General features: G+C 65.8%; 96 protein-coding genes (1 of these 96 only partly in view). 52 read left to right on the top strand and 44 right to left on the bottom strand.

Annotated features, from left to right (window positions below):
- A protein-coding gene (locus AC25M7_RS17135) for an aminotransferase (protein ID WP_486971303.1) crosses the window boundary here: on the top strand, positions 1 to 2,137 show its 3' portion. It extends 764 nt beyond the left edge of the window; only the last 2,137 of its 2,901 coding nucleotides appear in the window; the start codon falls outside the window, past its left edge; the stop codon is at positions 2,135 to 2,137.
- A gap of 242 nt (positions 2,138 to 2,379) precedes the next feature.
- On the top strand, positions 2,380 to 3,486 hold the full coding sequence (gene aguA / locus AC25M7_RS17130) for an agmatine deiminase (RefSeq protein WP_028689184.1): 1,107 nt from the start codon (positions 2,380 to 2,382) through the stop codon (positions 3,484 to 3,486).
- A 473-nt stretch (positions 3,487 to 3,959) separates the two neighbouring features.
- Here the strand turns inward: aguA and AC25M7_RS17125 are convergent, their stop codons facing one another.
- Entirely contained in the window at positions 3,960 to 6,050 is a 2,091-nt protein-coding gene (locus AC25M7_RS17125; RefSeq protein ID WP_486971302.1) for a TonB-dependent receptor, read from the bottom strand.
- Positions 6,051 to 6,575: 525 nt separating this feature from the next.
- Here AC25M7_RS17125 and AC25M7_RS17120 point away from each other — a divergent pair.
- The gene (locus tag AC25M7_RS17120; RefSeq protein WP_050703354.1) at positions 6,576 to 7,880 is read left to right on the top strand and encodes an OprD family porin; all 1,305 of its coding nucleotides are present in this window, start codon (positions 6,576 to 6,578) and stop codon (positions 7,878 to 7,880) included.
- 30 nt (positions 7,881 to 7,910) lie between these two features.
- On the opposite strand, the gene AC25M7_RS17115 is transcribed toward AC25M7_RS17120, so the two are convergent.
- The 12 genes from AC25M7_RS17115 to tssA all read right to left on the bottom strand — a co-directional run bounded on the left by AC25M7_RS17115 (position 7,911) and on the right by tssA (position 22,338).
- Positions 7,911 to 9,578: an FMN-binding glutamate synthase family protein gene (locus AC25M7_RS17115; RefSeq protein ID WP_280092223.1), complete on the bottom strand. Its 1,668-nt coding sequence runs from the start codon at positions 9,576 to 9,578 to the stop codon at positions 7,911 to 7,913.
- A 153-nt stretch (positions 9,579 to 9,731) separates the two neighbouring features.
- The gene (locus AC25M7_RS17110; RefSeq protein WP_280092224.1) at positions 9,732 to 11,660 is read right to left on the bottom strand and encodes a type VI secretion system Vgr family protein; all 1,929 of its coding nucleotides are present in this window, start codon (positions 11,658 to 11,660) and stop codon (positions 9,732 to 9,734) included.
- Positions 11,661 to 11,671: 11 nt separating this feature from the next.
- Complete coding sequence (tssH, locus tag AC25M7_RS17105; RefSeq protein ID WP_263157197.1) at positions 11,672 to 14,347, bottom strand: type VI secretion system ATPase TssH; 2,676 nt, start codon at positions 14,345 to 14,347, stop codon at positions 11,672 to 11,674.
- Entirely contained in the window at positions 14,340 to 15,389 is a 1,050-nt protein-coding gene (gene tssG / locus AC25M7_RS17100) for a type VI secretion system baseplate subunit TssG (protein WP_486971318.1), read from the bottom strand. The genes tssH and tssG overlap by 8 nt, the downstream gene beginning before the upstream one ends.
- A complete protein-coding gene (gene tssF, locus AC25M7_RS17095; protein ID WP_486971301.1) occupies positions 15,353 to 17,215 on the bottom strand; it encodes a type VI secretion system baseplate subunit TssF in 1,863 nt (620 codons plus the stop codon). Before tssF ends, tssG begins: the two co-directional genes overlap by 37 nt.
- Positions 17,212 to 17,727: a type VI secretion system baseplate subunit TssE gene (tssE, locus tag AC25M7_RS17090; RefSeq protein WP_028689176.1), complete on the bottom strand. Its 516-nt coding sequence runs from the start codon at positions 17,725 to 17,727 to the stop codon at positions 17,212 to 17,214. The genes tssF and tssE overlap by 4 nt, the downstream gene beginning before the upstream one ends.
- A complete protein-coding gene (locus AC25M7_RS17085; protein WP_028689175.1) occupies positions 17,721 to 18,131 on the bottom strand; it encodes a hypothetical protein in 411 nt (136 codons plus the stop codon). Before AC25M7_RS17085 ends, tssE begins: the two co-directional genes overlap by 7 nt.
- Positions 18,128 to 18,562, bottom strand: a complete 435-nt coding sequence (locus tag AC25M7_RS17080) for a type VI secretion system amidase effector protein Tae4 (RefSeq protein ID WP_028689174.1) — start codon at positions 18,560 to 18,562, stop codon at positions 18,128 to 18,130. The genes AC25M7_RS17085 and AC25M7_RS17080 overlap by 4 nt, the downstream gene beginning before the upstream one ends.
- 72 nt (positions 18,563 to 18,634) lie before the next feature.
- Positions 18,635 to 19,123: an Hcp family type VI secretion system effector gene (locus AC25M7_RS17075; protein WP_028689173.1), complete on the bottom strand. Its 489-nt coding sequence runs from the start codon at positions 19,121 to 19,123 to the stop codon at positions 18,635 to 18,637.
- A gap of 92 nt (positions 19,124 to 19,215) precedes the next feature.
- Positions 19,216 to 20,709 carry a type VI secretion system contractile sheath large subunit gene (gene tssC / locus AC25M7_RS17070; RefSeq protein WP_028689172.1) on the bottom strand — a complete coding sequence of 498 codons (1,494 nt, stop codon included), beginning with the start codon at positions 20,707 to 20,709 and terminating at the stop codon, positions 19,216 to 19,218.
- Positions 20,710 to 20,720: 11 nt separating this feature from the next.
- Positions 20,721 to 21,236, bottom strand: coding sequence for a type VI secretion system contractile sheath small subunit (gene tssB / locus AC25M7_RS17065; RefSeq protein WP_023632506.1), 516 nt, complete (start codon positions 21,234 to 21,236; stop codon positions 20,721 to 20,723).
- Positions 21,237 to 21,309: 73 nt separating this feature from the next.
- Positions 21,310 to 22,338 (bottom strand): type VI secretion system protein TssA, encoded by a 1,029-nt coding sequence (gene tssA / locus AC25M7_RS17060; protein ID WP_207851467.1) that lies wholly within the window; start codon positions 22,336 to 22,338, stop codon positions 21,310 to 21,312.
- Positions 22,339 to 22,735: 397 nt separating this feature from the next.
- Between tssA and tagH the strand changes: the two genes are divergently transcribed.
- From tagH to AC25M7_RS16990, 14 genes are all read left to right on the top strand, one after another.
- Positions 22,736 to 24,106: a type VI secretion system-associated FHA domain protein TagH gene (tagH, locus tag AC25M7_RS17055; RefSeq protein ID WP_062362757.1), complete on the top strand. Its 1,371-nt coding sequence runs from the start codon at positions 22,736 to 22,738 to the stop codon at positions 24,104 to 24,106.
- A gap of 49 nt (positions 24,107 to 24,155) precedes the next feature.
- A complete protein-coding gene (tssJ, locus tag AC25M7_RS17050; RefSeq protein WP_213882773.1) occupies positions 24,156 to 24,656 on the top strand; it encodes a type VI secretion system lipoprotein TssJ in 501 nt (166 codons plus the stop codon).
- 15 nt (positions 24,657 to 24,671) lie between these two features.
- Positions 24,672 to 26,006, top strand: a complete 1,335-nt coding sequence (gene tssK / locus AC25M7_RS17045; RefSeq protein ID WP_028689168.1) for a type VI secretion system baseplate subunit TssK — start codon at positions 24,672 to 24,674, stop codon at positions 26,004 to 26,006.
- A gap of 6 nt (positions 26,007 to 26,012) precedes the next feature.
- A complete protein-coding gene (locus tag AC25M7_RS17040) occupies positions 26,013 to 27,323 on the top strand; it encodes a DotU family type VI secretion system protein (protein WP_486971300.1) in 1,311 nt (436 codons plus the stop codon).
- On the top strand, positions 27,320 to 30,826 hold the full coding sequence (gene tssM / locus AC25M7_RS17035; RefSeq protein WP_486971299.1) for a type VI secretion system membrane subunit TssM: 3,507 nt from the start codon (positions 27,320 to 27,322) through the stop codon (positions 30,824 to 30,826). The genes AC25M7_RS17040 and tssM overlap by 4 nt, the downstream gene beginning before the upstream one ends.
- Positions 30,823 to 31,479, top strand: coding sequence for a type VI secretion system-associated protein TagF (gene tagF / locus AC25M7_RS17030; RefSeq protein WP_028689165.1), 657 nt, complete (start codon positions 30,823 to 30,825; stop codon positions 31,477 to 31,479). The genes tssM and tagF overlap by 4 nt, the downstream gene beginning before the upstream one ends.
- Positions 31,476 to 32,195, top strand: a complete 720-nt coding sequence (locus AC25M7_RS17025; RefSeq protein WP_028689164.1) for a PP2C family protein-serine/threonine phosphatase — start codon at positions 31,476 to 31,478, stop codon at positions 32,193 to 32,195. The genes tagF and AC25M7_RS17025 overlap by 4 nt, the downstream gene beginning before the upstream one ends.
- Before the next feature lie 7 nt (positions 32,196 to 32,202).
- The gene (locus AC25M7_RS17020; protein ID WP_260270597.1) at positions 32,203 to 35,202 is read left to right on the top strand and encodes a serine/threonine-protein kinase; all 3,000 of its coding nucleotides are present in this window, start codon (positions 32,203 to 32,205) and stop codon (positions 35,200 to 35,202) included.
- Positions 35,202 to 35,906 carry an ABC transporter ATP-binding protein gene (locus AC25M7_RS17015; protein ID WP_028689162.1) on the top strand — a complete coding sequence of 235 codons (705 nt, stop codon included), beginning with the start codon at positions 35,202 to 35,204 and terminating at the stop codon, positions 35,904 to 35,906. The genes AC25M7_RS17020 and AC25M7_RS17015 overlap by 1 nt, the downstream gene beginning before the upstream one ends.
- Positions 35,906 to 37,108 carry an FtsX-like permease family protein gene (locus AC25M7_RS17010; RefSeq protein WP_062575499.1) on the top strand — a complete coding sequence of 401 codons (1,203 nt, stop codon included), beginning with the start codon at positions 35,906 to 35,908 and terminating at the stop codon, positions 37,106 to 37,108. The genes AC25M7_RS17015 and AC25M7_RS17010 overlap by 1 nt, the downstream gene beginning before the upstream one ends.
- Positions 37,101 to 38,867: a formylglycine-generating enzyme family protein gene (locus AC25M7_RS17005; RefSeq protein ID WP_247283764.1), complete on the top strand. Its 1,767-nt coding sequence runs from the start codon at positions 37,101 to 37,103 to the stop codon at positions 38,865 to 38,867. The genes AC25M7_RS17010 and AC25M7_RS17005 overlap by 8 nt, the downstream gene beginning before the upstream one ends.
- A gap of 78 nt (positions 38,868 to 38,945) precedes the next feature.
- On the top strand, positions 38,946 to 39,872 hold the full coding sequence (tagQ, locus tag AC25M7_RS17000) for a type VI secretion system-associated lipoprotein TagQ (RefSeq protein WP_062362776.1): 927 nt from the start codon (positions 38,946 to 38,948) through the stop codon (positions 39,870 to 39,872).
- 74 nt (positions 39,873 to 39,946) lie between these two features.
- The gene (gene ssp4, locus AC25M7_RS16995) at positions 39,947 to 40,849 is read left to right on the top strand and encodes an Ssp4 family T6SS effector (RefSeq protein ID WP_486971298.1); all 903 of its coding nucleotides are present in this window, start codon (positions 39,947 to 39,949) and stop codon (positions 40,847 to 40,849) included.
- Positions 40,849 to 41,265 (top strand): hypothetical protein, encoded by a 417-nt coding sequence (locus AC25M7_RS16990; protein ID WP_247283762.1) that lies wholly within the window; start codon positions 40,849 to 40,851, stop codon positions 41,263 to 41,265. The genes ssp4 and AC25M7_RS16990 overlap by 1 nt, the downstream gene beginning before the upstream one ends.
- Positions 41,266 to 41,274: 9 nt before the next feature.
- Here the strand turns inward: AC25M7_RS16990 and AC25M7_RS16985 are convergent, their stop codons facing one another.
- Positions 41,275 to 42,639, bottom strand: a complete 1,365-nt coding sequence (locus AC25M7_RS16985; protein WP_186594759.1) for a GTPase/DUF3482 domain-containing protein — start codon at positions 42,637 to 42,639, stop codon at positions 41,275 to 41,277.
- Positions 42,632 to 44,023: a DUF2868 domain-containing protein gene (locus tag AC25M7_RS16980; protein ID WP_486971297.1), complete on the bottom strand. Its 1,392-nt coding sequence runs from the start codon at positions 44,021 to 44,023 to the stop codon at positions 42,632 to 42,634. The genes AC25M7_RS16985 and AC25M7_RS16980 overlap by 8 nt, the downstream gene beginning before the upstream one ends.
- 54 nt (positions 44,024 to 44,077) lie before the next feature.
- On the opposite strand from AC25M7_RS16980, the gene AC25M7_RS16975 reads away from it, so the two are divergent.
- Positions 44,078 to 44,596 (top strand): dihydrofolate reductase, encoded by a 519-nt coding sequence (locus AC25M7_RS16975; protein WP_028689155.1) that lies wholly within the window; start codon positions 44,078 to 44,080, stop codon positions 44,594 to 44,596.
- 34 nt (positions 44,597 to 44,630) lie between these two features.
- Here the strand turns inward: AC25M7_RS16975 and AC25M7_RS16970 are convergent, their stop codons facing one another.
- Complete coding sequence (locus tag AC25M7_RS16970; RefSeq protein WP_486971296.1) at positions 44,631 to 46,022, bottom strand: L-cystine transporter; 1,392 nt, start codon at positions 46,020 to 46,022, stop codon at positions 44,631 to 44,633.
- Between the two features lie 247 nt (positions 46,023 to 46,269).
- Between AC25M7_RS16970 and AC25M7_RS16965 the strand changes: the two genes are divergently transcribed.
- Positions 46,270 to 47,325, top strand: a complete 1,056-nt coding sequence (locus AC25M7_RS16965) for an HAD family hydrolase (RefSeq protein ID WP_199522820.1) — start codon at positions 46,270 to 46,272, stop codon at positions 47,323 to 47,325.
- 76 nt (positions 47,326 to 47,401) lie between these two features.
- On the opposite strand, the gene ilvD is transcribed toward AC25M7_RS16965, so the two are convergent.
- The gene (gene ilvD, locus AC25M7_RS16960) at positions 47,402 to 49,243 is read right to left on the bottom strand and encodes a dihydroxy-acid dehydratase (protein WP_028689152.1); all 1,842 of its coding nucleotides are present in this window, start codon (positions 49,241 to 49,243) and stop codon (positions 47,402 to 47,404) included.
- A gap of 317 nt (positions 49,244 to 49,560) precedes the next feature.
- Between ilvD and AC25M7_RS16955 the strand changes: the two genes are divergently transcribed.
- The gene (locus AC25M7_RS16955) at positions 49,561 to 51,237 is read left to right on the top strand and encodes a DUF4153 domain-containing protein (RefSeq protein ID WP_486971295.1); all 1,677 of its coding nucleotides are present in this window, start codon (positions 49,561 to 49,563) and stop codon (positions 51,235 to 51,237) included.
- Between the two features lie 70 nt (positions 51,238 to 51,307).
- Here the strand turns inward: AC25M7_RS16955 and AC25M7_RS16950 are convergent, their stop codons facing one another.
- Positions 51,308 to 52,504 (bottom strand): class I SAM-dependent rRNA methyltransferase, encoded by a 1,197-nt coding sequence (locus AC25M7_RS16950; RefSeq protein WP_050707380.1) that lies wholly within the window; start codon positions 52,502 to 52,504, stop codon positions 51,308 to 51,310.
- 231 nt (positions 52,505 to 52,735) lie between these two features.
- On the opposite strand from AC25M7_RS16950, the gene AC25M7_RS16945 reads away from it, so the two are divergent.
- Both AC25M7_RS16945 and mutM read left to right on the top strand, forming a co-directional pair.
- Entirely contained in the window at positions 52,736 to 53,554 is an 819-nt protein-coding gene (locus AC25M7_RS16945; RefSeq protein WP_172402408.1) for an HDOD domain-containing protein, read from the top strand.
- Positions 53,555 to 53,557: 3 nt separating this feature from the next.
- Entirely contained in the window at positions 53,558 to 54,370 is an 813-nt protein-coding gene (mutM, locus tag AC25M7_RS16940) for a bifunctional DNA-formamidopyrimidine glycosylase/DNA-(apurinic or apyrimidinic site) lyase (protein WP_486971294.1), read from the top strand.
- 60 nt (positions 54,371 to 54,430) lie between these two features.
- Here mutM and ggt read toward each other — a convergent pair whose 3' ends face one another.
- The 6 genes from ggt to AC25M7_RS16910 form a co-directional block, all read right to left on the bottom strand.
- A complete protein-coding gene (ggt, locus tag AC25M7_RS16935; protein ID WP_486971293.1) occupies positions 54,431 to 56,113 on the bottom strand; it encodes a gamma-glutamyltransferase in 1,683 nt (560 codons plus the stop codon).
- Positions 56,113 to 56,364 (bottom strand): YfhL family 4Fe-4S dicluster ferredoxin, encoded by a 252-nt coding sequence (locus AC25M7_RS16930; protein WP_011531711.1) that lies wholly within the window; start codon positions 56,362 to 56,364, stop codon positions 56,113 to 56,115. Before AC25M7_RS16930 ends, ggt begins: the two co-directional genes overlap by 1 nt.
- 109 nt (positions 56,365 to 56,473) lie before the next feature.
- Positions 56,474 to 56,953 carry a pantetheine-phosphate adenylyltransferase gene (coaD, locus tag AC25M7_RS16925; protein WP_028689146.1) on the bottom strand — a complete coding sequence of 160 codons (480 nt, stop codon included), beginning with the start codon at positions 56,951 to 56,953 and terminating at the stop codon, positions 56,474 to 56,476.
- A gap of 111 nt (positions 56,954 to 57,064) precedes the next feature.
- Positions 57,065 to 58,663 carry a GMC family oxidoreductase gene (locus tag AC25M7_RS16920; RefSeq protein ID WP_486971292.1) on the bottom strand — a complete coding sequence of 533 codons (1,599 nt, stop codon included), beginning with the start codon at positions 58,661 to 58,663 and terminating at the stop codon, positions 57,065 to 57,067.
- 23 nt (positions 58,664 to 58,686) lie between these two features.
- Positions 58,687 to 59,172 (bottom strand): hypothetical protein, encoded by a 486-nt coding sequence (locus AC25M7_RS16915; protein ID WP_028689144.1) that lies wholly within the window; start codon positions 59,170 to 59,172, stop codon positions 58,687 to 58,689.
- Positions 59,173 to 59,184: 12 nt separating this feature from the next.
- The gene (locus AC25M7_RS16910; RefSeq protein WP_062362805.1) at positions 59,185 to 60,615 is read right to left on the bottom strand and encodes a coniferyl aldehyde dehydrogenase; all 1,431 of its coding nucleotides are present in this window, start codon (positions 60,613 to 60,615) and stop codon (positions 59,185 to 59,187) included.
- 143 nt (positions 60,616 to 60,758) lie between these two features.
- Here AC25M7_RS16910 and AC25M7_RS16905 point away from each other — a divergent pair, with 143 nt between their 5' ends.
- Positions 60,759 to 61,424, top strand: a complete 666-nt coding sequence (locus AC25M7_RS16905) for a TetR/AcrR family transcriptional regulator (protein ID WP_028689142.1) — start codon at positions 60,759 to 60,761, stop codon at positions 61,422 to 61,424.
- A gap of 35 nt (positions 61,425 to 61,459) precedes the next feature.
- The gene (locus AC25M7_RS16900; RefSeq protein WP_028689141.1) at positions 61,460 to 62,314 is read left to right on the top strand and encodes a sulfurtransferase; all 855 of its coding nucleotides are present in this window, start codon (positions 61,460 to 61,462) and stop codon (positions 62,312 to 62,314) included.
- An 89-nt stretch (positions 62,315 to 62,403) separates the two neighbouring features.
- Here AC25M7_RS16900 and AC25M7_RS16895 read toward each other — a convergent pair whose 3' ends face one another.
- From AC25M7_RS16895 to AC25M7_RS16880, 4 genes are read right to left on the bottom strand one after another with little or no spacing between them, the layout of a single operon-like run.
- The gene (locus AC25M7_RS16895) at positions 62,404 to 63,396 is read right to left on the bottom strand and encodes a hydrolase (protein ID WP_028689140.1); all 993 of its coding nucleotides are present in this window, start codon (positions 63,394 to 63,396) and stop codon (positions 62,404 to 62,406) included.
- A gap of 60 nt (positions 63,397 to 63,456) precedes the next feature.
- Positions 63,457 to 64,071 carry a 16S rRNA (guanine(966)-N(2))-methyltransferase RsmD gene (rsmD, locus tag AC25M7_RS16890; protein WP_062362807.1) on the bottom strand — a complete coding sequence of 205 codons (615 nt, stop codon included), beginning with the start codon at positions 64,069 to 64,071 and terminating at the stop codon, positions 63,457 to 63,459.
- Positions 64,071 to 65,564: a M16 family metallopeptidase gene (locus AC25M7_RS16885; protein ID WP_247283750.1), complete on the bottom strand. Its 1,494-nt coding sequence runs from the start codon at positions 65,562 to 65,564 to the stop codon at positions 64,071 to 64,073. Before AC25M7_RS16885 ends, rsmD begins: the two co-directional genes overlap by 1 nt.
- On the bottom strand, positions 65,557 to 66,912 hold the full coding sequence (locus tag AC25M7_RS16880) for a M16 family metallopeptidase (protein WP_028689137.1): 1,356 nt from the start codon (positions 66,910 to 66,912) through the stop codon (positions 65,557 to 65,559). Before AC25M7_RS16880 ends, AC25M7_RS16885 begins: the two co-directional genes overlap by 8 nt.
- A gap of 234 nt (positions 66,913 to 67,146) precedes the next feature.
- On the opposite strand from AC25M7_RS16880, the gene ftsY reads away from it, so the two are divergent.
- From ftsY to rpoH, 4 genes are all read left to right on the top strand, one after another.
- The gene (gene ftsY / locus AC25M7_RS16875) at positions 67,147 to 68,727 is read left to right on the top strand and encodes a signal recognition particle-docking protein FtsY (RefSeq protein WP_486971291.1); all 1,581 of its coding nucleotides are present in this window, start codon (positions 67,147 to 67,149) and stop codon (positions 68,725 to 68,727) included.
- Complete coding sequence (gene ftsE / locus AC25M7_RS16870) at positions 68,724 to 69,395, top strand: cell division ATP-binding protein FtsE (protein ID WP_011531723.1); 672 nt, start codon at positions 68,724 to 68,726, stop codon at positions 69,393 to 69,395. The genes ftsY and ftsE overlap by 4 nt, the downstream gene beginning before the upstream one ends.
- Positions 69,392 to 70,420: a permease-like cell division protein FtsX gene (ftsX, locus tag AC25M7_RS16865; protein WP_028689135.1), complete on the top strand. Its 1,029-nt coding sequence runs from the start codon at positions 69,392 to 69,394 to the stop codon at positions 70,418 to 70,420. The genes ftsE and ftsX overlap by 4 nt, the downstream gene beginning before the upstream one ends.
- A gap of 111 nt (positions 70,421 to 70,531) precedes the next feature.
- The gene (rpoH, locus tag AC25M7_RS16860) at positions 70,532 to 71,386 is read left to right on the top strand and encodes an RNA polymerase sigma factor RpoH (RefSeq protein ID WP_028689134.1); all 855 of its coding nucleotides are present in this window, start codon (positions 70,532 to 70,534) and stop codon (positions 71,384 to 71,386) included.
- Between the two features lie 84 nt (positions 71,387 to 71,470).
- Here rpoH and mtgA read toward each other — a convergent pair whose 3' ends face one another.
- Positions 71,471 to 72,181: a monofunctional biosynthetic peptidoglycan transglycosylase gene (gene mtgA / locus AC25M7_RS16855; RefSeq protein WP_028689133.1), complete on the bottom strand. Its 711-nt coding sequence runs from the start codon at positions 72,179 to 72,181 to the stop codon at positions 71,471 to 71,473.
- Positions 72,182 to 72,245: 64 nt separating this feature from the next.
- Here mtgA and AC25M7_RS16850 point away from each other — a divergent pair, with 64 nt between their 5' ends.
- The 4 genes from AC25M7_RS16850 to trmB all read left to right on the top strand — a co-directional run bounded on the left by AC25M7_RS16850 (position 72,246) and on the right by trmB (position 74,518).
- Positions 72,246 to 72,617, top strand: a complete 372-nt coding sequence (locus tag AC25M7_RS16850) for a DUF423 domain-containing protein (RefSeq protein ID WP_028689132.1) — start codon at positions 72,246 to 72,248, stop codon at positions 72,615 to 72,617.
- A gap of 102 nt (positions 72,618 to 72,719) precedes the next feature.
- The gene (gene thiS, locus AC25M7_RS16845) at positions 72,720 to 72,920 is read left to right on the top strand and encodes a sulfur carrier protein ThiS (RefSeq protein ID WP_028689131.1); all 201 of its coding nucleotides are present in this window, start codon (positions 72,720 to 72,722) and stop codon (positions 72,918 to 72,920) included.
- Between the two features lie 53 nt (positions 72,921 to 72,973).
- Entirely contained in the window at positions 72,974 to 73,786 is an 813-nt protein-coding gene (locus AC25M7_RS16840) for a thiazole synthase (protein WP_028689130.1), read from the top strand.
- A 9-nt stretch (positions 73,787 to 73,795) separates the two neighbouring features.
- Positions 73,796 to 74,518: a tRNA (guanosine(46)-N7)-methyltransferase TrmB gene (gene trmB / locus AC25M7_RS16835; RefSeq protein WP_028689129.1), complete on the top strand. Its 723-nt coding sequence runs from the start codon at positions 73,796 to 73,798 to the stop codon at positions 74,516 to 74,518.
- Between the two features lie 328 nt (positions 74,519 to 74,846).
- Here the strand turns inward: trmB and AC25M7_RS16830 are convergent, their stop codons facing one another.
- The 9 genes from AC25M7_RS16830 to AC25M7_RS16790 form a co-directional block, all read right to left on the bottom strand.
- A complete protein-coding gene (locus AC25M7_RS16830; RefSeq protein WP_011531731.1) occupies positions 74,847 to 75,173 on the bottom strand; it encodes a DUF3392 family protein in 327 nt (108 codons plus the stop codon).
- A gap of 9 nt (positions 75,174 to 75,182) precedes the next feature.
- Positions 75,183 to 76,361 carry a radical SAM family heme chaperone HemW gene (hemW, locus tag AC25M7_RS16825; RefSeq protein ID WP_062362815.1) on the bottom strand — a complete coding sequence of 393 codons (1,179 nt, stop codon included), beginning with the start codon at positions 76,359 to 76,361 and terminating at the stop codon, positions 75,183 to 75,185.
- A complete protein-coding gene (rdgB, locus tag AC25M7_RS16820) occupies positions 76,358 to 76,954 on the bottom strand; it encodes an RdgB/HAM1 family non-canonical purine NTP pyrophosphatase (protein ID WP_028689127.1) in 597 nt (198 codons plus the stop codon). The genes hemW and rdgB overlap by 4 nt, the downstream gene beginning before the upstream one ends.
- Positions 76,951 to 77,385: a DUF4426 domain-containing protein gene (locus AC25M7_RS16815; RefSeq protein WP_486971290.1), complete on the bottom strand. Its 435-nt coding sequence runs from the start codon at positions 77,383 to 77,385 to the stop codon at positions 76,951 to 76,953. Before AC25M7_RS16815 ends, rdgB begins: the two co-directional genes overlap by 4 nt.
- Positions 77,386 to 77,410: 25 nt before the next feature.
- Positions 77,411 to 78,031, bottom strand: a complete 621-nt coding sequence (metW, locus tag AC25M7_RS16810; RefSeq protein WP_011531735.1) for a methionine biosynthesis protein MetW — start codon at positions 78,029 to 78,031, stop codon at positions 77,411 to 77,413.
- A 7-nt stretch (positions 78,032 to 78,038) separates the two neighbouring features.
- Positions 78,039 to 79,178 (bottom strand): homoserine O-succinyltransferase MetX, encoded by a 1,140-nt coding sequence (gene metX, locus AC25M7_RS16805; protein WP_182322309.1) that lies wholly within the window; start codon positions 79,176 to 79,178, stop codon positions 78,039 to 78,041.
- An 88-nt stretch (positions 79,179 to 79,266) separates the two neighbouring features.
- Entirely contained in the window at positions 79,267 to 79,857 is a 591-nt protein-coding gene (locus AC25M7_RS16800; RefSeq protein WP_028689124.1) for a YggT family protein, read from the bottom strand.
- 10 nt (positions 79,858 to 79,867) lie between these two features.
- Positions 79,868 to 80,686, bottom strand: a complete 819-nt coding sequence (gene proC, locus AC25M7_RS16795) for a pyrroline-5-carboxylate reductase (protein WP_028689123.1) — start codon at positions 80,684 to 80,686, stop codon at positions 79,868 to 79,870.
- A 38-nt stretch (positions 80,687 to 80,724) separates the two neighbouring features.
- Positions 80,725 to 81,411 (bottom strand): YggS family pyridoxal phosphate-dependent enzyme, encoded by a 687-nt coding sequence (locus AC25M7_RS16790; RefSeq protein ID WP_486971289.1) that lies wholly within the window; start codon positions 81,409 to 81,411, stop codon positions 80,725 to 80,727.
- 65 nt (positions 81,412 to 81,476) lie between these two features.
- On the opposite strand from AC25M7_RS16790, the gene AC25M7_RS16785 reads away from it, so the two are divergent.
- Complete coding sequence (locus tag AC25M7_RS16785; RefSeq protein WP_236179329.1) at positions 81,477 to 82,481, top strand: type IV pilus twitching motility protein PilT; 1,005 nt, start codon at positions 81,477 to 81,479, stop codon at positions 82,479 to 82,481.
- A gap of 39 nt (positions 82,482 to 82,520) precedes the next feature.
- On the opposite strand, the gene AC25M7_RS16780 is transcribed toward AC25M7_RS16785, so the two are convergent.
- Entirely contained in the window at positions 82,521 to 83,171 is a 651-nt protein-coding gene (locus AC25M7_RS16780) for a C40 family peptidase (protein WP_028689120.1), read from the bottom strand.
- Positions 83,172 to 83,328: 157 nt separating this feature from the next.
- Between AC25M7_RS16780 and AC25M7_RS16775 the strand changes: the two genes are divergently transcribed.
- Positions 83,329 to 83,754, top strand: a complete 426-nt coding sequence (locus AC25M7_RS16775) for an NINE protein (RefSeq protein WP_028689119.1) — start codon at positions 83,329 to 83,331, stop codon at positions 83,752 to 83,754.
- Between the two features lie 40 nt (positions 83,755 to 83,794).
- Here AC25M7_RS16775 and AC25M7_RS16770 read toward each other — a convergent pair whose 3' ends face one another.
- From AC25M7_RS16770 to AC25M7_RS16760, 3 genes are all read right to left on the bottom strand, one after another.
- Positions 83,795 to 84,499, bottom strand: a complete 705-nt coding sequence (locus AC25M7_RS16770) for an SPOR domain-containing protein (protein WP_062362824.1) — start codon at positions 84,497 to 84,499, stop codon at positions 83,795 to 83,797.
- Between the two features lies 1 nt (position 84,500).
- Positions 84,501 to 86,237: an arginine--tRNA ligase gene (gene argS, locus AC25M7_RS16765; protein ID WP_028689117.1), complete on the bottom strand. Its 1,737-nt coding sequence runs from the start codon at positions 86,235 to 86,237 to the stop codon at positions 84,501 to 84,503.
- Between the two features lie 154 nt (positions 86,238 to 86,391).
- Positions 86,392 to 88,611 carry a primosomal protein N' gene (locus AC25M7_RS16760; protein WP_062362830.1) on the bottom strand — a complete coding sequence of 740 codons (2,220 nt, stop codon included), beginning with the start codon at positions 88,609 to 88,611 and terminating at the stop codon, positions 86,392 to 86,394.
- A gap of 169 nt (positions 88,612 to 88,780) precedes the next feature.
- On the opposite strand from AC25M7_RS16760, the gene rpmE reads away from it, so the two are divergent.
- The 3 genes from rpmE (at position 88,781) to AC25M7_RS16745 (ending at position 91,268) form a co-directional block, all read left to right on the top strand.
- Entirely contained in the window at positions 88,781 to 88,996 is a 216-nt protein-coding gene (gene rpmE / locus AC25M7_RS16755) for a 50S ribosomal protein L31 (protein ID WP_011531746.1), read from the top strand.
- Positions 88,997 to 88,998: 2 nt separating this feature from the next.
- Positions 88,999 to 89,820, top strand: coding sequence for a thermonuclease family protein (locus tag AC25M7_RS16750; RefSeq protein WP_062575470.1), 822 nt, complete (start codon positions 88,999 to 89,001; stop codon positions 89,818 to 89,820).
- 179 nt (positions 89,821 to 89,999) lie between these two features.
- Positions 90,000 to 91,268, top strand: a complete 1,269-nt coding sequence (locus AC25M7_RS16745; RefSeq protein ID WP_028689114.1) for a malic enzyme-like NAD(P)-binding protein — start codon at positions 90,000 to 90,002, stop codon at positions 91,266 to 91,268.
- A 95-nt stretch (positions 91,269 to 91,363) separates the two neighbouring features.
- Here the strand turns inward: AC25M7_RS16745 and AC25M7_RS16740 are convergent, their stop codons facing one another.
- A complete protein-coding gene (locus AC25M7_RS16740; RefSeq protein ID WP_372454736.1) occupies positions 91,364 to 93,814 on the bottom strand; it encodes a penicillin-binding protein 1A in 2,451 nt (816 codons plus the stop codon).
- 169 nt (positions 93,815 to 93,983) lie between these two features.
- Between AC25M7_RS16740 and pilM the strand changes: the two genes are divergently transcribed.
- From pilM to AC25M7_RS16685, 11 genes are all read left to right on the top strand, one after another.
- Positions 93,984 to 94,880 carry a type IV pilus biogenesis protein PilM gene (gene pilM, locus AC25M7_RS16735; RefSeq protein ID WP_028689112.1) on the top strand — a complete coding sequence of 299 codons (897 nt, stop codon included), beginning with the start codon at positions 93,984 to 93,986 and terminating at the stop codon, positions 94,878 to 94,880.
- The gene (locus AC25M7_RS16730) at positions 94,877 to 95,416 is read left to right on the top strand and encodes a PilN domain-containing protein (RefSeq protein WP_088852012.1); all 540 of its coding nucleotides are present in this window, start codon (positions 94,877 to 94,879) and stop codon (positions 95,414 to 95,416) included. The genes pilM and AC25M7_RS16730 overlap by 4 nt, the downstream gene beginning before the upstream one ends.
- Complete coding sequence (locus AC25M7_RS16725; RefSeq protein WP_486971288.1) at positions 95,413 to 96,426, top strand: pilus assembly protein PilP; 1,014 nt, start codon at positions 95,413 to 95,415, stop codon at positions 96,424 to 96,426. The genes AC25M7_RS16730 and AC25M7_RS16725 overlap by 4 nt, the downstream gene beginning before the upstream one ends.
- Complete coding sequence (locus AC25M7_RS16720) at positions 96,383 to 97,588, top strand: type IV pilus secretin PilQ (RefSeq protein ID WP_088852014.1); 1,206 nt, start codon at positions 96,383 to 96,385, stop codon at positions 97,586 to 97,588. The genes AC25M7_RS16725 and AC25M7_RS16720 overlap by 44 nt, the downstream gene beginning before the upstream one ends.
- 4 nt (positions 97,589 to 97,592) lie before the next feature.
- Entirely contained in the window at positions 97,593 to 98,111 is a 519-nt protein-coding gene (gene aroK, locus AC25M7_RS16715) for a shikimate kinase AroK (RefSeq protein ID WP_028689109.1), read from the top strand.
- A gap of 95 nt (positions 98,112 to 98,206) precedes the next feature.
- Positions 98,207 to 99,304, top strand: a complete 1,098-nt coding sequence (aroB, locus tag AC25M7_RS16710) for a 3-dehydroquinate synthase (protein WP_028689108.1) — start codon at positions 98,207 to 98,209, stop codon at positions 99,302 to 99,304.
- A 15-nt stretch (positions 99,305 to 99,319) separates the two neighbouring features.
- Positions 99,320 to 100,939, top strand: coding sequence for an AAA family ATPase (locus AC25M7_RS16705; protein WP_186594740.1), 1,620 nt, complete (start codon positions 99,320 to 99,322; stop codon positions 100,937 to 100,939).
- 374 nt (positions 100,940 to 101,313) lie between these two features.
- Positions 101,314 to 105,759, top strand: a complete 4,446-nt coding sequence (gene gltB / locus AC25M7_RS16700) for a glutamate synthase large subunit (protein ID WP_069016542.1) — start codon at positions 101,314 to 101,316, stop codon at positions 105,757 to 105,759.
- A 106-nt stretch (positions 105,760 to 105,865) separates the two neighbouring features.
- Entirely contained in the window at positions 105,866 to 107,284 is a 1,419-nt protein-coding gene (locus AC25M7_RS16695) for an FAD-dependent oxidoreductase (RefSeq protein ID WP_028689105.1), read from the top strand.
- A gap of 151 nt (positions 107,285 to 107,435) precedes the next feature.
- On the top strand, positions 107,436 to 108,500 hold the full coding sequence (hemE, locus tag AC25M7_RS16690; protein WP_062362854.1) for a uroporphyrinogen decarboxylase: 1,065 nt from the start codon (positions 107,436 to 107,438) through the stop codon (positions 108,498 to 108,500).
- A 115-nt stretch (positions 108,501 to 108,615) separates the two neighbouring features.
- The gene (locus AC25M7_RS16685) at positions 108,616 to 108,963 is read left to right on the top strand and encodes a YgiW/YdeI family stress tolerance OB fold protein (protein ID WP_028689103.1); all 348 of its coding nucleotides are present in this window, start codon (positions 108,616 to 108,618) and stop codon (positions 108,961 to 108,963) included.
- A 70-nt stretch (positions 108,964 to 109,033) separates the two neighbouring features.
- On the opposite strand, the gene AC25M7_RS16680 is transcribed toward AC25M7_RS16685, so the two are convergent.
- A complete protein-coding gene (locus AC25M7_RS16680; protein ID WP_280063927.1) occupies positions 109,034 to 109,921 on the bottom strand; it encodes a 1-acylglycerol-3-phosphate O-acyltransferase, YihG family in 888 nt (295 codons plus the stop codon).
- Between the two features lie 182 nt (positions 109,922 to 110,103).
- On the opposite strand from AC25M7_RS16680, the gene rloA2 reads away from it, so the two are divergent.
- The 4 genes from rloA2 (at position 110,104) to creD (ending at position 114,276) form a co-directional block, all read left to right on the top strand.
- Positions 110,104 to 110,604, top strand: a complete 501-nt coding sequence (rloA2, locus tag AC25M7_RS16675) for a retropepsin-like aspartic peptidase RloA2 (RefSeq protein ID WP_028689101.1) — start codon at positions 110,104 to 110,106, stop codon at positions 110,602 to 110,604.
- A 108-nt stretch (positions 110,605 to 110,712) separates the two neighbouring features.
- Positions 110,713 to 111,393 (top strand): two-component system response regulator CreB, encoded by a 681-nt coding sequence (creB, locus tag AC25M7_RS16670; RefSeq protein ID WP_247283745.1) that lies wholly within the window; start codon positions 110,713 to 110,715, stop codon positions 111,391 to 111,393.
- Positions 111,393 to 112,826: a two-component system sensor histidine kinase CreC gene (gene creC, locus AC25M7_RS16665; protein ID WP_486971287.1), complete on the top strand. Its 1,434-nt coding sequence runs from the start codon at positions 111,393 to 111,395 to the stop codon at positions 112,824 to 112,826. Before creB ends, creC begins: the two co-directional genes overlap by 1 nt.
- A gap of 121 nt (positions 112,827 to 112,947) precedes the next feature.
- Positions 112,948 to 114,276, top strand: coding sequence for a cell envelope integrity protein CreD (gene creD, locus AC25M7_RS16660; protein ID WP_486971286.1), 1,329 nt, complete (start codon positions 112,948 to 112,950; stop codon positions 114,274 to 114,276).
- Positions 114,277 to 114,477: the final 201 nt, after the last annotated feature.

The following is a 114,477-nucleotide window of genomic DNA, read 5'->3' as shown; positions in this document are numbered from 1 at the left end:
GCTGCACCACGCCGAGGGCGACCCGTTGCGCATCCTGCCGGCGATCAGCGCCTACCACGCGGCGAATCCGCTGCAGGAGGCGGAGCTGCGTGCCTTGTGGCCGCTGGTGCTGAACCGCGCCGCGGTGCTGGTGCTCAGCAGCGAACAGCAGCTGGCGGTCGATCCGGACAACCAGTACACCCGCGACAACATCGCCCATGAATGGGAGATCTTCGATACCGCCTGCTCCGTACCCGCCGCGTTGATGGAGGCGGCGATCCTGCACGCGGCGGGCCAGGTGCCCGTGATGCCGGACATGAGCGGTTGCGTCGCGTTGCTGCCGAGCCTTGCCGGGCAGCCGGTCGCCCGGGTCGACCTGGGCGTGCTCAGCCCCCTCTGCGAAGCGGGCAACTGGGAGCAACCGGGCTTCGACCAGCGTATGCTCGCCGCCCAGCCGGGCCCTGCGTGCAGCCTCCATGGACAGTACCGCCTGTCTCAAACCCATATCGATCAGCCTGAAGAGCCGGCCACCTGTGCCCTGGGCGTGGAGCTGAACCTGTTGCCCGGCAGCCCGCTGCAAGCTCCCGAGGCCGGTGTCTGGCAACGCATCGGAGATGGCCGCGGTTGCCTGCGGACCGCGCACTGGAGCCTGTGGCTCGCCGGCCTGGAAGAGGCGCCGGCCGATGGCCAGGCGCTGCTCAAGGGGCAGGCGCTGGGTGCGACCTGCGGCTTCCTCAGTGTGCAGCTGTGCCTGGATGCCGATACCCGCCCACCGTTCTTTGCCACGCCGTCCCACGCCGCAGCCTGGCTGGCCTTGTGCCCGTCACCGCGCTCCCTGCTGGGCTTTGACTGCGATGCCGAACCACTGGCCGACCCACAGGCCCTGCTGGCCCGACGCGATGCCAGTTTCGCCCGCTCGCAGAAGCATTACTACGCCCAGCCGCCGCACATCGAGCGCGGCTGGCGCAACTACCTGATCGACATGCAGGGCCGTTCGTACCTGGACATGCTCAACAACGTCGCGGTGCTCGGCCATGGCCATCCGCGCATGGTCGCCGAGTCGGCGCGCCAGTGGTCGCTGGTCAACACCAACTCGCGCTTCCACTACGCGGCCATTGCCGAGTTCTCCGAGCGTCTGCTGGAAGTGGCTCCGGAAGGCTTCGACCGGGTATTCCTGGTCAACAGCGGCACCGAAGCCAACGACTTGGCGATCCGCCTGGCCTGGGCCTACAGCGGCGGGCGCGACCTGCTCAGCGTGCTAGAGGCCTACCACGGCTGGTCGGTGGCCACCGACGCGATCTCCACCTCCATCGCCGACAACCCCCAGGCCCTGGAGACCCGCCCGGACTGGGTGCACCCGGTGGAGGCGCCGAACACCTTCCGCGGGCGTTACCGGGGCGCTGACAGTGCCGCCGACTACTTGCGCGATGTCGATGCCAAGCTGGCCGACCTCGACACCCGTGGCCGCCAGCTGGCCGGGATGATCTGCGAGCCGGTGTACGGCAACGCCGGGGGCATCTCGTTGCCGCCGGGCTACTTGCGCGAGGCCTATGCCAAAGTGCGACAGCGCGGCGGGGTGTGCATCGCCGACGAGGTGCAGGTCGGCTATGGGCGCCTGGGTGAGTACTTCTGGGGTTTCGAGGAGCAGGGCGTGGTACCGGATATCATCACCATGGCCAAGGGCATGGGCAACGGCCAGCCGCTGGGCGCGGTGATCACCCGGCGCGAGATCGCCGAGGCGTTGGAGGCCGAGGGCTACTTCTTCTCCTCGGCCGGGGGCAGCCCGGTCAGTTGCCGCATCGGCATGGCGGTGCTGGATGTGATGCGCGACGAAGGACTGTGGGACAACGCCCGTGACGTCGGCCGCCACTTCAAGGCACGCCTGCAGGCGTTGGTCGATAAATACCCGCTAGCTGGCGCCGCCCACGGTTCCGGGTTCTACCTGGGGCTGGAACTGGTGCGCGATCGCCAGACCCTGGAGCCGGCGACCGAGGAGACCATGATCCTGTGCGATCGCCTGCGCGAGCTGGGGATCTTCATGCAGCCGACCGGCGACTACCTGAACATCCTCAAGATCAAACCGCCGATGTGCACCACGCGGGCGAGCGTGGACTACTTTGTCGACTGCGTGGAGCGGATTCTAGGTGAGGGCTTATAAAATCGATTCTTATCGATTTTCAATGGCGCCTTATGCGAAAACGGTCTCGTGACTTGCTTTAAAAGTCGATATTTATCGGATATAAGTGTTCGCCATTGAACAGCCGGGACCGCTTTGCGGTCCTTTCGTGACGCAAGGCCGCTCCTACAGGGATAGCGTTCGACCTGTGGGAGCGGCCTTGCGTCGCGAAAGGCGCGCGTAGCGGGCCCCGGACCACCGACAGTTGCCATTAGAGGTCATCGATGAAAACGCTCAACTCGACCCCCCGCGCCGACGGTTTCCACATGCCCGCCGAATGGGCCCCGCAAACCCAGGTGTGGATGGTCTGGCCGGAGCGCCCGGACAACTGGCGCCTGGGTGGCAAGCCGGCGCAGGCCGCGCACGTGACCCTGGCCAAGGCTATCGCCCGTTTCGAGCCGGTTACCGTGGCGGTGTCCGCCGGCCAGTACGCGAACGCCCGTCGCCAGCTCGACCTGCCGAACATCCGTGTGGTCGAGATCAGCAACGACGATGCTTGGGTGCGTGACACCGGTCCGACCTTCGTCATCAACGACCACGGCGAAGTGCGTGGCGTGGACTGGGGCTTCAACGCCTGGGGCGGCTTCGACGGTGGCCTGTACGCCCCCTGGAACCGCGACGAGGAGTTGGCTGCCAAGGTCATGGAAATGGAGCGTGTGCAGCGCTACCACACCGAGGGCTTCGTGCTCGAGGGCGGTTCGATCCATGTCGACGGCGAAGGCACCCTGATCACCACCGAGGAATGCCTGCTCAACCGCAACCGCAACCCGCACCTGAACCGCGAGCAGATCGAGGAGATCCTGCGCGAGCACCTGGCGGTGGAGACCATCGTCTGGCTGCCGGATGGCCTGTACAACGACGAAACCGATGGCCACGTCGACAACTTCTGCTGTTACGTCAGCCCCGGCGAAGTGTTACTGGCCTGGACCGATGATTCCAATGACCCCAACTACGCGCGTTGCCACGCCGCCTACGAGGTGCTGAAAAACACCCGTGACGCCAAGGGGCGCGAGTTCGTGGTGCACAAGATGCCGATCCCGGGCCCGCTGTATGCCACCCAGGCAGAATGCGACGGCGTCGATCACGTGGTGGGCAGCCAGGAGCGCGATCCTTCGGTACGCCTGGCCGGTTCCTATGTGAACTTCCTGATCGTCAACGGCGGCATCATCGCCCCGAGCTTCGACGACCCGGCCGATGCGCAGGCCAGAGCGATCCTGGCCAAGGTCTTCCCGGATCACGAAGTGGTGATGATCCCGGGGCGTGAGCTGCTGCTTGGCGGTGGCAATATCCACTGCCTGACCCAGCAGCAGCCGGCGCCGGTAAAACGTTGACCGGCCAATGAATGAAAAACCCGTCGAGCGACGGGTTTTTTTATGCTCGCGATAGTCGGTCGTGCGGCATGGCACAGCAATTGTATTGATTTTTCCTCGTGCTTCAGACGAATGGGCCTACGCCAATCTGTAACGCGTCTGAAGTAACTTAGCCGCTCACTAGGCCCGGGGAGTACGTGAGGAAATGAACGCAGCAAGTGAGTCGGCTTTGCCCGCAACGGCAGCCTGTCACCAATCGCTCAGAATCCTGGCTCAGTGGTTGAAACGTCATGGAGACAATCGGGTCAGGACGACCGACCCACGACGCCTGCTGGATGGGCGATACCCTCAAGGTCTGATCAGCGAGGAAGAGCTCGAAGCTCTGCTGGCTGTCTGGCATTGATCGGGAAGGAACCCGCCGCAGAAAAAAACGCCACCGCTTTTGCGGTGGCGTTTTCGTTTTGGGGCGCGAATGGCCTGATGGGCGCTGACGATCAGAAACTGTAGGTCCCGGTCACCACCAGGCTGCGCGGATCGCCCACCTGGATCTGCGCCGCGCTCGTGGCCGAGCTGTAGTAGGTCTTGTCGGTGATGTTGCTCAGCGCCGCACGCACGTCCCAGTCGTGGGTGCGATAGCCCGCCAGCGCGTCCCAACGGCCGTAGCCCGGCAGGATCACGGTGTTCTGGTTGTCGGCGTAGCGGTCGCCGACCAGGGTCAGGCCGGTTTCGGCGTACCAGCCAAGCTCCGGCTTCCAGGTGACGAACAGGCTGGCGTTGCGCTTGGCCACATCGTTGATGCGGTTGCCTTGCTGGCCGTTGTTGTCCTTGACGATGGTCGCGTCCTGCAGGCCGATGCCGCCGCGTACATACCAGTTGCCCACGACGTTGCCGGTGGCGGTCAGCTCGATGCCGCGCGAGCGTTGCAGGCCGCTGAGCTGGATCAGGTCCGGGATGATCGGGTCGCGGGTACGGCGGTTATACAGCTCCAGTTCGTAGATCGCGAGGGTGGTGCTCAGGCGCTGGTCGAACCATTCGCTCTTGACCCCGATCTCCTTCTGCCGGGTCTGTTCCGGGTCGGTCTGGTTGGTGTTGCCGGCAGCGCCTGGGGTGATGCCGATCAGGCCGCCACCGACTGGAGAGTAGGTCTTGCTCCAGGAGGCATAGAAGGAGTGATCCTGCCAGGGCGTGTAGACCACGCCGATGCGTGGACTGAAGCTGTTGTCCTTCTGTTTTTCCGAGATGCCGCGCAGCTTGTTGGTGGTGTCCACTTCGAACTGGTCGAAGCGCACGCCGGCCAGCAGTTGCCACTGGTCGTTGAGGCGGATCTGGTCCTGCAGGTAGATACCGGTGCTCTCGACGTCGGTGTGGTTGTCGCTGAATACCCGCATCGTGCCGTTGTGCTGCTGGCTGGCTGTCGAGCCTTGCAGTGGCACCGAAGGCACACCAACGCCCTGGTGCAGCAGCGAGTTGCGGCGCTGCTCGCCCATTTCCAGGCCCACCAGCAGGGTGTGCTCGAGACCGAAGGTCTCGACGTGGCCTTCCAGTTCGACGGTGTTGTACAGGTTACGGGTGCTCAGGTCCTGCTGCCAGCGCTGGCGGTCCACCAACCCCGTGGCGGGGCGGTAGGCGGTCAGGTAGGTGTTGTCGAAGTCGCTTTCCAGGGTGAACAGACTGAAGGTGTGGCGCAGTTGCCACTGGTCGTTCAGCTCGTAGTTCAGGCGCGAGCGCAGCGATTCGGCGCGGTCGTTGATGTAGTCGCGCTGGGTGTCGCCATAAGTGGTCTTGCGGCTGACGTCGGCCGGGCGTCCGGTGAGCGGGTTGCCGGGGATGCCGCGATCGGGGGTGCGGTCATAGCGGCTGTACTCGTACTGCACCAGCCAGTTCAGTTCGGGGGTGATCTGCCAGCTCATGGACGGGGCGAACAGTTGGCGGTGGTTGCCGTCGATGCCGTCGCGGAAGCTGTTCTTGTCCTCGTTGCCCAGGTTCAGGCGCAGGCTGAGGGTGTCGCTGGGGTCGGCGCTGAGGTCGGCGTACAGGCTGCGCAGGTCCTGGCTGCCGCCCTGGGCCTCGATGGTCGAGCGGCGGCCGTGCTCCGGCGCCTTGCTCACCCGGTTGACGATGCCGCCCTGGCTGCCACGGCCATAGAGCACCGCCGCCGGGCCCTTGAGCACCTCGACCCGCTCGATGTTGTGCAGGTCGCGGGTGTACTGGCTGTCGTCGCGGATGCCGTCCAGGTAGAAGTCGTTGCTGGCGTCGAAGCCGCGGATGCGCAGGCTGTCGAAGCGGGTGTCGGCGCCGCTGCTGACGTTGGGGATACCTTCCAGCGCCTTGCCCAGGTTGCTACTGCCATAGTCCAGCACGTTGCGGGTCTTCACCGAATCGATGGCCTGCGGCACATAGCGCGCCGGGGTCGAGGTACGGGTCGCGGTGGTCACGTCCTTGACCCGCGGATTGTCCTCTTCGCGGGTGCTGTCGGCGGTCACTGAGGTTTCCGGCAGGGTCGTGGTAGTGGCACTGGCCAGGCCGACGCTGAACAGCAGCGACAGGCCCAGGGTCAGGGGGGAAAGGCGGCAGGGGGCAGGCATCGAAGGCGTCCAATGAATGGAGTGAGAAATTGGGCGCGAATGGTAATGCTTGCTATTTGCTATTGCATCGACATTTGTAAGGGGTTGTCTTTACAAGTGTTTCAAAGTGTTGCCATTCATTTGAGTGTGTTGACTTCTGGATCGGCTGTCGTACGGATGTGTCAGGTGACGGGAAGCGGGAAGGGGCATGGCCGTATGACGTTTTTATTGATTTCGCCCGCTTTCCACAAAAGAGACAAATTTGCGCTGACCCACGGCATATATGCATGGAAATGCACCAGCGCCGACCTTGTTTTTGGTTATATCAACCTGCATTTCACGTTTTTTTGACATGTCTAAGCAGGCAGGGCTAGGATTCGGGCTCTACGCCTGCTGGCCATGATCTGGCCATGCGGCTGCAAGGCCCGTTGCAGAGCATTGGCGGGCCTTTCGGCTTGGATCCGCATAGCGTCGAACCTACGAAGGGGCGTTGGTTCCTGGCGTTCTAATGCAGAGCGTTTTTGAATACGAAATAAGGAAAACAACATGTTGAAAACCAGGATCAGCCTGGTCGCCCTGGCGATGATCGCCGCGACCCAGGCACAGGCCAATGAGCAGGCCGAAAGCAAGGGCTTCATCGAGGACAGCCACGCCAACGTCCTGCTGCGCAACGCGTTCATCAACCGTGACAAGAAGCACCACACCAACGACCAGTCCCAGTGGGGCCAGGGCGTCATCGCCAACTTCTCCTCCGGCTTCACCCAGGGCACCGTTGGTGTCGGTGTCGACGCGTTCGGTCTGTACGCCCTGCGCCTGGATGGCGGCAAAGGCCGTAACGGCGGTGGCGGTATCGATTTCTTCAAGCGTGAAAACACGGTCAACGAGCGTGAACGCAGCGATGCTGCCAATGACCTCGCCCGCGCCGGTGCGGCGATCAAATTCCGCGTCTCCAACACCGTGCTCAAGTACGGTGACCAGATGCCGGCCCTGCCGGTCCTGCAGTACGACGATTCGCGCCTGTTGCCAGAAAGCTTCAGCGGGACTTCGATCACCTCCAAAGAGATCAAAGGCCTGGAGCTGAACGCTGGGCGTTTCACCAGCGAAGTGCAAAAGAGCGCCCAAGGTCACGACAGTGGTCGTTTGAAGGCAATCAACGTACTGGGCGGTAGCTACAAGTTCACTGACAACTTCACCGCGTCGCTGTACACCGCCGACAACGAAGACGTGATGAAAAAGCACTACCTGGGCATGAACTACGTCTACCCGATCGCGGCAGACCAGTCCCTGACCTTGGACTTCAATGGCTATAAGTCCAAGCTCGACAAGAAGTTCATCGAAAAATGGGGCATGCGTGAGGGCGATCAGGACAACACTATCTGGAGCCTGGCGGCTACCTATGCGTACGGTCCTCACTCGGTAACCATCGCGCACCAACGCAGTACTGGCGATACCGGCTACAACTACGGCGGTTACCAGCGTGATGGCGGCTTCGGCGATGGTGGTTCGACCATTTACCTGGCCAACTCCTACTGGTCCGACTTCAACGCAGAAGACGAGCGCTCCTGGCAGATCGGCTACGGCCTGGACTTTGGCGCATTCGGCGTCCCTGGCCTGACCTACAAAGTTGCCTACGTGCGTGGTGACAACATCAACACCCACGGCAATGGTGAAGGTAAAGAGCGCGAAATCTTCAACCAGCTGCGTTACGTCGTACAAGAAGGCCCGGCCAAGGACCTGTCGGTCAAGCTGCGTAGCTCCTTCCTGCGTACTTCGCGCAACGTCGCCGACTTCTACATGGATGACGGCAACGAAGTCCGCGTATTCGTCGAGTACCCGATCAGCATCTTCTGATCCTGATCCCGCGTCACCCGCAGCCCCGGCCTATGCCGGGGCTGTTTCTTTCCGGCGCACGTTGACCGCCGCCGCCACCTCGATTTCACCCGTCTGCGGCGCGAAGCTGTCGCTGCGCGCCATCCGCCACATCCGTGCATAGAACTCGCTGTCGATCGCGCCGCTGAGCAGTTCGCCCGGCTTGAGGAAAGTGTGCAACTGCGAAAACAGGCTGATCTCGCTGGCGCTGATACGCCGCGCCAGGTGCTTGGGCTTGAGCTCAGAGGGATGGTCCAGGCCAGCGGCGGCAAGCATCTCGGCCAGGGCATGCAAGGTATTACGGTGGAAGCTGGCGACCCGCTCGGCTTTCTCCGGCACCACCAGCGCGCGCTGGCGCAGCGGGTCTTGCGTCGCCACCCCGGTCGGGCACTTGTTGGTGTGGCAGCTCTGCGACTGGATGCAGCCGATGGCGAACATGAAGCCCCGCGCCGAGTTCACCCAGTCCGCGCCGATGGCCAGTACGCTGGCGATGTCGAAGGCGCTGACCAGCTTGCCCGCTGCACCGATGCGGATGCGCTCGCGCAGGTTCAACCCCACCAGGGTGTTGTGCACGAACATCAGGCCCTCGCGCAGGGGCACGCCCATGTTGTCGGAGAACTCCCGGGGCGCCGCGCCGGTGCCGCCCTCCTTGCCGTCGACGACGATGAAGTCCGGGGTGATGCCGGTGGCCAGCATGGCCTTGGCGATGCCCATGAATTCCCACGGGTGGCCCAGGCAGAACTTGAAACCCACCGGCTTGCCGCCAGACAGCTCGCGCAGCCGGGCGACGAACTGCAGCAACTCCCGTGGCGTGCTGAAGGCACTGTGGGCGGCCGGCGAGATGCAGTCCTCACCTTCGCGCACGCCCCGGGTGGAGGCGATCTCGGCGCTGACCTTGTGCCCCGGCAGGATCCCGCCATGGCCCGGCTTTGCGCCCTGGCTGAGCTTGATCTCGATCATCTTCACCTGAGGCGAGCGTGCCTGTTCGGCGAAGCGATCAGGGTCGAAGTGGCCGTCTTCGGTACGGCAGCCGAAATAACCGCTGCCGATTTCCCAGATCAGGTCGCCGCCGTGTTCGCGGTGGTAGGGGCTGATGCTGCCCTCACCGGTGTCATGGGCGAAGCGGCCCAGGCGCGCGCCCTTGTTCAGCGCGGCGATGGCGTTGGCGCTGAGGGCGCCGAAGCTCATGGCCGAGATATTGAAGATCGACGCCGAGTACGGCTGACGGCACTGCGGGCCGCCGATGCGGATGCGGAACGAGGCCGGGTCGGGCATCGGCACTGGCAGCATCGAATGGCTGATGAACTCGAAGCCTGGTTTATAGGCGTCGTTGAGGGTGCCGAAGGCTTTCTCGGCGCTTTCGTTCTTGGCCCGGGCGTAGACCAGCGAACGCTGGGCGCGGGAGAACGGCAGCTTGTCGTCGTCGCCTTCGATCAGGTACTGGCGGATCTCCGGGCGGACGGTTTCGATCAGGTAGCGGATGTTGCCCAGGATCGGATAGTTGCGGCGCACCGCGTGGTGGCGTTGGCGCAGGTCGTTGAGGCCGACCAGGCTGAGCAGGGCGCTGATGACGGTGAAGGGCCAGAGCCCGTCGTGCCGGGCGAGGAAGGGTAGGCTGGCGAGGGTGAACAGCAGGCACAGGGTCAGGCAGGCGTAGCGGCTGGGGAGTGCGTCTTTCATGGGGCCATCGCAGACAGGGTGACCGGCCTAGGATAGGCAAAGCGCAGCAGCGGAAAACCAGGGCGATTGGTAAAACACTATTACCTGGGTGGGACCAAAAGCTTGTCGGTTTCGGGCCCATCGCGGGGCAACTCCGCGATGAGGCCCTCGGTGTTACTGTTTGAACACCTGCTTCACCCGGCCGTCGATTTCGCCCTTGTCGCCCTGGCCCGAAGCCTTGGCCTGCGGACCGCCGCCCAGGTTCAGGTCGAGCTTGCCATCGGTATTGATGATCCCGTCCGCCGTTGCATGGATATTGAACTTGGCGCAGCTGATATTGATGGTGCCGTCGGACTTCAATTCGATCACGCTGTCGCCACAGACCAGGCGGATCTGGTCGCCGGCATCCATCACATAGTTGCCGTGCACACTGTCGCGCTTGTCGCCACCGACCAGCAGGACGTCGCGATGGCGCACCGAGCGCAGGCGGTCCTGGCCGATGGTCACGGTCTCGATCATGCCCACGGTCTTGACCCGGCTGATGCCCACCGACAACGTCTGGTTCTGCTCCACCACCGTGTCCATGTTGCGTTCGGCATGCACGTACAACTGCTCGGCGCCCTTCTTGTCCTCCATGCGGATTTCATTGAAGTTGGCCGGGCTGCCGCCCTTGCTCGAACGGCTCTTCATGCCGCTTTGCGTGGCGCTGCCGGGCAGGTCGTAGGGCACCGTCTGCTCGGCGTTGTAGACCCGCCCGGTGATGATCGGCCGGTCGGGGTCGCCTTCGAGAAAACTGACGATCACCTCCTGGCCGATCCGCGGCACCTGGATCGAGCCCCAGTTCTTGCCCGCCGTGGCTTGCGACACGCGGATCCAGCACGAGCTATTCTCGTTGGACTGATCGTGGCGGTCCCAGTGGAAGTGCACCTTGACCCGGCCATACTGGTCGGTCCAGATCTCCTCGCCGGCAGGGCCGACCACCACGGCCGTCTGCGGGCCCTTGACGATCGGCCGCAGGGTGCTGCCCACCGGGCGGTAGCTTTGCTGCGCGTCGATGCAGCTGAGGTTGCTCTCGAACTGCGCCGCACCGCTGCCGCCACCGCTTTCCAGGCGCTCCTGATGCACGTAGTAGCGGGCGGCGACGATCAGGTACTCGCGGTTCTGGTCCTGGCGGCTGAAGTTGCTCAGGCTGAACAGATGGCCGCTGCCCAGGCCCCGGGCATTGCCGCGCAGCTCGATCCGCTCGTGCAGGCTCTGCAGCGACTCCAGGCGAGTGCGGGCGTAGTGCTCGCCGTCCTGGGTCTGCTCGTAGGCGCCGGGGTAGTCGTACAACGGGTAGTCGCCGGCCTGGTGCGGGCGCGGCATCGCCGAGCGCACGTCGATGCGCGCGCTGGGGCGCTGGAAGTCGTAGTCGTTGAGCTCCAGGGAGCCGGGCTGGACCTCCTGGGCCAGGTGCCAGTCGTTGATATGGTCGCGCTCGCGGTGCTGGCCGTCCGGCGGGTAGTAGGGCACGGTCTCGTAGCCGGGGGCCTTCTGGTGCGCGCCGTAGGCGTCGGCCAGCACCAGCACGTGGCGTTCCTGCTCGTGGCGGAAGAAGTAGTAGATGCCTTCCTCCTCCATCAGGCGGCTGACGAAGTCGAAGCTGGTCTCGCGGTACTGCACGCAGTACTCGCGCTCGCGGTAGTTGCGGCTGAGCAGGTCCTCGAAATCCGAGAAGCCCAGGTCGCGGAACACCTGCTTGATGATCTGCGGCGCGCTCAGGTGCTGGAAGATCCGGCAGTCGCTGGTGCGTGTCAGCAGCCACAGCCACGGACGCAAGGTGACGCGGTAGCTGGCGAACTGGCCCTGGTCCACCGACTGGCTGCAACGGGCGACGATGCCGTGGAAATGCCGCGAGCTGCCGACGCTCTGCTGCACGCTCAGGCTCATGGGCTTGCCCAGCAGCTGGTTGAGGTCGATGGCCGGGTCGTCGCTGGTCAGCTGCAGCTCGAAGTCGAACAGGCGGCCGAGTTCCTCGCTGCCGCCCATTTCGGCAAGGATCAGCTTGTCCGGCCCCAGGGGGCTGTTGATCTGCGCCAGGCGCGTGAACTGCTTGAACAGCATGGTCGGTCCTGTCAGTCGGCGGCGCCGAAGTCATAGTGCAAGTCGTTGTCACGACGGCTGATGCTGACGCTGGCCAGCGGCTTGCCCTCGAGCAGGCGGGTCAGGAACTCGCGGCTCATGTCCGGCAGCAGGCCGTTGGTGAGGATAGCGTCGATCATGCGGCCTCCGCTTTCGGTCTCGGTGCAGCGCGAGACGATCAGCTCGACCACGCCGTCGTCGTAGGCGAAGCCGACCTTGTGGGTGCCTTCCACGCGCTTGCGGATGCGCTCCAGCTGCAGGCGGGTGATGGCCTTGAGCATGGCGTCGCTGAGTGGGTAGTAGGGGATGGTCACCAGGCGGCCGAGCAGCGCCGGCGGGAAGATCTCCAGCAGCGGCTTGCGCAGCGAGGTGGCCACGGCCTCCGGGTCGGGCAGGGCCTGTGGGTCCTTGCAGATGTTGGCGATCAGCTCGGTGCCAGCGTTGGTGGTGAGCAGGATCAGGGTGTTGCGAAAATCGATCTGGCGGCCTTCGCCGTCTTCCATCACGCCCTTGTCGAACACCTGGAAGAAGATCTCGTGCACGTCGGGGTGGGCTTTCTCCACCTCGTCCAGCAGCACCACGCTGTACGGGCGACGGCGCACCGCCTCGGTCAGCACGCCGCCCTCGCCGTAGCCGACATAGCCGGGTGGGGCGCCCTTGAGGGTGGAGACGGTGTGGGCCTCCTGGAACTCGCTCATGTTGATGGTGATCAGGTTCTGCTCGCCGCCGTACATGGCCTCGGCCAGGGCCAGCGCGGTCTCGGTCTTGCCCACCCCGGAGGTGCCGGCGAGCATGAACACGCCGATGGGCTTGTTCGGGTTGTCGAGGCCGGCGCGGGAGGTCTGGATGCGCTTGGCGATCATCTTCAGCGCGTGGTCCTGGCCGATGATGCGCTTGGCCAGGTGGCTGTCGAGGTTGAGCACGGTCTCGATCTCGTTGCGCGCCATGCGGCCCACCGGGATGCCGGTCCAGTCGGCGACCACCGAGGCCACCGCCTGGTAGTCCACGGTCGGCAGGATCAGCGGGCTCTCGCCTTGCAGCTGGCTCAGACGCTGCTGCAGGTCGACGAGTTTTTCGCGCAGTTCATGGCTGCCCTGCACGTCCACTTCCTGATCGACCACGCCGACCTGTTCACGTAGTTGCGCGCGGGTGGCCAGCAGATCGTCAACCAGGGCTTTCTCCTCCGCCCAGCGGCTTTCCAAGGCGGCCAGGCGCTCGCGCTCCTCGGCCAGCAGGCTGTCGGCCTGGGCTTGGCGCTGCTCGGTGCTGACGCCGATGGCGGCTTCGCGGGCAATGATCTGCAGTTCCACCTCCAGCGCCTCGATGCGCCGGCGGCTGTCGTCCACCTCGGCCGGCACCGCGTGCAGGCTGATGGCGACGCGGGCGCAGGCGGTGTCGAGCAGGCTCACCGACTTGTCCGGCAGCTGGCGTGCCGGAATGTAGCGGTGCGACAGCTTCACGGCGGCTTCCAGCGCTTCGTCGAGGATCTGCACCTGATGGTGCTTCTCCATGGTCGAGGCCACGCCGCGCATCATCAGCAGCGCCTTGGCCTCGCTCGGCTCGTCCACCTGGACCACCTGGAAACGCCGGGTCAAGGCCGGGTCCTTCTCGATATGCTTTTTGTATTCGGCCCAGGTGGTCGCGGCCACGGTGCGCAGGCTGCCACGGGCCAGGGCCGGCTTGAGCAGATTGGCGGCATCACCGGTGCCGGCCGCGCCGCCGGCACCGACCAGGGTATGGGCTTCGTCGATGAACAGGATGATCGGCTTGGGCGAGGCCTGCACGTCCTCGATCACCTGGCGCAGGCGCTGTTCGAACTCGCCCTTCATGCTGGCGCCGGCCTGCAGCAGGCCGACGTCCAGGCTGCGCAGTTCGACGTCCTTGAGTGCCGGCGGCACGTCGCCGGCGACGATGCGCAGGGCGAAGCCTTCGACCACCGCGGTCTTGCCGACGCCGGCCTCGCCGGTGAGGATCGGGTTGTTCTGGCGGCGGCGCATGAGGATGTCGACCAGCTGGCGGATCTCCTCGTCACGGCCGACGATGGGGTCGAGCTTGCCGCTGCGGGCCTGCTCGGTGAGGTCGACGGTGAAGCGCTTGAGCGCTTCCTGCTTGCCCATCGCCGCCGGGGCCACGGCGCCGCTGGCCTCGCCCGGCGCCGCGGCGCTGAAGCCGTCGCTGGCGGCCAGGTTGTTTTCCGGCGAGTCGCCGACGTACTCGTCGAAACGCTCGCTCAGCGCCTCGACCTTCAGTTTGGCGAACTCGCTGGACAGCCCCAGCAGCGCATTGCGCAGGCTCGGGGTCTTGAGGATGCCGACCAGCAGGTAGCCGGTGCGCACCTGGCTTTCGCCGAACATCAGGCTGCCGTAGACCCAGCCGCGCTCGACGGCCTCTTCCACCTGGGAGGACAGGTCGGTGATCGAGGTCGAGCCCCGTGGCAGGCGGTCCAGGGCATCGGTCAGGTCGCGGGCCAGGCGTGCCGGCTCGACGTTGAACTGGCGGATGATGCGGTGCAGGTCGCTGTCCTGCAGCTGCAGCAGCTGGTGCAGCCAGTGCGCCAGCTCGACATAGGGGTTGCCCCGCAGCTTGCAGAACACCGTGGCGGCCTCGATGGCCTTGTAGGCGACGCTGTTGAGTTTGCCGAACAGCGCGGCGCGGCTGATTTCACCCATGGTCCTGACTCCTTGTGAGGGGCGCGGCGACCGGCTGGTCGGCGTAGTACCGGGCCAGCTTCAGGTCGCGTGCATCGTGCGAGGGGCGGCCGAGCCAGGTGTCGAACCCCAGGCGCTGACCGGCATTGAGTTGCAGCGCGGGCACCTGGCCCTGCGCGAGGATGAGGTTGAGGTCCCAGTCCAGTTCCTGGCCCAGATACTCGGCGACCCAGGCCGCCAGCTCGACGAACGCCTGCCCACCGGGGAGCAGCGCGTGGTACTGGTCGAGGGTCAGCGGGCCCAGGCACAGGCGGAACTTGTGCTGGCGGTCCCAGGCGTAGCGGCCCAGGCACAGGTCCATGCCCAGGCGGTTGGCGCGCACGCCGAGCTGGCTGCGCTCGGGCAGCTCCAGCCACTGGCCGACGTACTCCTCGAGCTGCACCGGCACGCCGAAATAGCTCGACAGGATGCTGCACAGGCCGTCCGGGTAGCGGGTCTGCGCCGCCAGGTGGCCGGACCAGTGCAGCTTGGCGGTGTCGGCCAGCGGCCCCTGGTCTTGCAGTTCCGGCTGGCCGCGGCCGCTGAGGGCGGCCAGGCGCGCGGCCCAGTAGTCGTCACCGGGGCGGTCGTGGCTGACGGTCGGCCGGGCCTCGGCCCAGGCGCGGTAGAACAGGCTCAGCAAGCGGTGGTGGAAGATGTCGAGGAAGCGTTTGCTGGTCGGGTCGGCGTGGTTGCGCTGGCGTTCGCGCATGTACTCGGTCAGGTGCAGCGGCAGCGGGCCGTTGGGGCCGCCGAGGCCGAAGAAGAACTGCTCCAGGCGCGCCGGCTGATCGTCGTTGGCCGTGACCGAGGCCAGCGTCGCCGGGGCGAAGCCGCAGTCCAGGCGCTGCCCCAGGCGCACCGGCTCGTCGGCCAGGCGCAGCGAATGGCCGAAGCGCGGCAGCTCGGGGTTTTCCGCCTCGAGGCGACGCAAGGCCTGGAAGAAGTCGTACTCCCAGGGCTGCGCCTGCATGGCCTGTAGCGTGCTCACAGGGTCGGCCTGCGCCCGGGCTTGGCGTTCCAGCGCATGATCTCGCCACGTTCGCTGGTGCGCAGCACGGTTTCGGTGAAACTGTTGATCGACACGTAGCGAGTCAGGAAGCGCTCGAACACCGCGCCCAGGAGGAACACGCCGGTGCCGCGGAAGGCGTTTTCGTCGAACGTCAGGGTGATCTCCAGGCCGCGGCCGAAGACGATCGGCCCGGGCATCGGCAGGCGCCGGGTGCAGGGCTTGCAACTGACCTCGCGCAGGCCGTCGATCTGCAGTTGCAGGGCACTGTCCTGCTGGTCGCCGTACAGGCGCAGCAGTTCGCGCAGGGCGGCGGCGCCTTGGCCCTGTTCGGCCAGGGACAGGTAGTTCAGCGACAGTTGGCTGATCAGGCGCCAGGCCCGGTTGTCGTGGGCATGGCTGGCCTTCGGTCGGCTGGGGCCGGCCAGGCAGCGCACGGCGGACACCGGGGCGCTGTCGGCCAGGCTGAAGTCGCTGCGGCCGTCGCCGACGTTCATGAACAGCGGCAGGTCGCGGTTGCTGCACAGCGCGCTGATGCCCAGCTGGCGCAGGTCGTGGCGGTACGGTGCCTGGTGGCCGTCGACCAGGCTGACGAAGGTCTCGCTGCCCATGTAGCTGGAGCGCGTGCCGTTGCGTCGCTGCTCGCTGGACAGCACCCGAGGCTCGCGACGGACGATGTAGTAGGCCTGGTCACGGCCGTAGCGCGACGGGTCGCGCACGGCGTAGAACGGCAAAAACGCCTGGTCCGGCCCGGTGCCGTGGCCGGCGACCTGCTGCAGCGAGTGGATCTCGAAATCAGTGGGCCGGGTGCGGTCGGCGATCACATGGTGCTCGTGGACCCGGTCGGTCAGGTGGATGCGGTCGACCCGGCGCGGGAACAGGTTGATCGCCGGGGTGCAGAACGGCACGAACTGCGCGCTGCCCACGCTGCTCTCCAGCGTGGGGTCGAAGCGCTCGAACAGGACCAGCAGCTCCAGTTCCTGGCCGTCGCAACGTTTGACCGCGCGCTCCAGCCCGGCGAAATCGACGAACAGGAAACGCTGCGGCAGGGCGAAGTATTCCTGCAACAGGCGATAGCCCTGGAACGCCTGGGGCACCACCGGCAACGCCGCTTCGCGATCGTCGAAGCCGCACGGCAGCAAGGCCTGCTCGACCGGGATGCGCTCGACCCAGTCGGCCCCCGGCTGGCGCACGAACACCGCGCAGGCGCTGCCCAGCAGTTGCTCGTACAGGCGATAGGGCGTTTCATCGGCGCCATTGAGGTACAGCGGCAGGTGCGTCAGCGGCAGGCTGTTGAACGGGATTTCCGCGCCGCTGCGCAAGCTCAGGCGCAGGCCGGCACGGGCCTTCGGCTCGCTGGCGGCCAGGCGCCCGAGCACGGCGCCGGGGTTGCCGAAGTATTCGGCGCGGGCCACCTGCAGCGGCCACAGGGTGACGTCCTGGGTGCTGCGGAATTCGCACGGCGTCTGCGAGTTGCGGCCGAGGTTGGCGCGCAGCACGCTGTCGCGGGGCAGCTGGAAACCGGCGGCCAGCGAGCCCTCGTCGGGGTCGGTCTGCAGTTGCACCACGGTCATCGACGGGGTCGGCGCCAGGTAATGCGGGTAGGCGATTTCCAGCAGGTTGTGGGTGAAGGTCGGGTACTCGGCGTCGAGCTTGAGCTGCACCCGCGCGGTGAGGTAGGCGAAGCCTTCCAGCAGGCGCTCGACATAGGGGTCGGCGCATTCGATCCCGGACAGCGTCAGGCGCCCGGCGATCTTCGGGTATTCCTTGGCGAACTCGGCGGCACCCTCGCGGATATGCTGCAGTTCCTGGTTGTACAGTTCGAGCAGGCGCGGGTTCATGCGCGTCTCCGGCGGTCGGCGGGGGCCACGCGCACGTGCCCGGACTCCAGGTCCACGTCGGTCTGCAACAGCAGCGGCAGGGCCGCCGGCTGGGCCCACAGGTCGCCTTCGATTTCGAAGCTCAGGGCGTTGGCGTTCATCTCGCCGGGGGCGGCCTGGGCGCGCACCTTCAGGGTATGGGCAAGGATGCGCGGCTCGTAGGTGGCGATGGCCTGGTGGATGATACGTTCGAGCGCGTTGAGGTCGATGTTCGACGCGCTGTTGCCGGCCAGGGCCGGCAGGCCGTAGTTGATCACCGAGGCGCCTGCCGGGGAATTCAGCGTGGCGCCGGTGTCGAGCAGCGAGGTGGTGTTGAGCAGCCAGGCCAGGTCGCGCAGCACCGAGGCCTTGAGCTGCTGCAGGCTGAGCACGCGCTTGTCGGGGGCTTCCTGCGGGTTGCCCGGCTCGTCGTCGGTCAGGCGATCCAGCAGCGAGGGCTGCAGGCGGTCGCGGGTGGCGATCTCGGCTACCACTGGAACATCCCTGTGAACATTTTCTGGTCTTCGAAGCCGGTGTCGCAGGACGCGCTCGGCGTGGGCGTTGAGGCTTCCAGGCCGGCCGGGGTCAGGCGCACGGCGCGCGAGGTTTTCAGGCATTCGCCCTTGAGCGTCGGGTGGGGTTGCACGTGGGTCACCAGCACGATCGGCACGCCGTCGAACTGCTCGACCCGGGCCTTGCCGGCGCGGTCGGGGCTCAGGCCGCAGGGCCATGGCATGTCCAGCGCCAGGCGTTGTTCGCCGCGATCGAGCACGCACTGGCCGGCGTTATCGGTCAGCTTCACAGTCTGCCCGCCCAGGTTCGCCTGGCTCAGCAGTTCGGCGTCGGCGCAGGCGCTCAGGGCCAGCAGCAAGGCACCGACCAGGGCCACGCGCTTCATGTCAGCTCCCAGAACCAGACCTGTTTCGACTGGTAGTTCTGATCGGAGAAGCCCTTGGTCAGGCCGCGGTTCCACAGGTCGATATGGTCGCCCGTGCGGTTTTCCTGGCTTTGCCCGGTGCGGGCGAAGCAGTCCTTGTAGAAGATGATCCCGGTCTTGGCTTTGAGCTTGTCGCGCTCCTGGGCGCTGCCGCCGATGCGCTGCGGGCGTCCCAGCTGGCGCTCCAGCCAGTTGGCCAGGGATTCGGCGCCACGGGCATGGCCATGGGCGCACTTGGGTTCGGTATAAGTCGATTTGTTGACCTTGAGGCTCATCTCGCCGTTGAGCGCGATGCTCATGCGGATGGCGCACTGATTGTCCCACGGGCCATCGCAGGGCGAGGACACCTTCGGATAGGCATTCCACAAGTTGATGAAAGAAGGCTTGGCCATGATGTTCACCGTGGGCGGGTGAGGCGTGGGGAAGGGCCCCCGCGCCGCCTGGGGCGGCACGGGCGCGGTCGGTCAGATCTTGACGTTGGAGCGGATGTTCCAGCCGTACTTGATCGGGCCGCCTTCCTTGGTGCCGTCGGCCTTCTGCGGCTGATAGTCGACGGTGACCTTGGCGAAGTTCAGGGTCACGTTCTCGGTCAGGCGGTCGTCGCTGCCCGAGCCGCCGGTGCTCAGCGAGCTGACGATCACCTCTTCGAGGTTGATGATCAGGTACTCGACCTGGCTTTCACCGCCGGCCTTGCGCACGGTCAGCTTGACCTTGTCGATGTGCTTGCCGCTGGAGCAGTGGGCCATCAGGTTGGGGCTGGACTTGTCGATGTACTTGGTGATCGACAGGTCCTGGATGTTGACCTTGCCCGAACCGCCGCCGCTGCCCATGTGCATGTTGCCGGACTGGGACATGCCCCAGCTCCAGTTCAGGACGTCGATTTCGTCCTTGTGGGCCTTGTCGTGGGACTCGCCCTTGATGTCGCCGATCTTGATGAAAATATCTACAGCCATGATGTCCTCGGGATTTCGCGTCGGTTAGCGGTAGTAGTGGCTAATCGCGGGCAAGCCCTCTCCCACTGTGGGAGCGGGCTTGCCCGCGATGATCAGGCCCCTTTGGCCGAAGGCAGCTTCGACACCAGGCGCAGCGACACGGTCAGCCCTTCGAGCTGGTAGTGCGGGCGCAGGTAGAAGCGCGAGTTGTAGTAACCCGGGTTGCCTTCGACTTCCTCGACCACCACCTCGGCGGCCGCCAGCGGGTGCTGGGCCTTGGTGGTCTCGGTGGAGTGCGCCGGGTCGCCGTCGACGTAGTTGAGGATCCAGTCCTGCAGCCAGCGCTGCATCTCGTCCTTTTCCTTGAACGAGCCGATCTTGTCGCGAACGATGCACTTCAGGTAATGGGCGAAGCGGCAGGTGGCGAACAGGTACGGCAGGCGCGCGGCCAGGTTGGCGTTGGCGGTGGCGTCCGGGTCGTCGTATTCGGCCGGCTTCTGCAGCGACTGCGCACCGATGAAGGCGGCGAAGTCGGTGTTCTTCTTGTGCAGCAGCGGCATGAAGCCGTTCTTGGCCAGCTCCGCCTCGCGGCGATCGGAGATGGCGATCTCGGTCGGGCACTTCATGTCCACGCCACCGTCGTCGGTGGGGAAGGTGTGCGCCGGCAGGCCTTCGACTTCGCCGCCGGATTCCACGCCGCGGATGCGCGAGCACCAGCCGTAGTACTTGAACGAGCGGTTGATGTTCACCGCCATGGCATAGGCGGCGTTGGCCCAGGTGTACTTGCTGCTGTCGGCGCCGTCGGTGTCTTCCTCGAAGGCGAACGCTTCCACCGGGTCGGTCTTGGCGCCGTAGGGCAGGCGCGCCAGGAAGCGCGGCATGGTCAGGCCGATGTAGCGCGAGTCTTCCGATTCACGCAGCGAACGCCAGCCGGCGTATTCCGGGGTGGTGAAGATCTTGGTCAGGTCGCGCGGGTTGGACAGCTCCTGCCACGAGCCCATGCCCATCACCGTCGGCGAAGCGGCGGAGATGAATGGCGCGTGCATCGAGGCGCAAACTTTGGATACCTCGCCCAGTAGCTCGACATCGGGTGGCGACTGGTCGAAGTAGTAGTCGCCCACCAGGCAGCCGTAGGGTTCGCCACCGAACTGGCCGTATTCCTCTTCGTAGAGCTTCTTGAAGATCGGGCTCTGGTCCCAGGCGGTGCCCTTGAATTTTTTCAGGGTCTTGTGCAGGTCGTTCTTCGAGATGTTGAGCACGCGGATCTTCAGCTGCTCGTCGCTCTCGGTGTTGTTGACCAGATAGTGCAAGCCGCGCCAGGCGCTTTCCAGCTTCTGGAAGTCATCGTGGTGGATGATCTGGTTGACCTGGGCGGTGAGCTTGGCGTCTATGGCGGCGATGATCTGCTCGATCGAACCGATGGCATCGTTGGACACCAGGCTGGTCTGCGCCAGGGCCTGTTCGGCGAGGGTGCGCACGGCGCTCTCGACGGCTTCCTTGGCCCGCTCGGTCTTGGGCTTGAATTCCTGCAGCAGCAGGCTGGCGAACTCGCTCGGGTCCTGGGTGGCCGCCTGGGGGGCCTGGCTGTCGCGCAACGGATCGTTCATGGTCGGTCTCCTCAGGCCTTCGGCTCGGTGTCGGCAGGTTTCGGCGCGCTGGCCAGGGCCTGGAGCAGGGCCGGGTCCTTGATGGCCTTGAGGATGATGTCCTCGGCGCCGGTCTTGCCGTCCATGTAGGTCAGCAGGTTGGCCAGCTGGGTGCGGGCCTCGAGCAGCTGGTTCAGGGCATCGACCTTGCGTGCCACGGCGGCGGGGCTGAAGTCGTCCATGCTCTCGAAGGTGATGTCCAGGCTCAGGTTGCCTTCACCGGTCAGCTCGTTGGGCACATTGAACGCCACGCGGGGCTTCATGGCCTTCAGGCGCGAGTCGAAGTTGTCGACGTCGATCTCCAGGAACTTGCGGTCGGCCACGGCCGGCAGCGGCTCGGCGGGCTTGCCGGCGAGGTCCGAGAGCACGCCCATGACGAAGGGCAGCTGGACCTTCTTCTCGGCGCCGTACAGCTCGACGTCATATTCGATCTGTACCCGCGGCGCACGGTTGCGCGCGATGAATTTCTGGGAGCTGTCTTTCGCCACGTTGTTCCTCCTGGTCGCCGGTACGGCGGCTCTGCTTGTTGCGGGCGTCGGTGTTTAGGCGGCCGGAACGACGTCAGTCGTGTTCCGGACCACGCAGGTTCTCGAATTGCGACATGCCATCGGGGATCAGGTCGCGGACGATGGTCGCGAAGTCGGCATTGACCAGGTTCTTCGCCCGGCGCAGCAGCACCGGCAGCGGGCTGGAGGGCTCGTGGCGGGCGTAGTACTGGAGCAGGCGCTCGAGGCTCTGCAGCACGTCGTCGCGGCTGTTCACCTCGCCGGGGCGTGCTGCGGGGCGTGGCGCGGCGACGGGCTGTGGGTCGCCATGGGCGCCGGGCGCTGTCGCTTCGTCCAGGCTCGCGCTGACGGGCGCCGAGCCTTCCGGGCTGTAGTCGGCCAGCACCTGCTGGACCTGACGCAGCGGCTGGCGCAGGGCGGATAGGTCGACGCCGCTGGCCGAACCGACCTGGTCGTTGACCCGGCTCTCGATGGTGTCCAGGGCTTCGCGGGCCAGCTGTAGGGCCTGGCGGCATTGCGCAAGCTGCTCGGGGTCGGCGTCGCGCAGGGCGGCGGCCAGTTCCTCGGCGCTCAACTGCTCACTGGCGAAGTGCTGCACGCCTGCCGCATGCAGGGCGGCGCGCAGGGTGACCGGGCCGAAGGCGCGCGAACGCACAAGCACGGCGTCGCGCAGCAGGGCGATGTTGGTGTCGCAGGTGAGGCCGGCCAGGGCGTTGACGCGCACGGTGGGGTCGTTGTCGTCGGCGGCATCCAGTTGCGGGTGCAGGTGCAACCAGTATTCGCCCAGCAGGTCGCGGATCAGTTCAAGACTCGCGGCCAGGCCCGGCAAGCCGTGCAGGGCCAGGTTGGCCTGAACCAGGAAGTGGGTGATGCGCAGATCCTTGCTGCGTTGCAGCAGGCCGGTGCAGGCCTGTTCGATGTCACGCCACTGCGGCGGCTCGGCCGGCTGCACGGCGTCGCCCATCACGCGCTCGGGGCGCCCCTGGGCATCACGTTCCAGTTGCAGGAAATCGGCATCGTATTCGAGGTCGTCGCCGCACGGGAAGTCTGCGGAAACAGCGGCGAGCAGCTGCGGTGAGTTCACCAGAAATCGATCTCCATATCGGCCCTTGGTGAGGGCTTTGTTCGCGACAAGTTGCAAATGTGAAGTGGCGCACAAACTTGTCAAAGAATGCGAAGTTGATATCACTGTGATATCACTTTGGCACTCTTAAGTTGCGCATTTATGGTTTATTTCCAAATTGCTGTCAAGGTAAGCTACGCGCCGCGAAGGGTGACTGTGAACCAGTTGGCAGGTAGTCGTGTCCATTGGTCAGGTGCCATCAAAGTGCCTTGCCGATAGGGTTTAATACGACTTTTCCGGGAAGCGAATTTCGGTGTGATGCCCAGTATTTACAAGGGTTTATCCGGAAAGCGGGGTCGGGCTCGCGAATCCACTCAAATGGATGTGTGAGTGTTTCATATATATGCAAGGAGGCGTGATGGCACTTTGCCTGACCATTACCAGTTATCACAAGATAACCCCTGGGCAATGCCCGGAGAAGTTGCTGGAAAACGGTGCCATCAGCGTAGGTCGTGCGGCGGATAATGACTGGGTACTGCCCGATCCCGAACGCCTAGTTTCTTCGAAACATTGTGTGATCCAGTTCAAGGACGGCCGCTACTACTTGACCGATAACAGCACCAACGGCGTGGAACTGGTGCATGCCGGTATTCGCCTGCGTCGCGGTAACAGCGAACCGTTGATGGACGGTGAAGTTATTCGAATTGGCGATTACGAGATCCAGGCGCGCATCGATGCCGGCCTGTCGATCCCGGTTGCCGGGCAGCCGCAGGCCCATAGTTTCGAAGCCTTGATGGCCAACCAGGCGGCCGCCCCGAGCGCGCCCATCGTCGGCGCGCCGGCCGCGTTTCTGCAGGGGGCCTCGAGCCACGACACCCTGCCGGACCTGTTCGATTTTCTCGGCCCTTCCAGCGTGCCGCCGGCCAGCCAGCCGGATCATGTCCCCGCCCAGCAGCATGACTTTCGCCCACCCACGCCAGTGGCGCCGCCGCCCGCGCCGGTGCCGGCCGCCATGCCCGCCGCGCCGGGCATGATCCCCGACGACTGGAACCTGCTCGACGAAACGCCCGCCGTTGCTCCCCAGCCTGCGCCTGTCATCGCGCCGCCCCTGCCAGAGCCGGTAGCGCAGGTGGCACCGGTCGTCACGCCTGCGCCGCCCACTGCCGTGTCGGCACCTGCGCCTGGCCCGGCTGACGCCAGCGATGCGTTGCTGCAGGCCTTCCTGCGTGGCGCAGGTATCGAGCACCTGCGCATTGATGCGGCCGATGCCGCCGCGCAGATGGAGGCGGTCGGGCGTAGCTACCGCCTGATGGTCGAAGGCCTGATCGATGTGCTGCGCGCGCGCAGCAGCCTGAAGGGCGAGTTCCGCATGCAGCAGACCACCATCGCCCCGGTGCGCAACAACCCGCTGAAATTCGCCCCCAACGCCGACGAAGCGCTGCTGTTGCTGCTGCGCGAGGGCAACCAGGCGTTCATGGCCCCGGACCAGGCGGTGCGCGACAGTTTCGACGACCTGCGCGCCCACCAGCTGGCGGTGATGGCGGGTGTCGAGGCGGCCATCAAGCACTTGCTCAAACGCTTCGAACCCGCTCGCCTGGAGCAGCGCCTGGCGCCCGCCGCCGGGCTGGCCAAGCTGTTCGGCGGCTCGCGCCAGGCCCACTGCTGGCAGCAGTTCACCGAGCTCTATAGCCAGATTTCCCGGGAAGCCGAAGACGACTTTCAGGACCTGTTCGGCCGCGAGTTCAGCCGCGCCTACGAGGCCCATAGCCAACGCATGCAACGCTCCTGAGGCCAACGCCCGGAGCACAGGAAGAACACAGAACGTCATGAGGACGAGGATGAGTGCAACGAGACTGATCGCAGCCCTGGCCATGGTGCTGCTCAGTGCCTGCAGCAAGGACAGCCCGGTCGAGCCCGCCGTTACCGACGCGGCGCCGCCGGCCACGGGGATCACCCTGTACTTCAGCGCCGCGGCCGGGCTCAACCCCGGCGCCAGCGGCACGCCCGCGCCGGTGCGGGTGCGCATCTACGAGTTGAAGAATAGCGCCGCCTTCGCCCGCGCCGACTATTTCGCATTGGCAGAACGCGCCCAGGCGACCCTGGCCGCCGACCTGATCGACCAGGACGAGGTCCTGCTCCAGCCGGGCGAGCAACTGCGCCTTGAGCGTCCGCTCGACCCGGCCACGCGCCAGGTCGGCCTGGTGGTGGGCTACCGCGAGGTTGACCAGGCCCGGTGGCGCAGCGTGCTGCCGGTGCCGCCCCGCGACTATCAGATCAGCCTCGATGTGCGCGCCGTGCGCAGCGCCGTGGCCACCCCACAACCTGAGCCTGCCCGCTAGGCAATCGGAGAACCCATGTCCTGGAACAATCGCGTGGTCTGGTCGGAAGGGATGTTCATCACCACCCAGCACTTCCAGCAACACGACCGCTACCTGGAGAACTTCGTCGATGCTCGCAGCCGGCCGCTCCACGCCGCCGCCTGGGGCTTTTCCGAGCTGCTGGTCGACCAAGGCCTGCTGGCCCAGGGCAAGCTGGCGATCCTCAGCGCCCGTGGCCTGCTGCCGGACGGTACGCCGTTCGACATCCCGCGTGACGACCTGCCGCCCGCGCCGCTGGAGATACCCGATGACCTGCGCAATGGCGTGATCTACCTGGGCCTGCCGCTCAAGCGCGCCGGTGCCCGCGATACCGTCGACGACGGTGAAGCGCCTGACGGTGCGCGCTATGTCAGCCGTATCAGCGAGGTCCGCGACGACAACGCCCCGTTCGAGAACCGCGCGCCGTTGGCCCTGGGCAGCCGCGCCCTGCGCCTGCTGCGCGCCGAGGACGGCCTGAGCGACTATGCCGCGTTGGGTGTGGTGCGCATCCGGGAAAAGCGCGCCGACCGCGCCCTGGTGCTGGATGACGGCTACATCCCGCCGCTGCTCGACGTAACCGCCAGCAACCTGCTGTCGGGGTTCCGTGGCGAGCTGCTCGGCCTGCTGCACCAGCGCGGCGAGGCCCTGGCCGGGCGCGTGGTGGCCTCGGCCAACGGCGGTGCCTCGGAGATTGCCGATTTCATGCTGCTGCAACTGGTCAACCGCGCCCAACCGCTGGTCGAGCACCTTAACCAGCTGACGCCGCTGCACCCCGAGCGGTTGTACAGCGAGCTGGTGGCCCTGGCCGGCGAGTTCGCCACCTTCACCCGCGAAGGTCGTCGCCCCGAGGCATACCCGGTGTATCAACACGACGACCTGGCGGCCACCTTTGCACCCGTGCTGGCCGCCCTGCGCGAGGCCCTGTCGATGCTGATCGACAGCAAGGCCGTGGCCATCCCGCTGGTCGAGAAGGCCTACGGCATCCATGTCGGCATGCTGGCCGACCGCAGCCTGCTCGACAGCGCCAGCTTCGTCCTGGTAGTGCGCGCCGATGTGCCCAGCGAGACCCTGCGCAGCCGCTTCGGCCAGCAAAGCAAGATCGGCGCGGTGGAGCACATCCGCGACCTGGTCAACCTGCAGTTGCCGGGCATCGGCCTGTTGCCGCTGCCGGTGGCGCCACGGCAGATTCCGTTCCATGCCGGCTCCACCTATTTCGAGCTCGACCGAGGCAGCGAACACTGGAAGCAGCTGCAGCATTCCGGTGGTTTCGCCTTCTACGTCGCCGGCGAGTTCCCCGGCCTGAACCTGGCCTTCTGGGCCATTCGAGGATAAGCCGCGATGCAATCGGACGATCCGTTGGCCAATGACCGCACTCAGTTCATGCCGCGCCCCGGTGGCCGTGGCCCGCAGCCGGCAACGCCAGCATCGGCGCCGCCAGCGCCGCCACTGAACGTGCCGGCCGAACCACTGGCGCCGGGCCAGGCGGTGGGCATGAACCCGCTGGAGCAGGCGGCCGGCCCGCTGCTGGCGTTGCTCACCCGCTTGCGCAACACCATCGCCCACCCGGCACCTGCCAGCCTGCGAGCGCAGCTGCTGGCCTACCTGCGTCAGTTCGAGGAGCGCGCCGAGGCCGCCGGGGTCGCGCGCAACGAGGTGCTGCTGGCGCGCTACGCCCTGTGCACCGCGCTCGACGAGGCCGTGCTCAGCACGCCGTGGGGCAGCGCCAGCGACTGGGGCAAGCAGAGCCTGCTGATCACCGTGCACAACGAGGCCTGGGGCGGCGAGAAGGTGTTCCAACTGATGGAGCACTGCCTGCAGAGTCCGCGTGAGCGCTTGCACCTGCTGGAGCTGTTGTACCTGTGCACCAGCCTTGGTTTCGAAGGCCGCTACCGGGTGATGAACGGTGGCCGAGCTCAGCTCGAGGCCCTGCGCGAGCGCACCGCCGCGACCATCCGCAGCGCCCGTGGCGATATCGAGCGCGAGCTGTCGCCGCACTGGCGCGGCGTTACCGTGACCCGTGATCGCCTGGCGCAGTTCGTGCCGCCCTGGGTCGGCCTGGCCCTGGCCCTGGCGTTGCTGTTGCTGGTGCTGTTCGGCCTGCGCCTGAAACTGGCCGCCGACGCCGAGCCGGTGTTCCGTGGCATCCATGCCCTGGGCGAGATCCCGGTGCAGGCCATGGACCGTCCGGTGATGCAGCCCAAACCTGTCGAGCGACCGCGCCTGGCCGGTTTCCTGGCCGAGGACATCAAGGCCGGGCGGGTCGCCGTGGAGGACGCGGTGGACCGCTCGGTGGTGACCATCCGCGGCGACGAGCTGTTCGCCTCGGCCAGCGCCAGCATCAAGGGTGACTTCGAGCCGTTGATGCTGCGCATTGCCGACGCCGTCGCCAAGGTCAAGGGCAACGTCAAAGTCACTGGCCACAGCGACAACCAGCGCATCGCCACGCTGCGTTTCCCGTCCAACTGGGCGTTGTCCCAGGCCCGTGCCGAGGAGGTGAAGAACCTGCTCGCCGCCCGCACCGGCCAGCCTGGGCGTTTCAGTGCCCAGGGCCTGAGCGACACCGAGCCGCTGGCGTCGAACGACAGCGCGCAGGGCCGGGCGAAGAATCGCCGGGTTGAAATCACCGTTCTGGCGGAGGGCGTCGAGTGAAGGCGTTTTTCAGTTTTGTCATTCGCTGGGTGGTCCCGGTGCTGGGCCTGCTCGCCCTCAGCCTGATCATCTGGTTCCTCGGTCCGCTGCTCGATGCGCTGGTGCCGGCCGCGCCGCGCCTGGTGCTGATCGTCCTGCTGTTCGCGGTGTGGATCGCCTACCGCGTGTGGCGCATCGTCCAGGCCCGGCGCCAGGCGGCCAAGGTGATGCAGAGCCTGGCTGCCGAGACCGCGCCGGACCCTGCCGGCGTTGCCACCGCCGAAGAGCTGGCGACCCTGCGCCAGCGCATGGACGAGGCCCTGACGCTGCTGAAGAAGGCGCGCCTGGGCGGTGACGAGCGACGCAACCTGTACGAATTGCCGTGGTACGTGATCATCGGCCCACCCGGCTCGGGCAAGACCACCGCGCTGGTCAACTCCGGCCTGCACTTCCCGCTGGCGGCGCAGCTGGGCGAGGGCGCCATCCGTGGCGTGGGCGGCACGCGCAACTGCGACTGGTGGTTCACCGACCAGGCCGTGCTGCTGGACACCGCCGGCCGCTACACCACCCAGGACAGCCATGCCCAGGTGGACAAGGCGGCCTGGCTGGGCTTCCTCGACCTGCTCAAGAGCCAGCGTTCACGCCGGCCCATCGATGGCGCCTTCATCGCCATCAGCCTGTCCGACCTGCTGCTGGGCAGCGACGCCGAGCGCGCCGCCCACGCGGCGGCGATCCGCACCCGCATCCAGGAGTTGTACAGCCAGCTGGGCGTGCGTTTCCCGATCTACCTGATGCTGACCAAGCTCGATCTGGTGCCGGGCTTCATGGAGTTCTTCGACAACCTGAGCAAGGAAGAGCGCGCCCAGGTGTGGGGCATGACCTTCCCCCTGGATGACGGCCAGCACGGCGATGGCCCGCTGGCCCAGTTCGGCAGCGAGTTCGCCCTGCTCGAGCAGCGTCTCAACGAGCGTCTGGTGGAGCGCCTGCAACAGGAACGCGACCCGGCGCGGCGCGATCTGGTCTACGGCTTCGTCCAGCAGTTCGCTGCCTTGCGCGGCAATCTCAAGACCTTCCTCGACGGCATCTTCAAGCCCAACGCCTTCGAAGCACGCGCGCTGCTGCGCGGCGTGTACTTCACCAGCGGCACCCAGGAAGGCAGCCCCATCGACCGTCTGATCGGCAGCATGGCCCAGAGCATGGGCCTGGACCGTGCCCACCTGGCGCGGCAGAACGGCACCGGGCGCAGCTACTTTATCGAGAAGCTGTTCAGCGCCGTGGCCTTCGCGGAACGCGGCCTGGTTGGCAGCAACCCCAAGGTCGAGCAGCGGCGCAAGTGGATCGCCCGCGGTGCCCTGGCCCTGAGCGTGGCCCTGGTGTTGGTGGTCGGCACCTTGTGGACCCTGAGCTACCGCGCCAACCAGCAATACATCGCCGAGGTCGACGGCCGCCTCAAGCCACTGGGCAAGAGCGTGCAGGAACTGAGCCCGGCCCAGCGCAACGTGGTCGACGTCCTGCCGTTGCTCAACGGCGTGCGCCGCCTGGCCGAGGATCCGCCCGGCTGGGCCGAAGGCTTCGGTCTGTACCAGGGCGACATGCTCGAAGGTGAGTCGAACAGCGTCTACCGCAAGCTGCTGATCGCTATCTTCGCCCCGCGCCTGGTCACCCGCATCGAAGAGCAGCTGTATGCCGGCGGCCCGTCCGACTACCTCTACGAGGGGCTCAAGGCCTACCTGATGCTGGCCGACGGCGAACACTACGACGCCGAGTTCATCAAGGCCTGGGTCACCCTCGACTGGGAACGCAGCCTGCCCCGCGACCTGGCGCCGGACCTGCGCCAGGCCCTGGAGCAGCACCTGGCGGCGCTGTTCGACAAGCGCCCGCCCAATGCCCGTCTCGACCAGCGCCTGATCGACGACACCCGTCGCCAGCTGCAACAGCTGCCGGTGGCCCAGCGCGTCTACGACCGGGTCAAACGCCAGAAACTGCCGACCGGGGTCGGCGACTTCCGGGTCAGCGACGCCGCCGGCCGCGATGCCGCGCTGGTGTTCCGCTTCAAGAATGGCAAGCCGCTGAGCGAGCCGCTGCCGGGCATCTTCACCGTCGAGGGCTACCGCAAGGCATTCCTCGCCGCCAGCCTGGCCCACAGCGAGACCTTGGCCGAGGAGCGCTGGGTGCTGGGCCGCGAGGCCAGCGAATCGGGCGATGCTAAGCGCCTGGCCGACGATGTGCTGCAACTGTACTACCAGGACTACATCCGCCATTGGGATGCGCTGCTGACCGACCTGGACTTCGTGCCGATCACCAGCGTCGGCCAGGCCGCCGATGTGCTGCGGGTGCTGTCCGGGCCGACCTCGCCGATGAAGAAACTGCTGCAGGCGGTCGCCAAGGAGACCAACCTGGCGCAGCCGAGCACCCTCGAGAAGGTCCAGGCCAAGGCCGAGCAGGCCGGTGTCGACCAGTTGCGCCAGCGCCTCGGCGGCCTGCTCGGTGATGCGCCGCTGCCCAGCGACAATCCGGCTGCCCGTGAGGTGGACCCGGTGACCGCGCACTTCGCCGAGCTGGCCGCGCTGGTGGAAACCGGCGAAGGACAACCTGCGGCCATCGATGGCCTGCTCACCGACCTCAATGCCCTGTACGTGCAGGTCAGCGCCATGGTCGGCGCCAGCGGCGACGCGCTGTTGGGCGAGGCCAAGAACCAGGCCCAGGCCGCCGCGCAGCGTGTCGCCCTGGGGGCGGCGCGCCAGCCCAAGGTGGTGCAGAACCTGGTGGGGTCGGTGCTTGGGTCGACCCACAACATCGTCATGGGCGGCGTGCGCAACCAGCTCAATGCCGCCTGGACCAGCGAGGTGGTGAACGTCTACCGCCAGTCCCTCAGCGGCCGCTACCCGCTGGTGGCCGGCAGCACGCGGGACGCCACCCTGGAGGACTTCGGCCTGTTCTTCGGCGTCGGCGGGGTGATGGACAACTACTTCCGCAAGTACCTGCAACCCTACGTCAACACCTCGAGCACGCCGTGGAGCTGGCAGCCGGGCGCGGCGCAGAAGCTGGGGATCAACAGCAATGTGCTGTACACCTTCCAGCGCGCGGCGAGCATTCGTGATGCGTTCTTCCGCAACAGCAACGGCGTGCAGCCGGGCGTGCGCTTCGAACTCAAGCCGGTGGCGATGGACGCGACCATCACCCAGTTCCTGCTCGACCTCGATGGCCAGCAGGTCAGCTACGACCACGGTCCGAGCCGGCCGGTGGCGTTGCAGTGGCCGAACCCCAACAGCATCGGCGTGGTGCGCCTGTCGATCTCGCCGCCCTCGGCCACCGGCCGTTCCGGCCTGACCGTGGAAGGCCCCTGGGCCTGGTTCCGCCTGCTCGACCAGTCCGACCTGGTGGCCGGCAGCTCGCCGGAACGCTTCAACCTGCGCCTGCGCGTCGATGGCGCCAGCGTGTCCTACGAGCTGCGTGCCAGCAGCGCTTTCAACCCGTTCCGCAGCCGAGTGCTCAGCGGTTTCAGCCTGCCGGAGCACCTGTGAACGACGTGGGTTTCTACGGAAAACTGGCCAGCCGAGGCGACTTCGTCAGCCGCGGCCTTCCAAACAGCTTCATCCAGCCCTGGGACCAGTGGCTGGCGGCGGGGATGCAGGCCAGCCAGCAGGCGCTGGCCGAGCGATGGCTCGAGGCCTACCTGGTCAGCCCGTTGTGGCGTTTCGCCTTGGCGCCGGGATTGTGCGGGCCCGAGGCGGTCATCGGCGTGCTGATGCCGAGCATCGACCGGGTCGGGCGGTATTTCCCGCTGACCGTGGCCCAGGTGCTGGAGCCGGGTCAGCCGTTGGCGCCTGTGGTGGCCGGGGCCGAGGAGTGGTTCGAGGCGGTCGAGGAGGCATTGCTGGCGACGCTTGAGCCGAGTGCTGCCTTTGAAGAGTTCGAGGCTGTTTTGCAGCCTTTTCGCGACGCAAGGCCGCTCCTACAGGGACCTCAAGTGACTGTCGGTGGGTTGCAGCGCTTGGATGCGACCACGCCGCAGGGGCGCGCACTGGCCTTGGCCGAATGCGCCTGCGAGGGCATGAGCCTGTGGTGGGGCCGGGGTTCCGAACGTATCGCCCCGGGTCTGATGCGCTGCGCGGGCCTGCCGCGCAGCGAGGACTTCGCCGGGTTTCTCTTGGGTAGCGAGGCGCGCAGCGAATGACCGACCTGCAGTACACCGCGGCCAGCTACAGCCATGTCGGCATGGTGCGCAAGATCAACGAGGATGCCTGCCTGGAGTTGACCTGGGCAGGCCTGTGGGCAGTGGCCGACGGCATGGGCGGCCATGCGGCGGGCGACTATGTCAGCAGCCTGGCCATGGACAGCCTGCGCAGCCTGCCGAGGCTCGACTCGCTCGACGACTTCAGCGGCGAGGTGCGCGACGGCCTGGCCTGGGTCAACGGCATGGTGCGCGAGGAAACCGTGCGCCGTGGCGTGGCGATGATGGGCAGCACCGTGGTGGTGCTGGCGGCGCGTGGCGACCAGGCTATCGGCCTGTGGGCCGGCGACAGTCGTCTGTACCGCTTGCGCGATGGCCGCATCGAGCGCCTCAGCCACGACCACAGCTACGTCCAGGAGCTGCAGGACAGCGGCCTGCTCAGCGAGGCCGAGGCGCGGGTGCATCCGCGCGGCAACATCGTCACCCGCGCCATCGGCGTCGAGGATGACCTCGACCTGCAGGCCGTGGCCCTGCAGGTGCGGCCTGGCGACACCTACCTGCTGTGCAGCGATGGCCTGAACAAGACCGCCGAGGACCACGAGATCGCCGAGGTGCTCGGCCACGCCGACCCCTACGAGGTGGTCCGCAGCCTGGTGCACCTGGGGCTGACCCGGGGCGCGCCGGACAACATCACCGCAGTGGTCGTCAAGGTGAACTGAAGACATCATGGACATGCAGATCCCCGGATTCGATATCGAGCGCGAGCTTGGCCAAGGCGCCATGGCCAGCGTGTACCTCGCCACCCAGCGTTCCCTGCAGCGCAAGGTGGCGCTGAAGATCATGGCGGCGAGCCTGGCCGCCGACCCGACCTTCTGCGAGCGCTTCCTGCGTGAAGGGCGCACCCTGGCGCGGCTGGCGCACCCGAACATCGCCACCATCCACGACATCGGCAATGTCGGCGAGCTGTACTACATGGCCATGGAGTACCTGCCCAGCGGCACGCTCAAGGAGCGCATCGCCGATGGGCTGACGCCCGGGCAGGGCCTCGCCTACGTGCGCCAGATCGCCCAGGCGCTGGGTTATGCCCATGCCGAGGGCCTGGTGCACCGCGACGTCAAGCCGGCCAACATCCTGTTCCGCGCCGACGGCACCGCGGTGCTGTCGGACTTCGGCATCGCCAAGTCGCTGGATGACCGCACCCAGTTCACCCAGGCTGGCTTCGCCGTCGGCACGCCGAGCTACATGAGCCCGGAGCAGGCGCGCGGCATGGAGATCGACGGCCGCGCCGACCTGTATGCGCTGGGCGTGGTGCTCTACGAGATCCTGGTCGGCAAGCTGCCTTATAGCGGCACCGACGCGCTGTCCACGGCGTTGGCGCACCTGACCGAGCCGCTGCCGGAGTTGCCCATCGAGCACGGCCGCTACCAGGACATCCTGCGTGGCCTGCTGGCCAAGGACCCCAATGAGCGTTTCGCCGATGCGACGGCGTTGCTGGCCGCGCTGGACCGCCTGACGGTCCAGGCGCCGGTCGAGGACAACGACAGCACATTGGTGCGCCCGCTGCCGATCCCGCCGCCGGCCACCACCCCGCAACCGGTGTCCATCGACATTCCGCAAGCCCTTCCTGTGGCCGAGCCTGTACGGCAGCCCGAACCCAAGCCTGCTCCCGCCGTGAAGTCCGGATCGAACAAACCGGCCAAGGCCGTGCTGGCGGTGGCGATCGCGGCGGCGCTGGGATTGGGTGGTGCGTTCTTCTGGCTGCTCGGCGGCAGTGACGCGCCCGCGCCAGAAACACCGGTGGCGCAGACGCCCGCCGACAGCGTGGCTCCCGCCGAACCCAAGATCACGCCTGTCGCCGCCTCGGACGATGGCCGCCCATTGCTGATGCCCGGCAAGAAGACCCTGTTCCAGCGTGTGCTGACCAAGCCCGATGCCCAGCTGGTGGCCCAGCCCGGCGATGCCTCGGGCGAGAAACTGCCGGCCTTCTCCGTACTCTACGTCTACCAGCGCAAGGATGTCGGCGGCCAGGCCTGGGTCCAGGTCGGCGCCGCCAGCGACGGCCAGCGCGATGGCTGGCTGCCGGCCGCGCAGACCAGCGACTGGAAACAGAGCCTGGTGCTCAAGTTCACCGAGCGCTCGGGCCGTTCGCCGGTGATGTTCATGCGTCAGGTGGACGATGTGCAGCACCTGCTCGACGACACAGCCCAGGCCCGCGACAGCCTGCTCAAGGCGCAGAACCACCCCGACCAGGTGCCGCAGGTGATGGCCCTGGAGCCGGCGGCCAGCGCCGTGCCGCAGAACCAGTTCTACCTGATGCCGATCTTCGACTACCGCGAAAGCTTCGACGCCGGCGGCCAGCCGGTGCAGTTGCTCAACATCGCCTCCATCGACCCCGGCGCCAGTGCCCGCGACAGCGCGCCCAAGGCGGCCGGCGTGGCGGCGGTCGGTGACAACAGCTTCCGTACCGGCATCGTCCTGGTGGTGGACACCTCGGTGTCCATGCAGCCCTATATCGACCGCGTACGCCAGGTGGTCAGCGAGCTGCAGCAGCAACTGGCGGCCCGTGGCGAGCTGGACAGCGTCAGCTTCGGCCTGGTGGGTTTCCGCAACAACATCAAGCGCACCCCGGGCCTCGAGTACCTGAGCAAGACGCTGGTCAGCCTGGAAGAGGGCCGGGATCCGGCGCGCTTCCTCAAGGCCGCCTCGCAGGTCAAGGCCACCAGCGTTTCCAGCCATTCGTTCAACGAAGATGCCTTCGCCGGGGTGATGCAGGCCGTCGAGGGCATGGACTGGTCCGGCTACGGCGGGCGCCTCATCCTGCTGGTCAGCGATGCCGGCGCACTGCGCAAGAGCGACCCGTTCAGCAGCACCCAGATGAACGAGGCCGAGGTGCGCCAGGCCGCGCTGAGCAAGCAGATCAAGATCTACGCCCTGCACCTGCGTACCCCGGCCGGGGTAAAGAACCACGGCGCGGCCGAAAGCCAGTACCGCGTGCTCACCGCCGACAGCAACCCGCAGATTGGCGACCTCTACGTCGGCGTGCCGGGGGGCGAGGTCGGCGTGTTCGGCGAGCGCGTGCGCGAGATCGGCTCGACCTTCGCCGAGCTGGTGCACCAAGTGCGCAACCAGCAACCACAGCCGGTGCCGCTGCTGACCTCGGCCTCGGGGCTGGCCGCCAAGTCCCAGGCCATCGGCTATGCCATGCACATGGACTTCCTCGGCCGCCATGGCGCGAGCCAGGCGCCGCAGCTGGTCAGTGCCTGGACCGCCGACCGCGACCTGACCAACCCGACGCTGCCCACCCTGCAGGTGTGCGTGATGCTCACCAAGCTGCAACTCAACGACTTGCAGCAGTCGCTCAAGCTGATCGTCGATGCCGCGCGCAAGACCCGCAGCTCGCCGGGCGACTTCTTCAACGAGATCGCCAGCGCCAGCGCCTATATGAGCCGCGACCCTGGCGCCCTGCGCAAGGGCGCCAACCTGGCCCAGGGCGGGGTGCTCGGCGAGTACCTCGATGGCCTGCCGTACCGCAGCAAATCCCTGAGCATGACCCAGGACTTGTGGCTGTCGCTGTCGGTGGCCGAGCAGGAGGACTTCATCGACGAGCTGGACTCGAAGATCCGCCTTTACGAGACCTTCCACAACGACATGGCCAACTGGGTGCGCTTCGGCAACGCCGAGCCGGGTGACGCCCTGTACCGTGTCCCGCTGTCGACGCTGCCGTGATGATCCGCCTGGACGGGGTGCGCAAGACGCGCGGACAAGATGCCCAGCGCTACAGCCTGCAAGTCGACCGGCTGCACCTGGCCGTCGGCGAGCGGGTGGCGCTGGTCGGCCCCAGCGGTTGCGGCAAGAGCACCTTGCTCGACCTGCTGGCGCTGGTGCTGGCGCCGGATGCGGCGCAGGGCTTCGTCCTCGGTGGCGAGGATGTCGCCGGGCTGTGGCGCGGCCGTCAGCTCGACCGCCTGGCCAGCTGGCGCAGCCGTCACCTTGGCTACGTGCTGCAGGCGGGTGGGCTGCTGGGTTTTCTCGATGTGCGCGGCAACATCCGCCTGCCACGCCAGTTGCTGGGGCTTGGGGATGACGGCAGCGTCGAGCGTCTGGCCGAAGCGCTGGATGTGCACGACCAGCTGGGCAAGAAACCTGCCGCCCTGTCCCTCGGCCAGCGTCAGCGGGTCAGCTGCGCCCGCGCCCTGGCCCATGCCCCGACGCTGCTGCTGGCCGATGAACCGACCGCCGCGCTGGACCCGGTCAACGCCGAGCGGGTGATGCAACTGTTGCTGCGCGAGGCCGAGGCGCGCCAGGTGACCTGCGTTGTCGCCACTCACGACGAGGCCCTGGCCCGCCAGGCCGGGCTGACGGTGCTGCGCATGGCTTGCCGGCGCGAGGCCGACGGCGGCGTCACGGCAACGCTGGAGCGGGCCGCCTGATGCGCCCGCTGCTGATCGCCGGGCTGGCCTGGCAGGACTACCGCAACGATGCGCGGCTGTCGGCGTGTGGCGTGTTGGCGCTGGTGGCGGTCATCGCGCCGTTGCTGGTGCTGTTCGGCCTGAAGTTCGGCCTGGTCGGCAGCCTCACCGAGCGCCTGCAGCGCGACCCGGGCGTGCGCGAGATCATTCCCTTGGGCGGCGGGCGCTTTCGCGCCGAGTTCCTCGACGAACTGGCACAGCGTCCGGGAGTGGCCTTCGCCATCCCGCGCACCCGCCAGATCGCCGCCACCGCCGAACTGCTGTTGCCCGCCCACGGGCGTGGCCTGACGGTTGAAATGCTGCCTACCGCCGAGGGCGATCCCTTGCTGGCCCAGGTCGCTCCCCCATCGGGGCTGCAACAGGTGGTGCTGAGCTTTACCGCCGCGGAAAAGCTCGGTGCCAGGGCCGGGGACGAGCTGCAGGCCAGCTTCAGCCGCCAGCAGGCCGGGCAGATGCAATGGCGGCAGACGCGCCTTCAGGTCATCAGCGTGTTGCCCCTGGCCGCGTTCGAGCGCGATGGTCTTTTCGCGTCTTTGCAGTTGCTCGAAGCCGTCGAGGACTACCGCGATGGCCGCGCGGTGCCGGCACTGGAGTGGCAAGGCGAGGCGCAAGGCCCCCTGGCGCAGCGGGTATACCCGGCGTTTCGCCTGTATGCCCGCGAGCTGGCCGATGTCGAGCCACTGCGCCAGTTCTTCGCCGAGCGCAAGCTGCTGGTCTCGACCCAGGCCGCACAGATCGCCCAGGTGCAATCGCTCAGCCGCAACCTCGACCTGGTGTTCTGGATCATCGCCAGCCTGGCCGTGGCCGGCGCCGTGGCGGCCATCGCCGCGGGCGCGGTGGCGGCGGTGGAGCGCAAGCAGCGCGAGCTGGCGGTGCTGCGCCTGCTGGGCTTCGGCACCGCCGCGCTGCTGTTGTTCGTGGTGCTCCAGGCGCTCTACAGCGGCCTTCTGGCCGCCGCCGTGGCGGGACTGTTGTACCTGCTGGCCGAACACGGCCTGAACCGGCTTTTCATGCAGGTGCCCGGCGAGTTCGCCAGCCACCTGCTGCCCATGCACTACCTCGTTGCGTTGTGTGCCGTGCTGCTGGCCAGCACTGCCGCCGCCGCCCTGGGCGGCTGGCGGGTAGCGCGCATCGAGGCTTGCCAAGGAATACGTGATGTCTGATCGCCGTCTCGGGGCTGCCACCCTGATCCTCACCGCGCTGAGCCTGGGTGCCTGCTCCCCGGCCGATGGCGACGACAAGGCCAAGCCGGCCGTGCAGTCGCAGGCCGCAGCCGACAGCAAGTTCGACAACCCCAAGCCGTTGCCGGGCGATGTCAGCCTGCCGCTGCCCTGTGGCGGCGAACTGGTGCTGCGCAGCGTCTATGTGCTGGCCCAGGGCAGCCTCGACGACCGCGAGGTCAACCTCGGCTACCCGTTCAGCGAAGGCGAGGCCGGCTACAAACAGTCGTTCATCTCCGGTTACCGACGCGACTTCATCAACGGCCAGTTCAGCCTGCAGGACTTGGCGCCGCAGTGGCAGAAGGCGGTCGGCCCGAGCCTGCCAAAGGTCGAGAAAGGCAGCCCGCTCACGCCGATGATGTACTTCATCGGCAAGTACGAAGTGACCGCCCGCCAGTACGCCCAGGTGATGGCCCAGGCGCCGTCGCTGGCCGGCGGCGACGCGGCGCCGGCCTGCGAGGCGAACAACGACGCGGCGGGGCGCCTGCCCAAGGTCAAGCTGTCGCGCTTCGAGGCCGAACGTTTCGCCGCCGTCTACAGTGCTTGGCTGATGAAGCACCATCGCGACCTGCTGCCGGTCAGTGGCCGTGGCAGCAAGGCCGAGGACGGTGGCACCGGTTTCGTGCGCCTGCCCACCGAAGTCGAGTGGGAGTTCGCCGCCCGTGGTGGTTCGGCGGTCAGCCGCCAGGAACTGGAAGGACGGTTGTTCCCGCGCAAGGTCGAAGGCGCCGACAGTGAAGGACCGCTGGCCGACTTCGCGGTGTTCAACCAGGTCGCCGGCGGCACCGGGCAGGCGGCGCGGCTGATGCCGATCGGTACCAAGCAGCCCAACCCGCTGGGCTTGTTCGACGTGATCGGCAACGCCGCCGAGATGGTCCAGGAGTCGTTCCAGCTGGTCAACGCCGGGCGCCTGCAGGGCGCCTATGGTGGCTTCGTGGTCAAGGGCGGCAACTACCTCGAGGGCGAGGGCACCCTCTTCACCGGCATGCGCCGCGAGTATCCGCTGTTCGGCGCCGACGGCACCGAGCAGCGCAACGAGACCACCGGTTTTCGCGTAGCCATCGGTGCCCTGTCGGCCCCGCGCTCACGCTACCAGGAACTGTTCGAGCAGTGGCAGAAGGAAGGCCGGCTGGCCGGCCTGACCGACGACATCGACGCCGCCCAGGACCCGACCAAGCGCCTGGACAGCATCATCGCCGCCGCCACCGACCCGCGCCAGCAAGCCGAGCTCGGCCTGGTCAACGAAGAGCTCAAGCGCAACGTCTCGTTGATCGCCCGCCAGCGTGAAGAGGCCGCCGGCAACCTGATCCAGTCCGCCGCCCTGGTGGCCGAGACTGTCAACAACTACAACATCCGCCTGACCAACCTGCAGGCCACCCAGGCCAAGGCCGAGGCCTCGGGCGACCAGACCAGCGCGCGCATGTACGGCGCCGCCATCGCCAATGGCCGCGCCGCCCTCGACGGCGCCGTGGCGATCTACATCGACAACCTGGCCAGTGGCACGCGCTACACCGACGCGGTGATCCAGGCGCAGTTCCAGCGGGTCAAGGAAGAGCTCAATCGTAAGCCGGTCCTGGGCAACAGCCTGGTGACCCGCGCCACCCTGTTCGTCCGCCACGTCGGGGAGTACCGCCAGAACCGGCGGGCCGATCCGGCGACGATCCTCAAGGAGCTGCTGGCATCGGCCGCCCCGCGACCCTAAGGACAGCTTCGACAGAAAGGACTCCCGGGTGGCACGAAGCCTCCGGATACCGAGAAACCCCAGAAGAGAAACCAGACCATGTTCACCCGCAAACCCCTGATCACTGCATCCCAGGCCCGTACCGCGCTGCTGCTGGCAGCCGGTTTCAGCACCGTGCTGTTGAGCGGTTGCGCCAGCTCGCCCGTGTCCAAGGTCGGCGCCACGACCAAGGTCGAGTACTACCCCAACTGCTACGAGCCGGTGCAGCACCTGCGCTCCACCGACGGTGACATGACCCGCTCGGTCGCCACCGGCGCGCTGCTCGGCGCGGTCGGCGGCGCCCTGACCGGCGCCCTGGTCGACAAGGAAAACCGTGGCCGCAATGCCGCCATCGGTGCCGCCGGTGGCGCCCTGGTCGGCGGCGCGGCCGGCTACTACACCGAGCGTCAGAAGCAGATCAGCGACGACAAGCAGCGTATCGCCTCGTACGCCACCGATATCGACAAGAGCGCCGCCGACCTGGACCGCACCACCGCCTACGCCAAGTCGTCGCAGTCCTGCTACCAGCGCGAGTTCGCCAGCCTGATCCAGAACCGCAAGGCCGGCCGCATCAACGACACCGAGGGTCGCAAGCGCCTGGCCGAGATCGTTGCCGGCCTGCAGGAGTCGAACAACCTGCTGACCACCGTCAACGGCCGCCTGGGTGAGAACCTGAACAACTACACCCAGGCCTACGAGCAGGACCTCAAGCAGGTCGGCGTCGCGCGCACCGACGTGGTCGCCGTGGCCGAGCCGCCGAAAGTGGCGACCACCGGCAAGAAGAAGAACGTGAAGAAGGTCCAGCCGGCCAAGACCAACACCAAGGTGCCACAGGAAGCGGTGGCCACCGAGAAGACCCTGCAGAACGCCAACGGCAAGAAAGCCGAGGCCCAGCAAGTGGCCAAGGCGGGTACCGACCAGGTCAACGCCATGTGCCGCAACCCGGACATGGGTGACTGGGCTCCGGTGCCGTGCCCGAACGTGTGATGCCTTGAGCGCCTGTGGGATCGGGTGAACCTGTTCCCACGGGTGTGCTGCTATCTGTGTAAGGAAACCACCCCGTGACAGATCTTCTGGTCAACTCCCTGGCCAACAACTCCCAGTTCCTGGCACGCCAGCGCATCCAGGCGCGGATCAACCTGCCGCAGATGTTCGCCGCCATCGACGCCGACCCGCGTATCGTCGGTGCCGGTGTGGTGTACATCGACGCCGAATACAACATTGTCACCCTGCGTGAGTTTCAGCCGATCTGCAGCATCCGCCCCAAGCGCGTGATCCTGCGCGAGATCAAGAAGTACCAGACACCTGACCAGTACACCCAGCAGCTGCAGCACAATCCGCGCGAGTCGCGGGTGGTCAAGGAGGCGGTCAACACGACCCTTTCCTGCGCGGGCGCTGTGATCGGCTGGTTCGTGGTGTTCAGTGGCACCATTGCCGCACCTTTTTCCGGCGGTGCCAGCCTGGTACTGACCTATATAGGTGGCGCCGCCGCCACCGCCAGCAGCATCCAGTGCGGCATTGGTGTAATGCGCACGGTGCGTGAAGTGACCAACCCAGCGGCCAACGATGCCCTCGATGAGAACCAGTGGTACCAGGCCGCCTCGATGGTGCTCGATGGCGTCTCGTTGCTGGGGGTCGGCGCGTCGGGCCTGAGTACGTTGAAGTACCTGCAAGTACACAAGGCCGCCACGGGGCGGAGCTGGCTGGAGTTGTCCAAGAGCCTCAGCCGCCAGCAGCGCAAGGCGCTGACCGACGAGCTGCTGTCGATCAAGCACCCGAGTCTGACGGCCAAGCAGATCAAGTTGCAGCAGGCGGCAGGGACCATGACCAAGCGCTACACCCCGACCGAGATCAGCCACGCCACGCAGACCCTGATGCGCGACTCGCTCGGTGCCACCTTCGGGTTGGCCGGGAGTGCAACGGTGCAGAGCATCGCCGTAGGGCTATACGAAGAGATCGAGTGATGATGAAGCCTGCGCAATTCCAGACTTTCATGCGCCGTTACTTCCCGACGTTCTTGCTGGGGTTTTTCATTTGCCTCCTGTCGGCGGCGTTGTCAGCAACGCTGTGGATCGACAGTCACTGGCGTAATCACCCGGATAACCCCTTGTTCACCATGATGTCCAGCGCTGTGCTGGTCTTGCTGCTGTGTTCCGGGCATTTCGCGATGGTCCGCGGCTTCACATGGGCAGCATGGGTGGTGCTCCCTGTACCCACAGTGGCCTTGCTGATGGCGTTGAGCTTGCTCGGTAGCGGTGTGAATGCTGTGTTGCTGGCAATCTTGCTGGCGCTGCCATTGTTCGCGCTGCTGGTTTTCAACAGCCAGCGGCATCGGGAAATGCGCCGGCGGTTGGTGGAACTGCGCAAGGTGCGGCGTTAGCGAACGGCGCTACAGCTCTGCCACCAGGGCTTCCACCTGCTCCTGCCGCTCGGCCTGGCTGACCCGCGCCCCACTATTGAGCGTGGACCACTGCGGATGCGCCCGTGCCCTGCGCAGTGCCTCGGGCAGCTTGCCCTCGCGCCAGCCCTTGTCGTCGGCAGGGGCCAGGCGAATGCTGTCCTGCGCCGCGTGCCCGCGTCCTTCCAGGGCCGTGACCAACTGCTGCTGACGCAACGCCAGCAGGCGCAGCACGGCGTCATCCACCGTCAATTCGCGCTGGCCCTTGAGCTTGCCCATCAGGCGCGAGCCGTAGTTGCGCGCGGTCTGCAAGGCGCCGCCGGCGATGGCGCCCGCGAGCGCGGCGGCGCCCAGGGTCAGGCCGCCCACCAGCAGGTCCACGCCCGCGCCCGCTGCGGCACCGGCCGCCACGCCGCTGCCCAGGCGCACACCGAGCAGCTTCAGGGTTTCCGGGTTGAACAGGTCGTCGCCCCAGCGGCCGTCGAGCAGCGGCAGGTCACCGGCATTGGCATCCTCGCGGCGGAACGCATAGAGCTTGAGCAGCGACTCGACACAGCGTTGCTCGCGCTGGCGTACATCCTGGCGCAGGGCTTCGATGGCCCGTGCCTCGGCGGCAGGCTCTGCCTCGACGCTGCGTCGGCAGGCGGCGCAATCGAGCAGCAGCTCGGCGATCAGGCGTTTGCCGCTGTGCCGGCGGGCCTGGCGCTGGGCCTGCTGGTCGTCGATCAGCCGTTGCAGCGCCGGGCGGGCATCTTCCAGCAGCAGTGCCAGGCTTTCGTAGAGGCGGCGCTCGCCGTCCTCGGGTGGGGCTACGCTGTCGAAGCGCACCAGCGCATGCAAGCCCAGGCGCGCCAGGGCCTCACGCCATTCCGGCTCGCGGTGCTTGCTGCTGGCGACGAAGTTGAGCACCGGCAGCAGCGGCTTGCCACAACCGGCCAGTACTTCCAGTTCGTCGCGGTACTTGGCCAGCACCGGTTCGCGGGCGTCGATCACATAGAGGCCGGCGTTGCTCGCCAGCAGTTGGCGCAGCACCTTGGCTTCCTGTTCGAAGCGCTGGCGCGCCTCGCTACCCTGGAGAAAACGCTCCAGGCGGGCGGGGCCGTCCAGGCGTTCGCCCGGACGTTCGAGGCGCTCCAGGTAGTCGAGCAGGGCGATGGCGTCTTCCAGGCCTGGGGTGTCGTACAGCTCCAGCAGCGGCTCGCCGTCCACCGACAGGCGCGCGCCTTCCACATGGCGGGTGGTGCTGGGGCGGTGGGAGACCTCGCCGAAGCCGACGTCGCGGGTCAGGGTGCGCAGCAGCGAGGTCTTGCCGACGTTGGTGTGGCCGACCACGGCCAGTTTCAGCGGCTCAGTCATGGCCATGCTCCAGCCAGGTCACGGGCGAAGTGTCGGCGTGGGCCAGGCCCAGCCGGTCGAGGGCCTCGTGCCAATCGCCCAGGCGTGCCGCGTCCAGGACCTGGCCCGGTTGTGCCTGCAGCAGCCAGATACGGGTGGCGCCGGCATTGCGCGCCAGCTCAGCGAGCAACGCCAGGCTGCCGCGGTCCGGCGAGCGGCGTGGGTCGCAGGCGATGGCCAGGCGTGCCGGGGGGAAGCGGCTCAGTTGTTCGAGCAGCTTGTTGCGCGACTCCCGGCTGTCGAGCACGCCGGCGTGGGTGATCGACTTGGGCAGGGCGGGTGGCCAGGGGCGCTGGTCGTCCAGCTCCAGGCCGACCAGCAAGGCGCCGCTGCTGCCGCTCTCCAGCTGGCCGGCTTCGAAGCGCGGCAGGGTGTCGGGGGCAGGGTCCTGCACGCCAATGCGTTCGCTGCGCGGCATCAGCGCTTCGCGCAGCTGGGCGTAGCCGGGCAGGTCGAGGTCCAGCGTCAGGCGCTCGCGACCCTGGCGCCAGCGCCACAGGCACAATGCGGCCAGCGCCAGGCGCGGCAGCAGGCCGTAGACCAGCACCACGCCGAGCAGCCAGCTGGCCCAGGCCTGGCGCGCCAGGTCGAGCGCGGGCAGGGTGGCGCCGCTGGCGCGGATCATGGTTTCGTCCGGCACGGCGAAGCCGAGCAGCGAGGGCAGGGCGCCAAGGGCCTGGGTCAGGGTGATGAAAGGTTGCGCGGCGAGCAGCGTGGTTTCCCAGACGAACCCGTAGCGCCGGGTCGCCAGCAGGGCCAGGAGCATGCCCAGCGCGGCGAGCATCGCCAGCAGCCACAGGCCATGCACCAGCAGGCCGAGCAACCAGCGGTTCAGGCGCTGGCGCTGCAGCAGCACCAGCAACGCCGGGGCCAGCTGCGCGGCCTTGGCGTCGCGGGCCAGGCGCTCGCTCAGCCACAGCCAGAGGCGGCCCAGCGTCGCGCCCTGCTCGCCGGCAAAAAAGAAGCCCACGGCCCAGCCGAGCAGTAGCAGAAGGTTGAGCCCGAGCAGGCTGCCCAGGGCCCAGAACACATTCACCGGCCGCTGGCCGTCGCCCAGGGCCGCCAGCCCCAGGCCGGCGCCGCTGAGCACGGCCAGGAGCATCAGCGCCAGCAGTGCCAGGCGCGCGCCCTGGTTCCAGTGGCGCAGTGCCGTGTCCATGCCGTCGCGCTCGGCCAGCCACAAGGCGCGGGCCTCGATGCGCGCAGCGAGGTCGCCGCCTTGCTGGCGGGCGCGACGGTTGGCTTCCTGGTCCTCCAGGGGACCGGCGTGTTCCTCGCGCAGGCGTATCGCTTCGGTTAGCCAGCGCTTGTCGAGTGGAGTCGGTGCCGTCACAAGCTCTTCCATTGCACAGGTCAGTGCGCAAGCATAACCCACGTGCCCGGTGCTATCCTCGCCGGCATGAACACATCACTCCCCCTCAGCCTGATCGCGGCGCTCGCCGAGAACCGTGTGATCGGCATCGACAACTCCATGCCCTGGCACCTGCCGGGGGATTTCAAGTACTTCAAGGCCACCACCCTGGGCAAGCCGATCATCATGGGGCGCAAGACCTGGGATTCACTGGGGCGGCCACTGCCGGGGCGGTTGAATATCGTCGTCAGCCGTCAGCCGGGCCTGCAACTGGCTGGGGCCGAGGTGTTCGCTTCGCTGGAAGAGGCACTGGTGCGCGCCGAGCAGTGGGCGCGGGAGCAGGGCGTCGGCGAGCTGATGCTGATCGGTGGCGCGCAGCTGTATGGGCAGGCGCTGGACAAAGGGCTGGTGAGCCGGATGTACCTGACCCGAGTGGAGCTGTCTCCCAAGGGTGATGCCTGGTTCCCAGAGTTCGATCGCGGACAGTGGCAACTGAGCGCGAGTGAGCCGCAACCTGCCGAAGGACACGGGCCGGTTTATCACTTCGAAGTCTGGGACAAGGTCTGAAAACCTGGGGCTGCGCAGCAGCCCCAGCGATCTATCAGGAATGACTCAACTCAGCATGCTCATCCCCGCTCAGCACCTGCTGATCAGTCTGCTTGAGCAACTGGCTGGTAACCACCCCCGCGGTCATCGAACCATTCACGTTCAACGCCGTACGCCCCATGTCGATCAGCGGCTCCACCGAGATCAGCAAGGCTACCAGTTCCACCGGCAAGCCCATGGCCGGCAGCACGATCAGCGCGGCGAAGGTTGCGCCGCCACCCACGCCGGCCACACCGGCCGAGCTCAGGGTGACGATGGCCAGCAGGGTGGCGATCCACAGCGGGTCAAAGGTGTCGATGCCCACCGCCGGAGCCACCATCACTGCGAGCATGGCAGGGTAGAGCCCAGCGCAGCCGTTCTGGCCGATGGTCGCACCGAACGAGGCGCTGAAACTGGCGATCGACTGTGGCACGCCCAGGCGCTGCGTCTGCGCCTCGATGTTCAGCGGAATGCTGGCGGCGCTGGAGCGGCTGGTGAAGGCGAAGGTCAGCACCGGCCACACCTTGCGCAGGAAGCGCAGCGGACTGACGCCGGTCAGCGCCAGGATCACCCCATGGACCACGAACATCAGGCCCAGGCCGATGTATGACACCACCACGAAGCTGCCCAGCTTGAGGATGTCCTCGAGATTGGAGCTGGCCACCACCTTGGTCATCAAGGCCAGCACGCCATAGGGGGTGAGTTTCATCACCAGGCGTACCAGGCGCATCACCCAGGCCTGCAGCACGTCGATGGCAGACAGGGCGCGCTCGCCCTTGTCCTTGTCGTCCTTGATCAGCTGCAGCGCGGCCAGGCCCAGGAACACGGCGAAGATCACCACGCTGATGATCGAGGTTGGCTTGGCCCGGGCCAGGTCGCCCACCGGGTTGGTCGGGATGAAAGAGAGCAGCAGTTGCGGGATGTTGAGGTCGGCGACCTTGCCCGCGTAGTCGTTGTGGATGGCCTGCAGGCGGGCGCTTTCCTGGGCGCCGGCCACCAGCCCCTCGGCGGTCAGGCCGAACAGGTTGGTCAGGGCAATGCCGATCAGCGCCGCGATGGCGGTGGTCAGCAGCAGGGTGCCGATGCTCAGCACGCTGATCCGGCCCAGGCTCGAGGCGTTGTGCAAGCGCGCGACGGCGCTGAGGATGGAGGCGAAGATCAGCGGCATGACGATCATTTGCAGCAAGCCGACATAGCCGTTGCCGACCAGGTCGAGCCAACCGAGGGTGGCCTTGAGCACCGGGTGGCCGGCGCCGTAGATCGTGTGCAGGACCAGACCGAACACCACGCCCAGCACCAGGCCCAACAGCACTTTCTTGGCCAGGCTCCAGTCGGTGCGGCGGGTTTGCGCCAGGCCCAGCAGCAGGGCCAGGAACGCCAGCAGGTTAAGTGACAGCGGCAGGTTCATTGAAGCTCCAGGAAAAGGCGGAAGAGGCATCGCCTCTGTGAGCGATTACGAACGGAAATGCTAACAGCCTGAAAACAAACGAATTTATACCTAAAGGTAATTTGCATAGTCGCTTATGGAATAACGGCTGGTCGCTTTTGGCAATGAACATGACGTTTGCAGTTGTCTCGGGGTCGCTCACGCGTGGCTGTTTGTCACAGTTCGGGACTAGGGTTGAGCGGCCACGTCTTTGGGAGAACCGCACATGATGTCTGCTCCGAGAATCCTTGCCGGCAGCCTGGCCCTGTTGCTGAGCGCCAGCAGCTGGGCAGCCACCGAGCTCAAGCACTGGCCGGCCGAGGCCGCGCAGAAGCTCGACGCGATGATTGCCGCCAACGCCAACAAGGGTAACTACGCGGTGTTCGACATGGACAACACCAGCTACCGCTTCGACCTTGAGGAGGCGCTGTTGCCGTTCATGGAAAACAAGGGCCTGCTGACCCGCGACAAGCTCGACCCCTCGCTCAAGCTGATCCCGTTCAAGGACACCGCCGAGCACAAGGAGAGCCTGTTCAGCTACTACTATCGCCTGTGCGAGCTCGACGACATGGTCTGCTACCCCTGGGTAGCCCAAGTGTTCTCGGGCTTCACCCTCAAGGAGCTGAAGCAGCAGGTCGATGAGCTGATGGCCTCGGGCAAGCCGATCCCCAGTACCTATTTCGAGGGGGATCAGGTCAAGACCATCGAGGTGCAGCCGCCCAAGGTATTCACCGGCCAGGCCGAGCTGTACAACAAGCTGATGGAGAACGGCATCGAGGTTTATGTCATTTCCGCGGCCTCCGAAGAGCTGGTGCGCATGGTCGCCTCCGATCCCAAGTATGGCTACAACGTCAAGCCGCAGAACGTGATCGGCGTGAGCCTGCTGCTCAAGGACCGCGCCAATGGCCAGCTGACCACGGCGCGCAAGCAAATTACCGCCGGGCACTACGATCCCAAGGCCAATGAAGGCCTGGAGCTGACGCCTTACCTGTGGACCCCGGCCACCTGGATGGCCGGCAAGCAGGCGGCCATCCTCACCTACATCGATGAGTGGAAGAAACCGGTGCTGGTGGGCGGCGACACCCCAACCAGCGATGGCTACATGCAGTTCCACGGTGTGGATGTGGGCAAGGGCGGCATCCATCTGTGGATAAACCGCAAGGCCAAGTACATGGATCAGTTGAACGGCATGATCGCCAAGAACGCGGCGGCCCAGGCCAGGGAAGGGCTGCCGGTGACGGCGGACAAGAACTGGGTGATCGTGACGCCGGAGCAGATCCAGTAGCCGACGCCGCTCCCGCAGGGGCTCGGCGGAATAAAAAACCGGCGCTCAGGGCGCCGGTTTTTTTACCTTCAGAGCCTCACAGCCCGTCGAGCATCGCCTTGTTGCGCACAGCGCCCTTGTCGGCGCTGGTCGCCAGCAGGGCGTAGGCCTTCAGTGCGGTGGTCACCTTGCGTGGGCGCACTTCGGCCGGCTTCCAGCCTTTCTTGTCCTGCTCGATACGACGCTCGGCCAGTTCTTCATCGCTGACCAGCAGGTTGATCGAACGGTTCGGGATGTCGATCAGCACCTTGTCGCCATCACGCACCAGGCCGATGGCGCCGCCCGCTGCCGCTTCCGGCGAGGCGTGGCCGATGGACAGGCCCGAGGTCCCGCCGGAGAAGCGGCCATCGGTGAGCAGCGCGCACGCCTTGCCCAGGCCCTTGGACTTCAGGTACGAGGTCGGGTAGAGCATCTCCTGCATGCCCGGGCCGCCTTTCGGGCCTTCGTAGCGGATGATGACGATGTCGCCAGCCTTCACTTCGTCGGCGAGGATGCCGCGTACCGCGCTGTCCTGGCTCTCGAAGATCTTCGCGGTGCCTTCGAACACGTGGATCGACTCATCGACACCGGCGGTCTTCACCACACAGCCGTCCAGGGCGATGTTGCCATACAGCACGGCCAGGCCGCCCTCTTGCGAGTAGGCGTGCTCGATGCTGCGAATGCAGCCGTTTTCGCGGTCGTCGTCCAGGGTTTCCCAGCGGGTCGACTGGCTGAACGCGGTTTGCGTCGGGATACCGGCCGGGCCTGCCTTGAAGAAGGTGTGCACGGCTTCGTCATCGGTCTGGGTAATGTCCCACTTGGCGATGGCCTCTTCCATGCTTGGGCTGTGCACGGTCGGCAGGTCGGTGTGCAGCAGGCCGCCACGGGCCAGCGAGCCGAGGATGCTGAAAATGCCGCCGGCGCGGTGCACGTCTTCCATGTGGTACTTCTGGATGTTCGGCGCCACCTTGCACAGCTGCGGTACCTTGCGCGACAGGCGATCGATGTCGCGCAGGTCGAAGTCCACCTCGGCCTCCTGCGCTGCGGCCAGCAGGTGCAGGATGGTGTTGGTCGAGCCGCCCATGGCGATGTCGAGCATCATGGCGTTCTCGAACGCCTTGAAGTTGGCGATGCTGCGTGGCAGTACCGACGCATCGTTCTCGCCGTAGTAGCGTTTGCACAGCTCGACGATGGTGCGCCCGGCGGTGAGGAACAGCTGCTCGCGGTCCGAGTGGGTGGCCAGGGTCGAACCGTTGCCCGGCAAGGCCAGACCCAGGGCCTCGGTCAGGCAGTTCATCGAGTTGGCGGTGAACATGCCGGAGCACGAACCGCAGGTCGGGCAGGCGCTACGCTCGTACTCGGCGACTTTCTCGTCGCTGGCGGTGGAGTCGGCGGCGATCACCATGGCGTCGACCAGGTCCAGGCCGTGGCTGGCCAGCTTGGTCTTGCCAGCTTCCATCGGGCCGCCGGAGACGAAGATCACCGGGATGTTCAGGCGCAGGGCGGCCATCAGCATGCCGGGGGTGATCTTGTCGCAGTTGGAGATGCAGACGATGGCGTCGGCGCAGTGGGCGTTGACCATGTACTCGACCGCGTCGGCGATGATCTCGCGGCTGGGCAGCGAGTAGAGCATGCCGTCATGGCCCATGGCGATGCCGTCGTCCACGGCGATGGTGTTGAACTCTTTCGCCACGCCACCGGCGCGTTCGATCTCGCGGGCGACCAGTTGGCCCAAGTCCTTCAGGTGCACATGACCCGGGACGAACTGGGTGAACGAGTTGGCGATGGCGATGATCGGTTTCTTGAAGTCTTCGTCCTTCATCCCGGTGGCGCGCCACAGGGCACGGGCACCGGCCATGTTGCGGCCTTGGGTGGAAGTCTTGGAACGATAATCAGGCATGGAGCGCTCCTGGCGGCTAAATCACGTCACGTAAATAGGGAGTGAGCTTCTCTTGTCCTGAAACGCCGAAGGCCGGTTGCCGCTGGCAAGGATGGGGGCCGAAGACCTCGCGGGATCGCCGCAGGCTCGACCAGAGCTCATAAACCCGCCGGGGATGTCTGGCGATGAATGGCTCGATTCTACACCGCCACGCCCGCTAGGGAATGGCGTTGTGATAATTGGCTGTCCCCAGCCCGCAAGGTAAAGGCCTTGGCGTGGTCCGGGCGGGTTTGGGTAGACTTGCGCGCTTCCTGTTCCACTGGCCAAAAGGATTTGCAATGCCAGCGCCAAGTCGCTCCTTATTGTTCTACGTCTTCATCGGCCTGATCCAGGGCCTGGTGCTGCTCACCACCGTGAAGGGGCAAGGCGAGCTGCTTGGCTTCAACCTGTCGGTAGCCCTGTGCGCCGCGGTGGTCGTGGCCGGCGTGAACCTGCAACTGCTCGGCAGCGCGGTGCGCCAGCGTGGCACCGGCTGGCTGGTGTTGGGCCTGACCCTGCTGATCAGCGGGATCAGTGCCGGGGTCCTGGGTAGCGAGGGTATGGGCTGGCTGCAGCAGACCTGGTTCCTGGCCGCCGTCGTGCTGGGCTACATAGGCACCGCGTTCATTCTTGCCTGGCCGACCCGCGAAGGGGGGGCGCCGCGCTATGAGGACCTGTTCCGGCATGCCTGGAACAACGTGTTCATCCTGTTCCTGGCGCAAATGCTGACTGGCCTGTTCTGGCAGTTGCTGTGGTTGTGCGCGCTGCTGTTCGGCATGCTCGGCATACCGCAGGTCACGGATGTGGTGGAGTCTGCGGTGTTTCTCTGGCTGGTACTGCCGGTGGTGTTCTCCCTGGGGATGCGCATGGGGCGGGAGAACGAAAAGATCATCGGCCTGCTGCGCGGCATCCTGTTGACGCTGTGCCGCTTCCTGTTGCCGCTCAGCGCGCTGATCGCCGTGCTGTTTACCCTGACGTTGCCGCTTTCCGGCCTGCAGCCTGTGTGGGACACCGGTTACTCGACCAGCCTCCTGCTGGTACTGGCAGGCATTAACCTGTTCCTGGTCAACGGGGTGTTCCAGGACGGCCGACAACCCAGCGTCTACCCTGCGCCGCTCAAGCGCCTGGTGGAGGCCAGCCTGGTGTGCCTGCCGGTGCTGGTGGGCCTGGCGGCCTACGCAAGTTGGCTACGCATCGATCAGTACGGTTTGACACCCTCACGGATCATGGCGGTGTTGCTGGTGGGCGTGATGCTGGTACATGGCTTGGCGGCGGTCTGGGCGGTGGTGGCTTCGCGCCAGGGATGGCTGAACAGTCTGCGCGTGAGCAATCCGTGGATCGCTCTGCTCAGCGCGGTGCTAATAGTGCTGTTCTATACACCGTTGCTCGACCCGCAGGTGTTGAGTGCGAAGAGTCAGGTCGAGCGCCTGCTCGGTGGGCGCACGCCGATTACCGAGTTCGATGCCGGGACCTTGTACCGCGACCTTGGTCAGCCTGGGCGTGCCGCCTTCGAGCAACTGGAGAAGCGGCTGGAAACGGATGAGCTGTTCGATGCGGGCCGCCGCGAGCAATTGCTGGGGCTGATGGCGCAGGTGCGTCGGCCGGAAGTGGTCGAAACGCAGGGTCCGACGTTCGAGTGGCTGGGGCCGGTGCAGTCCACCAGCGAGTCACTGGCCGATTCGACGCTTGCTCAAAGCCAGTGCGGTGGCAAGGGATGCTACTTGTGGGCGGTCGATCTGGATGGTGATGGGCACAATGAAGTGTTGATGATCCCCCGGCACACCTATGCATCGAGTGTGTTCGTGTTCACCTGGGAGGAGCGCGAGTGGCGTGAAGTGGGCAGCCTGAGCGGCAGCATGGAAAACCTCGAGGGCCTGGCCAAAGGCATTCGCGAGGGCGCGGTGAAACTGGTGGCGCCGCGTTACAAGACGCTCAGCATCGATGGCCAGGAACTGGTGCCGGACTTCAGGCGGTAGCGGTTGGCGCGCATGGGCGTGAGCGTTTGAGGGAGCCGGGGCCGCAGAGCGGCCCCGGAACAAGCACCACTTAGCTGTTGGGCAGCAACCTGCAGGTGATGCTCTTGATGTAGCGGGTCTCGGCAATCGCCGGGTGCACCGGGTGGTCCGGGCCCTGGCCGCCGCGCTCGAGCATTTGCAGGTTGCGGTCCAGGTGGCGGGCGCTGGTCAGCAGGATGTTGTTCAGGTCGTCCTCGGGCAGGTGCATCGAGCACGAGGCGCTGACCAGGATGCCGTCCTTGGTGAGCATGCGCATGGCCTGTTCGTTGAGGCGGCGGTAGGCGGCCTCGCCGTTCTTCAGGTCCTTCTTGCGCTTGATGAAGGCGGGCGGGTCGGCAATGATCACGTCGAAACGCTCTTCGGCGGCCTTCAGCTCGCGCAGGGCCTCGAATACGTCACCTTCGATGCAGGTCAGTTTTTCGCTGATGCCGTTCAGCGCGGCGTTACGCTCAACGCCATCGAGGGCAAAGCCGGAAGCATCCACGCAGAAGACTTCGCTGGCGCCGAACGCACCGGCCTGCACGCCCCAGCCACCGATATAGCTGAACAGGTCGAGCACACGCTTGCCCTTGACATAGGGGGCCAGGCGGGCGCGGTTCATGCGGTGGTCGTAGAACCAGCCGGTCTTCTGGCCTTCGCGTACCGGAGCCTCGAACTTCACGCCGTTCTCTTCCAGCGCGACCCAGTCTGGCACTTCGCCGTAGACGGTCTCGACATAGCGGCCGAGGCCTTCGGCGTCACGGGCGGCGGAGTCGTTCTTGAACAGGATGCCGCTCGGCTTCAGCACCTGGACCAGGGCGGCGATGACGTCGTCCTTGTGCGCTTCCATGGTGGCCGAGGCCAGCTGTACCACGAGGATGTCGAAGAAGCGGTCGACCACCAGGCCCGGCAGCAGGTCGGAATCGCCGTAGACCAGGCGGTAGCACGGCTTGTCGAACAGGCGCTCGCGCAGCGACAGGGCGACGTTCAGGCGGTGCACCAGCAGCGACTTGTCCAGCGGCAGCTTGACGTCGCGCGACAGCAGACGGGCGCAGATCAGGTTGTTCGGGCTCATCGCCACTACGCCCAGGGGCTTGCCGTTGGCGGCCTCGAGGATGGCCTGCTGGCCGGCCTTCAGGCCCTGCAGCGGGGTCGCGGCGACGTCGACTTCATTGCTGTAAACCCACAGGTGGCCGGCGCGCAGGCGGCGGTCGGCATTGGCTTTGAGGCGAAGGCTGGGCAGGGACATGACGTCGCTCCGGGAAAAAAGAGCGGGAGTATACCGTGTTGGCCTCAGGTTCGCTGATGGGTTCGACCAAGTGGTCCGCGCCCATGGCTAAAGAAATTTTGGGGTCCAACGATCCACTGATAGTTACCCTACCGGCGTACAGGGTTAGAATCCCCCGTCCCCAGCGAGAATGCACGAATGTCCCAGGAACTTACCGCCGAACAGATCCAGCAAGCCCTGCAGGGCATCACCATCCCGCCGCAGCCGCAGATCATGGTCGACCTGCAGTTCGAGCAGTACATGCCCGACCCGGACCTTGAGACCATCGCCAAGCTGATCAGCCAGGACCCGGGCCTTTCCGGCGCCTTGCTGAAACTGGTCAACTCGGCGCAGTTCGGCCTGGCGAACAAGATCGGTTCGATCCAGCGCGCCGTGAACCTGCTGGGCAGCCGTTCGATCATCAACCTGATCAACGCCCAGTCGATCAGGGGTGAAATGACCGACGAGACCATCGTCACCCTCAACCCGTTCTGGGACACCGCCCAGGACGTGGCCATGACCTGCCTGACCCTGGCCAAGCGCACCGGCATCCAGGCGGTGGACGAGGCCTACACCCTGGGCCTGTTCCACGACTGCGGCGTGCCGTTGATGCACAAGCGTTTCCCCAACTACATGGAAGTGCTGGAGGAGTCCTACGCCAAGACCAATGACGAGGTCCGCGTGGTGGACACCGAGAACCGCGTGTTCAACACCAACCACTCGGTGGTCGGCTATTTCACCGCCAAGTCCTGGCGCCTACCGGAGCACATCAGCGCCGCCATCGCTAACCACCACAACGCCCTGGCGGTGTTCCGCGACGAATCCTCGCGCAATACCCAGACCCAGCTGAAGAACTTGCTGGCGGTGCTGAAGATGTCCGAGCACATTTGCGCCTCCTACCGCGTGCTGGGCAACCAGAGCGTCGATCACGAGTGGAACATGGTTGGCCCGCTGGTGCTGGATTACATCGGCCTGACCGAATACGACTTCGAGCAGCTCAAGCAGAACATCCGCGAAATGGGCGGGCACTGAGTCATGCCGGAACTGCCAGAGGTCGAGACGACGCGGCGCGGCATCGCGCCCCACCTGGAAGGGCAGCGGGTCAGCCGCGTGGTGGTGCGCGACCGGCGCCTGCGCTGGCCGATCCCGGAAGACCTCGACGTGCGCCTGTCGGGGCAGCATATCGTCAGCGTCGAGCGCCGCGCCAAGTACCTGCTGATCAACGCTGAGGTCGGCACCTTGATCAGTCACCTGGGTATGTCGGGCAACCTGCGCCTGGTCGAACTGGGCTTGCCGGCGGCCAAGCACGAGCATGTGGATATTGAGCTCGAGTCAGGGCTGATGCTGCGCTATACCGACCCGCGCCGTTTCGGGGCCATGCTCTGGAGCGTCGATCCGCTCAACCATGAACTGCTGATTCGCCTGGGGCCGGAGCCGCTGACCGAGCTGTTCGACGGCGAGCGGCTGTTCCAGCTGTCCCGGGGGCGCTCGATGGCGGTCAAGCCGTTCATCATGGACAACGCCGTGGTGGTGGGCGTGGGCAACATCTACGCCACCGAAGCACTGTTCGCCGCCGGGATCGACCCGCGCCGCGAGGCAGGTGGAATCTCCCGGGCGCGCTACCTGAAGCTGGCGATCGAGATCAAGCGGGTGCTGGCGGCGGCCATCGAGCAGGGCGGGACCACCTTGCGCGACTTCATCGGAGGCGATGGGCAGCCGGGGTACTTCCAGCAGGAACTGTTCGTCTATGGACGCGGTGGTCAGCCGTGCAAGGTGTGTGGCACCGAGTTGCGTGAAGTGAAGCTGGGGCAGCGGGCGAGCGTGTTCTGCCCGAAATGCCAGCGTTGATGCCGCAGGCCTTGTTGGCTCGCTCTCGTTGGAGCGGGCTTGCCCCGCGACAGGGCCGGATCAGTCGACTATCGCCGCCTGCCCTACACCCCTGGGGTCACTGGCCGCCTCCACGGTCCCGCCAGCTTTGTCCCAGTACAGCACCTGCTGATTCCCGTATTGGCGCCCGACATCCTTCAGCCGATATCCACGCTCCTCGAGCTGGGCCATTTGCCCAGAACTGAACGTCCCCGGCTCATGCTCCACCACATCCGGCAGGTACTGATGGTGATAGCGCGGCGTCGCCGGCCACTCGGCCACCGGCCGTCCTTCGAGGAACCCCATCACCGACAGCAGCACCATGCTCGGAATCCGGCTGCCGCCCGGCGTGCCGAAGCTGGCGAACTGGCTGGGGCTTTCGATGAAGGTCGGGCTCATGCTCGACAAGGGCCGCTTGCCCGCCGCCACCGCGTTGGCCTGGCTGCCGGCCAACCCATAGCTGTTGCTGCCGGTGGGGTCGGCGGCGAAGTCGTCCATCTCGTTGTTCAGCACCACGCCGGTGCCGGGCACGCTGAATGCCGCGCCGAATGGCAGGTTGACCGACAGCGTGGCGGACACGGCATTGCCGTCGGCGTCGATCACCGTGAAGTGGGTGGTGTGGTCGCCTTCGCGCCAGGCCGGTGAATGGGGCAGGGCGCTGCTGGGGGTGGCCTGGCGCACGTCGATGCTGTCGGCCAGGCCGGTCAGGTACTGGCGCGCCAGCAGGCGGTTGATGGGGTTGGCCACGTAGTCCGGGTCGCCCAGCAGGCCACGGTCGCGGTAGGCGCGGCGCAGCACTTCGATAACATAATGGCTGCGCTGCACCGGTTCGGCGCTCTGCCAGGGCAGGCGCTGGAGCATGGCCAGGCTCTGGGCCAGGGCCACGCCACCGGCCGAGGGCGGTGGACTGCTGATCAGCTCGCGCTGGTCGGCCAGTGGATAGCGCAGCGGCTCGCGCCAGGCGGTGTGGTAGCCGGCGAGGTCATCGAGGGTCCAGACACCGCCGGCCTGGCGCACGCCGTCGACCAGGCGGTGGGCCGTCGGGCCACGGTAGAAGCCGTCGCGGCCGTGCTCGGCCATGGCCTGCAGGGTCGCGGCCAGTTCCGGTTGGCGAATCACCGTGCCGAGTGCCGGTACGTCGTTGCCGGCGAGGAACAACCGGGCGCTTTCGGCATTGTCGCGCAGGGCGCTCAGACGCATGGTCGCGCGGTCGCGGTAAATGCGGTCGACGGCAAAGCCCTGGTTGGCCAGGCGGATGGCCGGGGCCAGGCTGTCCTTGAGCGGCAGCTTGCCGTGGGTCGCGGCCAGGTCGGCCAGTGCCTGGGGCAAGCCAGGGATGGCAGCGGCCAATGGGCCGTTGATCGACAATCCTGGTTGGACCTTGCCATTCTTCAGGTACATGTCGGCCCGGGCGGCGGCCGGGGCGCGCTCGCGGGCGTCGAGGAAGGCATAGCGTGGGCTGTCAGCGCTCTCGCGCAGCAGGAAGAACCCGCCGCCGCCAAGGCCGGAGCCGTAGGGTTCGACAACGGCCAGCGTGGCGCCGATGGCCACGGCGGCATCGAAGGCATTGCCGCCTTGCTGCAGGATCTGCCTTGCCGCCGCGGTGGCTTCACCGTGCGGGCTGGCGATCGCCGCCTGGCCTGGCCCGGCGGCCAGGGCGCCATGGGCCAGCAGCGCCAGGAGGGCGCCGAGGGCTGCGTGGCGAAGCGCGGCGACGAACGGCATCAGGCCTTGCCGGTGATCCGGCGGTATTTGGCCATCAGTTCGTCTTCGGTTTCCGGGTGGGCTTCATCCAGGGGGATGCAGTCCACCGGACAGACTTGCTGGCACTGGGGCTCGTCATAGTGGCCGACACACTGGGTGCACAGGTTCGGGTCGATCACATAGATCTCTTCGCCTTGCGAGATGGCGGCGTTCGGGCACTCGGGTTCGCAGACGTCGCAGTTGATGCAATCGTCGGTGATGATCAGGGACATGGGGACTCCGGCCGGGGCGTTGGGCCCGGGCATGGTTCAAAGCGATGGGCACAATTGTGCCGGATTCGCGCCCGCAGTGCACGCGGGCGCGACATCGTGACCGCGCGGCTTACTTGCGAAAGCGCTCGGTCAGCGCGTCGGCAACGGCAGGGTGGACGAACTTGCTGATATCACCGCCCAACGCGGCGATTTCCCGAACCAATGTCGAAGAAATGAACGAATAGCGCTCGGAGGGCGTAAGGAACAGGCTCTCGACGTCCGGCGCCAGCTGGCGGTTCATGTTGGCCAGTTGGAACTCGTACTCGAAGTCGGATACCGCGCGCAGGCCGCGCAGGAACACGTTGGCGTTCTGCTCCTTGGCGAAATGCGCCAGCAGCGAGGAAAAGCCGATGACTTCGACATTGGGCAGGTGCTTGGTGACCTCGCGGGCCAGCGCTACCCGTTGCTCCAAGGGGAACAGGGGGTTTTTCTTGGGGCTGGCCGCCACGGCGATGATCACATGGTCGAACAGGCGCGAGGCGCGCTCGACCAAGTCGCCATGGCCTTTGGTAATGGGGTCGAAAGTACCCGGGTACAACACTCGGTTCATCGCGTCATCCTGGCTGGAGTGCGTTGGGGAGTCGGATGGTAGCGCAGCGACTGCGCCCGGCCAAGTCGCGTGGCCGGTCGATGGCACTATAGACAGCATGGCTATTGGCTGTCATGCGCTGGGTGCCAGGCGGCCAGCCAGCGCTTCGCTAAGCAGGGCGGTCAAGGCGTAGACCGAAAGCTGCGGGTTGGCGCCGATGCTGGTGGGGAACAGCGAACCGTCGTGGACCGACAGGTTTTCCAGCTGGTGATGCCGGCCCAGGCTGTCGCACACCGCCTGGCGCGGATCCTCGCCCAGGGCGCAGCCGCCCATGACGTGGGCGCTGCCCAGGCGCATGCGAAACAGTTCCAGGGGCAGGCTGTCGATCAACGCCTTGGCCTGCTCCGGGTTATCGACATACCGGGCATCGCCATGCACCGGCAGCACCCGGCGGGCACCGGCGGCGAACTGGATCTGTGCCATGCTGTGCCAGGCCCGGCGCAGCCCGTCGTGAAGGTAGTCGGTGACCGGGTAGTCGAGCACCGGCGAGCCATCGCCACGCAACTCCACCTGGCCGCCGGGGCTGTCCGGGTGGAAACCATCGCGCAGCAGCGCCAGCATCACGTGGGTATGGGGCAGCTCGGCCATGCGCAGGGCATTGTCCTGGCCATGGCCACCGAGCAGGGTGCTGGCCAGGGCCGGGTGCAGCGGCGGGACTTCGAGCTTGTAGCCGACCGGGCCGGCGACGCCTTCCTGCCATTGGAACTGGTCGCTGTAGATCGACTGCGGCGCGCCGTAGTACGGGTCGATCTTCGCCTCGAACTGCGCGGCGCTGAAGTTGACCAGGTGCAGGAAGGTGCGTTTGCCCAGGCGCTGGTGGGGGTCGGGCGCTTCGGAGCGCAGCAGCAGCGCTGGGCTGTTGATGCCGCCCCCGGCCAGTACGTAATGCCGGGCGCGCACCCGCACCTGGCGCCCCGTGGGCTGGATCCCCTGGGCGTCCAGGGCCTGGCATTGCAGGTGGTCGATGCGTTGGCCATCGTGGCTGATGCGCTCGGCGCGGGCCAGGTAGAGCAGTTCGCCGCCTTGCTCGAGAGTGGCCGGAATACTGGTGACCAGCATCGACTGCTTGGCGTTGACCGGGCAGCCCATGCCGCAGTAACCCAGGTTCCAGCAACCGCGCACGTTGCGCGGTATCACCGCCCAGCGCAGGCCGAGCGCCTCGCAGCCGCGACGCAGCACATCGTTGTTGGCATTGGGCGGCATCATCCAGGGGCTGATGCCCAGGTGCTGCTCCATGCGTTCGAACCAGGGTTTCAGGCTGTCGCTGTCCAGGCCCTTGACCCCATGTTCACGGGCCCAGTGCTCCAGGGTCTGCGGCGGCGTGCGGAAACTCGAGGTCCAGTTGACCAGGGTGGTGCCGCCCACCGCCCGACCCTGCAGGATGGTAATGGCGCCGTCCTTGCTCAGGCGGCCCAGGCCCTCCTGGTAGAGATCGGCATAGGCTTCGTGCTCCAGCAGGTGGAAGTCGCTGCTGGTCTTCAGCGGGCCCTCCTCGATCAGCAGTACCTTCAGGCCGGCCGCGCTCAGCCGTTCGGCGGTTGTGGCGCCGCCCGCGCCACTGCCGATCACGGCGACGTCGGCTTCCAGGCTCAGGTCCTGCTCAAGGCGCGAGCCATCGTGGGTGATCCAGCCTCGGGCGAGGCCTTGGCGAAACGGGTCGGGGACGGGCATTTGGCGATGCTCTTGTCGGTGGGTCAGATCTTCGGCGGCCCTGGGTAGCCGCATGCCGCCCAGGCCTCGGGGCGCTCATACCAGGCCATGAGCAGCAGTTGCAGCAGCGAGGCATGGCCCTGGCGCAGCAGGTTCAGCGAACTGTCCCGCCAGCGTTCGAGAAAGCGCTCCAGCTCGCTATCCGTGGCGCTGGCCCAGCCGCCCCAGATACCGGTCAGCGGTCCTCGGGTCAGGGGCAGGGTGAGCACGTCGAACAGTTGCCGGGTCAGCTTGAGCATGGCGGGCGACAGCGCCGCCAGCTTGTGGTCGAGGCTTTGCAGCACCCATTCGGTGGAAGCCTGGGTACCCGCCAGCACGACGGGTACCAGGGCCTGCAGCAGAGGCAGGTCGTCATCGCGCAGGACCTGATAACCGGGCGAGGCCGCCTGTGGCGCACAGCCGACCAGGCTGGTGGCACCCAGAAACAGGCTGGCGCCGAAGCTGAACCTGAGCAGGTCGCGACGATGCATGTGCGCCGGCGCTCAGCGGATGAACAGCTTGTAGACCAGGCGCTGCAAGGCCTTGCCATAGGGCGGGTAGATCGTCTTGGCGGCATTGATGCGCTGCTTGGCCAGCACGGCCTTGGCCTTGCTGAAGGTCAGGAAACCGTCGTGGCCATGGTAGTGGCCCATGCCGGACGGGCCGACGCCGCCGAACGGCAGGTCGTCCTGGGCCACGTGCAGCAGGGTGTCGTTGAGGCAGACGCCACCGGAGTGGGTGTCGCGCAGTACCCGTGCCTGTTCGCCCTTGTCGTAGCCGAAATAGTAGAGCGCCAGGGGTCGGGGACGCTGGTTGATGTAGGCCAGGGCGTCATCCAGACGGTCGTAGGGCACCAGGGGCAGCAACGGGCCGAAGATCTCGTCCTGCATTACCTGCATGCCGTCGTTCACCTGCAACAACAGGTGTGGCGGCAGATGGCGGCCTTGGCGGGGCTCGTCGGGGTAGAGATCGATCACTTGGGCGCCTTGCTCGCGGGCATCGTCGAGCAGGCGGTTGAGGCGAGCGAGCTGGCGCTCGTTGATGATCGCACTGTAGTCGGGGTTATCAGTCAGGCGCGGATAGAAGCGGTGCACGGCGCGCCGGTAAGCCTCGGCGAAGGCGTCCAGGCGCTCGCGGGGCACCAGCACGTAGTCGGGGGCGACGCAGGTCTGGCCGGCATTGAGGGTCTTGCCGAAGGCGATGCGTTCGGCGGCGGTGTCCAACGACACATCGGTTGAGACGATGGCCGGTGACTTGCCGCCCAGCTCAAGGGTCACTGGGGTGAGGTTCTGCGCGGCGGCCAGCATCACATGACGGCCGACGCTGGTGGCCCCGGTGAACAGCAGGTGGTCGAACGGCAGGCGGGCAAAGGCCTGGCCGACTTCCACCTCGCCCAGTACTACACTGACCAGGTCATTGGGGAACACCCGTTCGAGCAGGTCCTTGATGGCCTGTCCGCTGGCGGGCGTGGATTCGCTGAGTTTGAGCATCACCCGGTTGCCGGCGGCCAGGGCGCCGGTCAACGGGCCGATGGCGAGGAACAGCGGGTAGTTCCACGGCACGATGATCCCCACCACTCCCAGTGGCTGGTACTCCACCCGCGCGCTGGCGGGCTGGAAGGCCAGGCCGACCTTGCGCCGCGAGGCGCGCATCCAGCGCCCCAGCTGTTTTTCCGCATCGCGCAGGCCGAGCACCGACGGCATCAGCTCGGCGATCAGGGTCTCGTCGCGGCTGCGGCCGCTGAAGTCGGCGTCGATGGTCGCAATCAGCGTCTCCTGCTCGGCCAGCAGCGCCTCGCGCAGGCTTTTCAGCCACTGCCGACGCTGCGCGGCGGCGGGCATCGGGTTAGCGGCGAAGGCCCGACGCAGGACGTCGAACGTCGCTTGCAGGTCGAGGTCGGATTGCACAGGAGGGAGAACGGCAGGCGAGGTCATGGCGGCTCCGGGGTGGTAAGTGAATAGAGTATATACTCTAATTGGTACGATGGTGCACTATTTTCACCTGGCCGGCGGTGCACCCGACCTGCGGGAAGCCGTAAGATGGGCTCGATCAATCAAGCTGGAGACTGGAGCTGAGCATGGCCCCGCGCATGAAGACCCGAGAGCGCATAGTGCAGAGCAGCCTGGAGCTGTTCAACCAGCAGGGCGAGCGTTGCGTCAGCACCAACCACATTGCCGCGCACATGGAGATCTCGCCCGGCAACCTGTACTACCACTTCCCCAACAAGCAGGCGATCATCGCCGTGCTGTTCAACCAGTACGAAGAGCTGGTCGACAGTTTCCTGCGCCCGCCCCAGGGCCGCATTGCCACCGTCGAGGACAAGCGCTTCTACCTCAAGGCGTTGCTGGCGGCGATGTGGAACTACCGTTTCCTGCACCGCGACCTGGAGCACCTGCTCGACAGCGACCCGGAGCTGGCGGCCCGTTATCGGCGCTTTTCGCGGCGCTGCCTGCTGCAGGGGCAGGCGATCTACCGGGGCTTCGTCGAGGCCGGCATCCTGAGCATGGACGGCCCGCAGATCGAGTCGCTGACTATCAACGCATGGATCGTGCTGACCTCCTGGGTGCGTTTTCTCAGCACCACCCGCGAGCATTGCGCGCACCTGGGTGAAGAAGCGTTCATGCGCGGCGTCTATCAGGTGGTGGTGCTGGAACTGGGGTATGTCACTCCAGACTCGCGTGCCGCGGTGCAGGCGTTGTGCGATGAGTTCCACGTTCCGTTCAACCAGGCCCTGGAGCAGTGACCCGGGGTCTTCGAGCCATTCATCAGGAGATTGTCATGCCCCTTGCGCAACTGATCACCCCGCAACAGCTGGCCGAACGCCTGGAAGCGCCCGGCCTGGTGATCCTCGATTGCCGCTTTGCCCTGGAAGATGTCGACTACGGCCAACGTAGTTATGCCGAGGGGCATATCGCCGGGGCGCATTTCGCCGACCTCGAGCGTGATCTGAGCGGGCCGGTGGTCAAGGGTCGCACCGGTCGTCACCCGCTGCCCGATCCGCAGCGGCTGGTGGAGCGCCTGCGCGAGTGGGGCGTGGACAACGATAGCCAGGTGGTGCTCTACGACGATGGCCCCGGCGCCTTCGCTGCCCGTGCGTGGTGGCTGCTGGCCTGGCTGGGCAAGCGCGATGCGGTGTTCATTCTCGACGGCGGCCTCAAGGCCTGGCACGCCGCCCACCTGCCGTTGAGCCTCGACCCGCCCGCGCGTCGCGAGGGGACGTTCAGTGGCGAGCCGGACATGAAGCTGCTGATCGACGCCACACACCTGGGCAAGCGCCTGAACGATCCGACGCTGACCCTGATCGATGCCCGCGGGTTGCCGCGTTTTCGTGGCGAGGTGGAGCCGATCGACCCGGTGGCCGGGCACATTCCGGGCGCCCAGTGCGCGGCGTTCACCGACAACCTTGGCGCCGACGGGCGTTTCCTGCCGGCCGACACGCTGAAGCAGCGTTTTGCCGAAAAGCTGGCCGGCCGTTCGCCGCAGGACCTGGTGGCCTATTGCGGCTCTGGCGTGACCGCCTGCCACAACCTGTTTGCCCTGGCGCTCGCGGGATATCCGCTGGGGCGGCTGTATGCCGGGTCGTGGAGTGAGTGGATCAACGATCCGCAGCGCGGCGTGGCCACTGGCGAGTAATTCGTGAGGTGGGAGTGGGCCTGGTGATGCTATCGCGGGGCAAGCCCGCTCCCACGAAGCCTTCCCTCAGCCATATTCCTGGATGGAGACTATCGCTCTTCCATCAGCCACTGCGGGATCCGCCGTTCCAGGTAATACCCCGGATTGCGCAGGCTGCCCTCGACGAACCCAACATGGCCACCGCGATTGTGCAGTTCGAACTGCGTCAGTGGCGCCAGTTCGTCGGCAGTCGGCAGGCTGTGACCGAACACGAACGGATCATCGCTGGCATGGATGATCAGCGTCGGCGTGCGGTTTTCTCCCAGGTAATAGCGGCTGGACGCCCGGCGGTAGTAGTCATGGGCATCGCTGAAGCCATTGAGTGGCGCGGTCACCTTGCCGTCGAAGTCCCAGAAGGTGCGCAGGTTGCGCAATGGGCCAAGGCGCTCGAGGGTTGCCAACCCTTCATGGTGACCTTGATTGCGAAAGTGCCGCTGCTTGTCCTTCACGTACGCCATCATCGCGCGCATGAAATGCGCCTGGTAGATCTTCGAAAATCCCAGGCCGATGCGGTCGGCGCACTGGTCCAGGCGAAACGGTACCGACACCGCCACCGCCGCTTCCAGTTGGCTGGACGAGCCACTTTCTCCCAGGTACTTGAGCAGCACATTGCCGCCCAGCGAATAGCCCACGGCATACAGCGGTGCCAGCGGCCGCTGCGCCCGCAGGTGGCGGATGGTCTCGGCCAGGTCTTCGCTGGCCCCGGAGTGGTAGCTGCGCGCCAGCAGGTTGGGCTCGCCCGAGCAGCCGCGCCAGTTCACCGCGACGCTGGCCCAGCCACGCCCCTGCAAGGCCAGTTGCAGGCCTTTGACGTAGGGCGAATTGGACGAGCCGGTGAGGCCATGGAGCACCAGCACCAACGGCGCGTCGGGTTGGTGCGGTCCGTGCCAGTCGAGGTCGAGGAAGTCGCCGTCGGCCAGCCACAGGCGCTCGCGGTTGCGCGGCAGGTCCGGGAGCTTGCGCCAGAGAGGCCCCCACAGTGTCTGCAGGTGAGGGTTGGACAGGCCGGTGGCCGGACGGAAGGTGGCGGTGAGGCTGGGCATGCTGGGCGACTCGTGGTGTGCCTGCCTAGAGTGCCATGAAACACCGCCACTGTACCTGCGCTATTGGTCGGTGCCCGCTCGTTGCCACAACGCGTAGTGCACCTGGCCGGTCTTCTTCTCGCGGTGCAGGCGCCAGTTGCCCGGCATCGGCAGCGAGGAGGGCACGGCTTCGCTTTCGGTGTAGATCCACGCCTGCTCGCGCAGCCACTGGCCCTGCTCCAGCAGGTTGCAGGTGTTGGCCAGCAGGTCCTGGTGGAACGGCGGGTCGAGGAATACCACATCGAACTGCTGTTTGGCCGGGCCTTGCAGGTAGCGCAGGGCGTCGGTCTGCAGGATCTGCCCGCGCGGGCAGCGCAGCAGCTCGAGGTTGTTCTTGAGATTGACGATGGCCGCCGGGTTGCTGTCCAGCGCCACGGCGTTTTCGGCGCCGCGAGACAAGGCCTCCAGCACCAGCGCGCCGCTGCCGGTGAAGGCGTCGAGCACCAGGGCGCCTTCGATATGCGGCGCCAGCCAGTTGAACAGGGTCTCGCGCACGCGGTCAGGCGTCGGCCGCAGGCCTTCGCCTTCCGGCACGGCCAGACGGCGGCTGCGCCACTCGCCGGCGATGATGCGCAGCTGGCCGGGGCCCTTGCTGGCGCCCGGTGCCGGGCGCGCTGGGGTGTTGGGTCTTGCCATTAGTGCTCCGGTACGCCGAGCGGCTGCTCGGCGGGTTTGTCAGTGGGGGCCGGCAGGGGCTGCTGGGCCACCTTCGGGCCGACGGTGACGATCACCAGCTTGTCCGCCGCCAGATGCTTGTTCATGGCGGCCTTGACCTGTTCGACGGTCAGCGCCTGGGATTGCTGCATGAAATCTTCCAGCCAGCTCAGCGGCAAGTTGTAGAAGCCGATCGCGCCCAGTTGGCCGACGATGCTGGCATTGCTGGCGTTGGACAGCGGGAAGCTGCCGGCCAGTTCGCGCTTGGCGTCGTCCAGCTCCTGCTGGGTCGGGCCGCTCTTGAGGTAGTCGGCAAGGATATCCCGGACCAGCTTGAGCGTGCCCTCGCTGAGCTCGGCACGGGTCTGCAGGTTGATCATGAACGGGCCGCGCACCTGCATCGGGCTGAACACCGAGTACACGCCGTAGGTCAGGCCGCGTTTTTCGCGCACTTCGCTCATCAGGCGGGTACCGAAGGCGCCGCCACCGAGGATCTGGTTGCCCAGCGACAGGGCCGGCCAGTCCGGATCGTTACGGTCGATGCCCAGCTCGGCCAGCATCAGGTGGGTCTGTTTGGACGGGAAATCGATATGGGTCGCGCCCGGCGTGGGCTCGACCGGTTGCTCGGGCTTGGCCAGGGCCGGGCCCTTGGGCAGGCCGGCGGAGACCTGGGCGGCAATGGCTTCGGCTTCGCCGCGGCTGAGATCGCCGACCAGGGCGATCACCGCGTTGCCGGCCGCGTAGGCCTTGGCGTGGAAGCCGCGCAGCTGTTCCAGGGTAATGCCGGGGATGGTTTCGGCGGTGCCGTCGCTGGGGCTGGCGTAGGGGTGTTTACCGTAGAGGTTGGCGAACAGGGTCTTGCCGGCGATCTTGCCGGGGTTCTGCTTTTCGTATTCGAAACCGGCCAGCAGCTGGTTCTTGATGCGCTTGAGGGCGTCCTCGGGGAAGGTCGGCTGGCCCACCACCTCGGTGAACAGCTTCAGCGCCGGCTCGCGCTTGTCGCTGGCGCTGAGACTGCGCAGCGACGCCACGGCCATGTCGCGGTACGAACCGTTGCCGAAGTCGGCGCCCAGTCCTTCGAAGCCTTCGGCGATGGCGGTGACGTCCTTGCCGGCCACGCCCTCGTTGAGCATGGCGTTGGTCAGGGTGGCCAAGCCCGGGGTGCCGCCGTCCTGACTGCTGCCGGCGGCGAAGGTCACGCGCAGGTCGAACATCGGCAGCTCGCGGGCCTCGACGAACAGCACGCGGGCGCCTTCGACAGTGGACCAGTGCTGGATGTTCAGCTGGCGCCGGCTGGGGGCCTTGCCGTCCAGTTCGGCCAGCGATTGCAGGGTGTTGGCCGGGCGGGCCGCGGTGTCTGCCTTGCCTTGGCTGTCGGACTGGGCCGGGCGCGCCAGCAGCGCGGCGACAGCCACCACCAGCACGATGATCGCCAAGCCGAACAGGGTGTAGCGCGGTGCGCTGCGATCACTCATGGGCGGACTCCTCGGGCAGTACATGGGCAACGCTCAGGCGTTCGCGGGTGAAATAGGTGCGGGCGGCGGCCTGGATGTCTTCCGGGGTCACGCGCTTGAGGTCGTCGAGCTCGCTGTCGATCAGCTTCCAGGAGAGGCCGACGGTCTCCAGCTGGCCGATGGTGGTGGCCTGGCTGCTGATGGAATCACGGTCGTAGACCAGGCCGGCGATTACCTGGGCGCGCACGCGCTCGAGTTCCTCGGCGGTCGGCGGCGTGGTCTTGAGCTCGTCGAGCAGCTGCCAGATGCCTTTTTCCACCTCGGCCAGGGTCTTGTGCTTCTGCACGTTGGGCGTGGCCGAGATCATGAACAGGCTGTCACCGCGGGTGAAGGCGTTGTAGCTGGACGAGGCACCGGCCACCAGTTCCTGGCCGCGCTCCAGGCGCGCCGGCATGCGGGCACTGTAGCCGCCGTCGAGCAGGGCCGAGATCAGGCGCAGGGCGTTGACGCTGCGCGGGTCCTTGGCCGTGGCCAGGGCGGGCACATTGAAGCCGTAGACCAGGCTGGGCAGTTGCGTGCGCAGGTGCAGAGTGAGCTGGCGCAGGCCTGGCTCGGCCAGTTCCAGCGGCAGCTTGCTGGGTGGCACGGCGCGCTTGGGGATCGGGCCGAAGTATTTCTGCGCGAGGGCTTTCACCTCGTCGGGCTTGACGTCGCCGACCACCACCAGGGTGGCGTTGTTCGGCGCGTACCAGGACTCGTACCAGTGGCGCAGTTCCTCGACCTTCATGCGCTCGAGGTCGGCCATCCAGCCGATGGTCGGGGTGTGGTAGCCGCTGGCCGGGTACGCCATGGCGCGGAACAGCTCGAAGGCCTTGGCGTTGGGCTGGTCGTCGGTGCGCAGGCGGCGCTCTTCCTTGATCACCTCGATCTCGCGGCTGAACTCGTCGGCTGGCAGGCGCAGGCTGGCCAGGCGGTCGGCTTCCAGCTCGAAGGCCACCGGCAGGCGGTCACGGGCCAGCACCTGGTAGTAGGCGGTGTAGTCGTCGCTGGTGAAGGCGTTCTCCTCGGCGCCGAGATCGCGCAGGATGCGCGAGGCTTCGCCGGGGGCGAGCTTGGCGCTGCCTTTGAACATCATGTGCTCAAGGGCATGGGACAGGCCGGTCTGACCCGGCGTCTCATAGCTGGAGCCGACCTTGTACCAGATCTGCGAAACCACCACCGGCGCACGGTGGTCCTCGCGCACGACCACTTTCAGGCCGTTGTCGAGAATGAATTCGTGGGTGGGTTGCACATCGGCGGCGAAGGCCGCCAGCGGCAGGCACAGCGTGCCGAGCAACAGGCCAGCGGCGCGGCGGGCTAGAGCATTCATACGGTGTTCAACCTGTTCGGCGGCCCGCTTGGGTTTAGCGTCGGCGGGCCAGGAGGTGCTAGGATACTGATCCGGTTGCCTGGCGACCATGCCTGTCGCCGTTCTGGCCCACAGGCCCTTACGACAAAACGTTGCGCATGAACCCCCTGGCTTCACAGTAGTCTGTTCTGCGTGAGTTAAGAATTCCCGGTGCGCCACTGCTGGCGCATCGCTACCCTGAGATAGCCGTCTTCCATGTTTGGTTCCAACGACGACAAAAAAGCGCCGGCCGCGGCTGGCGAGAAGAAAGGCCTGTTCAGCTGGTTCCGCAAGAAGCCGGAGCAACCTGTCGCCGAACAGCCGCAAGCCCCCCAACCGCCCGTCGAGGCGCCGGTGGTACAGCAACCTCCCGCCGAGCAGCCTGCTCCGCTGGCCGAGGCACCCCAGCCTGCGCCAGTCAGCGTGCCGGCCGAGCCTGAACCGGTTGCTCCGCAGGTGGTGCAACCCACCCAGGTGGTTGAACCCGCCCAGCCCGTGCCGGTGGACGTCCCGGTCGAGCCTGCCCTGGTGGTCGAGGTTGAGCCTGTTGTTCAGGTACACGCGCCGCAGGCTCCTGTGACTGAGGGCTTGCCCGCGAATGCGGCGGACCTGCCGACGGCCATGGTTGAGCCAGCGCCACCTGCACCCGTGAGCAACCTGGTGCTGCCGGTCGCGGAAGAGCCGGTTGCATTGGTACCGGACCTCGAACCCAAGGCGCCGCCGGTCATTCCCGAGCGCCCGGCCCCTGAGGTGGTGGTGCCCGAGCCCGCCCCGGTGGTGGTTGCCCCTGTGGTTGAGCCTGAACCCGAAGTGCCTGTCGCTCCGGCTGCCGTCGAACCTGCGCCAGTCGCCGCCGAGCCTGCCAAGCAGGGCTTTTTCGCCCGCCTCAAGCAGGGCCTGTCGAAGACCAGCGCCAGCATCGGCGAGGGCATGGCCAGCCTGTTCCTGGGCAAGAAGGTCATCGACGACGACCTGCTCGACGAGATCGAGACCCGTCTGCTGACCGCCGACGTCGGTGTCGAGGCCACCTCGACCATCGTCCAGAACCTGACGCAGAAGGTCGCCCGCAAGCAACTGGCCGACGCCGACGCCCTGTACAAGTCGCTGCAGGACGAACTGGCCGCCCTGCTGCGCCCGGTCGAGCAGCCGCTTAAGATCGAGGCGCAGAGCAAGCCCTACGTGATCCTGGTGGTCGGCGTGAACGGCGCCGGCAAGACCACCACCATCGGCAAGCTGGCCAAGAAGCTGCAGTTGGAAGGCAAGAAGGTCATGCTGGCTGCCGGCGACACCTTCCGCGCCGCGGCGGTGGAGCAGTTGCAGGTCTGGGGCGAGCGCAACCAGATCCCGGTCATCGCCCAGCACACCGGCGCCGACTCGGCCTCGGTGATCTTCGACGCGGTGCAGGCCGCCAAGGCCCGTGGCGTCGATGTGCTGATCGCCGACACCGCCGGTCGCCTGCACACCAAGGACAACCTGATGGAAGAGCTGAAGAAGGTCCGTCGGGTAATCGGCAAGCTCGACGCCGAGGCGCCCCACGAGGTGCTGCTGGTGCTCGACGCCGGTACCGGGCAGAACGCCATCAGCCAGGCCAAGTACTTCAACCAGAGCGTCGAGCTGACCGGCCTGGCCCTGACCAAGCTGGACGGCACCGCCAAGGGCGGCGTCATCTTCGCCCTGGCCAAGCAGTTCAACATCCCGATCCGCTTCATCGGTGTGGGCGAGGGTATCGATGATCTGCGCACCTTCGAGGCCGAACCCTTCGTCAAGGCGCTGTTCGCCGAGCGGGAACCTTCATGATCCGATTCGAACAGGTAGCCAAGCGCTATCCCAATGGCCATGTCGGCCTGCACGAACTGAGCTTCCGGGCGCGTCGTGGCGAGTTCCTGTTCGTCACCGGCCACTCCGGCGCCGGCAAGAGCACCCTGCTGCGCCTGCTGCTGGCCATGGAGCGTCCGACCAGCGGCAAGCTGCTGCTGGCCGGGCAGGACCTGGGCCAGATCAGCAACGCGCAGATTCCGTTCCTGCGCCGGCAGATCGGCGTGGTGTTCCAGAACCACCAACTGCTGTTCGACCGTACGGTGTTCAACAACATCGCCCTGCCGCTGCAGATCCTCGGGCTGTCCAAGGCCGAGATCGCCAAGCGCGTGGATTCGGCGCTGGAGCGCGTGTCGCTGAGCGACAAAGGCGAGCTGTTCCCGGCCGACCTGTCCACCGGCCAACAGCAGCGCGTGGGCATTGCCCGCGCCATCGTCCACCAGCCGGCCCTGCTGCTGGCGGACGAACCTACCGGTAACCTCGACCCGCGCCTGGCCGCCGAGATCATGGGCGTGTTCGAGGACATCAACCGCCTGGGCACCACGGTATTGATCGCCAGTCACGACCTGGCGCTGATCGCGCGCATGCGCCACCGCATGCTGACGCTGCAACGCGGCCGCTTGATCGGCGATGGGGAGGCCGGGCAATGAGCACCACACGTACACCAAAGGTTTCCGAGCGCGTGGCGCCGAAAGCCGCCGACCCGCAACCGGCGAAGAAGAAGCGTGGCGACCACGACGATGACGGCCCGGACTTCAGCACCCTGCTGCACGCCTGGCTGGAAAGCCACCGCGCCAGCCTGGCCGACAGCCTGCGCCGGCTGGGCAAGCAGCCGATCGGCAGTTTCTTCACCTGCCTGGTGATGGCTGTGGCGCTGAGCATGCCCATGGGCCTGTCGCTGCTGCTGAAGAACGTCGAGAAACTCGGCGGTTCCTGGCAGCGCGCGGCACAGATTTCGTTGTATCTCAAGCTTGATGCCAGCAGCCGTGATGGCGAGGCCTTGCGTGACGAGATCAAGGGCATGCCGGGCGTCGCCGAGGCCCAGTACGTCAGTCGCGAGCAGGCGCTGGAAGAGTTCCAGCAGCAGTCAGGCCTGGGCGAGGCGCTGCGCGAGTTGCCGGACAATCCACTGCCCGGCGTGGTGGTGGTGACCCCGACCGAGGTCGACAAGCCGGCCCTGGAAGCCTTGCGTCAGCGTCTGTCCGAGCTGCCGCGGGTGGAAGCGGCGCAGCTGGACCTGGTGTGGGTCGAGCGCCTGGCGGCGATTCTCAAGCTGGGAGACCGGTTCGTCTTCGGCCTGGCGGTAATGCTGATTTCCGCTCTGCTGTTAGTAATCGGTAACACAATTCGTCTACATATCGAAAACCGCCGGGTCGAGATCGAAGTGATCAAGCTCGTCGGCGGCACCGACAGCTACGTACGCCGGCCTTTCCTGTACATGGGCGCCCTGTACGGCCTGGGTGCGGGCGTGCTGGCCTGGGGCATCCTGGCGTTCGGCCTGAACTGGCTGAACGACGCGGTGGTCGGGCTGTCCGGGCTGTATGGCAGTGATTTCGCCCTGGGTGGCGTACCGGCCTCGGATGGCCTTTCACTCTTGATCGGGGCGGTGTTGTTGGGGTATATCGGTGCATGGATCGCCGTCGCTCGTCACTTGAACGAGCTGGCACCGCGATAAATGTTTCATGGCCAGTATTGACAAATTTTTCATCCTGGAACTTGTACAACGGTTCCTTGTCTATGCTGGCAGTGCCCACAAGGCACGAGTCTGTAAGCTGGAGGTACTTGAATGACCACATCGTTGCAACCTGCCTATGCCCTGGTTCCCGGTGCAAACCTGGAAGCCTATGTGCACACGGTCAACAGCATCCCATTGCTGTCGCCGGAGCAGGAGCGTGATCTGGCCGAGCGTCTCTATTACGAGCAGGATCTCGAGGCCGCTCGGCAAATGGTGATGGCCCACCTGCGTTTCGTCGTACACATCGCCCGTAGCTATGCAGGCTACGGGCTGGCCCAGGCCGACCTGATCCAGGAAGGCAACGTCGGCCTGATGAAGGCGGTAAAGCGTTTCAACCCGGAAATGGGCGTGCGTCTGGTGTCCTTCGCGGTGCACTGGATCAAAGCCGAGATCCACGAGTTCATCCTGCGCAACTGGCGCATCGTCAAGGTGGCCACCACCAAGGCCCAGCGCAAGCTGTTCTTCAACCTGCGCAGCCAGAAGAAACGTCTGGCCTGGTTGAACAACGACGAAGTGCATCGCGTGGCCGAAAGCCTTGGTGTCGAGCCCCGTGAAGTACGCGAGATGGAAAGCCGCCTGAGCGGCCAGGACATGGCCTTTGACCCGGCGGCCGAAGCCGACGACGACAGTGCCTTCCAGTCGCCCGCGCATTACCTGGAAGATCACCGCTACGACCCGGCCGTGCAGCTGGAGGACGCCGATTGGAGCGACAACTCCACCAGCAACCTGCATGAAGCGCTGCAAGGCCTGGACGATCGCAGTCGCGATATCCTTTATCAGCGCTGGCTGGCCGAGGAAAAGGCCACGCTGCATGAGCTGGCGGAGAAATACAGCGTTTCGGCCGAGCGTATTCGCCAGCTGGAGAAGAACGCGATGAACAAGGTCAAGGCATTGATCACGATCTGATCGGCGCCTGGCTGGAGTGAAAAAGCCGCTGTTCTCGCAAGAGACAGCGGCTTTTTCGTGTGTTGTGGCGCGTGGGAGCGTGCCTCAAAGCCTGCGCGAAGTATCCAGTTGCATCAGGTAGCTCGGCCCACCCAGCTGGCTCATCTGCCGGCGAATCCACCCCGCGCGGCTCGCCACATAGGCGCTTGGCCGGCTGGCACTCCATTTGATCGGGCTAGGCAGCACCGCGGCGAGTTGTGCGGCCTGTTGTCGCGTCAGGCGGCTGGCGTCCACGCCGAAGTGGTAGCGTGCCGCGGCCTGGGCACCGAACACGCCCTTGCCCCATTCGGCGCTGTTCAGGTAGACCTCGAGAATCCGTTCCTTCGACCAGAACAGCTCGATCAGCGCGGTGAACCAGGCCTCCAGCCCCTTGCGCAGCCAACTGCGTCCGGACCACAGGAACAGGTTCTTGGCCACCTGCTGGGTCAGCGTGCTGGCGCCACGCACCTTGCCGCCACGCTCGTTGTAGGCCAGCGCCGCCTGGATCGCCGGGATGTCGAAGCCCCAGTGGCTGGCGAACTTCTGGTCCTCGCCGGCGATGACCGCGACCTTGAGTTCGTCGGAGATGTCCTCCCAGGGCGTCCAGTCGCGTTGCAGGTCGATGGGCTCGCCGCTGAACCATGACTCCACCTTGCGCTCGACCATCAGCGCGGTGCCGGGCGGTGGAACCCAGCGCAGCACCAGGACCACGGCGGCGCTGCCGGCGGCGAACCAGAGCAGGGCGCGGGAGAGGCGGCGCAGGAGAGATGAGAGCATGGTGATGGCTTGGCCGGACCGTTGGAACGGGCCATTATACAGACCCCTCCCGAGGAGTCGTCCCATGCTTCGCAGCTTCCTGATGCTCGCCGCGTTCTTCGGTTTTACCGGCGTGGCCCTCGGCGCCTTCGCCGCCCATGGCCTGAAGAGCCGTCTCAGCGCCGACTACCTGGCGATCTTCCATACCGGCGTGAGCTACCAACTGGTGCACGCACTGGCGATCCTCGCGGTGGCGGTGCTGTCGGCGCACCTGCCGGGGCGCCTGGTCGGCTGGGCCGGCGGTCTGTTCGCGGTGGGTATCCTGCTGTTCTCCGGTAGCCTCTACGTACTGACCCTGAGCGGTCTGAGCAAGCTCGGCATGATCACTCCGCTGGGCGGCCTGTGCTTGCTCGCCGGCTGGCTGTGCCTGGGCCTGGCCGCCTGGCGCCTGGGCTGACCGAACGGTCCACAATCGCGACTAATGGCGCGCATCGCCCTTGGGTTGCGAGGTGGATCGGGGCTAGAATGCGGGCCCCAAAGAACAATGGTGGCCGTGCGCATGCGCATTCAATTGAACGGTGAGCCTTACGAACTGCCCGACGGCGAGAGCGTCGCGGCGCTGCTGGGCCGGCTGGAGCTGGCTGGTCGCCGGGTGGCGGTTGAACTGAACCTGGACATCGTGCCGCGCAGCCAGCACGAGAGCACGCGATTGAGCGAAGGCGACCAGGTCGAAGTGGTTCATGCCATTGGCGGTGGTTGAGCACGTCTCGCCGATTCATCCAGAAGCCCCGTAACCTTTCCAGAGGAACATCGATGAGCAACGTTCGCAGCGACAAGCCTTTCGTCCTGGCCGGGCGCACTTTCCAGTCGCGCCTGCTGGTCGGCACCGGCAAGTACCGTGACATGGAAGAAACCCGCCTGGCCACCGAGGCCTCGGGTGCCGAGATCGTCACCGTGGCCGTGCGTCGCACCAACCTCGGCCAGAACGCGGGCGAACCGAACCTGCTCGATGTGCTGTCGCCCGACAAGTACACCATCCTGCCGAACACCGCGGGTTGCTTCGATGCGGTCGAGGCGGTGCGTACCTGCCGCCTGGCCCGTGAGCTGCTCGACGGGCACAAGTCCCACGAGGAGCGGACACTGGTGAAGCTGGAAGTGCTGGCCGACCAGAAGACCCTGTTCCCCAATGTGATCGAAACCCTCAAGGCCGCCGAAGTGCTGGTCAAGGACGGCTTCGACGTGATGGTCTACACCAGCGATGACCCGATCATCGCCCGCCAGCTGGCCGAAGCCGGCTGCATTGCCGTCATGCCGCTGGCCGGCCTGATCGGCACCGGCCTGGGTATCTGCAACCCCTACAACCTGCAGATCATCCTCGAGGAATCCAAGGTGCCGGTGCTGGTCGATGCTGGCGTGGGTACTGCTTCCGACGCCACCATCGCCATGGAGATGGGGTGCGAGGCAGTGCTGATGAACTCGGCCATTGCCCACGCCCAGCAGCCAGTGCTGATGGCCGAGGCCATGAAGCACGCCATCCTTGCCGGCCGCATGGCGTATCTCGCCGGGCGCATGCCGAAGAAACTCTATGCCAGCGCGTCCTCGCCGCTGGAAGGTCTGATCAAGTAAGAGCCCCAGATGACTGAATCGCAAGAAACGCCGATCACCGAAGACGGCGAAGCCCGCCCGCACCGCCGCATCAAGAGTTTCGTGATGCGCGCCGGGCGCATGACCGAAGGCCAGCAACGCGGCCTGGAGCAGGGTGGTCCGCTGTTCATCCTGCCGCTGACCGACAGCCCGGTGGACTACGACCAGGTGTTCGGCCGTTCGGCGCCGCGCACCCTGGAGATCGGCTTCGGTATGGGGCACTCGCTGCTGGAGATGGCAGCCGCCTCGCCGGAGCTGGACTTTATCGGCGTCGAAGTGCACCGTCCGGGTGTCGGTGCGTTGCTAAATGGCGTGCTGACCCAGGGCTTGAAGAACCTGCGGGTTTACGATTGCGATGCCATCGAAGTGCTTAACCGCTGCGTGGCTGACAACAGCCTCGACCGCCTGATGCTGTTCTTCCCGGATCCGTGGCATAAGGCCCGTCACCACAAGCGCCGGATCGTTCAACTGGAGTTCGCCGAGCTGGTGCGCCGCAAGCTCAAGCCCGGTGGCGTATTCCACATGGCGACCGACTGGGAGCCCTATGCCGAATACATGCTGGAAGTGATGAGCGCAGCGCCAGGCTATCGCAACCAGGCGGCTGATGGCGCCTATGTACCGCGCCCGGAAGAACGGCCGATCACCAAGTTCGAGCGCCGTGGGGAGCGCCTTGGGCATGGGGTGTGGGACTTGAAGTTCGAGAAGGTGAGCTGAGCCGGATTCGTTCGGCGCTGTCCTTCAAGCCTGCGAGATTGCAGGTACAAAAAAACCGCCTTGAGAAGGGCGGTTTTTTTATGCGGGCCTCGGGTTACGAAGCCTATCCCACGAACACCACTGGAGACAGTCACAACTGGATCTTAGGATGGCCTCGAATACAGGACGCGTTTGCTGAATACGCTGAGCCGCGTCTGGACGCTGGTTCGGATCCTGATCGTTTTCAGGACCGCCAGGGACTTCCTGCGCGATCACTTTGACGATGCCCGCTAAGGGTTAGTCGGGTGAGAAGCCGTCCTGGCTCGCCAGGGCGGCTTTTAGCAAGCAGTCAGCCCCGCCGATCAGCGACGACCCCAATCAATACCAGCACCACCAGCAGCACCGGTGCCAGCGCATAGTTGTTGAACTGCCCCAGCCCCTTCACGATCCACGGCGTCGCATAGATCAGTGCCGCGCCGCTGCCGATCATCACCAGCAGCGCCATGAACGGCACCCGCAGGGCGCCGGCCAGACCACCCAGGCGGCCTTCCACCCAACCCTTGATATCGGTGCCGAACAGCACCAGCAGGCAGCCCACCAGGGCCAGCGAGATTTCCGACAGGTTGCTGCGGCTCCAGCGGGAAACGGTCGAGAGCAGGTCAAGTACCAGGTCCATGGGTCATCCTTAATTCAAGAAGTACTGCAGCAGGTCGTTGAGGAACAGCTGGCCGCGCGGCGTGGCTGCCAGCCGATCCGGTTCGACCCGCAAAAGGCCTTTTTGTTCGGCTTCGCGGCGGGCTTCGGCCAGCTGCGCCAGGGGCAGGCCGGTGCGCAGGCTGAACAGTTCGGCTTCCACACCGTCGGTGAGGCGCAGGGCGTTCATCAGGAACTCGAAGGGTAGCTCATCGGCCGGCAACAGCTTCTCGCCGGCCTTGAACGGCTTGGCCGGGTTCAGGTAGTCCTTGGGCAGGCGGGTCTTCCAGGTGCGCAGGATGCGTCCGTCGGGGAACGACAGTTTGCCATGGGCGCCGGCACCGATGCCGATGAAGTCGCCGAAGCGCCAGTAGTTCAGGTTGTGCCGCGCGGCACGGTCGGCCTGGGCGTAGGCCGAGACTTCGTACTGGCGGTAACCGTGCTCGGCCATCAGCGCCTGGCCGGCTTCCTGGATATCCCAGAGGATGTCGTCCTCGGGCAGCTCGGGCGGCTGGTTCCAGAACACCGTGTTCGGCTCTACCGTCAACTGGTACCAGGACAGGTGCGTCGGCGCCAGTTCGATGGCCTGACGCAGGTCGCCCAGGGCGTCGTCGAGCGACTGGTCCGGCAAGCCGTGCATCAGGTCCATGTTGAAGTTGTCGAAGCCTGCCGCACGGGCCATGTCGGCGGCGCGTACCGCTTCGGCACCATTGTGGATGCGCCCGAGCTTCTCGAGCTTGGCAGGCTGGAAACTCTGCACGCCGATGGACAGGCGGTTGATGCCGGTCTGCCGGTAGGCCTTGAACTTCTCCTGCTCGAAGGTGCCTGGGTTGGCCTCGAGGGTGATCTCGATGTCCGGGGCGAACGGGATGCGTTGCTCGACTCCGCGCAGCAGGCGACCCAGCGCATCAGCGCTGAACAGGCTGGGGGTGCCGCCGCCGAAGAAGATCGTGCTGATGGAACGACCCTGGACGGCAGGCAGTTCCTGGTCGAGATCGGCCAGCAGGGCGTCGATGTATTCGGCTTCTGGTAGCGTGGGGCCTGCCTGGTGCGAGTTGAAGTCGCAGTACGGGCATTTGCGCACGCACCAGGGTATATGGATGTACAGCGACAGCGGCGGTAGCTCGGGAAGGATCAGGCCCGCCGGTTGCACGAACAGCTTTTCGGTCATGCCAGGCCCAGACGTTGACGCAGCAGGGCCATGGCGCGGGCGCGGTGGCTGAGCTGGTTCTTGTCGACCGGAGCGAGGTCGGCGCTGGAGCAGTTGCGCTCCGGGACCCAGAACAGCGGGTCATAGCCGAAGCCATGCTCGCCGCTGGCCTCGAACAGGATGCTACCGTGCCACAGGCCTTCGCAGAGGATTGGCAGCGGATCGTCGGCATGGCGCACCAGGGCCAGGACGCAGACGAACTGCGCGCCGCGCTGTTCTTCAGGCACGTCCTTGAGCGCTTCGAGCAGCTTGGCGTTGTTTGCCGCGTCGCCCTTGCCGTCGGCGTAGCGCGCCGAGTAGATGCCCGGCGCGCCGCCGAGGAAGTCCACCGCCAGGCCCGAGTCGTCGGCCAGGGCCGGCAGGCCGGAGATGCGTGCGGCGTTGCGCGCCTTGAGGATGGCGTTTTCGACGAACGACAGGCCGGTCTCTTCCGGCTCCACCTGGCTGAATTCGCCGATCGAACGCAGGTGCACGGACTCGCCGAGCATGGCCTGCAGTTCCTTGAGCTTGCCGGCGTTGTGGCTGGCCAATACGAGTTGCGTAAGATTCATCATTCGCCTGGGAATACTTCCTGGTTGAAGCTGAGTTTATGGCTGACGCCACCCGTTTCGACGTTGATATCGAAGGTGACAGTCTCGGCCTGGTCGATCTTGAACTGGGCGATGTAGTAGACCGCGCCCTGGTCGGTGATCTGCTTGAACGACAGCGGGTTGCTGCGCCCGGTCAGGTCCTTCACCGTGCCGCTGACGACCGCTGTCGAAGGCTTTTCGGCCTTGAGCACGGCGATGTTGAGCACGCCCTGGTTCTTGCTGCGGGTCGGGCCCGTGGCGGCGGCGATGTCCGGTTGCAGCATGCTCGAGGTGAAGGCGCTGTAGTGGACCGTCACGTCGCCGAACACTTCCTTGCGCTCCGGCTTGGCGGCATCGGCAGCCAGTACCGGCAAGGCCAGGCATAGGCTGATCAGAAACAGTGCTAGTCGACGCATGATCCCATTCCTCCGTTCGCGAGGGTCAGACCGCGAGCTGATGCTCCTGCAGGCCCGGGCTGCTGACCCGATAGATACCGATCTCTCCTAGAAGATTAGGCCAAAGCCGCCCGCCCAACCCGTTACGGTGTAGACGGTCGACGGCCAGGCGGTCGAGGACCTTGGCATGACGCTCGTGGCACAGGTTCTCGAAGTCCTCGAAGGTGCAGAAGTGGATGTTCGGCGTGTTGTACCAGGTATACGGCATGAAGTCCGAAACCGGCATGCGACCCTTGGTCGCCAGGTACCAGCGGCAGCGCCAGTGGCCGAAGTTGGGGAAGGTGATGATGCACTGGCGACCCACCCGCAGCATCTCGTCGAGGATCCGGTCGGGGTACTCCACGGCCTGCAGGGCCTGGGTCATGACCACCACGTCGAAACTGTTGCTGGCGAAGTTGCCCAGGCCCTTGTCCAGGTCCTGCTCGATGACGTTGACGCCTTTGGCCACGCAGGCGGCGATGTTGTCGGCGTCGATCTCCAGGCCATAGCCGGTGACGTTCTTGCGCTCGCGCAAGGAGGCCAGCAGTTCGCCGTTGCCGCAGCCCAGGTCGAGGACCCGGCTGCCGGCGGGGATCCAGTCTTGGATGATTTCCAGGTCGGCTCTCATGCGGTCCTCAGAGGGCGATGCGGTTCATGTAGTTCGCGAAGCCCTGCATGTAGCGGGGCGTCGGGATGAGGAAGGCGTCGTGGCCGTAGGGCGAGTCGATGTCCAGGTAGCAGACGTTCTTGCGCGCGGCCATCAGGGCGTCGACGATCTCCCGCGAGCGTGCTGGCGAGAAGCGCCAGTCGGTGGTGAACGACATGATGCAGTAGTCCGCCGTGACGTGGGCCAGGGTCGCGGCCAGGTCGCCGCCATGGGCCGCGGCCGGGTCGAAGTAGTCCAGCGCCTTGGTCATCAGCAGGTAGGTGTTGGCGTCGAAGCGGCCGGAGAACTCCTCGCCCTGGTAGCGCAGGTAGCTCTCGACCTGAAACTCGACGCTGTGGAAGTCGTAGTTGAGCTTGTCGCTCTTGAGTTCGCGGCCGAATTTCTCGCCCATCGAGTCGTCGGACAGGTAGGTGATGTGGCCGACCATGCGCGCCAGCATCAGGCCGCGCTTGGGAATCACGCCCTGGTCCTGGAACGAGCCGCCGTGGAACTCGGGGTCGGTGAGAATGGCCTGGCGCGCCACCTCGTTGAAGGCGATGTTCTGCGCCGACAGCTTGGGCGCCGAGGCGATGTCCACGCAGTGACGCACGCGGTCCGGGTAGGTGATGGTCCACTGCAGGGCCTGCATGCCGCCGAGGCTGCCGCCAACGATGGCGGCCCAGGTCTGGATCCCCAGGCGGTCGGCCAGGCGCGCCTGGCTGTGCACCCAGTCCTCCACGGTCAGCACCGGGAAGTCGGCGCCATAGGGCTTGCCGGTGGCCGGATTGAGGCTGCTGGGGCCGGTGCTGCCATTGCAGCCACCCAGGTTGTTCAGGCTGACCACGAAGAAGCGGTTGGTGTCGATCGGCTTGCCGGGGCCGATGCAGCTGTCCCACCAGCCTGGCTTGCGGTCGGTGGCGGCATGGTAGCCGGCGGCATGGTGATGGCCTGACAACGCATGGCAGATCAGCACGGCATTGCTGGCGGCGGCGTTGAGGGTGCCATAGGTTTCGTAGATGAGTTCGTACGAGGTCAGGGAGCGGCCACAAGCCAGGGCCAGCGGTTCATCGAACCGGGCAATCTGTGGTGTTACCAGACCGACGGAATCTTCGGGAAGGACAGTGGACATCGACCCTGCTCACGCTTGACGGAGGCGTAAGTCTAAAGAGCGCTACCCCCAGCGGCAAGCAAAGGCTTGCCGCTGGATGCAGTGTGGGTCAGATCATCCGCCACAGTTCTTGCGGCATGCCAGCGTAGGCCGCCAGCTGGGGCATCAGGAACGACTGGATCACCTGGATGGCGATGAAGGCGAAGATCGGCGAAATGTCCATGCCACCGAGGTTCGGCACCAGGCGACGGAACGGCGCCAGTACCGGCTCGCTGATCTGGTAGGCCAGCTCGGCGGCCGGGTTGTGGCTGTTCGGCGCGACCCACGAGACGATGACCATGACGATCATCGCCACCCAGAAGATTTTCAGGAACAGCGAGGTGATGCCCAGGATCGACCACATCAGCAGGTGCAGGATATCGCCGAAGGTGCCGTAGGTGACCATCAGCACAAAGGCCATCAGCAGCGCCTGGATAAGGATCGACAGCAGCAGCGAGGAGGTGTCCAGGCCGGCGATGCTGGGGATCACCCGGCGCAGCGGCTTGAGCAGCGGCTGGGTGGCGCGTACGGCGAACTGGCTCAGCGGGTTGTAGAAGTCGGCCTTGACCAGTTGCAGCACGAAGCGCAGCAGGACGATCACCAGGTACAGGCTGACCAGTGTTTGCACCACGAAGATCGCGGCGCCGGACAATGCATTCATCAATGGCTCCTTATTTACCCAGTTGTTCGGCCAGTTCGGCGGAACGTTTCGCCGCGGCCTGAAGTGCCTGCTCGACGATCGCCTCGAAACCGCTGGCCTGGAACGACTTGATCGCCGCCTCCGTGGTGCCGGCCGGCGAGGTCACACGGCGGCGCAGCTCGGCGGCGTCGACATCGCTGGCAACCGCCATGCGGGCGGCGCCCAGGGCGGTCTGCAGGGTGAGTTGCGAGGCGGTTTCGCGCGGCAGGCCGAGTTTCTCACCGGCGGCGGTCATCGCTTCGATCAGCAGGAAGAAATAGGCCGGGCCGCTGCCGGAGACGGCGGTGACGGCATCCAGCTGTTGTTCTTCGTCCAGCCACAAGGCGGTGCCGACAGCCGACAGCAGTTGCTCGGCCTGCTGGCGCTGCTCGGTGGACACTTCTGCGGTGGCGTACAGGCCGCTGACGCCCTGGCGCAGCAGCGCCGGGGTGTTGGGCATGCAGCGCACCACCGGGATCGCGCCCAGCCAGGCCTGCAGGCTGGCGCAGGTGATGCCGGCGGCGATGGACACCACCAGCTGACCGGACTTGAGGTTCGGCTTCAGCGTTTCGCAGACGGCCTTCATGACCTGCGGTTTGACCGCCAGCACGATCACGTCGACGCCCTCGATGGCCTGGGCGTTGCTTTCGAAGGCTTCGATGCCGTGCTCGGCCTGGATCCGCGCGCGGGTCTCGGCACCCGGGTCGCTGGCACGAATCTGCGCGGCGTCCAGGCCCTGGGCACGCAGGCCGCCGATCAGGCTGGCGGCCATGTTGCCGGCGCCGATAAAGGCAATACGAGTCTTGCTCATGTCAGGTCCTTGAGGGAAAGAGTGAGTTAAGCATGGATTCAGGGCTGCCCGTAGTCGCGGGCGCCGAACAGGGCGGTGCCGATGCGGACCCAGGTCGCACCTTGGGCGATGGCGGCTTCCAGGTCGTGGCTCATGCCCATCGACAGGGTGTCCAGGCCGAGGCCCAATTGCGCCTGGAGCTGGCGCAGGATGGCAAAGGCGGCCTCCTGCTCGGTGCGGTCCTCGGTCGGCTCCGGAATCGCCATCAGGCCGCGCAGGCGCAGGCCGGGCAGGGCGTTCACCGCTTGGGCCAGGGCCGGCAACTCGGCAGGCGCGCAACCGGACTTGCTGTCCTCGCCGCTGACGTTGACCTGCAGGCAGACGTTCAGTGGCGCCAGGCCGGCAGGGCGCTGCTCGGAGAGGCGTTGGGCGATCTTCAGGCGGTCCACGGAATGTACCCAGTCGAAATGCTCGGCGATGGCCTTGGTCTTGTTCGATTGGATGGGGCCGATGAAGTGCCAGATCAAGGGCAGGTCGGAAAGTGCCTGTTGTTTTGTCAGGGCTTCCTGAAGGTAGTTCTCGCCCATATCGCGCAACCCGGCGGCGTAGGCCTCGCGAATCGCGCTGGAGGGCTTGGTCTTGCTCACCGCCAGCAGCTGGATGCTGGCCGGGTCGCGTCCGGCGGCCTTGGCCGCGCTGTCGATGCGGGTGGCAATGGCGTCAATGTTGTCTGCTAGGGTGGACATGATTCGTCGCCGACGGCTTTGGGGTCTGCGGCATTCTACCTGCTTGATCGCCGTTGGGGAGTCTCATGGATGTGACCGACCTGTTGCGCAGGGCCCTGGTTGCCGCTGCCAGCGACCTGCACCTGGCCGCGGGCGAGCGGCCGCTGCTGCGCGTGGATGGGGTGTTGCAGCGCCTGGACCTGCCGGTGCTGACGGCAGGAGCGCTGGAAGACGGGATGGCTGCCGTGCTTGATGACGAGCAGCGGCGACAGTGGGCTGCCGGCGAAGAGTTGGACCTGGCGGTGAGCCTGGATGGGCTGGGGCGCTTTCGGCTGAACCTGTTCCGCCAGCGCAATGGCCCGAGTGCCAGCGTGCGTTTGATCCCCGCGAGCGTGCCCTGTCTGGAGGTGCTTGAACTGGTAGATGTATTTCAAATCATCTCCCAGTACCGGGATGGCTTCATCTTGGTGGGCGGGGCCACCGGCAGTGGCAAGTCGAGCACCCTGGCGGCGCTGATCGATCGGCTCAACCGCGAATACGCATTGCATATCGTCACGCTCGAGGACCCGATCGAGTTCATCCACGCCAGCCAGCGCAGTCTGGTCAACCAGCGTGAGGTCGGCCTGCATAGCCGTGACTTTGCCCAGGCCCTGCGCAGCGCCCTGCGTCAGGACCCGGACGTGATCATGATAGGTGAGCTGCGCGATCTGCACAGCATTCGCCTGGCGATGCGCGCCGCGGAGACCGGGCACCTGGTACTGGCCACCGTGCATACGCGATCGGCGGTAAGCAGTATCGACCGGCTGGTGGAGGTGTTCGCGCCGGAGGAAAAGCCGCTGGTGCGCAGCATGCTGGCCGACTCCCTGCGGCTGGTGGTCGCGCAGGTGCTGGTTCGGCGATCCGGCGGCGGTCGGGTCGCGGCGCGGGAGGTGCTGGTGGCGACGCCGGCGGTGCGCAACCTGATCCGCGAGGGGCGTCTGGCGCAGATTCATTCGCTGATGCAGGCTGGTGCGGCTGTGGGGATGTGCACGATGGAGGGTGCGCTGCAGGCGCTGGAAGCGCGGGGGATTATCGACAGGGCCTCAAACTGATCGCGGGGCAAGTCGCGCCGGCGCACCGCGATCGGCGATTCAGCGTTTGGCCAGGCTCAGCGCCTGTTGCTGCTGCTTGGGCAGCACGCGCTTGGCCACCACGTAGTGCTTCTGCCAGTAAGGTTTCTCCAGGCTGTCGATGCTCACCCGCTTGCCGGTGCGTGGCGCGTGGATGAAGCGGTCGTTGCCCAGGTAGATGGCGACGTGGTTGACCCGACGGCTCTTGATGTTGAAGAAGATCAGGTCGCCTGGCTTGAGGTCGCCCTTGGCCACCTTGACGCCCTGGCCTTGGGCCATGGCGTTGGAGGTGCGCGGCAAGTCGACATCCGCCACGTCGTTGAACGCATACTTGACCAGGCCGCTGCAGTCGAAGCCCTTCTTCGGGCTGCTGCCGCCCCAGCGATAGGGGGTGCCAAGCACGTTCACCGCACGGCTGAGCACTTCGCTGCTCTGCTTCGGCGACATCGCCACCGCCTGCATGCCCACGGCATGCTGCTTGGCGGCATTGGCCGGACGCGTGCGCAGGCTGGTGGTGCTGCGGTACTGGATCGGGGCGCGTTTCACCGTGGCGTCGGCGTTGGTCGTGTAACCGGTGAATCCGCTGGGAAGACGTTGCTCACGGTTGGTGGCGTGGGCGGCCAGGGGCAACAGAAGGCAGAGGGTCAGCCATGTCTTGAAGAAAGGTGGCATAGATGAAGCTCTTATAAGTGTTGGCGCGCAACTTTATAACAGCTTTTTGATCAAACTTTGATCCGTTGGTCGCTCTGCCACGTACCATATGTCGGGTAAAAACGGAAAAGTCACATTTTCCGTTAGAAAATTTTCGGCTATCCCACGAGGGTTTCGAATGAATGGTTATCAACAGGGTGTCCCTTCGCACGACACCCACAGCAAGGTCCTCGGCTATCTGCTGTGGATTTTCGGTTTCACCGGCTCACACCGTTTCTACTACGGCAAGCCGATCACCGGGACGATCTGGTTCTTCACCCTCGGGTTGCTGGGTATCGGTTGGCTGATCGACCTGTTCCTGATCCCGTCGATGGACCGTGAGGCGGACATGCGCTTCGAATCGGGCGGGGTGGATTACAACCTGGCGTGGATCCTGCTGACCTTCCTGGGCATTTTCGGCGTGCACCGGCTGTACCAGGGCAAGTGGATCAGTGCCTTGATCTACCTGTTCACCGGCGGTCTGTTCCTGCTGGGCGTGCTGTATGACTTCTGGACGCTCAACAGCCAGATCTCCCAGGTTAACGCCGAGCGTCGCCGGGTATGAAAAAAAGGCCTCGTCGCTGAATGCGGCAAGGCCTTTTTCGTTACTGGCGCCGCTGTTGCAGCAGCAGGTTGCTGAAGCCTGCCCCGGCCAGTTGCTTCTGTGCCACGGTCAGCTGTTCACGGTTGCTGAACGGGCCGACCATCACGCGGTACCAGGTCTCTTCCTTGACCGTGCCCGACTCCACCTTGACCGCCTGGCCAAGCAGGATGATCTGCGCACGGACCTTGTCGGCATCCGCCTGCTTGCGGAACGAGCCAGCCTGCAGGAAGAACTGGGTGGTGGCCGCCGGTTTGATCACCGGTGGCGCTGGTGGCGGTGTCTGCCCCAGCAGCGCGGCCTGGGCGCGGGCGGTGTCGATCTTCGCCGCTTCTGCCGGCGTAACCGGCGTGCTCGGCACAGGCGGCTGCGCCGGGACCGGCGGGGTCTTCTCCGGCACCGCCTCGGGCGGCACGATCACTTCCGACTCCGGCAGCAGAGTGTAGAAGTCGTACTTCGGCTTCACCGGCTGCTGTGGCGTCGGCGTGGTGGTCTTGCTCGCCTCGGCGACCTTCTCCGGCTTCTGCTGCTCGGGCTTGGTGCGCTTGATGTCGCCGCCGCCGGGCTCGAGTTTCATCAGGAAGACGATGAAGGCGCCGACCGTCAGGCCGACCGCCAGCCACACCCAGCCCGGGATCGGCTGCTTGCTGGCAGGCGGCTGGGAGCGGCTGGCGCCGCGCTTGGGTGCGGGTTTCTTCTTTGCAGCCAACTTACATGCGCTCCAGGGTTTCCAGGCCGAGCAGTTCCAGGCCCTGCTTGAGGGTGCGGCCGGTCAGGGCAGCCAGGCGCAGGCGGCTCTGCTGCTGTTCGGCGGTTTCGGCGGAAAGGATCGGGCAGTTCTCGTAGAAGCTGGAGAACAGGCCGGCGAGGTCGTACAGGTAGCTGCACAGCACGTGTGGCGTGCCTTTTTCGGCGACGCTGTTCAGGATCTCGCCGAACTGCGCCAGGCGCGCGGCCAGGTCCTGCTCGTGCGCGGCCTGCAGGACGATGCTGCCGTCGACTTCATCGAAGCCCTTGCCGAGCTTGCGGAACACGCCAGCCACGCGGGTGTAGGCGTACAGCAGGTACGGCGCGGTGTTGCCTTCGAAGTTGAGCATCAGCTCGAAGTTGAAGCTGTAGTCGCTGGTGCGGTGCTTGGACAGGTCGGCGTACTTGACCGCGCCGATGCCGACCACCTCGCCGATGTGGCGCAGTTCGTCCTCGGCCAGCGAAGGATTCTTCTCCTTGACCAGCGCGTAGGCGCGGTCCTTGGCCTCGGTGAGCAGGTCGATCAGCTTGACGGTGCCGCCATCACGGGTCTTGAACGGGCGGCCATCGGCGCCGTTCATGGTGCCGAAGCCCATGTGCTCCATCTTCATCGGGTGGCCGACGAAACCGGCGCGGCGAGCCACTTCGAACACCTGGTTGAAGTGCAGGGCCTGGCGCTGGTCGACGAAGTACAGGGCGCGGTCGGCGTTCAGCGTGTTGCTGCGGTAGCGCACGGCGGCCAGGTCGGTGGTGGCGTACAGGTAGCCGCCGTCGGCCTTCTGCACGATCACCGGCAGCGGCTCGCCCTCGGCGTTCTTGAACTCCTCGAGGAACACGCACTGGGCGCCCTGGTCCTCGACCAGCAGGCCCTTGGCCTTGAGGTCGGCGACCACGTTGGCCAGGTCGGCGTTGTAGGCGCTCTCGCCCATGACGTCGGCCATGGTCAGCTTGACGTTGAGCAGCTCGTAGGTCTTCTGGCAGTGCGACAGCGAGATGTCCTTGAAGCGCGTCCACAGGGCCATGCACTCAGGGTCGCCGGCCTGCAGCTTGACCACCAGGCCGCGGGCGCGGGTGGCGAACGCCTCGGACTCGTCGAAGCGCTTCTTGGCGGCGCGGTAGAAGTTCTCCAGGTCCGACAGCTCGTCGCTGGTGATCGGGTTTTCTTCCAGGTAGGCCAGCAGCATGCCGAACTGGGTGCCCCAGTCGCCCACGTGGTTCTGGCGGATGACGTCATCGCCGAGGAATTCCAGCACGCGCGCGACGCTGTCACCGATGATGGTCGAGCGCAGGTGGCCGACGTGCATTTCCTTGGCCAGGTTCGGCGCCGACATGTCGATCACCACCTTCTCGGCCGGGCCGGCCTTGCGCACGCCCAGGTGCTCGTCGGCCAGGGCGGCGTCGAGGCGGCTGGCCAGGGCGTCGGTGTTCTGGAAGAAGTTCAGGAAACCGGGGCCGGCGATCTCGACCTTGGTGATGTCGGGGCTGGCCGGCAGCCTGGCGATGAGTTTTTCGGCCAGATCGCGCGGCTTCATGCCGGCTGGCTTGGCCAGCATCATGGCGATGTTGCTGGCGAAGTCGCCGTGGGTCTTGTCCCGGGCGTTTTCCACCTGGATCGCCGGCGTCAGCCCTTCAGGCAGCACACCGTCGGTGACGAGTTGGGTGAGGGCTTGCTGGATCAGCTGGCGAATGGTGTCTTTCATGGGATTCTCTTTTCGACCGCAAGCGCGGTGAGCGCTTCGATGCGCAGGTGGAAAAACTGGGCATTATCCGTTGCCGGGGACGGGTTGCCAACCTTTTGGGGCCAGGCCACTGTCATAGCGGGGCAAGCCAGCTCCCACGGTAACTTTGAAGCAGTCAGTACAGGTCCACCGGATCCACATCCAGCGACCAGCGCACCTGCCGCCCCGATGGCATCTGCTCCAACACTAGCAACCAGGCACTGATCAGTCGATGCAGCTGAGCCCGGGCATTGGCCTGGAGCAATAGTTGCGCGCGGAAGCGGCCCGCCCGTCGTTCCATGGGCGCCGGGACCGGGCCGAGCAGCTCGATGCCATGCAGGCCTTGTTCGGCCATGACCCGCTCGGCGGCGGCGCAGGCTTCGTCGAGGAAGCCCTCGGCCTGGCCCGGCTTGTGCGCATCCGCACGCAGCAGGGCCAGGTGGGCGAACGGCGGCAGACCGGCGGCGCGACGTTCGCTCAGGGCCTGCTCGGCGAAAGCGAAGTAGCCCTGCTCGGTCAGTTGGACCAGCAGCGGATGGTCGGCCAGGTGGGTCTGCACGATGACCTTGCCCGGCTCTTCGGCGCGTCCGGCGCGACCGGCAACCTGGACGATCAGCTGGGCCATGCGCTCGCTGGCGCGGAAGTCGCCGGAGAACAGCCCGCCATCGGCATCAAGAATCGCCACCAGGGTGACGCGAGGGAAGTGGTGCCCCTTGGCCAGCATCTGGGTGCCAACCAGGATGCTCGGTTGACCGCGCTGGATGGTGGCGAACAGGTTGTGCATGGCGTCCTTGCGCGAGGTGCTGTCGCGGTCCACGCGCAGGATCGGGTAGTCGGGGAACAGCACCTTGAGCCGCTCTTCGGCGCGCTCGGTGCCGGCCCCCACCGGACGCAGGTCGACGTGGGCGCACTGCGGGCACTGCAACGGCAGGCGTTCGTCATAGCCGCAGTGGTGGCAGCGCAGCACGGCGGAACGCTGGTGCACGGTCATGCGCGCATCGCAGCGCGGGCACTCGGAGAGCCAGCCGCAGTCGTGGCACAGTAGCGTCGGAGCGAAGCCGCGGCGGTTGAGGAACACCAGCACCTGCTGGCCAGCCTCCAGGGTCTGGCGGATGGCCTGTTGCAGCGGGCCGCTGATGCCGCTGTCCAATGGCAGGCTGCGTACGTCCAGGCGCAGGAAACGTGGTGCCTTGGCGCCACCGGCGCGCTGGTTCATGCGCAGCAGGCCGTAGCGGCCGCTGTGGGCGTTGTGCAGGCTTTCCAGCGACGGCGTGGCCGAGCCCAGCAGGATCGGGATGTTCTCCTGGTGGGCGCGGACCACGGCCAGGTCGCGGGCGTGATAGCGCAGGCCTTCCTGCTGTTTATAGGAACCGTCGTGTTCCTCGTCGATGATGATCAGGCCCGGGTTCTTCATCGGCGTGAACAGCGCCGAGCGGGTGCCGATGATGATGTCGGCGTCACCATCGCGGGCCGCCAGCCAGGCGTCCAGGCGTTCGCGGTCGCCCACCGCCGAGTGCAGCAGGGCGATGCGGGCGTTGAAGCGCTGCTCGAAGCGTTGCAGGGTCTGCGGGCCGAGGTTGATCTCGGGGATCAGGATCAGCGCCTGCTTGCCGGCTTCGAGGGTTTCGCGAATAAGCTGCAGGTACACCTCGGTCTTGCCGCTGCCGGTGACCCCGGCCAGCAGGTAGGCGTGGAAGGCGCCGAAGCCCGCGCGCACCGCCTCGAACGCCGCGCGCTGCTCCTCGTTGAGCGGCAGCTCCGGTTGGGCCAGCCAGTGCTCGTGGCGCGCGGCGGGCAGGTGGCGGCGGACTTCGACGCTCACCAGCTCCTTGGCCAGCAGCAGGTCGAGGCTGTCCTTGTTCAGGCCCAGCTTGCTCAACAGGCTGTGGGCTACGCCGTGGGGGTGCTGCGACAGGGTCTTGAGGGCATCGCGCTGGCGCGGGGCGCGGGCGATGCGCGGATCCTCCAGGCGTGCCCCGGGGGCGACGTGCCAGAAACGCTCCTGGCGCGCCTCGGCCGGCTCGCCTTGGCGCAGCAGGGTCGGCAGGGCCCAGCTCAAGGTGTCGCCCAGGCTGTGCTGGTAGTACTGCGCCGTCCACAGGCACAGCTTGAACAGTGCGGGTGGCACGGGCGAAACCGGGTCGAGCAGGGCGCTGGCCGGCTTGAGCTTGTCGGCGGGGACTTCGCTGTGCGTGGCGATCTCCACCAGCACGCCGATCATCTCGCGCCGGCCGAATGGCACGCGGATGCGCATGCCGGGCGTCAGTGCCTGGCGCGCCATGCTCGCGGGCGCCCGGTAGTCGAACAGGCGACGCAGGGGCGAGGGCAGGGCAAGGCGCAGGATGACGTCGGACACGCGGAAGGTCTCTGGAGGGCGTTTCACAAATCAGGCGAGCCTAGCAGACGACGGTCGGTGCAAGCGACAACTTGCGCTGCGGCCGCGCTCTGGTATTATTCGCCGCCTAATTACGTGCGGTATTCAACAATAGGTGTTGGGTGGCGGCACGCAGCTCGAGGAAGTGACCATGAAAGCAGATATTCATCCGAACTACGAAGTAGTTGCAGTCACCTGCAGCTGCGGCAACAAGTTTGAAACCCGTTCGACCCTGGGCAGCGTCCTGGCGATCGACGTTTGCAACCTGTGCCACCCGTTCTACACCGGTAAGCAGAAAGTCCTGGACACCGGTGGTCGCGTACAGAAGTTCGCCGATCGCTTCGGTATGTTCGGTACCAAGAAGTAATCATGCGCATGGCGAATCTCTCGAGGTTCGCGTTGCTGCAAAAGAAGGCGCCCCTTGCGGGCGCCTTTTTTGTGGGCGCGATCTGGCATTTTCCGGCCCTGGCCTTCTGTCCGTTGCCCGAGCAGCCGCAGCAGGTGACGGTGCGCCAGGTAGTCGACGGCGACACCTTGCGCCTGACTGACGGGCGCAACGTGCGGCTGATCGGCATCAATGCGCCCGAGATCGGCCGCAAGGGCCGCACCAGCGAGCCTTACGCCGAGGCTGCGAAACGGCGCCTGCAGGCGCTGGTCGAGGCCAGCAATGGTCGCGTCGGCCTGGTCCCGGGCGTGGAACCCAAGGACAAGTACGGTCGTACCCTGGCGCACATCTATAGCCGTACTGGCGACAATCTCGAAGCACAATTGCTCAGCGAGGGCCTCGGCTACCGAGTCGCCATCGCCCCCAATGTGGCCTTGTCGGGCTGCCAGCAACAGGCCGAGCAGCAGGCGCGCAATGCCGGGGCCGGGTTGTGGCGCCAGTCGCCGGTGGTGCGTGCGAGGGAAGTCAGGCAGTCCGGTTTTGCCGTGATCGGCGGCAAGATCAAGGGTATCGAGCGCAACCGTGGCGGTATCTGGCTGGAGCTCGACGATGCCGTGGTGCTGCAGGTCCCCGCTCGTCTGCAGCAGCGCTTCCCCGCCAGCTTCTTCGCTAACCTCAAGGGACGCCAGGTCGAGGCGCGTGGCTGGGTGTTGGACCGATCCCGCAAGGGAGGGCTCAAGCCCGGGCAGCGACGCTGGCTGTTGCCATTGACCGATCCGAGCATGTTGGCGGCTGTTCCAGGGTAAATAGTTGTAGACATTTTGCTATTGGATTGTACACACTGGGTCCCGTAAGCCCCGTGGGTTATAGCGTAAAGTCGTAGGCCAAAGGCCTTGACACATAGTGACCGGGCAGTCTTGTCGCCCCCCGGCTCTTTGCGTATCCTCGGCGGTCCGTCAGAACAGTAAACAGCGGAATGCCCATCATGTCAGACCTGAAAACCGCCGCTCTCGAATACCACGCCCAGCCCCGTCCGGGGAAGCTGAGCGTCGAGCTCTCCAAGCCCACCGCCACCGCCCGTGACCTCGCCCTGGCCTATAGCCCTGGCGTCGCCGAGCCTGTGCGCGAGATCGGCCGTGATCCGGAGCTGGCCTACAAGTACACCGGCAAGGGCAACCTGGTTGCGGTGATCTCCGATGGCACCGCCATCCTCGGTCTGGGCGACCTCGGCCCGCTGGCCTCCAAGCCGGTAATGGAAGGCAAGGGTGTTCTGTTCAAGCGTTTCGCCGGTATCGACGTGTTCGATATCGAAGTCGAGTCGGAGAGCCCGCAGGCCTTCATCGACACCGTTCGCCGCATCTCCATCACCTTCGGCGGCATCAACCTGGAAGACATCAAGGCACCTGAGTGCTTCGAGATCGAGCGCACCCTGATCGAACAGTGCGACATTCCCGTCTTCCACGATGACCAGCACGGTACCGCCATCGTTACCGCCGCCGGCATGATCAACGCCCTGGAAATCGCCGGCAAGAAGCTCGAGGAGGCGAAGATCGTCTGCCTGGGCGCCGGTGCCGCCGCCATCTCCTGCATGAAGCTGCTGGTAAGCATGGGCGCCAAGGTCGAGAACATCTTCATGATCGACCGCAGCGGCGTGATCCACGCCGGCCGCGACGACCTGAACCAGTACAAGGCCCAGTTCGCCCACGCCACCGACAAGCGCACCCTGGCTGATGCCCTGAACGGCGCCGATGTGTTCGTCGGCCTGTCCGGTCCGAACCTGCTGAGCCCGGAGGGCCTGAAGTCGATGGCCGCCAACCCGATCGTGTTCGCCTGCTCGAACCCGGATCCGGAAATCGCTCCGGAGCTGGCTCACGCCACCCGCAGCGACGTGATCATGGCCACCGGTCGTTCCGACTACCCGAACCAGGTCAACAACGTACTGGGCTTCCCATTCATCTTCCGCGGTGCCCTGGACGTTCGCGCCAAGCGCATCAACGAAGAAATGAAGATCGCCGCCGCCATCGCCCTGAAGGACCTGGCCAAGCAGCCAGTGCCGAAGGAAGTCTGCGAAGCCTACGGCGTACAGGCCCTGGAATTCGGCCGCGAATACATCATTCCGAAGCCGCTGGATGCCCGTCTGATCACCGTGGTTTCCGATGCCGTGGCCAAGGCCGCCATCGAATCCGGCGTGGCCACCCTGCCGTATCCGAAGCACTACCCGCTGAAAAGCGTGGATGACGTGTTCAACGGCTGATCCGGTCGTAGCGTCATGAAAAAGCCCCGGCTCGTGAGAGTCGGGGCTTTTTGCTTGCCGCTGTCAAAGCATCGCGCAGCTGTCCGGCGATGTGGTCAGAACAGATCCATCGGCGCCGCTTCATCCGCCGGCAGCGGGCTGCCGGGGGCGGCGCCATTGCCCAGTTCGTCTACCGAAGGTGGCGAGTCCTCGGCCTTGAACAGCTCAAAGTAGGCATTCGGTGTGCCTGGTGTGGCGGCGCGGCCGCTGACCGGGTCGACACGCAGGCTGAGAATGCCTTCCGGCTCGGCCGGTGCGTGCTCAGGCTTGCCCTTGAGCGCCGCGCCCATGAAGCTCATCCAGATCGGCAACGCCACGGTGCCGCCGTACTCGCGTCTGCCCAGGGTTTCCGGCTGGTCGAAGCCTACCCAGACGGTGGTGACGTAGTCGGCGTTGTAGCCGGAGAACCAGGCATCCTTGGACTCGTTGGTGGTACCGGTCTTGCCTGCCAGGTCCGTGCGGCCGAGGGCCAGGGCGCGGCGGCCGGTGCCGCGCTTGATCACATCCTGCAGCATGCTGGTGAGAATGTACGAGGTGCGCCCGTCGATGATCTGCTCGGCCACGGCGGGTACCTGCGGCGCCGGGGCGGTCTGGCCGAGGGCCGACGGTGCTTCGCCCGGCATCGGCGCGACGCTGATCGCCTGCTCGGGGGCGGCGAGGCCGGCCTGGTCCTGGCTGCCCTGGGGCACCCGTGCCGGGTTGGCGGTGAACAGGGTTTCGCCGTTGCGGCTTTCGACGCGCTCGATCAGGTAGGGGCTGATCTTGTAGCCGCCGTTGGCGAAGGTGCTCCAGCCGGTGGCGATCTCCATCGGCGTCAGGGTCGCGGTGCCCAGTGCCAGCGACAGGTTGCGCGGCAGGTCCTGCTTGTTGAAGCCGAACTTGGCGATGTAGTCGATGGTGCGGTCCACGCCCATGGCCTGCAGCAGGCGGATCGAAACCAGGTTGCGCGACTTGTACAGCGCCTCGCGCATGCGGATCGGGCCAAGGAAGGTATTGGTGTCGTTCTTCGGGCGCCAGACCTTGTCCAGGTACTCGTCGACGAACACGATCGGCGCGTCGTTGACCAGGCTGGCGGCGGTGTAGCCGTTGTCCAGCGCGGCGCTGTAGACAAAGGGCTTGAAGCTCGAGCCCGGCTGGCGCTTGGCCTGCATGGCGCGGTTGTAGTTGCTCTGCTCGAAGGAGAATCCGCCGACCAGGGCGCGGATGGCGCCGTTGTAAGGGTCGAGGGTGACCAGGGCGCTCTGGGCCCCGGGTACCTGGCTGAACTTGAGCTTGCCGTCCTCCAGGCGCTGCAGGCGGACCAGGTCGCCGACCTGGGCGACGTCGCCGGGCGATTGTGGCGAACGTCCCTGCGAGTTGCTGCTGAGGTATGGGCGGGCCCACTTCATGGTATCCCAGGCCACATTCTCTTCCAGCCCGCTGCGGGTCATCACCTTCAGGCCCGTCTTCTCGACCTGGGTGACGATGGCCGGCTCCAGGCCGCCGAGGGTGCGCTGCTTGCCCAGTTCCTGCAGCCAGGCCGCACGGGTCTTGCCCGGGAAGCGTGCCTCGGGGCCGCGGTAACCGTGGCGTTCGTCATACTCGCTGAGGCCGTTGAGCACCGCGCTGTTGGCCATCTGCTGCATGTCGCTCGGCACCGTGGTGGTGACGCGGAAACCTTCGGTGTAGGCGTCGCTGCCGTAGCGGCCGACCATCTCGGCGCGGGCCATCTCGGCGACATAGGGGGCGTTCACTTCCGGAGTCGGCACGTGGTAGCTGGCGTTCAGCGGTTCGGCCAGGGCCGCCTGGTAGCTGGCTTCGTCGATCTTGCCGAGCTTGTACATGCGTCCGAGGATCCAGTCACGGCGCTCCTTGGCGCGTACCGGGTTGGCCAGGGGGTTGAAGCGCGAGGGCGCCTTGGGCAGGCCGGCGATCATCGCCATCTGCGCCAGGCTTACGTCGCGAATCGACTTGCCGTAGTACACCTGCGCAGCGGCATCGATGCCGTAGGCGCGGTTGCCCAGGTAGATCTTGTTGACGTAGAGCTCGAGGATCTCGTCCTTGGTCAGCTCGCGCTCGATCTGCAGGGCCAGCAGGATCTCGTTGGTCTTGCGCGAGAAGCTGCGCTCGCTGGTGAGGAAGAAGTTCTTCGCCACCTGCATGGTGATGGTGCTGCCGCCGGTCTGGATATGCCCGGACTTGAGCAACTGCGATGCCGCGCGCATCAGGCTGCTGGGATCTACCCCGTAGTGGTTGAGGAAATTGTCGTCTTCGGCGGACAGAAGCGCCTGGATGAACTGTGGGGGAATTTCCTGGAACTTGATCGGCGAGCGCCGCATCTCGCCGAACTCGGCAATCAGCTTGCCGTCGCTACTGTACACCCTCAGGGGGATTTGCAACTGGACGCTTCTGAGCGATTCGACCGAGGGCAGGCTGGGGCTAAGATACAGAAACGCACCGCTCACACCGAGCACGAGCGCGCAGATGACGGCGACGAGAGACCACCAGAAGAACTTCAGCAGACGTATCAAGGCTTTTGGGTGTCCAGGTTGAGGAGTGGATTGCGCGCGGGGCCGGCGGACAGGAAAACGCTGGCCATTATAAGCATTTTTCGTCCCACCGGGTGACCGCCCGGGGCGTAGGACGACCGCTCGCGCCACTACGGCGCGGGCTGCCGATGACCAGAAAGGAACAGCCATGCTTGGATGCTTTGGCAGGGACGCCGGTTCACTGCTGGGGGTGGAAATTGCCTCCGGTTCCATAAGAATGCTGCACCTGCATCGCCAGCGCGGCGGTTGGCGTGTGCAGGGGTGGGCGCAGGAGCGCTTCGAGCCGGCGACGCCTGGCTGGGTGGCATCCGACGAGGCGCAGGGGTTGGTGATGGGGTTGCGGCGGGCCCATGTTCAATGTCGAACCAGGCAGTTGCGCGTCGCCCTGGCATTGCCCGCCTCTCAGGTCATCTGCAAGCGTTGCCGGTTGCCTGCCGGGCTGGCCGACCTTGGTATCGAGGCGGCCGTGTTGGCTCAGGCCGAGCAGTTGTTTCCCTTCCCGCTTGAGGATCTGGCCCTTGACTACTGGGTGCAGGGTGCATGCGCCGATGATCCCGGGCAATTCGAAGTGCTGGTGGTGGCCTGCCGGCAAAGCCAGCTCGATCCGTGGGAGCGGGTGTTTGCCAAGGCCGGATTGCAACTTGAAGCCGTGGAGGTGGACAGCTTCGCGCTACGGCGAGCGTTGCTGTCTGAGGCGCAGGCTCGCTCAGCTGTGCTGCTGCAGTTGGAGCCGGGCGAAGTGGTCATGCACCGCTGGCACGGCGACCCCATTGCGCAGCGCCAGCGGCTCGCCCTGGGCTCGCCGGCGCACTGGGATGTCGCTGTCGATAGCCTCTGGCGGTTGGATGAGCAGGCGCCCATCGCTGACGTTGTCCTGTTCGGCTCCGCTGCCGATGAAGCCCGGGCGGCGCATTTGCGAGAACGCCTGGATGTGAAATGCCAGGTGGGTTGCCCGCTCCCGCTGGCAGGTCTCCGGGAGCATGATGGCCTTTGTGCAGCTTCGATGGTCCTGGCCTGCGGCTTGGCCATGGGAGGCCGGGCATGAGGGTGAGACTGAACTTGATGCCCTGGCGCGAGCACCGCAGGGCCAGGGCTGTGCGGCAATTTCAGATCAGGCTCGTAGTCACCCTGGTGGTGGCCCTGGGCGCGGTCACATGGCTCGATCAGATGGCGCGGTCGCGCCTGGCCCGACAAGCACTGATAGTCGTCTCGCATCAGGCGGAGCTCGAGCGGCTCGAAATCTCGCTGAGGCAGGTCGATCAACTGCGCGGCAGGCGGGAGGCGTTACAGGCCGAGCATGCCGCGTTGTCTGCACTCGGCACAGGGCGGTCGCAGATGCCTGATTTGTTCCTCGCCCTTGAGCAGGCTCTGCCAGAAGGTGCTCGCTTGACGGAGGTGGATGTCGAGGCGGGACGCTTGCGCCTGGGCGGTCTGGCTGCCTCTGCGACGGTGGTCGCCCAGTTCATGCGCGACCTGGAGCACGTTGGCGTGGTGCGGGACCTCGAGCTCGTTCAGCTCAGGCGTCATGACGAGGGTGACGCGTTCCTGCTGGCGGCGCGATTGCTGGCGGGCGAGTCGTGACCCGCCTGTGGCTCCTTGACTGGCAGGCGCTGGCAGGTCGGTCGGGAGTGGTGAGGTCCGTGGTGTGCCTGTCGCTCGCGCTCATGGTTGCTTGTGTGGGCTACCTGGTACGTCTGCGTGATCCGGTTCAGGGGCATTTCGAGTCTGTCCGGCAACAGCTCCAGCTACAGGATGAACTGGCGCAGCGCAGGGCGCGCCTCGTCGAACTGGGTGTGGAGCAGCGGGCGCTTGAACATGCCCGGACGCTTTTGCAGGCGACACGATGGCGGCTGGCCGCGGGAGAGGGCATGAGCGAGCTACTCGATCAGTTGGCGCTATCGGGGCAGGAACATGGCCTGGTATTCGAGCGAGTCGAGGTGCAGGAGGCAAAGCAGGCGCCAGCGTATCGAGTGCAACCGCTGGAAATCGCGGTGTCGGGACAGTATCCGGCGCTGCGCCTGTGGCTGGAGCAATCGCTGCGGCAGTTGCGTCTGTTGAATGTGGACCGGCTCAGGCTGGCCCTGAAGGATGGGGGTATCGGGCAAATCGCCGCCCAGTTGCGATTGCATGCCTACCACTCTGGGGAAGAGCTGCCGGTCCCGGCGTCATTGGCGGACGAGCCGGCCCAGGCGGTCTTGTCGAAGACGGCATTCGACCCTTTCCGGGCTTGGTTGCCCCCGAGTGAGGACAGTGGGCTGGCGCATGTTCCATTGGCACGGTTGGAGATGGTCGGCAGCCTCTCCCAGGCGGGGCGGCGACAGGCATTGCTGCGCTTCGCAGGTCGCCTGTACCGGGTCGCGGAAGGCGATCGACTGGGGCTCGAAGAAAGTGTCGTGGTGGCCATTGAGGTTGACCGGGTGGAGGTCCAGGAGCGGATCTACATCGATGGGCGCTGGCAAGCACGTCCCAGGTATCTGGTTCTTGGGACGCATGAACAGGGAGAGGTCAGGGATGGGACCGAGGCAATGGTTGAGCGGCGTGCTATTGATGTTGGGGCTTCAGGCGACGCAGGCCGAGACGTTTCAGGGTGAGCCGATGTCGCTCAACCTCCAGGACGTCGAGCTGCGTTCGGTGCTTCAGGTCATGGCCGATCACGCGGGCGTCAACCTGGTGGTCGGCGACTCGGTGCAGGGACGGATTACCCTGCGCCTGGAAGACGTGCCCTGGGAGCAGGCGCTTGATCTGGTGCTGCGCAGCAAGGGCTTGGGCAGGCGCCGGGAGGGGAATGTGCTGCTGGTTGCTCCTGTGGCAGAGCTCGCTGGGCAGGTCCAGGGCATCGAGCCACTGCAGCGTGAATTGATCCCTGTCTTCCATGCCAAGGCCGGCGAGCTGGCGGAGCTGCTGCTGGCGAGCCTGGCGGACGACGGTGCCCTGGCCGGGCGTGGCAGCCTCAGTGTGGACGCTCGCACCAATACCCTGGTAGCCACCCAGCCTGCCGCGCGGCTCGCCGAACTGCGCAGGCTGGTCACTCAGCTGGATGTGCCGGTGCGCCAGGTCATGATCGAGGCACGGATCGTCGAGGCCAATGTCGATTACGAAAAGGCCCTGGGCGTGCGCTGGGGTGGACCGCTGTATGGCTCGGACCGCCGGCTGGGCAGCGACCTTTTCGTCGATCTTGGCGTCGAGCGGGGAGGTGCCGCGTTGGGAGTGGGGCTGCTGCGCAGCGATATCCTGCTCGATCTGGAGCTCAGCGCCATGGAAAAAAGCGGCAATGGCGAGATCATCTCCCAACCCAAGGTGGTCACGGCCGACAAGGAAACCGCGCGCATACTCAAGGGCACCGAAGTGCCCTACCAGGAAACCACCCGCAGTGGCGCCACTTCGGTCTCCTTCCGAGAGGCGTCCCTGTCGCTGGAGGTGACGCCGCAGATCACGCCGGACGGCAAGGTGATCATGGCGGTGCGGGTGACCAAGGACGAGCCGGACTTCATCAATGCCCTCAACGATGTGCCGCCGATCCGCAAGAACGAGGTCAACGCCAAGGTGCGGGTCACCGATGGGCAGACCATTGTGATTGGTGGCGTGTACTCGACGTCGCAGAACAAAGTGGTCGACAAGGTGCCATTTTTTGGCGATCTGCCGTATGTTGGGCGGCTGTTTCGACGCGATGCATTACAAGAGAAAAAATCCGAGCTGCTGGTCTTCCTGACTCCGCGTATCATGAGTGACCAGGCGATTGCTGTGAGTCGTTGATTCTGTGCGAAATTTGATACTTGTGGGGCCCATGGGCGCTGGTAAAAGCACCATCGGGCGCCTGTTGGCCAAAGAGCTGCGCCTGCTGTTCAAGGATTCCGACAAGGAAATCGAACTGCGAACCGGCGCCAACATCCCGTGGATCTTCGACAAGGAAGGCGAGCCGGGCTTTCGTGACCGCGAGCAGGCGATGATCGCCGAGCTCAGCGCGCTCGACGGCGTGGTCCTGGCCACCGGCGGCGGCGCGGTGATGCGCGACGCCAACCGTGCGGCGCTGCGCGCCGGCGGACGGGTGGTCTACCTGCACGCCTCGGTGGAGCAGCAGGTGGGACGCACCTCCCGTGACCGCAACCGACCGCTGTTGCGTACCGCCAACCCGGAGGCCACGTTGCGCGCCCTGCTGGAGGCGCGCGACCCGCTGTATCGCGAAATCGCCGACCTGGTGGTGGAAACCGACGAGCGGCCACCACGCATGGTGGTGCTCGACATCCTCGAGCGCCTGCAGAAGTTGCCGCCCCGCTGAGCGGGGTCTATCCTCGGCGACCAACGCCGAGACGGGGCTGAACGTCACCGCGCGGGGCCGAACCGCCACCGCGTCCAAGCACATTGTGGGGATACATGCAGACACTAAAGGTCGACCTGGGCGAACGTAGCTACCCGATCTACATTGGCGAAGGCCTGCTGGACCAGCCCGAGCTGCTGGCGCCGCACATTGCCGGGCGGCAGGTTGCCATCGTCTCCAACGAGACCGTCGCGCCCCTGTACCTCGAACGCCTCAGCAAGACCCTGGGCGCGTATTCGGTGCTGCCCGTGGTGTTGCCTGACGGCGAGGCCCACAAGAACTGGGAAACCCTGCAGCTGATCTTCGACGCCCTGCTCACCGCCCGCCATGACCGTCGCACCACCGTGGTTGCCCTCGGTGGCGGCGTGATCGGCGACATGGCCGGCTTTGCCGCGGCCTGCTACCAGCGCGGCGTCGACTTCATCCAGGTGCCGACCACGCTGCTGTCCCAGGTGGACTCTTCGGTGGGCGGCAAGACCGGCATCAACCACCCGTTGGGCAAGAACATGGTCGGCGCTTTCTATCAGCCCAACGCGGTGCTGATCGACACCACCAGCCTGAAGACCCTGCCCGAGCGCGAGCTCTCCGCAGGCCTGGCCGAAGTCATCAAGTACGGCCTGATCTGCGACAAGCCGTTCCTCGCCTGGCTTGAAGACAATATGCAGGCGTTGCGCGCCCTGGACTCCGCCGCCCTGACCGAAGCCATCCGCCGCTCCTGCGCGGCCAAGGCCGCCGTGGTCGGTGCCGACGAGCGCGAATCGGGCGTGCGTGCCACGCTCAACCTTGGCCACACCTTCGGCCATGCCATCGAAACACACATGGGCTATGGCGTCTGGCTGCACGGCGAAGCCGTGGCGGCGGGCACGGTGATGGCCCTGGAAATGTCCATGCGCCTGGGCTGGATCGACCAGCCGGCGCGCGATCGCGGAATTCGCCTGCTGCAGGACGCAGGATTGCCGGTGGTGCCACCACAGGAAATGACCCCGGCGCATTTCATGGAGCACATGGCGGTCGACAAGAAAGTGCTCGACGGGCGCCTGCGCCTGGTGCTGCTGCGCCAGCTGGGCGAGGCCGTCGTCACCGACGACTATTCGACAGAGATTCTTCAGGCCACCCTGGCGGCGGATTACCGCGCGATCGTGGCCCAGCTTTGAGGTTGTGACAACGCAATGACCAGTCTGCATGCCGATGAGGCGTTCCTCGACCATTACCAGTTGAGCCACGATCCGTTCGCACCGCGGGTGCCCGGCTTCAAGTTCTTCCCCGCCCAGCGCAAGCCGGTGCTGGGCCAGTTGCATCACCTGGCGCGCTACAGCCAGCTGATGCTGGTGGTCAGCGGCCCGGTGGGCAGCGGCAAGACCCTGCTGCGCCAGGCCCTGGTGGCCAGTACCAACAAGCAGTCGGTGCAGAGCGTGGTGGTGTCCGCCCGTGGCGCCAGTGACGCTGCCAGCGTGCTGGGCCAGGTGGCGCAGTCGCTGAACGTGGCGCAGCCGGAGGTGCAGGCGATCCTGTCGCAGGTGGTTCAGCTGGCGCTGACCGGCCAGGAAGTCTATCTGCTGGTGGACGATGCGGAACAACTCGACGAGTCGGCACTCCAAGCGTTGCTGGAGTTGGCGGCAGGCGTGGCCGAAGGGCGCCCGCATGTGTTCCTGTTCGGCGAGCCTTCGCTGATTGCCGGGCTGGAAGAGCTCAATGCCGATGGCGAGCGCTTCCATGTCATCGAGCTGGCCCCGTACAGCGAGGAAGAGACTCGCGAGTACCTGGAACAGCGCCTGGAAGGCGCCGGCCGGGGCATCGAGGTGTTCAGCGCCGAGCAGATCGTCGACATCCACGAAAACTCCGACGGTTGGCCTGGGAACATCAACCAGGTCGCCCGCGATACCTTGATCGAAGCCATGATCGCCAGCCGTACCACGGTCAAGCGACCATCCATGGGGTTCAAAATGCCTAAGAAACACGTGCTCGCGTTGTCCGCTGTGGTCGTGGTCGCCGTTGGCGCGGCGGTCCTGATGCCCAAGAAGGGCGACAAGGCCCCGACCGAGGCGCCGGCCGCCCAGGCTCAATTGCCACTGGGGCAGGGCAGCAACGGCGCGCCCGCCATCGAGTTCTCCGGTTCCTCGCAACCGATGCCGCTGCCGCTGGTCGGCCAGTCGCAGCCGGTGATGCGCGAGCCCCTGGCCCAGGCCGCCGGCATGGGCGAGGGCGAAGAGGGTGGGCCTGCGGGTGATACCGCTTTGCAGCCTGCCGCGCCGTCGGCCGCCGTGCCGCCGACCGTGACCACCATCGCGCCGCCGCAAGGTGCCACCGCCAGCCCGGCACCAGCTCCTGCCCAACCGGTAACCACCGCTCCGGCACAGTCGGTTGCGCCTGCGCCGAAGCCTGTCGCAACCCAGCCAGTAAAACCGGTTGCACCCGCCAAGCCCGCCCCGGCCCCAACCCAGGTCGCCAGCGCCAAGCCCGCCAGCAAGCCTGCCGAGAAAACCGCCACGGGCGGCGCCGGCAACAGCAGCTGGTATGCCGGCCAGAAACCGGGCAATTACGTAGTGCAGATCTTCGGCACCAGCTCCGAGGCGTCGGCCCAGTCGTTCGTCAAGGCGCAGGGTGGCGACTATCGCTACTTCAAGAAAAACCTGCAGGGCAAGCCGCTGTTTGTCGTCACCTACGGCAACTTCGCCAGCCGCGACGCCGCTGCTGCGGCAATCAAGAACTTGCCAGCCAAGGTCCAGGCTGGTAAACCTTGGCCACGTACCGTCGGCAGCGTCCAACAAGAGCTGGCCACGGCCCGCTGATACCTTCCGGGCGGCACCACCCCGCCGCCCAGTTGCTGAGCGACTTCTAGCTTTCGATCAGCCTGCTGCGCCCGAGCGCGGCAGGCTTTTCTGTCCCAGACTGCCGGCCACAAGCCCTGTGTTGCAGTCATGGCTGAAACGCTTCAGACTCTAGCTAAGCCGTTACCACGGCGCATGGCCCAAAAACATTCAAAATTGCGACATAAATTTTCAATGGTGAGACATGAAAATTTGTGGGCGTCGCTGTCGCTGTGCAACAATGGTTTTCCATGACCACCGCAAAAAAGCTGGCGTTTGATCGGCGTGGATGGTAAGTGGTTGTTAAAAAAGAGATTTGCCTCCGGTTGAGAGGTGAACCTGGTGAGAAAGTGTCTATGAAAACAGGTCTGTACCATCCCGAAGAATTCAAGGACAACTGTGGTTTCGGCCTGATCGCCCATATGACGGGGCAGCCGAGTCACCACCTTCTGCAAACCGCCATGCAGGCGCTGACCTGCATGACCCACCGCGGCGGCATCAACGCCGACGGCAAGACCGGCGACGGTTGCGGTCTGCTCATGCAGAAGCCCGATCAATTCCTGCGTGCCGTGGCCCAGGAACACTTTGCCGTCGAGCTGCCCAGGCAGTACGCCGTCGGCATGGTGTTCTTCAACCAGGACCCGGTCAAAGCCCAGGCCGCCCGCGCCAACATGGACCGCGAGATCGTCAACGCCGGCCTCAAGCTGGTCGGCTGGCGCAAGGTGCCGATCGATACCAGCGTCCTCGGCCGCCTGGCTCTGGAGCGCCTGCCGCAGATCGAGCAGGTGTTCATCGGTGGCGAAGGTCTGAGCGACCAGGAGTTCGCCATCAAGCTGTTCAGTGCCCGTCGCCGTTCGTCCGTGGCCAATGCCCACGACGCCGACCACTACATCTGCAGCTTCTCGCACAAGACCATCATCTACAAAGGCCTGATGATGCCGCGCGATCTCGCGGCGTTCTATCCGGACCTGGGCGACGAGCGCCTGCAGACCGCGATCTGCGTGTTCCACCAGCGCTTCTCCACCAACACCCTGCCGAAGTGGCCGCTGGCCCAGCCCTTCCGCTTCCTCGCCCACAACGGCGAGATCAACACCATCACCGGCAACCGCAACTGGGCCATGGCCCGTCGCACCAAGTTCGCCAACGACCTGATCCCCGACCTCGAAGAGCTCGGCCCGCTGGTCAACCGCGTCGGCTCCGACTCCTCGAGCATGGACAACATGCTCGAGCTGATGGTCACCGGCGGTATCGACCTGTTCCGCGGCGTGCGCATGCTGGTGCCGCCGGCCTGGCAGAACGTCGAGACCATGGACGCCGACCTGCGCGCCTTCTACGAATACAACTCCATGCACATGGAGCCGTGGGATGGCCCGGCCGGCATCGTCATGACCGAGGGCCGCCACGCGGTGTGCCTGCTCGACCGCAACGGCCTGCGCCCGGCGCGCTGGGTGACCACCACCAACGGCTACATCACCATCGCCTCGGAAATCGGCGTATGGGGCTACCAGCCCGAGGAAGTCCTGGCCAAGGGCCGTGTCGGCCCGGGCCAGATCCTTGCCGTGGACACCGAGACCGGGCAGATCCTCGACACCGACGCCATCGACAACCGCCTGAAGTCGCGCCATCCGTACAAGCGCTGGCTGCGCCAGCACGCCACGCGCATCCAGGCGACGCTGAGCGACGACCAGGGCGTGGCCAGCTACGACGCCGACCAGCTCAAGCAATACATGAAGATGTTCCAGGTCACCTTCGAGGAGCGTGACCAGGTGCTGCGTCCGCTCGGCGAGCAAGGCCAGGAAGCGGTCGGCTCGATGGGCGACGACACGCCGATGGCCGTGCTGTCGCAGCGCGTGCGCTCGCCGTACGACTTCTTCCGCCAGCAGTTCGCCCAGGTGACCAATCCGCCGATCGACCCGCTGCGCGAGGCGATCGTGATGTCCCTGGAAATCTGCCTGGGCGCCGAACGCAACATCTTCCAGGAGTCCCCCGAGCACGCCTCGCGGGTGATCCTCAGCTCGCCGGTCATCTCGCCCGCCAAGTGGCGTTCGCTGATGAACCTGGAGCGTGAAGGCTTCGACCGCCAGCTGATCGACCTCAACTATGAAGAGAGCGTCGGCCTCGAAGCGGCCATCCGCAACATCGCCGACCAGGCCGAGGAGGCCGTGCGCGGCGGCAAGACCCAGCTGGTGCTGAGCGACCGCTACATCGCCCCGGGCAAGCTGCCGGTGCACGCCTCGCTGGCCGTTGGCGCGGTACACCACCGCCTGACTGAACAGGGCCTGCGCTGCGACAGCAACATCCTGGTCGAGACCGCCACCGCCCGTGACCCGCATCACTTTGCCGTGCTGCTGGGCTTCGGTGCCTCGGCCGTCTACCCGTACCTGGCCTACGAAGTGCTGGCCGACCTGATCCGCACCGGCGAGGTGCTGGGCGACCTGGACGAAGTCTTCAAGTACTACCGCAAGGGCATCTCCAAGGGCCTGCTGAAGATCCTGTCGAAGATGGGTATCTCCACCATCGCCTCGTACCGTGGCGCCCAGCTGTTCGAAGCCGTGGGCCTGGCCGAGGAAGTGGTCGGCCTGAGCTTCAAGGGCGTGTCGAGCCGCATCAAGGGCGCACGTTTCGTCGACCTCGAGAGCGACCAGAAGCTGCTGGCCGCCGAGGCCTGGAGCGCGCGCAAGCCGATCCAGCAGGGTGGTCTGCTCAAGTTCGTCCACGGCGGTGAATACCACGCCTACAACCCGGATGTGGTCAACACCCTGCAGGCCGCCGTGCAGCAGGGCGACTATGCCAAGTTCAAGGAGTACACCACGCTGGTCGACCAGCGTCCGGTGTCGATGATCCGCGACCTGCTCAAGGTCAAGGTCGCCGAGCAGCCGCTGGCGCTGGACCAGGTCGAGCCGCTGGAGGACATCCTCAAGCGTTTCGACTCCGCCGGCATCTCCCTGGGCGCGCTGTCGCCGGAGGCCCACGAGGCCTTGGCCGAGGCGATGAACCGCCTGGGCGCGCGCTCCAATTCCGGCGAGGGCGGTGAAGACCCGGCCCGCTACGGCACCATCAAGAGCTCGAAGATCAAGCAGGTGGCCACCGGCCGCTTCGGCGTGACCCCTGAGTACCTGGTCAATGCCGAGGTGCTGCAGATCAAGGTGGCCCAGGGCGCCAAGCCCGGCGAGGGCGGCCAGCTGCCGGGCGGCAAGGTCAACGGCCTGATCGCCCGGCTGCGCTACGCGGTGCCGGGCGTGACCCTGATCTCGCCGCCGCCGCACCACGATATCTACTCGATCGAAGACCTGGCCCAGCTGATCTACGACCTCAAGCAGGTCAATCCGCAGGCGCTGGTGTCGGTCAAGTTGGTGGCAGAGGCCGGCGTCGGCACCATCGCCGCGGGCGTGGCCAAGGCCTATGCCGACCTGATCACCATCTCCGGCTACGACGGTGGCACCGGCGCCTCGCCGCTGACCTCGATCAAGTACGCTGGCGCGCCATGGGAACTGGGCCTGGCCGAAACCCACCAGACCCTGCGCGGCAACGACCTGCGCGGCAAGGTGCGGGTGCAGACCGACGGCGGCCTGAAAACCGGCCTGGACGTGATCAAGGCCGCCATCCTCGGCGCCGAGAGCTTCGGCTTCGGCACCGCGCCGATGATCGCCCTGGGCTGCAAGTACCTGCGCATCTGCCACCTGAACAACTGCGCCACCGGCGTGGCCACGCAGAACGACAAGCTGCGCAAGGATCACTACATCGGCACCGTCGACATGGTGATCAACTTCTTCACCTTCGTCGCCGAAGAGACCCGCGAGTGGCTGGCCAAGCTGGGCGTGCGCAGCTTGGGTGAGCTGATCGGCCGCACCGACCTGCTCGACGTGCTGCCGGGCGACACCGAGCGCCAGCATCACCTCGACCTGTCGCCGCTGCTGGGCAGCTCGCACATTCCGGCCGACAAGCCGCAGTTCTGCGAAGTCGACAAGAACCCGCCGTTCGACAAGGGCGAGCTGGCCGAGAAGATGGTCGCCATGGCCCTGCCGGCGATCCGCGACCAGGCCGGTGGCGAGTTCAGCCTCGACATCTGCAACTGCGACCGCTCCATCGGTGCGCGCATCTCCGGCGAGATCGCCAGGCTGCACGGCAACCAGGGCATGGCCGCGGCGCCGATCACCTTCCGCTTCAAGGGCACCGCTGGCCAGAGCTTCGGCGTTTGGAACGCCGGTGGCCTGAACCTGCACCTGGAAGGCGACGCCAACGACTACGTCGGCAAGGGCATGACCGGTGGCAAACTGACCATCGTGCCGCCAGCCGGCAGCCCATTCGAAACCCAGCACAGCGCCATCGTCGGCAACACCTGCCTGTACGGTGCCACCGGCGGCAAGCTGTTCGCCGCCGGCACCGCGGGCGAGCGCTTCGCTGTGCGTAACTCCGGCGCCCACGCTGTGGTCGAGGGCACCGGCGATCACTGCTGTGAATACATGACCGGCGGCTTTGTCTGCGTCCTGGGCAAGACCGGTTACAACTTCGGTTCTGGCATGACGGGCGGCTTCGCCTACGTGCTCGACATGGACAATAGCTTCGTCGACAAACTCAACCACGAGCTGGTGGAAATCCAGCGCATCAGTGGTGAGGCGATGGAGGCTTACCGCAGCCACCTGGCACGGGTCCTGGGCGAGTACGTGGAAGAAACCGGCAGCGAGTGGGGGCGTGAGCTCTCCGAGAACCTGGACGACTACGTGCGGCGCTTCTGGCTGGTCAAGCCGAAGGCGGCCAACCTCAAGCAACTGCTGTCCAGCACCCGTGCTAACCCGCAGTAAGAACAGCTGCAAGTGACGGCCCCGTTTGCGGGGCCCGTCCTGCTCAAGTGATTGTCTTGCAGCTTGCGGCCTAAGGCCGGCAACTGCGGTAAAGAGGTTTTGAAAAATGGCTGAACGTCTGAGCAACGACTTCCAGTTCATCGAAGTGGGCCGCAAGGACCCGAAGAAAAAGCTGCTGCGCCAGCGCAAGAAGGAGTTCGTCGAGATCTACGAACCTTTCAAGCCGCAGCAGTCCGTGGAGCAGGCGCACCGCTGCCTGGGCTGCGGCAACCCGTATTGCGAATGGAAGTGCCCGGTGCACAACTTCATCCCCAACTGGTTGAAGCTGGTCTCCGAAGGCAACATCCTGGCCGCGGCCGAGCTGTCGCACCAAACCAACACCCTGCCGGAAGTGTGCGGCCGTGTGTGCCCGCAGGACCGTCTGTGCGAAGGGGCGTGCACCCTGAACGACGGCTTTGGCGCGGTGACCATCGGCTCGGTGGAGAAGTACATCACCGACACCGCCTTCGCCATGGGCTGGCGCCCGGACATGTCCAAGGTCAAGCCCACCGGCAAGCGCGTCGCCATCATCGGTGCCGGCCCTGCTGGCCTGGGCTGCGCCGACGTGCTGGTGCGCGCGGGCGTGACCCCGGTGGTGTTCGACAAGAACCCCGAGATCGGTGGCCTGCTGACCTTCGGCATCCCCGAGTTCAAGCTGGAAAAGACCGTGCTGAGCAATCGCCGCGAAGTCTTCACCGGCATGGGCATCGAGTTCCGGCTGAACACCGAGGTGGGCAAGGACATCAGCATGGAACAGCTGCTCGCCGAGTACGATGCGGTGTTCATGGGCATGGGTACCTATACCTACATGAAGGGCGGCTTCCCGGGTGAGGACCTGCCGGGCGTGCATGACGCGCTGGACTTCCTGATCGCCAACGTCAACCGCAACCTCGGTTTCGAGAAGTCGCCGGAAGACTTTGTCGACATGCAGGGCAAGAAGGTCGTGGTCCTGGGGGGTGGCGACACCGCGATGGACTGCAACCGCACCTCGATCCGCCAGGGCGCCAAGTCGGTAACCTGCGCCTATCGCCGTGACGAGGCCAACATGCCGGGTTCGCGCAAAGAGGTGAAGAACGCCAAGGAAGAGGGCGTGAAGTTTCTCTACAACCGCCAGCCCATCGCCATCGTTGGCGAAGACAAGGTCGAGGGTGTGAAGGTGGTCGAGACCCGTCTCGGCGAGCCGGATGCCCGTGGCCGCCGCAGCCCCGAGCCGATCCCGGGCTCCGAGGAGATCCTGCCGGCCGACGCCGTGGTGATCGCCTTTGGTTTCCGCCCGAGCCCGGCGCCGTGGTTCGAGCAGCATGGCATCCAGCTGGACAGCCAGGGCCGCGTGGTGGCGCCGGAGAAGGGCAAGTTCAAGCACCAGACCAGCAATCCGAAAGTGTTTGCCGGTGGTGATATGGTGCGGGGCTCGGACTTGGTGGTGACCGCCATTTTCGAAGGCCGCACCGCTGCCGAGGGCATCCTGGATTACCTCGAAGTCTGATCGATCCTTGGGGCCGCTTTGCGGCCCCAAGGGTATTTTGTATACAAAAACGCTTGATCCAAGGCACCCAATAGACAAAACGCATGGCCGTGGCCGTGCCTTTTGTCCCCGCGTCTGAGAAAATGCCCGCACTTTTTTTCCGGATGCCGACATGACTGCCCTGAAGAACGATCGTTTCCTGCGTGCACTGCTCAAGCAACCCGTAGACGTTACCCCGGTATGGATGATGCGCCAGGCCGGCCGCTACCTGCCGGAGTACCGCGCCAGCCGCGCCAAGGCCGGCGACTTCATGAGCCTGTGCATGAACCCGCAGTTCGCCTGCGAGGTCACCCTGCAGCCGCTGGACCGCTACCCGCTGGACGCGGCGATCCTCTTCTCGGACATCCTCACCATCCCCGACGCCATGGGCCAGGGCCTGTACTTCGAGACCGGCGAAGGCCCGCGTTTCAAGAAGGTCATCAGTACCCTGGCCGACATCGAGGCACTGCCGATTCCCGACCCGCAGAAGGACCTGGGCTATGTGATGGACGCGGTCAGCACCATCCGTCGCGAACTCAACGGCCGCGTGCCACTGATCGGCTTCTCCGGCAGCCCGTGGACCCTGGCCACCTACATGGTCGAGGGCGGCTCGTCGAAGGACTTCCGCAAGACCAAGGCCATGGCCTACGACAATCCCGAGGCCCTGCACCTGCTGCTGGACAAGCTGGCGCAGTCGGTCACCAGCTACCTCAATGGCCAGATCCTGGCTGGGGCGCAGGCCGTGCAGATCTTCGACACCTGGGGCGGCAACCTGTCGGCGGCGGCCTACCAGGAGTTCTCCCTGGCCTACATGCGCAAGATCGTCAGCGGCCTGATCCGCGAGCACGAAGGGCGCAAGATACCGGTGATCCTGTTCACCAAGAACGGCGGCTTGTGGCTGGAAAGCATCGCCGAGGCCGGTGCCGACGCCCTGGGCCTGGACTGGACCTGCGAGATCGGCGACGCCCGCCGCCGCGTCGGCGACAAGGTGGCGCTGCAGGGCAACATGGACCCGACCGTGCTGTACGCCAAGCCCGAGGCGATCCGCAAGGAAGTGGCGCGCATCCTCGCCAGCTACGGCAAGGGCAGCGGCCATGTGTTCAACCTGGGTCATGGCATCACCCCCGAGGTCGATCCTGAGCACGCTGGTGTGTTCATTAACGCCGTGCATGAGTTGTCGGCGCAGTACCACCGGTAATCGGTGTGCAACGCGAGAAGCCCGGCCAAGTGCCGGGCTTTTTGTTGTATTAAGTTTCAATTCAGCGATCGTCGGTAATCTGGGGCCATCAAAACGCAAACAGGACCCGATCACCATGAAAGCTCGTTACCTGCCCCTGATCCTCGCCCCACTGTTCAGCACCGCCGCCCTGGCCGCCGGCTACACCGGCCCTGGCGCCCAGGCCGTGACCACGGTCGCTGCCGCCAACGATGCCGCCGACGACACCCCGGTGGTGCTGCAGGGCTTCGTGACCAAGAAGATCAACAACGACGACAAGTACGAGTTCAAGGACAACACTGGCACCATCACCGTCGAGATCGACGACGAAGACCTGCCGCCGACGCCGTTCAACGACAAGACCAAGGTCAAGCTGACCGGCGAGGTGGAGAAACACCTGATGAGTCGCGAAGTGGATGTAGATATTGTCGAGATCATCAACTGATCGGCGACGATGGGCTGCCTTGCAGCCCTTTCGTGGCACAAGCCCTGTTCACGGGCGCGTGCCATAGGCATCAGCGCATCTCGGTGCGCAATTGCTCGATCCGCTGGTCCTTCTCCACCCACAGCTGGTTCACCCAGGCCTGCACGGTCTGGCGGAAGGCCGGGTCGTTCTCGTAGTCGCCTGCACTCAACGTCGGGTCCAGCTCGCGCACGCGGATGTCGATGATCACCCGGCTGATGCTGCCGTTGAGCAGGTCCCAGAACCCCGGTGCCTTGTCGCCCGGGTAGACGATGGTCACGTCGAGCAGGGCGTCCAGCTGCTCGCCCAGCGCCGCCAGCACGAAGGCCACGCCGCCGGCCTTGGGCTTGAGCAGGTGGCGATAGGGCGACTGCTGCTGCTCGCGCTTGGCCTCGGTGAAACGGGTGCCTTCTAGGTAGTTGACCACGGTCACCGGCTGGCGCTTGAACAGCTCGCAGGCGGCCTTGGTGATCTCCAGGTCCTTGCCCTTGAGTTCGGGATGCTTGTCGAGGAAGGCCTTGCTGTAGCGCTTCATGAACGGGTAGTCCAGGCCCCACCAGGCCAGGCCCAGCAGCGGTACCCAGATCAGCTCCTTCTTGAGGAAAAACTTGAAGAACGGCACGCGGCGGTTGAGGCTTTCGATCAGCGCCGGGATATCGACCCAGGTCTGGTGGTTGCTGATGCACAGGTACGAGGTGTCCTGGCGCAGGGTTTCCACGCCGCGGATGTCCCACTGGGTGGGGATGCACAGGGCGAAGATGGCCTTGTCGATTTCCGACCAGGTCTCAGCGATCCACATCACCGCGGCTGACGCGTAGTCGCGGCCACGGCCGGGCAGTACCAGCTTGAGCAGGGCGAAGACCAGCAACGGGCCGATCAGCACCAGGGTGTTGAGCAGCAGCAGGGTGAGGGTGAGGATGCCGGTCAGCAGGCGACGCATAAAGGGACTCTTGTTGTGTAAGGTGAACGGTTGGCAATGATAAGCAGGGTCTGGCCCTTAGCCAAACGTCGTACGGCCATTAACTGGGACAAATGTTTCACATTGTGTTGTTTACCCTGTTGCAACGAACCTATCCTGCCTGCGCAGTCTAAGCACTGACCCCTCTCAAGGAAGCCTGCCCTGTGAAACCCCTGCTTGCCCTGCTGTCCCTTCTGGCGCTGCCGGCGATGGCCGCCGAGCCCACCCTGTATGGCCGCTACGAGAACATCGCCTTGCCGGAGATCGGTGAAACCCTGAAGGCCAAGATGGACACCGGTGCCTACACTGCGTCGCTGTCGGCCAAGGACATCGAGCAGTTCACCCGTGACGGCGAGGATTGGGTGCGTTTCCGCCTGGCCACCAAGGATGCTGACGGAAAGGTCTATGAACACAGGCTGGCGCGCATCAGCAAGATCAAGAATCGCGCCGACGAGGAAGACGAAGGCGACGCGCCCGAGTTGTCGCGCCGCCCGGTGGTCGACCTGGAACTGTGCCTGGGCGATGTGAAGCGAACCGTGGAGGTCAACCTGGTCGACCGCAGCAGCTTCAACTACCCGCTGCTGGTGGGCGCCAAGGCCCTGCGCGAGTTCAAGGCGGCGGTGAACCCGGCGAAGAAGTTCACGGCGGGCAAGCCGGACTGCTGATACGGCAGCGGCAAGCCACAAGGGACAAGCTGCAAGAAACGGCGGATCGGTGTAAGTTGCCGCGATCCGCTTTCACTTGAAGCTTGCAGCTTGAGGCTTGCCGCTCAGATGCCCCACATCCTTATCGTCGAAGACGAATCCGCCATCGCCGACACCCTGGTCTACGCCCTGCAGGCCGACGGCCACAGCACCGAGTGGGTAACCCTCGGCAGCGCCGCCGTCGAGCAGCAGCGCCAGCGTCCGGCCGACCTGGTGATCCTCGACATCGGCCTGCCCGACATCAACGGTTTCGAGACCTGCCGCCAGTTGCGCCGCTTTAGCGAGGTGCCGGTGATGTTCCTCAGCGCCCGCGACGCGGAGATCGACCGGGTGCTGGGCCTGGAGATCGGTGCCGACGACTACGTGGTCAAACCCTTCAGCCCCCGTGAGGTGGCGGCGCGGGTACGGGCCATCCTCAAGCGCATGGCGCCCAGGTCGGACGCGGCCAGCGAAAGCACGCCGTTCCAGCTCGACACCCTGGCCATGCGCATCAGCTACCGTGGCCAGGCGCTGACACTAACCCGCCACGAGTTCCGTCTGCTGCAGAGCCTGCTCGAACAACCACGGCGGGTATTCAGCCGTGAACAGCTGCTCGACGGCCTCGGCGTGGCTTCGGACGTCGGCTACGAGCGCACCATCGACAGCCATATCAAGAGCCTGCGCGCCAAGCTGCGCCAGGTCGCGCCCGACGCCGAGGCGATCCAGACCCACCGCGGCCTGGGCTACAGCTACAGCCCTGAGCACGCCTGATGCGCCTGGGCATCCGCATCTTCCTGGTGTACTTCCTGTTCGTCGGCCTGGCGGGCTACTTTCTGCTCAACACGGTGCGCGAGCAGATACGCCCGGTGGTGCGGCAATCATCGGAAGAAACCCTGGTGGACACCGCCAACCTGCTGGCCGAGATCCTTCACGACGATGTGAAGAACGCCACCCTGAACCAGAGCCGCCTGTCGCAGGTGCTCGCCTCCTATGGCGAGCGGCGACCCAGCGCGCAGATCTGGGGGCTGGCGAAGAACCAGGTCAGCCACCGGATCTACGTGACCGACGCCAAGGGCATCGTCCTGCTCGACTCCAGCGGCCAGGACCTGGGCAAGGACTATTCACGCTGGAATGATGTCTACCTGACCCTGCGCGGCCAGTACGGCGCCCGTTCGACCCGCAGCGATCCGGACGACGAAAGCACTTCGGTGATGCATGTAGCGGCGCCGATCCTCGACCAGGGCCAGATCATCGGCGTGGTCACCGTGGCCAAGCCGAACAGCTCATTGCAGCCCTACATCGACCGCTCCGAGCGGCGCCTGCTCATTCTCGGGCTGGGATTGATCGTGCTGGGGCTGCTGGTCGGCGCGGCCTTGTCGTGGTGGCTGACCCGCTCGCTGCGCCGGCTCACCCATTACGCCCAGGCGGTCAGCGAGGGCGAGCGCGCCGCGTTGCCGCACTACAAGGGCGGCGAGCTGTTGCAACTGGCCACGGCGGTGGAGCGCATGCGCACCCAGTTGGAGGGCAAGGCGTATGTCGAACGCTATGTGCATACGCTCACCCATGAGCTCAAGAGCCCGTTGGCGGCGATCCGCGGCGCCTCGGAGCTGCTGCAGGGCGATATGCCGCACGAGCAGCGGGCGCGCTTTGCCGGCAACATCGAGCGCGAGAGCGAGCGTCTGCAGCAGATGATCGAGCGCCTGCTCAACCTGGCGCGGGTCGAGCAGATGCAGGCATTGGAAGATGAGCAGCAGGTGGCGGTGGCAGCGCTGATCGACGAGCTGCTGCTGGCCCATGGCGCGAGGATCGACACTGCCGCGTTGCAGGTGCGCCAGCGCATTCCGGCGGGCGTCAGGTTGCTGTGCGATCCGTTCCTGATGCGTCAGGCCCTGGCCAACCTGCTGGACAACGCGCTGGATTTCACCCCCGAGCGTGGCGCGCTGGCCTTCGAGCTGGAGCGTGACGGCGAGCGGGTGGCCTTGAGCCTGTTCAACCAGGGGCAGCCGATTCCCGAATACGCCCTGGGGCGGGTCAGCGAGCGGTTCTATTCGCTGCCAAGGCCCGGGACCGGGCGCAAGAGCACCGGGCTGGGGCTGAACTTCGTGGCCGAGGTGATGCAGTTGCATGGCGGGGGGCTGGCGGTGGACAACGTCGAGGGTGGGGTACGGGTGAGGTTGTGGCTGCCTGCGCGTCGATTCAGCTGAGAGGCAGGTACCCTGTGGGAGCGGGCCATCCAGGCAATCTCCACACAATCTCCACATTTCCTCCCCGAGGGCTCCACGCGGCGGGCAGACACTGCCCCCATCGCAAACGGAGCCTTACCCCATGAACAAGACCCTAGGTTTCAAGCTCGGCCTGATCGCCGTGCTGATCCTGCTGCTGCTGATCCCCTTGCTGATGATTGGCGGCCTGATCGACGAACGCCAGCAACTGCGCAACAACGTGCTGGGCGAGATCGCCGCGAGCTCCAGCTACGACCAGCTGGTCAGCGGCCCGGTACTGGTGGTGCCCTATCGCAAGTTCGAGCGGCGCTGGATCGACAAGGACGGCACGAGCGTCCAGGAGACCACCACGATGCACGGCAATCTCTACTTCCTGCCGGAAACCTTCGCGATGGATGTCGGTGTCGATACCGAGCTGCGCGCCCGCGGCATCTACCAGGCGCGCCTGTTCCATGCCAAGGGGCAGGTCAGCGGTCGCTTCAAGCTGCCTGAGCGCTGGGGGATCGAGAAGGACTACGACGACTACCGCTTCGACAAGCCGTTCCTGATGGTCGGCATCAGCGACATTCGCGGCATCGAGAACAGCCTGGAGCTCACCCTGGATGACCAGCGCCTGCCGTTCGAGGCCGGCAGCGGCGTCGACTGGTTGCCCGGTGGCGTGCATGTGGCCCTGCCGCAGTTCAGCGACCAGAAGGCCCGCGAGTTCGACTACGCCTTCGACCTGGCCCTGCTGGGCACCGGCCAGCTGGCGGTGCTGCCGGTCGGCCGCAGCACCACGATAGACATGCGCGCCAACTGGCCGCACCCGAGCTTCGTCGGCAGCTACTTGCCCAGCCGCCGGGCGATCGATGAGAAGGGCTTCAGCGCCCACTGGCAGACCTCGTTCTTCGCCACCAACCTGGAAGAGTCCTTGCGCCTTTGCGCGACCGTCGGCAAGTGCGGTGATTTCAACGAGCGTGCTTTTGGCGTCAGCTTTGTCGACCCGGTGGACCAGTACCTCAAGAGCGAACGGGCGATCAAGTATGCGCTGCTATTCATCGCCCTGACTTTTGCCGGCTTCTTCCTGTTCGAAGTGCTCAAGAACCTCAGCGTGCACCCGGTGCAGTACATCCTGGTGGGCGTGGCCCTGGCGTTCTTCTACTTGCTGTTGCTGTCGCTGTCCGAGCACCTGGGGTTTGGCCTGGCCTACGGGCTGTCGGCGTCAGGATGCGTGCTGCTGATCGGCTTCTATCTGGTTCATGTACTGCGCAGCCAGGGGCGTGGCGTGGGCTTTGCGGCCGGACTGGCGGCGTTGTACGCGATGCTCTATGGGCTGCTCAGCGCCGAGGACTACGCCCTGCTGATGGGCTCACTGCTTTGCTTCGGGTTGCTGGGTGTGTTCATGGTGCTGACCCGTCGGCTGGACTGGTCGCGGGTGGGGAGGGGCGTATGAGGGAGGATAGAGAGATCGGGCGCTGGTTGGCTGTGAGGATTGGCCAGCTATTTCCTGTGATACCGAGGTGAATTCTGGGGCTGCTCTGCAGCCCTTTCGCGAGGAAGTGTCAGATTTTTTGTGTGCGGGCCGGTAACGGCCTGCCGTCAGGCAGGCCCTGACTTTCACCAGGTCGGCCTGATGAACCGATCTCCGTACAAA

Source organism: Pseudomonas sp. P106(2024), from assembly GCF_057480815.1.
Note: the sequence above shows the minus strand (reverse complement) of the source record. Positions and strands in the feature narration are given on the sequence as shown.

Bases quoted from the DNA above. Each gene is read 5' to 3' on its own strand.
- AC25M7_RS16750 (WP_062575470.1), top strand. From the start codon at position 88,999: ATGCGCATGGCGAATCTCTCGAGGTTCGCGTTGCTGCAAAAGAAGGCG.
- thiS (WP_028689131.1), top strand. From the start codon at position 72,720: ATGCGCATTCAATTGAACGGTGAGCCTTACGAACTGCCCGACGGCGAG.
- ggt (WP_486971293.1), bottom strand. From the start codon at position 56,113: ATGCCGTTCGTCGCCGCGCTTCGCCACGCAGCCCTCGGCGCCCTCCTG.
- creB (WP_247283745.1), top strand. From the start codon at position 110,713: ATGCCCCACATCCTTATCGTCGAAGACGAATCCGCCATCGCCGACACC.
- AC25M7_RS16885 (WP_247283750.1), bottom strand. From the start codon at position 65,564: ATGAGTGATCGCAGCGCACCGCGCTACACCCTGTTCGGCTTGGCGATC.
- AC25M7_RS16915 (WP_028689144.1), bottom strand. From the start codon at position 59,172: ATGCATCGTCGCGACCTGCTCAGGTTCAGCTTCGGCGCCAGCCTGTTT.
- AC25M7_RS16950 (WP_050707380.1), bottom strand. From the start codon at position 52,504: ATGTCCCTGCCCAGCCTTCGCCTCAAAGCCAATGCCGACCGCCGCCTG.
- AC25M7_RS17005 (WP_247283764.1), top strand. From the start codon at position 37,101: ATGTCTGATCGCCGTCTCGGGGCTGCCACCCTGATCCTCACCGCGCTG.
- hemW (WP_062362815.1), bottom strand. From the start codon at position 76,361: ATGACCGAAAAGCTGTTCGTGCAACCGGCGGGCCTGATCCTTCCCGAG.
- AC25M7_RS16900 (WP_028689141.1), top strand. From the start codon at position 61,460: ATGCCCCTTGCGCAACTGATCACCCCGCAACAGCTGGCCGAACGCCTG.
- ilvD (WP_028689152.1), bottom strand. From the start codon at position 49,243: ATGCCTGATTATCGTTCCAAGACTTCCACCCAAGGCCGCAACATGGCC.
- AC25M7_RS16745 (WP_028689114.1), top strand. From the start codon at position 90,000: ATGTCAGACCTGAAAACCGCCGCTCTCGAATACCACGCCCAGCCCCGT.
- AC25M7_RS16880 (WP_028689137.1), bottom strand. From the start codon at position 66,912: ATGAATGCTCTAGCCCGCCGCGCCGCTGGCCTGTTGCTCGGCACGCTG.
- AC25M7_RS16980 (WP_486971297.1), bottom strand. From the start codon at position 44,023: ATGGAAGAGCTTGTGACGGCACCGACTCCACTCGACAAGCGCTGGCTA.
- argS (WP_028689117.1), bottom strand. From the start codon at position 86,237: ATGAAAGACACCATTCGCCAGCTGATCCAGCAAGCCCTCACCCAACTC.
- AC25M7_RS17010 (WP_062575499.1), top strand. From the start codon at position 35,906: ATGCGCCCGCTGCTGATCGCCGGGCTGGCCTGGCAGGACTACCGCAAC.
- AC25M7_RS16975 (WP_028689155.1), top strand. From the start codon at position 44,078: ATGAACACATCACTCCCCCTCAGCCTGATCGCGGCGCTCGCCGAGAAC.
- coaD (WP_028689146.1), bottom strand. From the start codon at position 56,953: ATGAACCGAGTGTTGTACCCGGGTACTTTCGACCCCATTACCAAAGGC.
- AC25M7_RS16695 (WP_028689105.1), top strand. From the start codon at position 105,866: ATGGCTGAACGTCTGAGCAACGACTTCCAGTTCATCGAAGTGGGCCGC.
- tssH (WP_263157197.1), bottom strand. From the start codon at position 14,347: ATGGGTGAAATCAGCCGCGCCGCGCTGTTCGGCAAACTCAACAGCGTC.
- AC25M7_RS17075 (WP_028689173.1), bottom strand. From the start codon at position 19,123: ATGGCTGTAGATATTTTCATCAAGATCGGCGACATCAAGGGCGAGTCC.
- AC25M7_RS16840 (WP_028689130.1), top strand. From the start codon at position 72,974: ATGAGCAACGTTCGCAGCGACAAGCCTTTCGTCCTGGCCGGGCGCACT.
- metW (WP_011531735.1), bottom strand. From the start codon at position 78,031: ATGAGAGCCGACCTGGAAATCATCCAAGACTGGATCCCCGCCGGCAGC.
- tssF (WP_486971301.1), bottom strand. From the start codon at position 17,215: ATGAACCCGCGCCTGCTCGAACTGTACAACCAGGAACTGCAGCATATC.
- ftsY (WP_486971291.1), top strand. From the start codon at position 67,147: ATGTTTGGTTCCAACGACGACAAAAAAGCGCCGGCCGCGGCTGGCGAG.
- AC25M7_RS16800 (WP_028689124.1), bottom strand. From the start codon at position 79,857: ATGAATGCATTGTCCGGCGCCGCGATCTTCGTGGTGCAAACACTGGTC.
- tssK (WP_028689168.1), top strand. From the start codon at position 24,672: ATGTCCTGGAACAATCGCGTGGTCTGGTCGGAAGGGATGTTCATCACC.
- ftsE (WP_011531723.1), top strand. From the start codon at position 68,724: ATGATCCGATTCGAACAGGTAGCCAAGCGCTATCCCAATGGCCATGTC.
- creD (WP_486971286.1), top strand. From the start codon at position 112,948: ATGAACAAGACCCTAGGTTTCAAGCTCGGCCTGATCGCCGTGCTGATC.
- AC25M7_RS16930 (WP_011531711.1), bottom strand. From the start codon at position 56,364: ATGTCCCTGATCATCACCGACGATTGCATCAACTGCGACGTCTGCGAA.
- AC25M7_RS17040 (WP_486971300.1), top strand. From the start codon at position 26,013: ATGCAATCGGACGATCCGTTGGCCAATGACCGCACTCAGTTCATGCCG.
- AC25M7_RS17025 (WP_028689164.1), top strand. From the start codon at position 31,476: ATGACCGACCTGCAGTACACCGCGGCCAGCTACAGCCATGTCGGCATG.
- rpoH (WP_028689134.1), top strand. From the start codon at position 70,532: ATGACCACATCGTTGCAACCTGCCTATGCCCTGGTTCCCGGTGCAAAC.
- AC25M7_RS16965 (WP_199522820.1), top strand. From the start codon at position 46,270: ATGTCTGCTCCGAGAATCCTTGCCGGCAGCCTGGCCCTGTTGCTGAGC.
- AC25M7_RS16685 (WP_028689103.1), top strand. From the start codon at position 108,616: ATGAAAGCTCGTTACCTGCCCCTGATCCTCGCCCCACTGTTCAGCACC.
- aguA (WP_028689184.1), top strand. From the start codon at position 2,380: ATGAAAACGCTCAACTCGACCCCCCGCGCCGACGGTTTCCACATGCCC.
- AC25M7_RS17115 (WP_280092223.1), bottom strand. From the start codon at position 9,578: ATGAAAGACGCACTCCCCAGCCGCTACGCCTGCCTGACCCTGTGCCTG.
- pilM (WP_028689112.1), top strand. From the start codon at position 93,984: ATGCTTGGATGCTTTGGCAGGGACGCCGGTTCACTGCTGGGGGTGGAA.
- AC25M7_RS16730 (WP_088852012.1), top strand. From the start codon at position 94,877: ATGAGGGTGAGACTGAACTTGATGCCCTGGCGCGAGCACCGCAGGGCC.
- tssJ (WP_213882773.1), top strand. From the start codon at position 24,156: ATGAGTGCAACGAGACTGATCGCAGCCCTGGCCATGGTGCTGCTCAGT.
- metX (WP_182322309.1), bottom strand. From the start codon at position 79,178: ATGTCCACTGTCCTTCCCGAAGATTCCGTCGGTCTGGTAACACCACAG.
- AC25M7_RS16815 (WP_486971290.1), bottom strand. From the start codon at position 77,385: ATGCGTCGACTAGCACTGTTTCTGATCAGCCTATGCCTGGCCTTGCCG.
- AC25M7_RS16895 (WP_028689140.1), bottom strand. From the start codon at position 63,396: ATGCCCAGCCTCACCGCCACCTTCCGTCCGGCCACCGGCCTGTCCAAC.
- AC25M7_RS16990 (WP_247283762.1), top strand. From the start codon at position 40,849: ATGATGAAGCCTGCGCAATTCCAGACTTTCATGCGCCGTTACTTCCCG.
- AC25M7_RS16720 (WP_088852014.1), top strand. From the start codon at position 96,383: ATGTTGGGGCTTCAGGCGACGCAGGCCGAGACGTTTCAGGGTGAGCCG.
- trmB (WP_028689129.1), top strand. From the start codon at position 73,796: ATGACTGAATCGCAAGAAACGCCGATCACCGAAGACGGCGAAGCCCGC.
- AC25M7_RS16905 (WP_028689142.1), top strand. From the start codon at position 60,759: ATGGCCCCGCGCATGAAGACCCGAGAGCGCATAGTGCAGAGCAGCCTG.
- tssC (WP_028689172.1), bottom strand. From the start codon at position 20,709: ATGAACGATCCGTTGCGCGACAGCCAGGCCCCCCAGGCGGCCACCCAG.
- proC (WP_028689123.1), bottom strand. From the start codon at position 80,686: ATGAGCAAGACTCGTATTGCCTTTATCGGCGCCGGCAACATGGCCGCC.
- tagH (WP_062362757.1), top strand. From the start codon at position 22,736: ATGGCACTTTGCCTGACCATTACCAGTTATCACAAGATAACCCCTGGG.
- AC25M7_RS17125 (WP_486971302.1), bottom strand. From the start codon at position 6,050: ATGCCTGCCCCCTGCCGCCTTTCCCCCCTGACCCTGGGCCTGTCGCTG.
- mtgA (WP_028689133.1), bottom strand. From the start codon at position 72,181: ATGCTCTCATCTCTCCTGCGCCGCCTCTCCCGCGCCCTGCTCTGGTTC.
- ftsX (WP_028689135.1), top strand. From the start codon at position 69,392: ATGAGCACCACACGTACACCAAAGGTTTCCGAGCGCGTGGCGCCGAAA.
- AC25M7_RS17015 (WP_028689162.1), top strand. From the start codon at position 35,202: ATGATCCGCCTGGACGGGGTGCGCAAGACGCGCGGACAAGATGCCCAG.
- AC25M7_RS16955 (WP_486971295.1), top strand. From the start codon at position 49,561: ATGCCAGCGCCAAGTCGCTCCTTATTGTTCTACGTCTTCATCGGCCTG.
- AC25M7_RS16910 (WP_062362805.1), bottom strand. From the start codon at position 60,615: ATGACCTCGCCTGCCGTTCTCCCTCCTGTGCAATCCGACCTCGACCTG.
- rdgB (WP_028689127.1), bottom strand. From the start codon at position 76,954: ATGATGAATCTTACGCAACTCGTATTGGCCAGCCACAACGCCGGCAAG.
- AC25M7_RS17110 (WP_280092224.1), bottom strand. From the start codon at position 11,660: ATGCTGTTCAAGCAGTTCACGCGCCTGGCGCAGATCAACAGCCCCCTG.
- AC25M7_RS16705 (WP_186594740.1), top strand. From the start codon at position 99,320: ATGACCAGTCTGCATGCCGATGAGGCGTTCCTCGACCATTACCAGTTG.
- rsmD (WP_062362807.1), bottom strand. From the start codon at position 64,071: ATGGCAAGACCCAACACCCCAGCGCGCCCGGCACCGGGCGCCAGCAAG.
- aroB (WP_028689108.1), top strand. From the start codon at position 98,207: ATGCAGACACTAAAGGTCGACCTGGGCGAACGTAGCTACCCGATCTAC.
- AC25M7_RS16775 (WP_028689119.1), top strand. From the start codon at position 83,329: ATGAATGGTTATCAACAGGGTGTCCCTTCGCACGACACCCACAGCAAG.
- hemE (WP_062362854.1), top strand. From the start codon at position 107,436: ATGACTGCCCTGAAGAACGATCGTTTCCTGCGTGCACTGCTCAAGCAA.
- rpmE (WP_011531746.1), top strand. From the start codon at position 88,781: ATGAAAGCAGATATTCATCCGAACTACGAAGTAGTTGCAGTCACCTGC.
- AC25M7_RS16785 (WP_236179329.1), top strand. From the start codon at position 81,477: ATGGATGTGACCGACCTGTTGCGCAGGGCCCTGGTTGCCGCTGCCAGC.
- AC25M7_RS16830 (WP_011531731.1), bottom strand. From the start codon at position 75,173: ATGGACCTGGTACTTGACCTGCTCTCGACCGTTTCCCGCTGGAGCCGC.
- AC25M7_RS16780 (WP_028689120.1), bottom strand. From the start codon at position 83,171: ATGCCACCTTTCTTCAAGACATGGCTGACCCTCTGCCTTCTGTTGCCC.
- AC25M7_RS16850 (WP_028689132.1), top strand. From the start codon at position 72,246: ATGCTTCGCAGCTTCCTGATGCTCGCCGCGTTCTTCGGTTTTACCGGC.
- AC25M7_RS16790 (WP_486971289.1), bottom strand. From the start codon at position 81,411: ATGTCCACCCTAGCAGACAACATTGACGCCATTGCCACCCGCATCGAC.
- AC25M7_RS17120 (WP_050703354.1), top strand. From the start codon at position 6,576: ATGTTGAAAACCAGGATCAGCCTGGTCGCCCTGGCGATGATCGCCGCG.
- AC25M7_RS17085 (WP_028689175.1), bottom strand. From the start codon at position 18,131: ATGAAGCGCGTGGCCCTGGTCGGTGCCTTGCTGCTGGCCCTGAGCGCC.
- AC25M7_RS16680 (WP_280063927.1), bottom strand. From the start codon at position 109,921: ATGCGTCGCCTGCTGACCGGCATCCTCACCCTCACCCTGCTGCTGCTC.
- creC (WP_486971287.1), top strand. From the start codon at position 111,393: ATGCGCCTGGGCATCCGCATCTTCCTGGTGTACTTCCTGTTCGTCGGC.
- gltB (WP_069016542.1), top strand. From the start codon at position 101,314: ATGAAAACAGGTCTGTACCATCCCGAAGAATTCAAGGACAACTGTGGT.
- tagQ (WP_062362776.1), top strand. From the start codon at position 38,946: ATGTTCACCCGCAAACCCCTGATCACTGCATCCCAGGCCCGTACCGCG.
- AC25M7_RS16970 (WP_486971296.1), bottom strand. From the start codon at position 46,022: ATGAACCTGCCGCTGTCACTTAACCTGCTGGCGTTCCTGGCCCTGCTG.
- AC25M7_RS16985 (WP_186594759.1), bottom strand. From the start codon at position 42,639: ATGACTGAGCCGCTGAAACTGGCCGTGGTCGGCCACACCAACGTCGGC.
- mutM (WP_486971294.1), top strand. From the start codon at position 53,558: ATGCCGGAACTGCCAGAGGTCGAGACGACGCGGCGCGGCATCGCGCCC.
- AC25M7_RS17080 (WP_028689174.1), bottom strand. From the start codon at position 18,562: ATGGCCAAGCCTTCTTTCATCAACTTGTGGAATGCCTATCCGAAGGTG.
- AC25M7_RS16920 (WP_486971292.1), bottom strand. From the start codon at position 58,663: ATGCCCGTCCCCGACCCGTTTCGCCAAGGCCTCGCCCGAGGCTGGATC.
- AC25M7_RS17020 (WP_260270597.1), top strand. From the start codon at position 32,203: ATGGACATGCAGATCCCCGGATTCGATATCGAGCGCGAGCTTGGCCAA.